Genomic DNA, 115,343 nt, shown 5'->3' on the forward strand with positions numbered 1-115,343 from the left:
CCGCCCTCCCGCCCAGGCGGAACGAGAGGTCGGCCCATCCCTCTCGCAACACGAGCCGTGCGACGAAGGACGCGACAGCCGGGCACCACATCAGGAGCAGGACCCTGGATGTTGGGTCAAGGAACGCGATGCGGCGGATGATGGCCCACTCCGCGAGCGCCGTGAGAGGAATCAACACCGCGAAGAAAACGCACAAACTCCGGCGGGCGCGTTGGATGTCATCCATGTGAGCGTCACTCGAATTCAGGCACGGCCTTCACGTCACCTGTCGTGAAGATGAGGGCGCTGGACGAGGAATTCTCATCCCCATCCTTCCGCGCCATTCCCCTGGCATCATTCTCGCTGCGAATCTCCAGGCAGACAGGAAAACTGTCGCCGGTCGGAGGCGTCGCCCAGGTGAGCCGACCGAAGACACGATCTCGCACAAAGAGCTGTCCGGACAGCACCGTGCGGTCCGGCATGCGCCCCATGTCTCCCACCAGGTGGACTTTGACGAGTCCGTCTCGCACGGTGATGTAGCGGGGCCTCCCCTGGATGAACACCGCAGGCTGTCTCTGGCCCATTGCGATGCCCAGTTTCTCCATGGCCTGGACCGCACCAAGCGGACACCGCGCGGGAGGAAGCGCAGCCGGGAGCACCCGCGCACGAGTGCAGGCAAACGACGTGCAGGCCACCACGAGTCCCAACGCCCGGATCGCTCTGGCATCCAGGCCCTTCTTCGTCGGCTTCGGGGTGTGAGGAAGGGACAGCGTGTCGTTCGTTTGCGTCATCACGGCGGTGGAGACCTCTTGGAGCTTCGCGAGGGGCGAGAGTGTCCACCAATCTCCGGGAACCGCTCGTAGGCCCGCAGGACGACTTCCAGATGACCAGGGTTTTCGAAATCGAGCGGCGCCTCCGTGAGGCGAACAATCCACCCACCCGTCGCGGTACTGCGCGACAGCGAGAGCAGCTCCGCATCGCGGTCGGGATCCGGAAACCCGATGGCCCGAGCAGCCGTGGCCGACCAGTAGTTCAACCATCCCAAGCGGTGCGGAATCTCTGGCGAGCGGATTTCTGCTGGAAGCTTGAGCGCTGGCAGTCCCCGGGGCGGACTGGGCGGCCCCGCCAACGTGCGACTTGTCTGCCTGGCGATATCGACTGCCGCGCGGAAGGGCGTGGCTTCGCCCCACAGCGCTTGGGTGGCCTCCGCTACGACCTCCACCATCTGCGCCGACGCTGCGATGACCTCAGGGGTCAGAGGAAGGTCCGCGTGGACGTCGAGCAGTGGCTGACCGCCAGGAGCGGAGTTCGCTGATATTTCCAATGCAGACAGCGTCGCCGGATGGTTTTCGTCGTTGTTGCAGACGAAGGGAATTCTCCTGTCCTTCATCGCCTGGAGGAGCCATGCATCACGTTGCGGGAGGTGGACGAGTTGGTGCTCATCGGAGACAGTCCACTCCAGACGCAGACCGGGGAGCGCACGCTCCAGACCCTGGACCGCGGCAACAAGACGGGTTTCCTCTCCTCCGGAAAGGGTCGAATAGGATCTGATGCCAAGGGCTTCTTGTGTTGTCGTCATTCTAGCACCAGGGCATGAGGACGATCGTGAGGTCGGGCGCCAGGCGCTCCAGCATCGCCTTGTGCTCTTCAGTCCGAACGCCAATGACAAATCGATAGCCACACGCCGCCGCAAGGTCGCGTTCGCGCCGCCCTTCCGCCACTTGTTTCTCAAGTTCGATTTGCTGGACGAACCGCTTGTATGTCTCAATGGCGGTGGTTTTGACTTCCCACAATGTGCGCGTGGCAGGCTGCAGCGCGTCAAATGCCTTGCCATTGACCAGGACGTTGGCACCACGAAATGCATTGAGTGGAACATTGTCAGCGCACATGTTGTGCAAGGAGTTTCCACCCTTGGGGGGCACCCGCTTGGGAATGCACTCCGGACCGTGCTCTCGATCTGGAAATTCGGGAGTCCCCGGAGGGAACCAGTCCTGGCCTGATGGCTCAGACCTGGGTCCCCGCTTCTCCAAAGGAGCATGCGCGATGGGGATTGTTTCAGGCACGGGCTCTCGGGTTATTTCTTCCTCGGGGTATTGCCGCCTCAGTTCATATGCATCCAACTCCTCTTGGATGGCGACCGCGACCACCACCACGCCAACGATGATCACCGCTCCCACGACAATCTCTGGCTGCGTCAGGAGGCAGATGCCGACCAGCGTTGACACCGTCGCCGCGTCCGTTGAAGCCACGAGGCACCGTCGCTCCGCATCGCGAAAGCGAATCTTCCGGGTATCGAGCGCGTGAAAACACCGCTCCACCAGCACGGACCAGGAATGAGAAGCCTCCTGGACCGCGCACCGCCCTTCGTCCCTCCAGGGCAACGTGGCTGCTTTCTGAAGGCGGGACATCCTGGGGTTCCATGCGACCGGTCCTTCAGGGCTCGGAGCTGTTGTCGCACAAGCCGAAAGGAGCAGCAGGAACGCGAGGCAGATGCGCAACATGATTTTGTCCGTTCATGAAGCAGGGGCTCAGCGGACTTCATCACGTCACGCCCCCCAGCGCCTCACCCCAGCGCCTTCATCCAGATGACCACCGCCGCCGCGCCCGCATCGGGAATCCCCTTCGCGCGCTCGCCCAGGTAGCTCGCGCGTCCCAGCCGCGCCGTCATGCCCGCGGTCGCCTCCGCGCCCTGCTCCGCCGCGCGCGTCGCCTCCGCCCACGCCTCGCCCAGTGACTTCCCCTCGCGCACGGCGCGCGCCATCGCCTCCGCCGCCGGGTGCAGCGCGTCCACCATGGTCCGGTCCCCGGGCCGCGCACCGCCCAGCTCCGACACCGCCTCGACGGCCACCTGGAACGCCTTGGCCCAGTCCGCCGCGTCCGGCACCTTGTTCGTCAGGTAGCGCGAAGCCCTCAGGAGCGCGGTCGCGTAGAACGGCCCGGAGCTGCCGCCGATGTTCCTCCGCAACGCCTGCCCCAGCTCCATCAACGCCCCGGACGGCGTGCCCCATGCGCCCTCCGGCAACGCGCGGATGGCCGCCGCGCCCCGCGCCAGGCTCAAGCCCAGGTCCCCGTCCCCCGCCGCGCTGTCCAGCTCCGTCAGCTTCGCCTCGGCCGCATCCCACGCGTCCGCCACCGCCAACGCTCCCGCCTTCACCTTCGCCATCTGCGGCTGGGGCTTCGGATGTCCCTGGATGGTGGGCAGCGCCCCTCGCGTCGACACCACCCGGCGCTGCGCGACCAGCGTCCCCCTGCCCGGCCACGCCGGCGCCTGCGTGGCCGCGTCCAGCCGCGCCAGCCGCGCGTCGTCCACCTTCAGCAACGTGAGCGAACACCCCGGCATCTCCAGCGCGGACAGGAACGTGCCCTGCCACGCACGCTCCACCTTCACGCCCCGCTCCGCCAGGAACGCCAGCGCCCGGCGCGTCATGATGGCCAGCTCCATGGGCGGCGTGCCCCCCAGGCCGTTGACCATCAGCGCCACGCGCTCCCCCTTGCCGATGTCGCGGTCCTCCACGATGGTCGACAGCAACGTGTCCACCAGCGCATCCGCGGGCTGGTGCGCGACGCGGCGAACTCCCTGCTCGCCGTGGATGCCCAATCCCAGCTCCACCTCGCCCTCGCCCAACGTGAAGCCCGGCCGGCCCGCCGCCGGCACCGTGCACGGCCCCAGCGCCACGCCCATGCTGCCCAGGGCACTGGCCGCCTCCGTCGCCTCGCGCGCCACCTCCGCCAGCGACGCACCCGCCGCCGCCGCCGCGCCCGCGACCTTGTGCACCAGCACCACGCCCGCGATGCCCCGCCGCCGCGCGGGCTCCACCGTGTCGCGCAACGCCACGTCGTCCGCCACCACGACGACCTCCGTCGGGATGCCCTCCGCCCGCGCCAGCTCCGCCGCGAGCCCGAAGTTGAGCCGGTCGCCGGTGTAGTTCTTCACGATGAGCAGCGCGCCCGCCGTTCCCGCCACCGCGCGGATCGCCGCCAGCACCGCGTCCGCGCTGGGCGACGTGAACACATCCCCCGCCACCGCCGCGTGCAGCATGCCCGCGCCCACATAGCCCGCATGCGCGGGCTCGTGCCCGCTGCCACCACCGGAGAGGATGGCCACCCGCCGCGCGCCCAGCGCCGCCGGCACGTCCGCGCGCACCACCACCGTCTCCCCCTCCAGCAGCGCCTGTCCGGGCGCGAGCGCCACGAACCCCTCCAGCATCTCCCGGACCACTTCGAGCGGCGCATTGACGAGCTTCTTCACCTTCGTGACCTCGGCGGAAAAGGAACGGAACAGACAGCTCCAGATCCCACCCTTCCGCCCGCCCACCTGCCCGTCAAGCGAGCAGGAAGTGGCAAGCCCTCCGTTGGACGGTTGCGTCACGAATCCCGTTTTCCATTGACTTCGCCCCTGTTTCTGAGGATGATTCTCATTATCATTCGCTGACTCGCAACAAGCACGGCGGGTCCGGCGCGAGGTGCGTCGGCTCCAGGCCGGAACCTGTCTGGCATTGCCGGACAGGGACAGGGCCGACGTGTGTCTGGATCCCAGGTGACTGTCTTGAGTGTTCCATCCCCGGTCGCGCGAGAGCGCACGCTGCTGTGGCTCCTGGCGGCGGTGCAGTTCACGCACGTCGTCGACTTCATGATGCTGATGCCGCTGGGGCCCCTGCTGATGCAGCGGCTGGACCTGTCGGCGACGCGGTTCGGTGCGCTGGTGTCCGCGTACACGCTCGCGTCCGCGGCCATGGGTGTCCTGGGCGTGTTCTGGTTGGACCGGCTGGAGCGCAAGCGCACGCTCTTGATGCTCTACGCGGGCTTCATCACCGCCACGCTCCTGTGCGGCGCGGCCACCGGGGCCGTGGGGCTGCTCGTGGCACGCACCGTGGCCGGGGCGTGCGCGGGGCTGATGGGCGCGGTGGTCATCGCCATCGTCAGCGACGTGGTTCCGGCGGAGCGCCGGGGGCAGGCCATTGGCACCGTGATGACGGCGTACGCGCTGTCCGCGGTGGCGGGCGTGCCGCTGGGCCTGGGCCTCGCGAACCTCTGGGGCTGGCGCTCGCCCTTCGTCGTCCTCGCGGCCGTGGCCGGCCTCGTGTGGCTGCTGCTGCTGCGCTTCCTTCCCCGCGTGGACGGACACCTTGCCCGCGCGCCCGGCGCTGGCGATGCCTCGTCGCCCGCCTCCGTCTTCACGCCCCGCCTGGCGCTGGGCTGGGTGCTGACGTTCACGGTGGTGTTCGCCAGCTTCCTGCTCATCCCCTACCTGGGCGCCTTCATGGTGGGCAACCTGGGCCTGTCCCTGTCGGAATTGCCGTGGGTGTATCTGGCCGGCGGCGCGGCGACGCTGCTGAGCTCGCGGTGGATTGGCGGACTCGCGGATCGCCTGGGCCCCGCGCGGGTGCTGGCCGGCCTGCTGGTGTTCACCATGGTGCCGCACCTGCTCTTCACGCACCTGCCGCCCTCCCCCCTGCCGGTGGTGGCGCTGGTGTTCGTGGTCTTCATGACGCTCACCTCCGGCCGGGCCATCCCCACCATGGCGCTGGTCGCATCGCGGGTGCCGCCCGTACTGCGCGGGCGCTACCTGGCGGTCAACATGGCCGCCAGCGACGGCGCCTCTGGCCTTGCCGCATGGATGGGCGGACTGCTCCTGACCACCGCGTCCGACGGCGCGCTCATCGGCTTCGGGCCGCTGGGCTTCTTCGCCGTGGGCATCTCCGCGCTCGCGCTGGGCCTGCTGTGGGTCTTCGCCGGCCGCGCCGTGCCCGTGAGCGCCACCCCCGCTTCCTGACAATCCCTCTCCACCCCCTGAACACAAGGACCCTTCCATGTCCCAGGCCACTCCCCGACACCCGTCCCTGCCGCGCCCCATCGTGGGCGAGATCAAGCTGGAGCGCTCCAACCAACTGCTCGCGGAGGCGCGCAAGCTGGTGCCCGGCGTCACCCAGACGATGATGAAGAAGCCGGACCACTTCGCCCCCGGCGCCTTCCCCGTGTTCCTCGCCAAGGGCCAGGGCGCGCTGGTGGAGGACGCGGACGGCCAGGAGTACATCGACTACATCCAGGCGCTGGGCGCCAACATGCTGGGCCACAACCACCCGGCCGTCGCGGAGACCATCCGCAAGCACCTGGCCGAGGGCATCATCCACTCGCTGCCCACGCCGGTGGAGGTCTCCTCCGTGCGCGCGCTGGTGGACGTCATCCCGGGCGCGGAGATGGCCCGCTTCTTCAAGACGGGCGCGGACGCCACCTCCGCCGCCGTGCGCCTTTCGCGCCACATCACCGGCCGCGAGTCCATCGTCACCGTGGGCTACAACGGCTGGCACGACCACTTCATGTACGACACGCCGGGCATCCCCGCGGCCGTCGCGAAGCTCACCACCCGCCTGCCGCTCTTCACGCCCCCGGACGAGCCCGCCCTGCTCGCGCACATCGAGGCGCACGGCGCGCAGCTTGCCTGTGTCCTGCTGGCCATCCCCTACAACCGCACCATCACGCGCGAGTTCCTCCAGGCCGTGAAGGACACCTGCGCGAAGCACGGCGTGCTCTTCATCCTGGATGAGGTCGTCACCGGCTTCCGCCTGGCCCTGGGCGGCGCGCAGCAGTTCTTCGGCGTCCAGGCCGACTTCGTCACGCTGTCCAAGGGCATCGCCGCGGGCATGCCCCTGTCCGCCATCGCCGGCCCGGAGAAGTACCTCTCCAAGCTGAGCGACCTCCAGGTGTCCACCACCTTCGGCGGTGAGATGCTGTCGCTGGCCGTGTGCGAAGCGGTGCTCAAGGAATACAAGAGCACCAACTACATCGAACACATCGCCAACATGGGCCGCCGCCTGCGGGAGGGCGTCAACGCCCACGCGAAGGCCACGGGCTCCTCGCTGGAGGTCATCGGCTACGACGCCGTGCCCTTCTTCCGCTTCAGCAAGGACATCCCCCAGCACATCCAGAAGATGATCCCCTTCCAGGCCGGCATGGCCCGCCGGGGCGTCATCCTGCGCCGCGACCTGAACTTCATCAGCGCCGTGCACACGGAGCAGCAGATCGACCACACCATCGCCGCCGCCGGCGAGGTGTTGCGCGAGACGGCCGCCAGCTCCACCGCCAGCGCTGCCTGAAACATTCGCAAACCAATCCGCCCGCCCCACCGCGGCGTTTCACGCGGTGGGTCATTTCGGGCTTGAGCCTTCTTGACAGGAATTCACGACCATGGCACTTCCGGATTCTGATTATGAGAACCGTTCTCATTCTCCAGTGGACGGACCGGGCAAGCGGATGATGGGTGCGCCGACAGGAATCGCGGTGGTGACGGGCGCGGCCCAGGGCATTGGCGCGGCCGTCGCACGGAAGCTTGCGCGCACGATGCACGTGGCCGTGTTCGACCAGAACAGTGCCGGGTTGGAATTGCTGGTGGCGGAGTTGCGCCAGCAGGACTTGAAGGCCACCGCGTTCAAGGTGGACGTGCGGGACAAGGACGGCGTCGAGGACGCGGTCGCCATCATCGAAGCGAAGCTGGGCCCCATCCAGGTGCTGGCCAACGTGGCGGGCATCCTGCGCATGGGCGCGGCGCTGGAGTTGAGCGACGCGGACTGGATGAGCACCTTCGCGGTCAACACCCACGGCGTGTTCCATGTCTCGCGCGCGGTGGCCAGGCGCATGGTGCCCCGGCGCTCGGGTGCCATTGTCACGGTGGGCTCCAACGCGGCGGGCGTGCCGCGCATGCAGATGGCGGCCTACGCGGCGTCCAAGGCCGCCTCCACCATGTTCACCAAATGTCTGGGGTTGGAGCTGGCCGAGCACGGCATCCGCTGCAACGTCGTGTCCCCCGGCTCCACCGACACCGCCATGCAGCGGGCGCTCTGGTCGGATGACCGCGGGCCGGAGGCCGTCATCGCCGGCTCGTTGCAGTCCTTTCGCACCGGCATCCCCCTGCGCCGCATCGCCACGCCAGACGACATCGCCGACTCCGTGGTGTTCCTGGCGTCCGACCAGGCCCGCCACATCACGATGCACGATTTGTGTATCGACGGCGGCGCCACGCTGGGTGTCTGAAACCCGCCCGCGACGCTTCCGCCTCCCTGAAACACCCCCTTCCTCTCCAGGGTGGACCTTCGTGTCCCCTCCCATGCCTCCGAGTTGAGAATGATTACTGATACCAAGATCGTTACGGGGTCAAAGGACCCGCGCGGTGTGACGCTGCCCGTGGACGGCCTGGGGGTGGCCCCGGCCCTGGCGGTGGAGTCGGAGCAGGAGTCGTTGGCGACGCGGCTGCTGCGCGACTACGACGCCGGCTCGTCGTTCTTCTTCGCGACGCCCAAGCGCACGATGCTGGCGCGCGGCGTGTTCGCGACGGTGCCGCACGCGGGCGGGACGAACTCCCTGGACGGCCTGCCCGCGCGGGTGGCGGCGGTGCTGGACGCTTCTCGCGAGGCGGCGCACGACATCCCGGTGGCGGTGGGCGCGGTGCCCTTCGACGGCCGGGTGGAAGCGCAGCTCGTGGTGCCCATGACGTTGCAACGCGCGGGCCCACTGGTGTTCGACGCGGCCTCCCCCGCGCAGCTCCCCCTGGCGTCGCGCTACACGATGCGCCCCGTGCCGGAGCCGGCCGCGTACCTGAGCGGCGTGGCGGCGGCGCTGAAGCTCATGCAGGACGGGCCGCTGCGCAAGGTGGTGCTGTCGCGCTCGCTGCACCTGGACACCGCGACGCCCATTGATTTGCGCCAGCTCCTGCACAACCTGGCCCGGCGCAACCCGCACGGGTACACGTTCGCGGTGGACCTGCCGCCTCGCGAGGACGCGGCGCCCGGCGCGGGCCGGCGGACGCTCATCGGCGCGAGCCCGGAGCTCTTGGTGTCGCGCTCCGGGTTGCAGGTCATCGCCAATCCGCTCGCGGGCTCCGCGGCGCGCAGCCCGGATCCGGTGGAGGACCAGGCGCGGGCGGCGCGGCTGATGACGTCCCCCAAGGATTTGCACGAGCACGCGGTCGTCATCGACGCGGTGGCCGAAGCGCTGCGCCCCTATTGCAAGTCGCTGGATGTGCCCAAGGGCCCGTCGCTCGTGAGCACGCAGACGATGTGGCACCTGTCCAGCCGCATCCAGGGCGAGCTGAAGGACCCGTCCATCACGTCGCTGACGCTGGCGCTGGCGATGCACCCCACGCCCGCGGTGTGCGGTCACCCGACGGAGCTGGCGCACGAGGCCATTGGCCACATCGAACCGTTCCAGCGCGGCTACTACACCGGCACGGTGGGCTGGTGCGACGCGAACGGCGACGGTCAGTGGGCCGTCACCATCCGCTGCGCGGAGGCGGACGCGAACTCGCTGCGGCTGTTCGCGGGCGCGGGCGTCGTCGTGGGCTCCACGCCCGAGGCGGAGCTGGCGGAGACCGAGGCGAAGTTCCGCACCATGCTCCAGGCCATGGGCCTGGGCGCCGGGGTGCAGCCGTGAGCGTCGTCCGCGAACACCTGGCGGGCTGCCCCACGTGGCCGGAGGACTTCGCCCAGCGCTACCGCGAGGCGGGGTACTGGCGCGGGGAGACCTTCGGTCAGCTCCTGCGCGACCGCGCCCGGGACTTCGGGACGCACGTGGCGCTGGTGGCGGGCACGCACCGCTGGACGTACGCGGAGCTGGACGCGCGCGTGGACCGCATGGCCGCGGGCTTCCACGCGCTGGGGATCCGCGCTCGCGACCGCGTGGTGGTGCAGCTTCCCAACGTCGCGGAGTTCTACGAAGTCATCTTCGCCCTCTTCCGCATGGGCGCGCTGCCGGTGTTCGCGCTGCCCGCGCACCGCGCGTCGGAGATCGGCTACTTCTGCGCCTTCACCGAAGCCGTGGCGTACGTCATCCCGGACCGCTTCGGCGGCTTCGACTACCGCACGCTCGCGGAGCAGGTGCGCGCCGCGACGCCCACGCTGAAGCACGTGCTGGTGCTGGGGGACGCGGGTCCGTTCACCGCGCTGTCCTCCGTGCCCGCCGACCCCGTGACGCTGGAAGGCCCGTCCCCTTCGGACGTGGCGTTCTTCCAGTTGTCGGGCGGCAGCACGGGCGTGCCCAAGCTGATTCCGCGCACGCACGACGACTACATCTACAGCCTGCGGGCCAGCGTGGACGTGTGCCGGTTCAACCGCGACACGGTGTACCTGTGCGCGCTGCCGGCGGCGCACAACTTCCCCATGAGCTCCCCCGGCGTGCTGGGCGCCTTCTACGCCGGTGGCACGGCGGTGATGGCGCTGCACCCGAGCCCCGACGTGGCCTTCCCGCTCATCGAGCGGGAGCGCGTCACCGTCACCGCGCTGGTGCCGCCGCTAACGATGGTGTGGCTGGACTCCACGCAGGCGAAGAAGCACGACCTGTCCAGCCTCCAGGTGCTCCAGGTGGGCGGGGCCCGGCTGAGCGACGAGGCCGCCGCTCGCGTGCGCCCCACGCTGGGCTGCGCGCTCCAGCAGGTCTTCGGCATGGCCGAGGGTCTGGTGAACTACACGCGCCTGGACGACCCCGAGCAGCTCATCGTCACCACGCAGGGCCGCCCCATGTCGGACGCGGACGAGCTGCGCGTGGTGGATGACGACGACGTGGCGGTGGCTCCCGGCGAGACGGGACACCTGCTCACGCGCGGTCCGTACACCATCCGCGGCTACTACAACGCGGAGGCGCACAACGCGCGCTCCTTCACGACGGACGGATTCTACCGCACGGGCGACCTGGTGCGCCTGACGCCCGAGGGCTACCTCGTGGTGGAGGGACGCGCGAAGGATCAGATCAACCGGGGCGGCGACAAGGTCGCGGCCGAAGAGGTGGAGAACCACCTGCTCGCGCACCCGTCCGTGAGCGACGCGGCGGTGGTGGCCATCCCCGACAAGTTCCTGGGCGAGCGCACCTGCGCCGTCGTCATCCCGCGCGGCGAAGCGCCGACCGCGTCGGTGCTCAACGCCTTCCTGCGCCAGCGGGGCCTCGCCGCCTTCAAGATTCCGGACCGCATCGAGTTCGTCGCGGCCTTCCCCCAGACGGGGGTGGGCAAGGTCAGCAAGAAGGCGCTGCGCGACAGCCTCCGACAGTCCCTCAACCCTTCTTCTGTCTGACCCTGGAGCCCTCCATGGCCCTGCCTGCCATTGCCCCCTACGCCATGCCCGGAGCGGCGGACCTGCCCCGGAACAAGATTTCCTGGACGCCGGAGCCCAAGCGCGCCGTCCTGCTCATCCACGACATGCAGCGCTACTTCGTGGACGCCTTCACGCAAGGGCAGTCCCCGGTGACGGAGCTGGTCGCCAACATCCAGCGCATTCGCGCCCACTGCACGGCGCTGGGCATCCCCGTCGTGTACTCCGCGCAGCCGCCGGACCAGACGCCCGAACAGCGCGGCCTCCAGTTGGACTTCTGGGGCAAGGGCCTGAGGGGCGGCCCGGAGCAGAAGCAGAAGATCATCGACGCGCTGGCCCCGGCGGAGGGCGACATCCTCCTCACCAAGTGGCGCTACAGCGCGTTTCGCAACACCCGGCTGATGGAGGTCATGCGCGATCAGGGCCGTGACCAGCTCATCATCTGCGGCATCTACGCGCACATCGGCTGCCTCCAGACGGCCAGCGACGGCTCCATGAGCGAGGTGCGTCCCTTCCTCGTCGCGGACGCGGTGGCGGACTTCTCGCTGGAGAAGCACCGGCTGGCGCTCGACTACGCCTCGCAGTTGGTCGCGTTCGTCACCTCCACGCAGCAGCTCATGGACGCGATGCCGCTGGCCGCGCCGTCGGTGGACCGCGCGCAACTGCGCTCGGACGTGGCGGAGCTGTTGATGGAGCCCGTGGCGGCGATTGGCGAGGACGAAAACCTGCTGGAGCGCGGCATGGATTCCATCCGCCTCATGAGCCTGGTGGAGCGCTGGCGTCAGCACGGCACGGAGGTGTCCTTCGTGGAGCTGGCCGAGAAGCCGACGCTCACCGACTGGTACGCGCTGCTCTCCTCGAAGCAGCCCGTCCCCGTCGCGCCCGGCGCCCGCGCCTCGTAATCCGTCGCACCCCTTCCCCCTCGGAGTTCCCCCCGTCATGCACCCATCCCAGGACGAGAACCGCCCGCTCTCAGCGGCCCAGCACGGCATCTGGGTGGGGCAACAGCTCGACCTCCAGAGCCCGGTGTACAACGCCGGGGAGTGCATCGAGTTCCGGGGCGCGGTGGAGCCGGTGCGCTTCGAATCCGCCCTGCGCCGCGCGGTGGCGGAGTCGGACGCGCTGCACTCGCGCTTCGTGACGGGTGACGGCGGGCCCGTGCAGCGCATCGACGCGGGCACGGAGTGGGCGCTGCACCGCGTGGACCTGAGCGCGGAAGCCGACCCCTGGGCTGCCGCCCAGGAGTGGATGTGGAAGGACCTGGGCCGCACGGTGGACCTGGCGGCGGGGCCGCTGTTCTCCCAGGCCCTGCTCACCGTGGGGCCGGAGCGCTCCTTCTGGTTCCAGCGCATCCACCACATCGCGATGGACGGCTACGGCTTCTCGCTGCTCGCGCGGCGGGTGGCGGAGCTCTACACGGCGGAGGCCCACGGCAAGCTGGCCCCCGTGGGCTTCAACCGGCTGGGCCCCGTGCTGGACGAGGACGTGGCGTACCGGGCCGGTCCCCAGTTCCAGAAGGACCGCGACTTCTGGGTGAACCGCTTCGAGGACGCGCCCGTGCCCGCGCTGCTGGCGGAGGCCGCGCCCATGTCGTCGCGCTTCCTGCGGCGCTCGGAGCACCTGTCCCCGGAGCTGATGGCGGCGTTGCAGGCCGGCGCGAAGCAGGCGGGCGTGAGCTGGTCCGACCTGGTGCTGGCGGTGACGGCCATCTACCTGCATCAGCGCACGAGCGCGCCGGAAGCGGTGCTGGGCCTGCCGGTAATGGGACGGCTGGGTTCGGCGGCGCTCAAGGTGCCGTGCATGGCGATGAACATCGTGCCGCTGCGCATCGCCGTGCGGCCCGACGCCGGGCTGTACGCGCTGGCCCGCGACGTGGCGGCGGAGATGAAGGCCGCGCGCCCGCACCTGCGCTACCGCTACGAGCAGCTTCGGCGCGACCTGCGCCTCGTGGGCGGGCAGCGCAAGCTGTTCGGTCCCGTCGTCAACATCATGCCGTTCGACTACGCCCTGGACTTCGCGGGCGTGCAGGCCACGGCGCACAACATTTCCGCCGGTCCCGTGGAGGACCTGTCCTTCGGCTTCCATGCGCGTTCGGGCGGCAAGGAGCTGCGCGTCGACCTGGATGCGAACCCGTCCTGCTACACGGAGGAGTCCCTGGCCGTGCACCAGCGCGGCTTCCTCCAACTGCTGGAGTCCCTGCTCGCCGCGCCGGAGCAGCCCGTGCGCCGGGGCCTCGCGAGCTGGGGCGCCGGGGGTGTCGCCGGTCCGGACGCGTCGGTGCTCGACGGCGGGCCGGTGCCTGGCGTGCGCCCCGTGCTGGAGCTGCTGAAGGCGCAGGCCGAGGTCCGGCCGGACGCGGTCGCGCTGGAGCATGGCCGCTGGCGGATGACGTACCGCGAGCTGCTGGCGGCGTCCCAGGCCCTGTCCCTGCGGCTGCTGGAAGCGGGCGTGACGCCGGACACGGCGGTGGCGGTGAAGGTGCCCCGGGGGACCGACGCCATCGTCGCCAGCCTGGGCATCCTGTTCGCGGGCGCGGGCTACCTGCCCATCGACCCGACGGGACCCGCCACGCGCAACGCGGCCATCCTGGAGGATGCGCGGCCGTCCGTGATGCTGGTGTCCGAGCGCCCCACGCCCGACGCGGATCCGACCGCGCCCGGCATCCTGGTGGTGCAGAAGCTGGAGCGACGCGAGGGCGACGCCCCGGCCGTGCCCGCCGCCCATCCGGAAGCGCGCCTCGCCTACGTCATCTACACCTCCGGCTCCACCGGCCAGCCCAACGGCGTCCAGATTCCCCGCGACGCGCTGGCCCACTTCGTCGCGGGCGCGACCGAGCGCTACGCGGTGGGTCCCGAGGACCGGGTGCTCCAGTTCGCCCCGCTCCACTTCGATGCGAGCGTCGAGGAGATCTTCGTCACGCTGTGCGCGGGCGGGCGGCTGGTGCTGCGCACCGATGAGATGCTCCAGTCCGTGCCCCGCCTGATGGACGCCTGCGCGGAGGCCGGCATCACGCTGCTCGATCTGCCCACGGCCTTCTGGCACGAGCTGGCGTACAGCCTGTCCACCGGCGCCGCCGTGCTGCCCGACTCCCTGCGCACGGTCATCATCGGCGGCGAGGCGGCCCTGCCGGAGCGCATCGCCCGCTGGCGCGACGTCGCGGGCGACCGCGTGCGCCTGCTCAACACCTACGGCCCCACCGAAGCCACCGTGGTGGCCACCGTCGCCACCCTCGCCGGTCCCGACGCGCTCGCCTCCGGTGATGAAGTGCCCATCGGCCGTCCGCTGCCGGGCGTCGTCGCGGCCGTCGTCACGCAGCAGGGCCGGCTGGCCGCTCCGGGCAAGGAAGGCGAGCTGTGCCTGATGGGCGGAGCGCTCGCCCGGGGCTACCTGGGTCGCCCGGAGTTGAACGCCGCGCGCTTCACCACCCTGGCGCTGCTCGAAGGCCAGCCGCGCGCCTACCGCACCGGCGACAAGGTGCGCGTGCGCGACGACGGACAGCTCGTCTTCGTGGGACGCGTGGACGACGAGTTCAAGATCAGCGGTCACCGCATCGACCCGGGCGAAGTCGAAACCGTGTTGCTCAAGTATCCGGGTGTCCGCGAGGCCGCTGTCGTGGGTCAGGTGTTGCCGGGAGGGTCGCGCCGGCTGTGCGCGCACCTGGTCGCTTCTCCTGAGCCCACGCCCGCGGAGCTGCGCAAGCACCTGCTGACGGCGCTGCCCGCGCCCATGGTGCCCGGCGCCTTCGCGTTCGCCGAACGTCTACCGCGCACCAGCAACGGGAAGATCGACCGCAACGCGCTGAAGAACGCGCTGCCTCCGGATGAGAGCGCCGCGCTGCTCGCCACCGCCACGCCGCTGGAGCGCACGGTGCTGGAGGTGTGGGAGCAGGTGCTGGGCCGCGCCGCGTCGTCGCTCCAGGACGACTTCTTCGAGCTGGGGGGCCAGTCCCTCCAGAGCATCCAGGTCGCCAACCGGCTGAGCATCGCCGTGGGCCGCGAGGTGCCGGTCGCCACCGTCTTCCGTCACCCCACCGTGTCGGGCCTCGCCCAGGCCCTGGAGCGCGGCAGCGCGGAGGGCTCCGAACCCGGCGGCCTCACCGCCGCGATGCTCGCGGACTCTGAGCTGGGCCTGGACATCGTCCCCGCCACCACCGGCGAGGCCTGGGCGCGCGAGGCCACCCGCATGGGCACCGGCTTCCGTCAGGTGCTCCTCACGGGCGCCACCGGCTTCGTCGGCGCGCACCTGCTCCACCAACTGCTCGCCGTGCCCGACGTTCGCGTCATCTGCCCCGTGCGCGCGAAGGACGAGGCCCAGGCGATGGAGCGCCTGAAGTCCGCGCTCGTCGGCCAGAAGCTGCCCACCGCGGGGCTGGAGTCGCGGGTGCTCGCGCTGCCGGCGGACCTGTCCCTGCCGATGCTGGGCCTGGACGCCGCGCGCTTCCACGGGCTGGCCGCGGAGTGCGACGCCGTCATCCACAACGCCGCCGTGGTCAGCGTGGTGCGCGAGTACGGCAGCCTCCAGGGCGTCAACGTGCGCGGCACGCGCGAGCTGCTCAAGCTGGCCGCCGCCGTGCGCCCCAAGCCCTTCCACTACGTGTCCACCATCGCGGTGGCGCCCCAGACGAACCTGGCGCCGGACGTGCCGGAGGCCTTCGTCCCCGCGCACGCAGGGCTGCGCGACGGCTACCAGCAGAGCAAGTGGATCGCGGAGCGGCTGGTGCAGCAGGCCTCCGAGCGCGGCCTGCCCGCGACAGTGTACCGCCTGGGCCGCGTGGTGGGCGCTCCAGACACCGCGCTCGTCAACACGCAGGACCTGGTGTGGCGCATCGTGCTCGCGGGGCTTCCCGTGCGCGCCCTGCCCCTGCTGGACGTGGGCGAGGTGTGGACGCCGGTGGACTTCGTCGCCCGCGCCATCGTCCAGCTTTCGCGCCGTTCGCATCCGGGCGCCGTGTTCAACCTGACGCCCACCGCGGAGGTGCGCCTGTCCGAGCTGTTCGGCTGGGTGCGCGACTACGGCTATCCGCTGGACCTCTGTCATGTCCCCGAGTGGCGCGAGCGTGTCGCGCGCGGCTCCGGGGGCCACGACGCCACCCTGGCGTTCTTCGATTTGCGCAGCGGTGACTCCACGGCCGCCTTCGGCCTGGGTCCCATCCGCTGCGAGCGACTGCTGGCCGCGCTGGAGGGCACGGACGTCGTGTGCCCTCCCACCGACCGGACCCTCCTCTACCGCTACCTTGACTCCTGCGTCGCGCAGGGAATCCTGCCTCCGAAAGAATCGGCGCTCCCGTGACGAACTCTTCCTGGTCTCCCTCCTCCTGGCGCGCGAAGCCAGTCCGCTACATCCCCGACGACTACCCCGACCTTCCCGCCCTCGCGCGCGTGGAAGCCGAACTGGCGAAGCTGCCGCCCCTGGTCCCCGCGGAGGAGACGCGCCGGCTGCGCGACGCGCTGGGACAGGTCGCCGAAGGCAAGGCGTTCCTGCTCCAGGGTGGCGACTGCGCGGAGAGCTTCAAGGAGTTCGGCGCCGAGAACGTCCGGGACACCTTCCAGCTCCTGTTGCAGATGGCCGGCGTGCTCACGTTCGCGGGCGGCTGCCCGGTGGTGAAGGTGGGCCGCATCGCGGGCCAGTTCGCCAAGCCGCGCTCCAGCGCCACGGAGACGATCAACGGCGTCACCCTGCCCAGCTACCGCGGCGACATCATCAACGGCATGGACTTCAACTCGCGCGAGCGCACGCCGGATCCGCAGCGCCTCTTGCGCGCGTACCACCAGTCCGCGGAGACGCTGCAGCTTGTGCGCGCCTTCGCTCGCGAGGGCTACACCGACCTGACCCGCCTCCTGGGACACCGGCCGGAAGCCGAAGGCGCCGTGCGCCCGGTGGACTTCTTCACCAGCCACGAGGCCCTGCTCCTCAACGTCGAACAGGCGATGACCCGCTTCGATGAGGCGACGGGCGGCTGGTACGACACGTCCGCGCACATGCTCTGGATTGGCGAGCGCACCCGCCAGTTGGACGGCGGCCACGTGGAGTTCATGCGCGGCATCCAGAACCCCATCGGCCTCAAGTGCGGCCCCACGATGGAGCCGGACGACCTGTTGCGCATCATCGACACGCTCAACCCCCAGGGCACCCCGGGCAAGCTCACGCTCATCGGGCGCTTCGGTTCGGATCAGGTCGCCACCGCCCTGCCGCGCCTGATGGCCGCCACCCGCCGCCACGGCGGCCCCGTGGTGTGGTCCATCGACCCGATGCACGGCAACACGCACAAGGCGAGCAACGGCTACAAGACGCGCTCGCTGGAGCGCATCCTCGCGGAGGTCATGGCCTTCCTCCAGGTCGCCGCCGCCGAGGGCGTCCACCCCGGAGGCCTCCACCTGGAGATGACCGGCCAGGACGTCACCGAGTGCCTGGGCGGCCCGCTGGATGTCTCCGAGGACGACCTCTCCAGCCGCTACCACACGCACTGCGATCCCCGCCTCAACGCGGATCAGGCCCTCCAGCTCGCCTTCCGCGTCGCAGACGGCCTCCACACCGTGCGCGCCCCCCAGGCCCGCGCGGCCTGACGCGGCGCGCGGCCTTGACAGTCCCGAACCGAAGCGGCTAAACGTCGCGCCGTTGATAATGAGAACCATTTTCATAATTGCGAATGGGTGGCGGCGGTTCGGGGCGGGCGCGGCGCTGTTGACGGTCCTGTGTCTGGGCGGTCCGGCGCACGCGGGCGCGATGCAGACAAGCGGAGCCGCGCAGGAGCCGGAGGCCACGCCCTCCGCTCCCGTGGCACCGGTCTCCGCTCCGGCGGCACCGGTCTCCGCTCCGGCGGGTCCGGTCATCGAAGCGCCGAAGCTCATCCAGAAGACCGAGGCGGCCTACCCCGCCGAGGCCCTGGCGGCGCGCCTGGAAGCGAACGTGCGCCTGCAACTGAAGGTGGACGTCCAGGGACAGGTCACCGAGGCCGAGGTGATGGAGCCCGTGGGTCACGGGTTCGACGAGGCCGCGCGCACAGCCGCGCTCCAGTTCCGCTTCGAGCCCGGCAAGCGCGACGGCGTCGCGAAGCGCTTCCGCATCCTCTACACCTACGCCTTCCGGCTCCCGCAGGACGCCGTCCCCCCGGGCCCCGTGGCCGAAGCCGGCACGCCCCCGGACGCGGCGCAGCCTCCCGAGGTGGCCTCCAGCACTGATGAGAACACCATCGACGTGACCGTCGTCGGCGAGTCCGCCGCCGAGCGCCACCGGCAGTCCGCGGAAGCGGTGCAGGTCATCGAGATGGAGCAGATCGGCTACGAGACCGCGGACCTGGGCAGGGCCCTGGCGCGGACCGAAGGCGTGGACGTGCGCCGGGCCGGAGGCCTGGGAAGCAACACGCGCGTCTCGCTGGCCGGCATGTCGGATGATCAGGTTCGCTTCTTCGTCGACGGCATCCCGCTGGAGTTCGCGGGCTACGGGCCGGGGCTCGCCAACGTGCCGGTGAACCTGGTGCAGCAGATGGAGGTCTACCAGGGCGTCGTACCCATCCGCTTCAGCGCGGACGTGCTGGGCGGCGCCGTGCAGCTCATCACCGACCAGGACGTCCACGGCTCGGGCGTGGCGGCCTCCTACGAGCTGGGCTCCTTCGACACGCACCGCCTCACCGCGAGCGGCCACCACCTGGAGGAGTCCACCGGCCTGCTGGTGCGCGCGCACGGCTTCTACGACAACGCCCGCAACGACTACCTGGTGGACGTGCAGGTCACGAACGACGCGGGCAGGCTGGCGCCCGCGCGACTGCCGCGCTTCCACGACGGATATCAGGCGGGCGGCGCGAGCCTGGAGGTGGGCTTCGTGGACCGCCCGTGGGCCCAGCGCCTGCTGGTGCGCGCCTTCATCAACGCGACCGACCAGGACATCCAGCACAACACGTCCATGACGCAGGTCTTCGGCGACGTGACGGGCACGGCGGGCTCCGCGGGCACCACGTTGCGCTACGCGCAGACCTTCGGCCAGGGCCTCGCCGTGGACACCGTGGGCGGCTACACGTTCCGGCGCAGCCGCTTCCTGGACGTGAGCAAGTGCCGCTACGACTGGTACGGCCGCTGCTTCGTGACCCTGGAGACCGGGGGCGAGATGGACTCCGGAGCGGTGGAGCGCTACGTCAACCAGCACGCCGTCTTCGCGCGCCTCAACGCAAGCTGGCAGCCGGGCGGGCCGCACACCCTGCGGCTCGCGGTGGCGCCCACGTTCGTCGTGCGCACGGGCGAGGACCGCCAGCTCCAGCTCCTCCAGCAGGCGGATCCGCTCTCCGCGGATCGCGACGTGGCCTCGCTGGTGACGGGCCTGGAGTACCAGTACGAAGCGCTGGAGGGCCGGCTGCAGAACGTCGCCTTCGCCAAGGACTACCTCCAGTCCACGGGCGCGCAGAAGCTGCTCGCGAGCAACGAATTCCTGGACCTGGCCCGGACCGCGCACGAGCTGGGCGTGGGGGACAGCTTCCGTCTGCGCCTGTCGCCCACCGTCACCGCGAAGGCGTCCTACGAATGGGCCACGCGCCTGCCCCGGCCGGACGAGCTCTTCGGCGACGGCCTGCTCATCGAGGACAACCTGGAGCTGGTCCCGGAAACCAGCCACAACTTCAACCTGGGACTGGGCGTCTCCCTGCTGCCCGGCCGCCACGGTTCCTTCCGCGCCAACGTCGGCGGCTTCGCGCGCCTTTCGGATCAGCTCATCACGCTCATCCCGCAGTTGGGCTTCTCCCTCTACCAGAACGTCTTCGCCGCGCGCTCGCTGGGCGTGGTCGGCGCCGCCGGCTGGACCTCCCCCGGACAGCTCCTGTCGCTGGACGGCAACGCCACCTGGCAGGACGTGCGCAACGTGTCCGGCGAAGGCAACTACGGCGCCTTCAAGGGGCAGCGCATCCCCAACCGCCCCTCCCTCATGGCCAACGGCAGCGCGCAGGTGAAGATGACGGACCTGCTGCGCACCCAGGACGAGCTGCTCATCACCCTGCGCTCGCGCTACGTGCACGAGTTCTTCCTCGCCTGGGAGGGCGCGGGCGCCGCGGATACCAAGTACACCATCGACACGCAGCTCACGCACTCGGTGGCGCTGACCTACGTGATGCGCGACACCCCCACGAAGCTGAGCTGGACGCTGGACCTGCAGAACCTCACCAACGCCCGGACCTTCGACTTCTTCGGCGTCCAACGCCCCGGGCGCAGCCTCGCCGCCAAGTTCACGCTGGAGCGCTGAGACGCGCCTCCCGCATCCGCACGCAGCACCCCACACCCCATCGAAAGGGAAGTCCTTGAAGCCCTCACCCTTCTTCCGTACCTCGGGCCGCGTCCTCGCGGCGCTCGCCTTCAGCTTCGTCGCGGCCTGCAGTGACAACACGGATCCGGACAACGGCAACCCGGACGCGGGCACCGGCACCGACACGTCGCCGCTGTACGCGTTCGTGGCGCAGGTGAGCGCGGACTCCGCCTCCACCAGCTACGTCATCCTCACGGACAAGGTGGACCACACGGAGCCCCTGTCGCTCGCGAACGCCACGGAGATCACCGGCCGCGCGCTGGGCTCCGGCATCGAGAAGACGGGCGCCCTCTTCGTCTCCAGCAGCGGCTCCGCCGTCGTCACCCGCTACAACGTGACGGCCGACAACAAGCTGGAGAAGGCCGGCGAGGTGAGCTTCGCGGGCAAGGGCCTGACGACGATTGGCGAGTACCAGAACCAGTTCCAGTTCGCGTCGGACACGAAGGCCTACTACTTCGATGGCCGCACCGCGCAGGTCGTCGTCTGGAACCCGAAGGACATGTCGGTGACGAACAGCATCCCGCTGCCGGGCATGACCATCGAGGGGACGGTCCTGTCGTTCGCGTCCAACCCCATCCGCGTGGGCACCAAGGTGCTGATGCCGCTGGCGTGGCGTCCGTCCGCGGGCATCGGCATCACCAAGAAGGCCGGCATCGTCGTCCTGGACACGGCGACGGACACCGCCCAGATCGCCACCGACGACCGCTGCGGCTACGTGCGTGACGGCGTGGTGGGTTCGGACGGCCAGGTGTACCTGGCGACGGAGGCGTACGGCGCCGCGGTGAAGCGCACCGCGCAGGCGAACCCGGACGTGCCCGAGCCCTGCCTGCTGAAGTTCGATCCGCAGACGGCCACCTTCGATGCGGCCTTCTACAAGTCGCTGGGCTCGCTGACCAACGGCAGCGCCACGGGTTCGCTGCTCCAGGGCCCCACGGGCTCGGGCTACCTGCGCGTGCTGGACGAGACGACCTACACGGTGGTGGAAGGCACGCACCCGCGCGTCATCGCGAGCGCCGTGGCGTGGAAGTGGTGGAAGCTGGACCTGAAGGCGGACATGACCGCGGCCACGCTGGTGGACACGCTGCCGGCCAGCACGGGCAGCTCCTTCCTCTTCCACGCCGGTGACCGCACGCTGTTCACCGAGTTCACCAACAGCAGCAGCACGACGAACTTCCGCGAGCTGACCGACCAGAGCGGCAAGCTGGTCGCGACGCACGACGGTCTGTCGTTCTCGTTCCTGCAACTGCGCTAGTCACAGCCCCGTTGGGAAGCAGGGCCCCTTGCGTCACCGGGGGCCCTTCTTCATTTCCACACCCTTCCGGGCTCAGGCGTGAAACGCGTCCTGCCGCTCCGCGGGTGGCTGCGCCGGGAGCGTGAAGAAGAACGTGCTCCCCGCCCCCGGATGGCTCTCCACCCCCAACTGTCCGCCGTGGGCCTCGACGAGCCCCTTCACGATGGCGAGCCCCAGGCCCGCGCCTTCCTTGCGCTTCGCGTGGGCCTGCCAGAAGGGTTCGAAGAGGTGCGGGAGGTCGTCCGGCGGAATCCCGGGCCCCGTGTCACGCACCGAGAAGCGCACCTGACCGCCTTCGGCCTGGACGCGAAGGAAGATGCTCCCGCCTTCAGGGGTGAACTTGAGCGCGTTGCCCACGAGGTTGGAGAAGATCTGAAGGGCCCGCTCGCGGTCGGCGAGCACGGTGGGCAGCCCCTCCGGCACGACCGCCACCAACTGGAGTGATTTCGCCTCCGCGAGGGCCCGGTGCAGCTCCACGGCCTCGCGGACCAGCGGCGCCACGTCCAGCGCCTCGCGCTCCACCGACAGGCCCCCGCCCTCCAGGCGGGCCACGTCCAACAGGTCCTGGATGAGCCGGTTCGCCCGCTGGAGCGACTTCTCCAGCGAGTCCAGGGGCCGCTGGAGGGCGCGGCTTTCGGGCAGCCCCTTCCTGAGCACCCCGGCGCTCAGGGCGATGACGTTGAGGGGCGCGCGCAGGTCGTGGGCGACGATGCGCAGCACCTCGTCGCGGACGCGGGTCGCCTGTTGGGACTTCTCCAGCATGAAGCGCCACGCCTGCTCCATCTGCTTGCGCTCCGTGATGTCCTGGATCTGCGAGACGAAGTGCAGCGGCGCCCCGTGGGCATCGCGGACCATCGAGGCCCGCATCTGGGTGGTCACGACGTGCCCATCGCGGTGGAAGTAGCGCTTTTCCATCTGGTACGTGTCGATGTCGCCCTGGAGCAACCGGCGCACGTTCAGCAGATCCAGCTCCAGGTCCTCCGGGACGGTGATGTCCTGGAACGTCCTCGCCAGCAGCTCCGCCTGTGAATAGCCGACGATGTGGCGCAGCGACGCGTTCACGTTGAGGAACCGGCCGTCCAGGCCGACCAGCGCCATGCCGATGGGCGCATCCTCGAACGAGGTCCGGAAGCGCTCCTCGCTGTTGCGCAGCACCTCCTCCGCCCGCTTGCGCGCGGTGATGTCGCGAAGGATGACGGTGAGGATCCTTGTGCCCTCCACCTCCAGCTTGGAGATGCTGGCCTCCGCCGGGAACGTCTCCCCTCCCTTGCGCCGGCCGGAGATGGGCAGCCGCTCCCCCATGTGCCGGGAAGTCATGGCGCCCTGGGCGAAGTGCCGGACGTGCCGCGCGTGGAGCGCCTGGAGGCTCTCCGGCAGCAGCACCCCCAGCGGGCGCCCGACTATCTCATTCGCGGCGTAGCCGAAGATGCGTTCAGCGCTCGCGTTGAACAGGACGATGCGCTGCGCATCGTCGATGGAGATGATGGCGTCCGCCGCGTTGGAGACGATGCCGGCGAATCTCGCCTCCGACAGCCGCAGGGACTGCTCCGACAGTTGGCTCCTGGCATCCAACCGGGAGAGGGCCTTCGCATTCCAGAAGGTCACCGCGAGGAAGGCGGCCATCATCAGGCTCGCGAACAGCATGACCCCGGAGATGGGCCCGAAGAGCGTCAGCCGCTCCCCCAGCAACCGCGCCGCGACCACGACCAGCGGCGTGAGGAGGGCCGCCGGGAGGAGCCGGCGCGCCAACAGGCCGCCGAGATCCTTCTTCAGAAGCATGCCCATCAGCCCCTGCTCGGGGTGGACGGAGAGGATGGCGAGCGACAACAGCATCAGCAGCAGCGCCGAGTTGAGCCCCATGGGGGTGGAGGACGACTCGAAGTTGACGGACGCGAGCTCGGGGCCCACCTCCCGCAGCAGGAAGCCCAGGAGGACCCACGAGGCCATCACCAGGGTCACCAGGGCCAGCCACCGGGCGGGATACCAGCCCTGGCGCGTCCGCACGTGCAGGAGCAGGAGCGCCAGTCCCGTGAGACAGAGGCCCAGCGCGCTGCCCGGCCTGGACAGACCGGACGACACCGCGCTGCCTCCGTCCCCCAGCAGCAGCCGGTGGACGCCCGAAACGCCCCCGAGCGCGGACCAGCCCAGGGCTCCGACCCCCAGCAACACGGTGACCGTCGCCAGCCCCCGCCCCGCCTTCTGTCGCCAGCCCTGCTCCGTCTCCCGGTGAAGCCACCCCAGGGCGACGCCCGCCAACACGTAGCCCAGCGCCGTGCCGGGCGACATCACGACCGTGTCCGCGGAGAAGGCCAGGATGAGATGGGGAACGCCCAACCCCCAGCTCAGCAGCACGAAGAGGCCCGCTCCCACCAGGAGAGCGCGCGCGGCGGGCACCAGCCTGCCCATCACCCACTGGAGTCGCTGGAGCGAATCCCTCCGCGAGCGTCCTGGCGCACGGGCAGCCGACCACGGTTCACTCATGGCGGCGCGGCCCCCATGAGGGACCGGGAAGGCGGGCGCGACACCGGCCAGGAACGCGAGCGCTCGGTGTCCGCATGGCCATGCCAGCCCAGGGCCTCATCGCGTCCGGAGCGCGAGCGGCGCACGGGCAGTTCGCGGAAGCCCGCTCCCCCCACTGCTTCGGTGGGACCAGGCAGGCGGCTGACGCGGACGGGGATTCGCATGGCGGGGCCCAGAGGGGAACCTGGAGTCCCTTCGGGGGTCTGGCAAGGGCGGCGCCCGCAAGGACGCCGCCCCGGTACAACAGCCCCTCAGGGAGGGATCAGGTGCACATCAGCCACGAGCACTTGTTCGACTGGCACTCGCGCCCGCTGGAGCAGATGGAGCCCTTGGCCCGCTTCTCCACGCACTTGCCGGAGTTGGTGCCCCAGCCGCAGAACTGGGTGGCGCCGCAGTGCGAATCGGTGGTGCAGGAGCACGTGCCGTTCAGCCCGCTGCAACCGTCGATGGCGTTGCAGGAGCCGCTCTTGCACTCCTGGTTGAAGCGGCACGTCTCCGCGACGGCCTTGGTGGCGGGCGAGTAGGCCTTGCCGCAGATCTGCGGGTACGTCGCCTCACGGGTGGCCTTGGGGACGTAGGCCGCGACACCACCGGTGTCGATGTCGTTCGCCGCGTCGGCCATGCCGGAGCGGGCGCTGTTCGCGCGCTCCCACATCCGGATGTAGTTCTCCGACGAGCCTTCCAGACCGCTGGTGTTCACGCCGAGCTGCTTCAGGTCCTTCACCACGTCCGGCAGCAGGCCCACGTGGGCCAGACCGTAGATGTCGAAGTCGGTGCCCAGGCGGGCCGGGCCGGAGACGCGCTGCTGCTCACGCTGCGCATCCGCCTCCGCGCGGAAGCCCGCCGAGCACGCGCCGAAGTCACCGAAGCGCGGCCGCGTCTGCTGGATGAAGCCGTTGAGGTCCGCGCCGAAGCCCATGTTGACCTTGAGGCCCTGGCGGCCGAACTCGTACGCCTGCGCGAGCGAGCGCGTGGAGCCCTGGCAGGAGTTGGCCACGGTCGTGCGGGTGTAGGCGCGCGTCTCGTCATGCGCGGTGCGCAGGCCGAACATGCCGCCCGTCTGGCGCACGTAGCGCACCACCCAGGACGGGGTGGTCTTCTCGTTGGCGGCGAGCGCCGGGTTCATGATCTCGCGGAAGTGGCCGTGGGAGATCATCAGCGGGTAGTACGTGTTCGCCTGGGACACGGCATACGTGTCCTGAACGCTCTTCTCGGACATGTGGGCGATGTCGATGATCATCCCCTTGGCGATCATCTCCTGGACCAGCGCCTTGCCGTCCGCGGTGAGGCCCTTGGTGTTGCGGCAGTTCGCGTCCACGTCGAAGCCCAGCGTGAAGCCGGAGCCGGTGAGACCGCAGTCCGTGTCGATGTGGCAGTTCTCCAGGAACTGGGCGACCTGGAAGATGGCGTTGTGGGGCGCGGCGCCGCCAAAGCGGTTGTCCAACTGGTGCACGGGCTGCAGCGAGCGCACGCCCAGCGAATAGACGCGGTTCAACTCCGAGCGCCAGTCCTTGGTGCCGAACAGCTTGCTGGATTCGATGGAGAGCACCATCGCCAGCTTGCCGGAGGCGATGATCTGCCGGGCATGCGCGGGCGACAGGGCGATCTCCGCCCAGTCGGTGCGGGCATCGAAGTCGCGCGCCATCTGGAGCTGGATGTCCACGTCCATCATCTCGTCACAGGGCCGCTTGAGGTTCTGGTACGGCAGCGCCTTGCAGAGGAACTCGTTGCTGACGAGCGACACCATGACCAGGGACATGCCGCCCTGGCGGGCCTTGTTGAGCCACCCTTCCCACGCCTGCTGGTGCGCGATGGTGTCCCAGCGCGGCCACTGGGTGTTCACGTTCTTGCGGCCCAGGTGCAGGCCGGTGTCGCCCTCGGTGCCTTCCACCTGACCGATGACCTCCGAGGCCAGCGCGCCGCCGACGCCGAAGACGTCCGACAGGATGGGCACGCCGCCCAGGTTCACGCTGCCCGCGTTGGGACAGAGGTTGAGCATGTCCCGCAGGTCCATGCGGACCCGAGCATGGTCGCTCTCCGGTTCACCGCCGTCACAGCTCGCGAGCGTGCCGGTGTGGCCGCCATGGAACCAGCCACCGCTGAAGGCCTCCTCGGCGAACATGTGGTGGTGCATCTCCGCGAAGCCGCCCACCGCCAGCGGCTGGGCGACCTCCGCGGGCGCTTCGGGAAGCGTCGCGGGAGCCTCTTCGGAGACCGGGCCACAGCCCAGCGCGAGCGCCGAGGCCGCGAGGAACGGGGCGAACAGACTTCGGGAACTGAAACGGGAACGACGTTGCATGCGGTGTACCTTTCTTGGGGGGGAAGGCACACCGGGCGTATCAGCAGTCGTTCCAGCTAATCAAATCTCGCGGCGTATGCGCATTAATACATCACACGCTCATTCGTCGAAACACGGGCCGCTCTGACGCACCTCGACGATGGACCACTCCGCCGCGGGACACTCGCTGGCGATGGCGAGCGCTTCCTCCCGGGTGTGGACGTCGATGAGGAAGAAGCCCCCGACGATCTCCTTCGATTCGGTGAAGGGGCCGTCGCTGAAGGACCGCTTGCCCTCGCGCACCTGGATGCGGACGCCCTCCTCGTCGGAGCGGAGCGAGTCGCTGGCCAGCAGCAGGCCTCGCGTCTGGAGGTCCGCGCCATAGCGCTGCATGCGCGCCATCCGCTCGGCGGCGACACGGCGCTCCCCCTCCGTGCTCGGCCGGGCTCCTGACTGCTGGATCAACACCATGAACGACATCGCGTGCTCCCCTCCGGCCGGGAACGGACCGGACCACTGACGCTCGCCTGATACCTACTCGGGCAGGTAGAAGCCTGGGTTTTTTCTGACTTCCGTTTCCATCCAGGCCCAGAGCATTTTAATAGTGGTTCACAGGACGCCCGTTCAAAACCCAGCTCTATGAACTTTCTTCAAATCATTGCCTTGCGCGCTGCATCAAAACCCGACGCGCGGGCCTTCGTCTTCCTGGATGACGGAGAGAGCGAAGGCGGGAGCCTCACGTACGCGGAGCTGCAGCGGCGCACGTTGGAGGTCGGCGGCATGCTCCAGGAGGCCGGCGCGCGTGGCGAGCGCGTGCTCCTGCTGTTTCCGCCAGGTCTGGACTACCTCGTGGCGTTCCTGGGATGTCTCCAGGCGGGGGCGGTCGCCGTCCCCGCCTACCCGCCGGATCCCGCCCGGCTGGCGCGCACCCTGCCCCGACTCGAGGCGTTGACCGCGGATGCGCAGGTCCGCTTCGTCCTGGCCCCCTCCTTCATTCGCGACATGGCCCAGGGGTTGTTCGAACAGTCCGGGGCGCTCGCGCGGGCCTCGTGGCTCGCCATCGAGGACGCGGCCCACGGACACGCGGGCGCGTGGAAGGCCCCGGACACGACGCCGGACACGGTGGCGTTCCTCCAATACACGTCCGGCTCCACCGGCTCGCCGCGCGGCGTGGTGCTCACCCACGGCAACCTGCTGCACAACTCCCAGGCCATCCAGCGCTGCTTCCAGCACGACGCGGACAGCGTGGGCGTCATCTGGCTGCCGCCGTACCACGACATGGGCCTCATCGGCGGCATCCTCCAGCCGCTCTTCGTGGGCTTCCCCGTCGTGCTGATGTCGCCCATGGACTTCCTGGCGCGCCCGCTGCGCTGGTTGCAGGCGGTGTCCCGCTACCGCGCCACCACCAGCGGCGGACCCAACTTCGCCTACGAGCTGTGCGTCCGGAAGGCGACCCCGGAACAGGTGGCGGCGTTGGACCTGCGCTCCTGGCGCCTCGCGTTCAACGGCGCGGAGCCCATTCACCCCGCCACGCTGGAGCGCTTCCGCGACACCTTCGCGCCCGCGGGCTTCCGCCCCGAGGCGATGTATCCCTGCTACGGGCTGGCGGAGGGCACGCTCATCGCCTCCGGCAAGGCAGCGGCCCTGCCCCTGCTGCGCGCCTTCCGCAAGGACGCGCTGGCTGACAACGAGGCCGTGCCCGTCGCCGCCACGGAGCCGGGCGCGCTCCAACTGGTGGGCTGTGGCGTGCGCCTGCCGGATCAGGAGCTGCTCATCGTGGATCCCACGCGGCGGCTGCCCCTGCCCGAAGGCAAGGTCGGGGAGGTGTGGCTGCGCGGGCCCTCCGTCGCCCAGGGCTATTGGAACCGCCCCGAGGAGACAGCGGAGAGCTTCCAGGCACGGCGCGCGGATGCGCCCACCGAAGGCCCCTACCTGCGAACTGGCGACCTGGGCTTCCTGCGCGAAGGCGAGCTGTTCGTCAGCGGGCGCCTCAAGGACCTGATCATCGTCCGGGGCCGCAACCACCATCCCCACGATCTGGAGCGGACCGCCGTCGCCAGCCATCCCGCGCTGCGGCCCGGGTGCTCCGCGGCGTTCGGCGTGCAGACCCACGGCGCGGAGCGGCTGGTGCTGGTGCAGGAGGTGGACACGCGCAAGGCGTTCGACGCCACGGAGTGCGCGCGCGGCCTGCGCGAGGCCGTCGTGCGGGAGCACGGCGTCCAGTTGGACGAGGTGGTGTTCATCGAGCCCGGCAGCCTGCCCAAGACGTCCAGCGGCAAGGTGCAGCGCCGCGCCACCCGGGCGGCCTGGCTCGAGGGCCAGCTCCAGGTGGTGGCCCACGACACCTCCGGTGCGCACGACGGGGCGCCTTCCGCCGTCCCGGAGCTGCCGCCGCTCGACGCGTTGCGCGCCCTGACGTCGGACGTGCGCGACGCGCGGATCGCGGACTGGCTGCTGGCGCGCGCCTCGGCGGCGCTGCGCGTGGCCCCAGGCAGCGTGGACCGCGAGGCCCCGCTCGTGCAGTTGGGCCTGGACTCGCTGGCGTCGGTGGAGCTGCGGGCCGACATCGAATCGGCGCTCGGCCTGTCCATTCCGCTGCCCGAGCTGCTGGGGAGCATCACGCTCACGGAGCTGACGCGGCGCTGTCAGGGCGCGCTCGACTCCGGGCCGGGCCTGGCGCTGCGGCCCACCCCGGTGCCTCGCGACGGGGCGCTGCCGCTGTCGTTTCCGCAGGAGGAGCTGTGGCTCGCCTCGCGGTTGGACCCAAGCGGCGGCGGGTACAACATCTCCTCGGCCCTGAGCCTGCGGGGGACGCTGAAGACGGCGTGGCTGGAGGCGGCCCTGCTGGAGATTTGCCGTCGCCACGAGGCCCTGCGGACCTGCTTCCCCGAAGTGGACGGGCGTCCGGTGCAGCGCATCCTGGCCGCCGGGCCCCTGGAGATTCCCGTGGAGGACCTGCGCGCGCTCGCGCCGGAGGCCCGCGAGGCCCGCCTCCAGGAGGTGGCGCTTTCGGAGGCGAGGGCCCCGTTCGCGCTCCAGCACGGCCCCCTGCTGCGGGCCCGGCTGCTCTGGCTGGAGGATGCGCGGCACGTGCTGCTCTTCACCGTGCACCACATCGTCGCGGACGGCTGGTCCATGCGCCTGATCATCCAGGAGCTCACGGCCCTGTATTCCGCCTTCCAGGCGGGCGTGACGCCCACCCTGCCCGCGCTGCCCTACCAGTACGCGGACTTCGCGGTGTGGCAGCGCCAGCGGCTGACGGGCGCGCATCTGGAGTCGCTGCTCGACTGGTGGCGCGCGGAGGTGGCGGGACTTCCCACCGGCCTGAAGCTGCCCACGGACCGTGAGCCCGGAGGCCCGCCGGATGCCCGCGGCGGCACGCTGAGCACGCGGTTGTCGCCAGAGCTGGCGGCGCGCCTGCGGGAGGGCTGCGCCCGGCAGGGGGTGACGCCGTTCATGTGGATGCTCGCGGTCTTCCAGACGCTGCTGGCGCGCACCACCGGGCAGGAGGACGTCCCGGTGGGCGTCGCGGACCTGGGCCGCGCCGCCCCGGGCTCCGAGCGCGTCATCGGCAACTTCGTCAACATGCTGGTGCTGCGCACGCCGCTGGGCGGCGATCCCCCGTTCAGCGAAGTGCTGCGCCACGTAAAGGAGCGCTCGCTGGGCGCCGCCGCCCACGCCGAGCTTCCCTACGAGCAGTTGGGCCGCGGCCGGCCTCCGCTGTTCCGCGCCGCGTTCGGCACCCAGAACCAACCGCGCGAGCGCGTGTCGCTGCCCGGCCTGGAGGTGGAGCCGCTGCTGTTCGACTCCGGCGTGTCCCGGCTGGACCTCACGCTGTGGGCGTCGGAGACACCCGAAGGGCTGCGCTGTCACTGGACCTACGCCACCCGCCTGTTCGACGCGTCCAGCGTGGAGCGGCTGCACCGCCGCTTCGTGCGCCTGCTGGAGGATTCGCTGGCGCGCCCGGACACGCGGCTCGCGGCGCTCGCCCTGGACTCCGACGACGATGCGACACCCCAGCTCCAGGGCGCCCTGGGCCGGCTGGGCACCCGGCGGCGCCGCGGCGCTGGCCCGGACGGCGGCACCCCTCCACCCGGCACGTCAGGAAACCCCACCTCATGAAGGATGCCCTGTCAGGACTGGGGGCGCGCTCACGCCGCCCCGTGAAGCTGTCGCGTACGGACCTGGTGACGACGCGCCTTCCCGAAGGCGAGGACTGTCCGCTCATCATCGAGCCCCGCGTGGAGGGGCTGGAGCTGGTGCAGTGGGCGGGTGACCACCGCGCGTATCTGGAGGAGGAGCTGGCCCGGGTGGGCGGCCTGATGCTGCGCGGCTTCCGCATGGGCGGCGTGGACGGCTTCGCGGACTTCGTGCGGGCGACGTCCGGCGCGCCCCTGCCCTACACGGAGCGCTCCTCTCCGCGCGAGGTCGTCAAGGATCAGATCTACACGTCCACGTCGCACCCGTCGGACCAGGAGATCTTTCCGCACACGGAGCAGTCCTACAACCTGACGTTCCCGCAGAAGATCTACTTCCACTGCGTGACGGCGCCCACCGAAGCCGGCGCCACGCCCATCACCAGCACCCGCCGCATCCTGCGCGAGCTGCCGCGCGACGTGGTGGAGCGCTTCGTGGCGCGCGGCTACCGCTACGTGCGCAACTTCGGTGACGGCCTGGGCCTGTCGTGGCAGGAGGCCTTCCAGACGACGGAGCGCGCGGAGGTGGAGCAGTACTGCCGCGACAGCCAGATCGACTTCCAGTGGCCAGGCCAGGGCCGGCTGCGCACCAGCCAGCGGCGTCCGTGCGTGGCCCGCCATCCGACCACCGGGGAGCTGGCGTGGTTCAACCACGCCACGTTCTTCCACGTGAGCACCCTGCCCGCGCCCCTCGTCGCCCACCTGCGCTCGCTCTACGCCGAGGAGGAGATGCCCAACAACACCTTCTACGGCGACGGGTCCCCCATCGAGCCGGAGGTGCTGGAGCTTCTGCGCGCCGCCTACCTGCGCGCCCGCGTGGCGGTGCCGTGGCAGGTGGGGGACGTGCTGCTCTTGGACAACATGCTCATGGGACACGGTCGCCAGCCCTTCAAGGGTGAGCGCAAGGTCGTGGTCGCCATGGCGGACCCCCGGCGCTGGGCGGACGTCGTCTTCGACGGGCCGCTGCCTGCCTGACGCCCCCGCGCACACGAGAGAACACATGACGCGCAAATCCGACATCGCAGGCCCCGGCATCCCTTCGCGCCGCCGCGCGCCCATGAAGCTGTCCACCACGTCGCTGGTGAAGGTGGGCAGCCTTCCTGGCGCCGAGGGCTTCCCGCTCGTCGTGGAGCCCACGCTGGAGGACCTGGACCCGGCGGACTGGGCCGCGAACCACCGCGAGTGGATCGACGCGAAGCTGCAGGAGTCCGGCGCCCTGCTGTTCCGCGGCTTCCGCGTGCCGGATGCCTTCGCCTTCCGCGCCTTCGTGGGAGCGCTCAGCAGCGAGCTGCTGGACTACGTGGAGCGCGCGGCGCCTCGCACGCAGGTGGCGCCCAACGTCTACACCTCCACCGAGTTCGCCGCGGATCAATCCATCCCGCTGCACCACGAGATGTCCTACTCCCACAACTGGCCCTCCCGGTTGTGGTTCTTCTGCGACGTGCCCTCGCCGGTGGGAGGCGCCACGCCGCTCGCGCCGGAGCGACTGGTCACGTCGCGCATCCCGGAGGACATCCGGCGGCGCTTCCTGGAAAAGAAGGTCATGTACGTCCGCAACTACGGCGAGGGCGTGGACCTGTCGTGGCAGGAGGCGTTCCAGACGCAGGATCGCGCGGAGGTGGAGCGCTACTGCCAGAGCTGCGGCATGACCTGCGAGTGGCGCGACGGCGATCGGCTGCGCACGCGCGCGGTGCGCCAGGTGATGGCCACCCACCCGCGCACCGGCGAAGCGCTGTGGTTCAACCACGCGCCCATCTTCCATGAGACGAACCTGTCCCCTTCCGTGCGCGAAGCGCTGCGGGCCCAGTTCCGTCCGGACGAGATGCCGCGCAACGCCTTCTATGGCGACGGCAGCCCGCTGGAGCCGGAGCTCCTGGAGCGCATCCGCGGCGTCTACGCCGACGCCACCGTGCGCTTCCCCTGGCAGAAGGGCGACGTCCTCATGGTGGACAACTTCCTCGCGGTCCACGGACGCGACCCCTTCGAGGGCGAGCGCTCCATCCTGGTCGCCATGGCCGAGCTGTACGTGAGCCCGGGCCCGGCCTGAGCAGCATGCCGCCCCAACCTCCCCTCCCTTTCATCCTTCCGCACGCAGGAGCAACACGACGATGAGCATCGACGAGATCGAGGGCTATCCCCTCTCCGCCGAGCAGCGGCGCCTCTGGGCCACTGGCGGCCCGTCCGGCACGCAGCGGGTGCGCGCGGAGCTGCGCCTCACGGGCCCCCTGCGCGTGGAGGCGCTCGAGCGGGCCCTGGCCGACACGGGCCAGCGCTATGAGGTCCTCCGCACGCGCCTGTCGCGGCTGGCCGGCATGAGCACGCCGCTGCAGGCCGTGGCGGAGCTGTCCGTCGGACTCCACCGGGGTGTTGCTCCGCCGGAGCCCGTCGCCCAGGCCCCGGAGGAAGGCCCGCTGCGCTGCACGGTGCACTCGGAGGACGCCCAGCATCACCGGCTCTGGCTGGAGCTGCCGGCGCTGTGCATGGATCCGTTCGCGCTGCGCGACCTGACGACCGCGCTGGGCCGCGCCTACGCGGGCGAGCCGGGCCCGGACGAACCGCTCCAGTACATCGACTACGCGGACTGGCAGCGCGAGTTCCTCGCGGGCGAGGACAAGGCCGAGTCCGCCGCGTACTGGCGCCAGCTCGCGGAGTCCCTCCCCGCGCCCACGACCCTGCCCTACGAGCGCAAGGAAGGCGCCCGGGCGCCAACGTCCTTCCAGGTGTTGGAGGCGGAGGTGGCGGGCACCGGGCCGCTGCGCGCGCTGGCGGGCCGCTTCAGCGTGGAGCTGGACACGCTCACGCACGCCGCGTTCCAGGGACTCCTGTGGCGACTGACGGGGCGCGGGCCGGTGGTGTCCACGCTCCGGGTCGATGGTCGTGCGTACGAACAGCTTGAGGGCGCGCTGGGCACCTTCGCCCGTTCGCTGCCGGTGGTGACGACGATCCCCTCCGACTACCGGCTGGCGGATCTGCTGGAGCGGCTGCGCCAGACGCACGTAGCCCACCGCAAGCACGCCATCGCCTTCGACGCGGACGCCTACCCCTCGCTGGTGCCGTCCGCCGCGCAGGCCCCGTGCGCGTTCCGCTTCGTCTCCTGGCCCGACGAGGAGCACGCGGGCACGCGCTTCCACCTGGAGCAACTGGAGGCTCACGAGGACGTGGCGGGCCTGATGCTCGCCGTCACCGACGACGGCCGTCGCCTCGCGCTGCGCCTGGAGTACGACGCGGGCCGCTTCGAGGAAGCGGACATGCGGCGGCTGCTCCAGACCTACCGCGTCTTGTTGGACGAGCTGGTCGCGCACCCCGAAGCCCGCCTGGGAACGCTGCGCCTGCTGGACGCGGAAGAAGAGCGCCGCGTGGTGCACGCCTGGAACGCCACCGCGCTGAGCGTGGAGGGCGGCTGCGTCCACGAGCACTTCGCTGCCGTGGCGGCCTCCCAGCCGGACGCCATCGCCCTGGTCTGCGAGGGCGTGCGGTTGACGTTCCGCGAGGCCAACCAGCGCGCCAACCAGTTGGCCGCGCACCTGCGCGCCATCGGTGTCGCGACGGGGGACGCCGTGGGCCTGTGCATGCCCCGATCGGTGGACGCCATCGTCGCCCTGCTGGGCATCCTCAAGGCGGGCGCGGCCTACGTACCGCTCGATGCGGAGCTGCCGGCGAAGCGGCTCGTCTTCATCCTGGAGAACACGCGCGCGTCCGTCGCCGTCACCACGGCGGAGCTGGAGGGGCGCCTGGAGGGCTTCACCGGCACGCGGGTGCGCCTGGACGCGGACGCCGCGAACCTCGCCTCGCGAAGCGACGCGGATCCTTCGCTGCCCCTGGATCCGGAGCACGTGGCCTACGTGCTCTACACGTCCGGCTCCAGCGGCCAGCCCAAGGGCGTGATGGTGCGCCACCGGGGGCTGACCAACCTGGGCGCGGCGCTCGAACAGGCCGTCTATCGCGGACGCGGCCCCCGGCTCGCGGTAGGCCTCAATGCGTCCCTCGCCTTCGACGCCTCCGTGAAGCAGCTCATCCAGGTGTGCCAGGGCCACACGCTCCACGTGCTCACCGACCGCATCCGGCTGGACGGCAAGGCGCTGGCGGCCTCGCTGCGCGAACACCCGCTGGACGTGTTGGATCTCACGCCCACGCAGTTGCGGCTGTTGCTGGAGAACGAGGACGGCGCGAGCCTGGCCCAACTGCCGGTGCTGCTGCTGGGGGGCGAGGCCATCACCCCGGACCTCTGGAAGCGCCTGGCCCTGGAGGGGCGCGGTGCCTTCAACCTCTACGGTCCCACCGAGTGCACGGTGGACACCACGGCGGTGGCCGTCACGGCCCAGGCGCCCGAGCCCACCATCGGCGGACCACTGGCCAACGTGCGCGTGTACCTGCTGGACGCGGACGGGCGGCCCGTACCCGTGGGCGTCCCCGGCGAGCTGTTCATCGGCGGGGATGGCGTGGCGCGGGGCTACCACGGCCGGCCGGACCTGACCGCGGAGCGCTTCGTGCCCGACCCGTTCAGCGGCGTCCCCGGCGCACGGATGTACCGCAGCGGCGACGTGATGCGCTTCAACGCGCAGGGGCAGCTTGTCTTCATGGGCCGCGCCGACTTCCAGGTGAAGGTGCGCGGCTTCCGCATCGAGCTGGAGGAGATTGAACAGGCCCTGGGAAGCCACGCGTCGGTGAAGCACGCCGCCGTCGTCGCCCGGACCGATGCGCAGGGTGAGCAGCAGCTTGTCGCCTATGTGGTCCCCAAGCGCCGCCATGGCACCCGGCTGGACTCGCGCGCCCGGTACCCGCTGCCCAACGGCATGGCGGTCCTCCACCAGAACAAGAACGAGACGGACTACCTCTACCGCGAGCTGTTCCACGAGCGGCTGTACATCCGCCACGGCGTCCAGCTCCCGGCACGGGGCGTCATCCTGGATGTCGGGGCGAACATCGGCATGTTCTCGCTGTTCGCCAGCCTGAACGCGCCGGAGTGCCAGGTGTATGCCTTCGAACCGCTCGCGCCCCTGTACGAGACGGCCGCCGCGAACTGCGAGCTGTACGGCCCCCGGGTGAAGGTGTTCCCGGTGGGGCTGTCCAACCACGAGCACTCCGCGACGTTCACGTACTACAGCCGCTACACGATGATGTCCGGCCAGAGCGAGTACGCGAACGCCGTGGACGAGGTGAGCGTCATCAAGACGTTCCTGCGCAACCAGCGCACCGCGGGGGACTCGGCCGCGGACACGCTGCTGACCAACGCGGACGAGCTGCTGGAGGGCCGCTTCGCCGAGGAGCGCCACACGGCGCGGCTGCGCCGCCTGTCCGACGTGATGCGCGAGGAAGGCATCCGCCACGTCGACCTGTTGAAGGTGGACGTGCAGCGCGCGGAGCTGGACGTGCTGGAGGGCATCGACGCGGAGCATTGGCCGGGCATCCAGCAGGTGGTGATGGAGGTGCACGACGCCCGGGGCCACGCGAGCGAGGGCCGGGCCCAGCGCATCACCGGGCTGCTGGAGTCGAAGGGCTTCCGCGTGCGGGTGGATCAGGATCCGCTCCTGGAAGGCACGGACCGTCACAACCTCTATGCCTGGCGCGAGGGCGGACCGGTGGTGGCGGCCCCGGCCTCCGCCGCACTGGACGCGAGGACGGTGGCGACCCCGCTCACCGACGATGCGGTGCGCACGCACCTGCGGCAGGTGCTGCCGGAGTTCATGCTGCCGCGCCATGTCGTTTTCCTGGACGCGCTGCCGCTCACCCTCACCGGCAAGGTGGACCGCAAGGCCCTGCCCGCGCCGGAGGCGGTGGCATCCAGCGCGCGCGCCGCCTACGTGGAGCCGCGCAACGAGCTGGAGCGCCGCATCGCGGCCGTGTTCGCGGACGTGCTGAAGCTGGAGAAGGTGGGCATCCACGACGCCTTCTTCGACCTGGGCGGGCACTCGCTGCTGCTCGTGCAGGCGCACAACCGGCTGGGCAAGGTGCTGGAGACGCCCCTGTCCATGTTGGATCTCTTCCGCCATCCCACGGTGGCCTCGCTCGTCGCGTTCCTGGAGGCGGGCAAGGCGCCCGCGCGCGAGACGACCGAGGACGTGGACGAAGCCGCCCGTCGCCGGGTGGAAGCCATGAAGCGTCAGAAGGACCGCAGCAAGGGCAGGGGTGACACATGAGCGGCACCGGTGGACAGGAAGGGCTGGAGGGCATCGCCGTCGTCGGCATGGCGGGCCGTTTTCCCGGCGCCGCGGACGTGGACGCGTTCTGGAAGAACCTCCGCGAGGGCGTGGAGTCCATCCGCTTCTATTCCGAGGCGGAGCTGCTGGACGCGGGCGTGTCCCCGGAACTCCTGGCGGATCCCGCCTACGTGCGGGCCAACGCGGCCCTGGAGGGCGTGGAGCTGTTCGACGCCGGGTTCTTCGGGATGAACCCCGGCGTGGCGCAGATCACCGACCCGCAGCAGCGCGTGTTCCTGGAGGTGGCGTGGCACGCCCTGGAGCACGCGGGCTACGACGCGGAGCGGTTCTCCGGTGACATCGGCGTCTTCGGCGGGCTCAGCATCAACACGTACCTGCTGGAGAACCTGGCCGGCAACCGGCAGCTCATCGAATCCCACGGCCTGCTCCAGGCGGCCATCGCCAACCGTGGCGACCATCTGGCCACGCTGACGGCCTACAAGCTCAACCTGCGCGGCCCCGCCTTCACCGTGCAGAGCACCTGTTCCACCGCCCTGTCCGCGGTGCACCTGGCGTGTCAGGCGCTGCTCTCGTACCAGACGGACATGGCCCTGGCTGGCGGCGTCGCGGTGCGCGTGCCGCAGACCATGGGCTACCTGTTCCAGGAAGGGGGCGTGGCCTCTCCGGACGGACACTGCCGCCCCTTCGATGCCCAGGCGAAGGGTACCGTCTTCGGCAGCGGCGCCGGCGCCGTCGTCCTCAAGCGCCTGGAGGACGCCATCGCCGCGGGCGACACCATCCACGCCGTCATCCGGGGCTCGGCGGCCAACAACGATGGCGCGGCGAAGATCGGCTACACGGCGCCCTCCCCCGAAGGCCAGCGCCGCGCCATCAGCATGGCCCTGGCGGTGGCGGGCGTGTCCCCGGAGACCGTGGGGTACGTGGAATGTCACGGCACCGGCACCGTGCTGGGAGACCCGATAGAGGTGGAGGCCCTCACCCAGGCCTTCGGTGCGAAGACGCAGCGGCGACAGTTCTGCGCGCTCGGGTCGGTGAAGAGCAACATCGGCCACCTGGACACGGCGGCGGGCATCGCGGGGCTCATCAAGACGGTGCTCTGCCTGAAGCACCAGCAGCTTCCGGCCACCCTGCACTTCGAGTCGCCCAACCCGGCCATCGACCTGCAGAAGAGTCCCTTCTACGTCAACGCGCGCCTGAGCGACTGGGCCCGGCCGGCCACGCATCCCCGGCGCGCGGGCGTGAGCTCGTTCGGCATCGGTGGCACCAACGTGCACCTGGTGCTGGAGGAAGCGCCGCCCGTGCAGGCCGCGCGTGCGTCCGACGGCTGGCACACGCTGGTGCTGTCGGCGCGCACCGCGAGCGCGCTGGAGGCCCAGACGGAGGAGCTGCGGCGGCACCTGCAAGCGCACCCGGAGCTGGACCTGGCGGACGTGGCCTTCACGCTCCAGCAGGGGCGCAGGTCCTTCGAGGTGCGGCGCGCCCTCACCTGCCGCTCGCTGGCAGACGCGGTGGAGACCCTGGAACGCCTGCCCCCGGAGCGCACGTGGACGGGCAAGGTGGAGGGCCATGCCCGCTCCGTCGCGTTCCTCTTTCCCGGCGTGGGCAGTCAGCATCCGGGCATGGCGCGCGAGCTGGCTGAAGCGCTGCCTGTCTTCCGTGAGCATCTGGACGCGTGCCTGAAAGCGCTGGACGCGGCGCTGGGCATGGACCTGCGTCCCCTGCTCTTTCCCCGTCCCGGCGCCGAAGCCTCGGCCGCGGAGGCCCTGTCCCATACGCACGTGGCCGAACCCGCGCTCTTCGCGGTGGAGTACGCGCTGGCGGCGACGTGGAAGGCCTGGGGTGTCCAGCCGCGCGCGGTGCTGGGCGAGGGCATTGGCGAGTACACCGCCGCGTGTGTCGCGGGCGTGGTGTCCTTCGCGGACGCCGTCACCCTGGTGGCGCTGCGCAGCCGGTTGGTGAAGCGCCTGCCCGAGGGCGCCATGACGCTGGTCATGCTCCCCGAGCGCGAGCTTGAAGCGCTGCTGCCCCAGCACGGCCTGTCCCTGGCCTGGGTGGGCCGGCCCTCGGTGGGCACGGTGTCCGGCCCGAAGGCCGGCATCGAAGCGCTGGAGGCGGGGCTGCGGCAGCGGGGCGTCGCCTTCCGGCGTCTGTTGGGAGACCGGGCGCTCCAGTCACCTGACGTGGATGGCATCAGCGCGGAGCTGGGCACCGCCGTGCGCCGCGTCTCCTTCCAGCCCCCCACCGTCCCCTTCTTCTCCGGCGTCCACGCCGGCTGGGTCACGGGGACGGAGGTGGCGGAGGCGTCGTGGTGGGCATCGCAGTTGCGGCGCACGCTGCGGCTGTCGCCGGGGATTGAAGCGCTGTTCCAGGAGCCGGACCGGTTGCTGCTGGAGGTGGGCCCGGGGCGGACCTGGCTCAACATCGCCCGGCTGCACCCCGCGAAGTCCCCCCGGCAGACGGTGCTGGGCTCGCTCGCGCAGGACGTGAAGGAGGCCTCGGAGCCCAAGGCGATGCTGGCCGCGCTCGCGCGCCTGTGGGTTTCCGGCGCGCCCCTGGATTGGGAAGGCGTGCATGCGGGGGCGTCGCGACGTCGCGTCCCGCTGCCGCAGTACCCCTTCGAGCGGCAGCGGCTGTGGCTGGACCCGACGCCGCGCACCCCCGCGCGCACCGTGACGGAGGAGCCGCTGCCCCCGCGCCGGGTGGATCCCGCCGACTGGTTCTTCGTCCCCTCGTGGAAGCGGACCGCGCCGCCAGTGCCTGCTTCGCGCGAGCCGGAGCGCGTGCTGCTCTTCGTGGACGCCTTCGGCCTGGGGGAGCTACTGGCCTCCCGCCTGGAGCAGCGCGGCCACACGGTGCTGCGCGTGGAGCGGGGCACCTCTGGGGCCTCCGCGCCTTCCGCGGGCCGCTACACGCTGGATCCCCGCTCGCCCGGTGACTACCGGCGACTGTTGCAGGAGCTCAAGGATCAGGGCCGTTCGCCCGCGCGCATCGTGCACCTGTGGAGCGTGGATCCGCAGCGCACCTCGGGCTCGCGCCTGGACGTGCTGCCCCGCGTGGAGGAGGCGGGCTTCCGCAGCTTGATGTACCTGGCCCAGGCGGTGGGCGCCGTGTACGCCACCACGCCCGTGGAGTTGCAGGTGCTCGCAAGCCAGCTCTTCTCCGTGTCGGGTGAGGAGACGATCTGTCCGGAGAAGGCGACCCTGCTGGGGCCCTGTCTCGTCATCGGGCAGGAGTACCCGAACGTGCGGTGCCGGCTCATCGACGTGCCCCTGCCCACCCCCGGCAGCACCGGGGAGGCGGGGCTCGTCGGGCACCTGCTCGCGGATTTGGAGTCGCGCGCGGTGGACGCTGTCACCGCGTGGCGTGGACGGCACCGCTGGGTGCGCACGCACGAGTCCGTGCGCCTGGAGGCACCGCAAGGCCGCGTGCCCCGGCTGCGTCCGGGGGGCGTGTATCTGGTGACGGGCGGCCTGGGCGGCATCGGCCTGGTGCTCGCGCAGGACGTGGCGAGGATGGCGGGGGGCGGCCGGCTGGTGTTGCTGGGACGTCAGCCGCTGCCGGACCGCGCGACCTGGAGCGCCCTGCTGGAGTCGCAACCCCAGTCACCCCACGCGAGCATCATCCGCGCCATCCGCGACCTGGAGCGCGGCGGCTCCGAGGTGATGACCGTCGCCGCGGACGTGACGGACCGGGCGCGCATGGCCGAGGTCCTGGCCGACGTGCGCGCGCGCTTCGGCGCCGTGCACGGCCTCATCCACGCGGCGGGCGTGCCGGCGGGCGGCGCGCTCCAGCTCAAGACGGATGAGATCGCGCAGCGCGTGTTCGCCCCCAAGGTGCGGGGCACGCTCGTGCTGGACTCGCTCCTGGAGGGCCAACCGCTCGACTTCGTCATCCACTGCGCGTCCCGCACCTCCGTGCTGGGCGGCTTCGGACAGGCGGACTACGTCGCGGCCAACGCCTTCCTGGACGCCTGGGCGCACCACAAGTCCCTCACGTCCTCCACCTTCACCGTCGCCGTGGACTGGTGTTCGTGGCGCGACGTCGGGATGCTCGCCAACGCCGCCGGAGCGAAGGCCGCGTTGCCGGTCCGGACCCCTGCGGCGGCCATCAGCGGCGCACCCGTGGAGCTGGGACACCCCCTGCTTTCGCGGCGGATGCCCTCCGCCCCCGGCACGGAGGTGTACGAGACGGTGCTCCGCGTGGACACGCACTGGGTGCTCGACGACCACCGCATCCTGGGCAACCCGGTCATCGCGGGCACGACCTACCTGGAGATGGTGCGCGCCGCGTTCGCGCAGCGCTCGGAACGCCAGGACCTGGAGATCTCCGACGTCTACTTCCTCACCCCGCTGTCGGTGCGCGTGGGCGACCAGCGCGTGGCGCGACTGGAGCTGACCGACGAGGGCGCGGAGGGCTTCAGCTTCCACGTCAGCAGCCGGAGCGCGGAGGGCGCGGACCTCATCCGTCACGTCATGGGACGGGCGCGGGTGATGGCCTCCACCCCGGCGCCCCAGCACGACCTGGCGGCGCTCACGGCGGGCTGCCCCACGGTGAAGGTCTTCACCGACGACGACTCGCACGACGAGGACCACGGTCCCCGGTGGCAGTGCGTGCGGCAGGTGCGCTGGGGCGAACAGCAGGTGCTGGCCACCCTGGAGCTTCCGGCCGAGTTCGCCTCCGACCTGGACGTGATGAAGCTGCACCCGTCGCTGCTGGACAAGTCCATTGGCACCGGGCGCGACTTCATCCTGGGCGCGGTGCCGTACATGCCGTACTCGTACCAGCGCCTCGTCTTCCGGCACCCCTTCACGCGCCGCATCCACGTGCACACGCGCTCGCACGGTGAAGGCTCCAACCGCAGCGAGACCCCGGCCTTCGACCTGCGGATCATGGACGACACGGGCCGGGAGCTGGTGGAGATCACCCGCTTCGCGCTCAAGCGCGTCAACGACGTGGGCGCCATGTACAAGAACCTGGCGAGCCGCGAAGCCGCGCCCGCCGCCGCGGTCGTGAGGGCACCGGCCACCGCGCCCGCGTCCGCCCCCGCGGAGAACGTCTTCCAGCAGATCCTCCGCCAGGAGGCCATCTCCCCGGAGGAGGGCGTGGACCTGCTGCGGCGCGTGCTCGCGAGCGCGGACCTGCCGCAGGTGGTGGTGTCCACGCGCGACCTGAACGCCCTCCTGGCGCGTGGCCTCATCCACACGTCGCCCTCCAAGGCCGCCGAGGAGGAGGTGGAGGCGGAGGCCAGCACCGACGCGTCCTCCCAGGCCATCCGGCGGCCCCGGCCCGAGCTGCCCATCCCCTTCCAGGCCCCCGAAACGAAGTTGCAGGAGCAACTGGGTGACATCCTGAAGGAGGTCCTCGCGGTGGACCGGGTGGGCCTGCGCGACAACTTCTTCGACCTGGGCGGGGACTCCGTGATGGCCATCCAGATCGTCTCCCGCATCAAGAAGCGCCTGGGGCGGGAGATCGCGGTGGTGCAGCTCTTCGAGGCCCCCACGCTGGGCGCCCTGGCCACGCTGCTGGGTGGCGCGGCGGGAGGCCTGGAGGACGCGACCTCCGCGCAGGCGGCGGACGCCACACCTGCCGGCGAGGACAGCGCGAGCCGGGGTGCTCGCCGTCGCGCCAGGGCCATTGCCCGGCGCGGTCCCGAGGGCGAGTAGCCCAAGGCCCCCGCCGGCCCCGACACCCTTCTTTTTTCTTCTTCCGATTCCGACGACACGAACCCCCCGCGGTGACATCCATGAAGGTCGAAAGCCCTCTTTCCGAGAGCGTCGCGCAGCACCTGCGCACGCGGATCGAACAGTCCGCCCGCCGTCCCCTCTCCCCCCAGGAGCAGGCCGTGCTGGACACCGAAGGCCCCAAGGCCTTCATCCTCAAGCAGCTCTTGTCGAAGAAGTTCCGCAAGTGGTCCGTGGACGCGGACACGCAGCAGAACATCACGCGCACGGTGGACGCCGCGCTGAAGGAGCAGAAGCCCATCGAGCTCGTGCACCCCATGGGCGGCTACAAGATCTGGCGGCTGCCGTCCTCGCCCGAGGTGGACTGGGCGGAGTTCTTCGGCATCTCCCACATCCTCCAGTACCTCAGTGGGATCGCCGCGGGGTACGCGCCCGGCGTGCACATGCAGTTCTTCATGTACACGTTCCTCCCCCAGCGCCACGACAACATCAGCGCGGAGGACATCGAGCGCTACGTGAGCTCCTTCCAGGCGCTGCTGGACGCGTTCAGCGAACACCTGCCGTCCAACGTGAAGCTCTCCATCGTCCGGGACGCGGCCTTCTACAGCCGTGAGGAGTACTTCGGTCTGCTGGACGAGCGGTACGAGATGATGGCCATGGGGTTCAACGACTTCCCGCAGAAGCAGCGGGACACGTTCCTCACCTGGGCGCGCCAGAACATCCAGTGGAAGGGCGTGGAGGACTGGACCCAACTGACGCACGAGCAGAAGGAGGAGAAGATCCTCCGGGGCGCCGTCTACGAGGTGGTCGGCATCTACACGGTGGAGAAGACCGCCGAGTTCATCATGGGCGGCCAGCGCATCGTCGTCTTCGTGTCGCCGGGCACCAACACCATCGGCATTGGCAGCACGAAGTCCTCGCGCGCCAAGTTCTGGATTGGCACCGGCGTCCTGGAAGACCGCGAAGGCGCGCTCTACGACGTGGTGCTCACGCCCAGCCAGTGGGAGCGCACCGCGGACCTGTCCCGCACCGTGCTGGAGGTCAACCTGCTGCCGCTGCGCAACCTGGGCAGCATCCAGGTGGTGCACCAGCGGCTGGACTTCTCCCAGCCCGGTGAGAGCACCCCCGCCGCCACCGGCTAGTCGCGCGCCGCTCCGCCGCTCCCCTTCCTTCCAGACGTCCGTAGCACGAGAGAACCGCCATGAGCCGCACCGGAACTGAAATCGCCATCATCGGCATCGCCGGGCACTACCCGAAGTCCGAACGGGTCCAGGACTTCTGGCGGCAGGTGCGCGAAGGCACGGAGCTGGTGTCGTTCTTCACGCCGGAGGAGCTGGTCCAGCGCGGCGTGCCGGCGGAGCAGGTGGCCCAGCCCGGGTACGTCCGGGCCGCGGCGTACCTGGAGGAGATGGAGCAGTTCGACGCCACGTTCTTTGGCATCACGCCCCGGGAAGCGGCGCTGCTGGATCCGCAGCACCGTCACTTCCTGGAGTGCGCCTGGGAGGCGCTGGAGGACGCCGGGTACAACCCGCAGCAGGTGCCGGGCCGCGTGGGCGTCTACGCGGGCGCGGCCATGGACACGTACCTGCTCTACAACCTGATGCGCAATCCGGTGGCGCTGGCCACGGATCCGCTCCAGCTCCAGTTGGCCAACGACAAGGACTACCTGACGACGCGGGTGTCCTACAAACTGAACCTCCGCGGGCCCAGCCACCTGGTGCAGTCCGCGTGCTCCTCGTCGCTCGTCGCCACGCACGTCGCCTGTCAGGCCCTGCTCAACGAGGAGTGCGACGTCGCCCTCGTCGGCGGCGCCTCCGTGCTCGTGCACACCCGCAATGGCTACATGCACTCCGCCGGGGGCGTGGCCTCCGTGGATGGGCACTGCCGCAGCTTCGACGCGGACGCCACGGGCACCCTCTTCGGCAGCGGCGTGGGCTGCGTGGTGCTCAAGCCGTTGGACCGGGCGATGGCGGACGGCGACACCGTCCACGCCATCATCCTGGGCACCGCCATCAACAACGACGGCAGCAACAAGGTCGGCTTCACCGCCCCCAGCATGGACGGCGTGTCGGAGGTGGTGCTGGAGGCGCTCGGCAACGCGGGCGTGGAGCCGGACAGCATCGGCTACGTGGAGGCCCACGGCACCGCGACGCGGCTGGGCGACCCCATTGAATTGCAGGGCCTGACGCGGGCGTGGCGCAAGTCCACCCGGCGCAAGCAGTTCTGCGCCATCGGTTCGGTGAAATCCAACGTGGGCCACCTGGACGCCGCGTCCGGCGTGACGGGCCTCATCAAGGTCGCGCTCGCGCTGCGCGACCGGGTCATCCCCCCCAGCCTGCACTTCCGGCGCCCCAACCCGGCGCTGGAGCTGCCGGAGAGCCCCTTCTTCGTCAACGACCGCCCCCTGCCCTGGGATGCCCCTCCGGGCGGCGCCCCCCGGCGCGCGGCCGTGTCCTCGCTGGGCATTGGCGGCACGAACGCGCACGTCATCCTGGAGGAGCCGCCCCGCGCGGAAGCCTCCGCCCCCGCGGATCCCTACCAGCTCCTGGTGCTCAGCGCGCGCACGGCCGGAGCGCTGCAACGGGCCACCGACAACCTGGCGGATCATCTGGCCGAACAGCCGGACGCGCCGCTCGCGGACGCGGCGTTCACGCTCCAGGCCGGACGCCAGCACTTCACGCACCGCCGCTTCGCCGTGGTGCGCGACGCGCAGGACGCGCTCGCGGCGCTCTCCACCCCGGAGCGGCTGCCCACGCGCCAGCAGGCCGCCCAGCGCCCCCCGGTGGCGTTCCTGTTCTCCGGCCAGGGCTCGCAGTACGCCGGCATGGCCGCGGGCCTCCACCGCCGCGAGCCGGTGTTCCGCGAGCACTTCGACGCGTGCGCGGAGCGGGTGCGCGCCCTGCGCGGCGTGGACCTGCGCACCCTGGTGCTGGGCGGCGCGGGCGAGGAAGCCGACGCGCGACTGAAGGCGACGGAGTGGGCCCAGCCCGCCCTCTTCGCGGTGGAGTACGCGCTGGCGCGGCTCTTGATGCACTGGGGCCTGCGCCCCTCGGCACTGCTGGGACACAGCATCGGTGAGTACGTCGCCGCGTGTCTTGCGGGCGTCTTCTCCCTGGCGGACGCGGTGACGCTGGTGTGCGAGCGCGGCCGGTTGATGGCGGGCCTGCCCCCGGGCGCGATGAGCGCGGTGCCCCTCGCGGAGGAGGCGGTGCTGCCCCTGCTGGGGCGGGAGCTGTCGCTCGCGGCGGTGAACGCCCCCGGCCGCTGTGTCGTCGCAGGTCCCCTGGCGGCGGTGGAGTCACTCGAACGGCTGCTGGACGCGCGCGGCCTCAAGGCACGGCGGCTGCACACGTCGCATGCCTTCCACTCCTCCATGATGGACCCCATCCTGGAGCCCTTCACCCGCGCGGTGCGCGCGGTGGAACGCAAGGCGCCGCAGGTGGAGCTGTACTCCAACCTCACGGGCCAGCCCCTGACGGCGGCGGAGGCCACGGATCCCGACTACTGGGCCCGGCACCTGCGGGGCGCCGTCCGCTTCTCCCAGGGCATCACGGCCCTGCTGCGCAAGCCGGACCTGCTCGCGCTGGAGGTGGGCCCCGGCAACGCGCTGACGACCTTCGCGCTCCAGCACCCGGAGCGCGCGGCGGGCGTCGTCGTGTCCCCCACGCTGCCCCACGCGCTGGAGCGCGAGCGCGACGTGCCCGTCCTCCTGGAGGCCGTGGGCAAGGCGTGGCAGGCGGGCGTGGACGTGGACTGGAAGGCCTTCAACAGCCGCGCGGCGCGCCGCCGCGTGTCGCTGCCCACCTACCCCTTCGAGCGGCAGCGCCACTGGCTGGAGCCCACCCTGGGGCCGGGAGCGCCGCCGCCGGGCGCCATCCAGGCAGCGCCCTTGGCGCACGAACCCGCGGACACCGTGGACAGGAGCGCGGACACTGCGGCCGTCCCGGGCAACCGGCCGGAGATGAGCGTCTCCCACGCGCCGCCGCGCGACGCTTTGGAGACGGAGTTGTGTGAGGTGTGGAGCGGGCTGCTCGGCATCCACCCCATCGGCATCCACGACAGCTTCTTCGAGCTGGGTGGGGACTCCGTCATCGGTCTGCAACTGCTCGGGGCCCTGCGCGACCGGTGCCGCGTGGAGCTGGCGGTGCGCGAGCTGTTCGAGTCGCCCACGGTGGCGCGGCTCGCGGAGCGCGTGCGCGAGCGCCAGCGTCCCCGGTCGGAGGCCCCGGCCGTGCTGGCGCTCCCGCCGCTGGTGGCGAGCGGACGCGAAGGCCCGCTGCCGCTGTCCTCCTCGCAGCAGCGCCTGTGGTTCCTGGAGCAGCTCGAACCCGACACCGCCACGTACAACCTGCCCGCGGTCCTCCAGATGGAGGGCGCGCTGGACGTGGAGGCGCTGCGCCGCAGCCTGGACGCGCTCGTGCAGCGTCACGAAGCGCTGCGCACCACCTTCGCGTCCGAGGACGACCAGGGCGTGCAGCGCATCCACCCACCCGCGCCGGTGCCGCTCGAATGGGTGGAATTGCGCGCGCTCCCGCCGGAGACCCGCGACGCCGAGGCGCGGCGGCGGGCCCTGGAGGAGCTGTCCCGCCCGTTCGACCTCACCCAGGGTCCCCTCCTGCGCGCCACCCTGCTGCGCCTGGATGACGCGCGGCACGTGCTGGCGCTGGTGATGCACCACATCGTCTCCGACGGCTGGTCCATGGGCGTGCTGGTGCGGGAGCTTGCCGCGCTCTACCTGTCCTTCCGGGCCGGACAGCCTCCAGCGCTCCCTCCGCTGCCGGTGCAATACGCCGACTACGCGCTCTGGCAGCACCGCTTCCTCACCCAGGGCGACGGCCTGCTCACGCAGCTTGCGTGGTGGCGTGAGGCGCTGGCCGGTGCGCCCGCGACGCTGGAGCTGCCCACCGACTTCCCGCGTCCCCCGGTGCGCTCGTTCCGGGGCGCCGTCGTTCCCCTCCACCTGCCGCGCGAGCTGGCGGACGCGATCAAGGAGCGGGCCCGCCAGCAGGAAGCCACGCCCTTCATGGTGCTGCTGGCCGCCTGGTACACGCTGCTCCACCGCTACAGCGGGCAGGGCGACATCCTCGTCGGCTCGCCCATGGCCGGCCGCCGCTTCTCGGAGCTGGAAGGCCTCATCGGCTTCTTCGTCAACACGCTGGTGCTGCGCGCCCGCCCCGGACAGGCCGCGTCCTTCCGCGCCCTGGTGGATCAGGTGCGGGAGATGACGCTGGGCGCCTACGCGCACCAGGACGTGCCCTTCGAGAAGCTGGTGGAGGAGCTCCAGCCCGCGCGCGACCTGGGCCTCCCGCCGCTCTTCCAGGTGTTCTTCGCTCTCCAGAACGCGCCGCAGGGCGTGCTGGAGGTGCCGGGCATGAAGTTGCAGCCCCTGGACCTGGATCCGGGCACGTCGAAGTTCGACCTGGAGGTGTCCCTCTTCCCCACGCGTGACGGCTTCCACGGCACCCTCACGTACAACACCGACCTGTACACGCCGGCCACAGCCGAGCGCCTCGCGGGACACCTGCGCGTGCTGCTGGAGGGCGCGCTCGCTTCGCCCGACGCGCCGCTGGCCACCCTGCCCCTGATGCCCGTGACCGAGCGGCTCCAGGTGATGGAGGGCTTCAACGCGACCGACACGGACTACCCCGCGGACACCTGCCTGCACACCCTGGTGGAGCGGCAGGCCGCGCTGCGTCCGGACTCGGTGGCCGTGGAGTCCGGCGAGCACCGCCTCACGTATGCGCAGCTCGACGCGCTCGCCAACCGGCTCGCGCACCGCCTGCGCTCGCTGGGCGTGGGCCCCGACGTGGCCGTGGCGCTGTGCCTGGAGCGATCGCCGGAGCTGGTGGTGTCGCTGCTGGCCATCCTCAAGGCCGGCGGCGCCTATGTGCCGCTGGACGCGTCCTATCCCGCCCAGCGCCTGACGCACATGCTGGAGGACTCCGGCGCGCGGGTGCTCGTCACCACGCGGGAGCTGGGCGCGAAGCTGCCGGAGCTGGAGTCCGCGCGGCGCGTCTACGTGGAGGAGGACGGCTGGAAGGCCCTGCCGTCCACGCTGCCCTCCACCGGGGTGTCGGCGCGAAACCTGGCCTACGTCGTCTTCACCTCCGGGAGCACCGGCCGTCCCAAGGGCGTCGCGGTGGACCACCGGAGCCTCCAGCGGCTGCTGCACGCGCCCCGCTACGCGCACCTGGGGCCCGAAGAGACCTTCCTGCTCATCGCGCCGGTGTCCTTCGACGCCTCCGTCCTGGAGCTGTGGGGGCCGCTCGCCTTTGGCGGCCGGCTGGTGCTCTTCCCGCCCCAGTCCCCCAGCGACCTGGAGCTGCTGGGCCACGTCCTGGAGCACCACCGCGTCACCACGCTGCACCTCACCTCCGGCCTGTTCACCCAGGTGGTGGACCTGAAGCCGGAGATCCTGCGCGGCGTCCGGCAGTTGCTCACCGGCGGCGACGTCGTCTCCGCCCCGCACGTGCGCAAGGTGCTGGAGACGCTGCGCATCCCCGTCACCGCCTGCTACGGCCCCACGGAGGCCACGCTCTTCACGACGTGCTTCCGGATGACGCGGCCGGAGCATCCGGGCACCACCGTGCCCATTGGCCAGCCCCTCTCCAACACGCGCGTGTACCTGCTGGATGACCACTTCCAGCCCATGCCCGTGGGCGTCCCGGGGGAGCTGTACGTCGGCGGATCCGGAGTCGCGCGGGGCTACCTGGGCCGGCCGGACCTCACCGCCGAGCGCTTCGTGCCGGATCCGTTCGGCGCCGAGCCGGGGGCCCGGCTCTACCGCACCGGCGACAAGGCGCGCTGGCGCGTGGACGGGGTGCTGGAGTTCCTGGGCCGCATCGACACCCAGGTGAAGGTGCGCGGCTTCCGCGTGGAGCTGTCCGAAGTGGAGGCCGCGCTGCTCGCGGCGCCGGGCATCCGCGCCGCCGTGGCCGTGGTGCGCGAAGACGTGCCGGGCGACAAGCGGCTCGTGGGCTACGTGGTGCCCGCCGAGGGCCAGGTGCTGGACCTCGCCGCGCTGCGCGCTTCGCTCCAGCAGCGCCTGCCCGAGTACATGGTTCCGTCGGCCATCGTCCCGCTGGACGCCCTGCCCCTCACGGCGAACGCCAAGGTGGACCGCAAGGCACTGCCCGCGCCGGAAGGCGCGCTCACGCAGCGCGCCTACGTGGCCCCACGCACGGACACGGAGCGGCGCCTGGCCCTCCTGCTGGCGGAGGTGCTGCGCGTGCCGGACATGGGCGCGCAGGACGACTTCTTCGAACGGGGCGGCCACTCGCTGCTCGCCACCCAGGCCCTGTCCCGCCTGCGCGCGGCTTTCGGCATCGCCCTGCCGCTGCGGGCCCTCTTCGAGTCGCCTTCCGTGGAGCGCCTGGCCCTCCAGGTGGACGCCGCGCTCCTGGCCGGACCGGGCAGCCGGCTCGCGCCGCTCAAGCTCGCGCCTCGCGACGGCGCGCTCCCGCTGTCCTTCGCGCAGCAGCGCCTGTGGTTCCTGGAACAGCTCCAGCCCGGCACCGCCACGTACAACATCCCGGCGGCGCTCCGCATGGAGGGGGCGCTGGACGTGGAGGCGCTGCGCCAGGGCTTCGACGCGTTGGTGCTCCGCCACGAAGCCCTGCGCACCACCTTCCGTGACGCCTCCGGCAGGCCGGTCCAGGTCATCCATCCGGCCGCGCCCGTGCCCCTGCCCGTGGTGGACCTGTCCGGCCACGCGGAGCCCGAAGCGGAGGCCACGCGCCTCATGCTGGCGGAGGCCGTGCGGCCCTTCGACCTGGAACACGGTCCGCTCCTGCGCATGACGCTGCTGAAGCTGCACGCCACGCGGCACGTGCTCCTGATGACGATGCACCACATCGTCTCCGACGGCTGGTCCATGGGCGTGCTCATCCGCGAGATGGCCGCCCTCTACCGCGCCTTCCGGTCCGGACAGCCCGCGCCGTTGACGCCGCTGCCGGTGCAGTACGCCGACTATGCGCACTGGCAGCGCGACGTGCTCCAGGCCGAAGCGCTGGAGTCCCAGCTCGCGTACTGGCGGCGTCAGTTGGCCCACGTGCCGCGCTCGCTGGAGCTGCCCACCGACTTCCCCCGCCCCGCCACCCTGTCCCCGCGCGGCGCCTCGCAGCCCGTGCACCTGCCGCGCGCGCTCACCACCGCGCTGGAGGCGTTCTGCCTGCACCAGGGCGTCACGCCCTTCATGGCGTTGCTCGCGACCTTCCAGGCGCTGCTGGGTCGCTACAGCGGTCAGGACGACGTCGTCGTGGGCACGCCCGTGGCGGGCCGCGAGCGGCCGGAGTGGGAGGGCCTCATCGGCCTGTTCGTCAACACGCTGCCCCTGCGCGCGCGCCTGTCCGGCCCGGAGAGCTTCCTGACACTGCTGGGACAGGTGCGGGAGACGACGCTGGGCGCGCTCGCGCACCCGTCGGTGCCCTTCGAGCGGCTGGTGGAGGCCCTGGACCTGGAGCGCGATCTCAGCCGGCCGCCGCTCGTCCAGGTGCTGTTCGCCCTGCAGAACGCTCCGGGCGAAGCGCTGGAGGCCGGTGGGCTGACGTTCGTCCCGGTGGAGCAGGAGAGCCAGACGGCCAAGCTGGAGCTGGTGCTGTCCCTGACGGACACCGGGGATGGCTACCGGGGCTCGCTGGAGTACAGCACCGACCTGTTCACCGCGGCGACGGCGGCCCGGATGGTGACGCACCTGGGGGTGCTGCTGGAGTCCGCCCTGGCCCGGCCGGAGGCGCGCCTGGACGACCTGGCCTGGCTCACGCCCCCGGAGCAGCAGCGGATCGTCGAAGCGTGGAACGACACCCGCGCCGACTTCCCGTGCGAGCGCTGCCTGCATGAGCTGTTCATCGCGCAGGCCCTGCGCACCCCGGAGGCCATCGCCGCGGAGCTGGGCTCCGAACGGCTCACGTACCGCGAGCTGCACCTGCGCTCCAACCGCCTCGCGTGGCACCTGCTGTCCCTGGGCGTCCGGCCGGAGCAGACCGTGGCCTTCTGCCTGGAGCGCTCCTTCGACCTGCTGGTCGCGATGCTCGGCATTCTCAAGGCGGGGGCCGCGTACGTGCCCATCGACGCGGAGTACCCCGCGGATCGCTCCGCCTTCATCCTGCGCAACTCCGGCGCGGCCATCCTGCTCACCCAGGCCCCCCTGGCGGACGCGTTCAGCGACACCGGCGCGCGCGTCCTCTGTCTGGGCGAGGGCGGGCTGGAGCTTGTCACCGGCCGCGAGGACACCCCGACGACGGACGTGCGGCCGGACAACCTGGCGTACATCATCCACACGTCGGGCTCCACGGGCCGGCCCAAGGGCGTCTCCGTGCGCCACGCGCCCGCCATCAACCTCATCCACTGGGTGAACACCACGTTCCAGGTGGGCCCGTCGGACCGGCTGCTCTTCGTCACCTCGCCCTGCTTCGACTTGTCCGTCTACGACGTGTTCGGCGTGCTCGCCGTCGGCGGGACGTTGGTCGTCGCCACCGCGAAGGACCTGCGCGATCCACCACGGCTGGCCGCGATGCTGCGCGAGCGCGACATCACCTTCTGGGACAGCGCCCCCGCCGCGCTCCAGCAGCTAACGACCCACTTCGGCGCGGGAGGCCCGGCCCTGCGGCGCGTGTTCCTCTCCGGCGACTGGATCCCCCTCACCCTGCCGGACGCCATCCGCGCCGTCTTCCCCCGCGCCCAGGTCATCAGCCTGGGCGGCGCCACGGAAGCGACCATCTGGTCCAACTTCTTCCGCGTGGGCGCGCTGGAGCCCGCGTGGACGTCCATCCCGTATGGCCGCCCCATCTCCAACGCCCGCTACTACGTGCTCGACGCGCGCCTGCGTCCCCAGCCGGTGGGCGTCACGGGCGATCTCTTCATCGGCGGCGAGTGCCTGGCCGACGGCTATGCCCACGCCCCGGCGCTCACGGCCGAGCGCTTCGTGCCGGATCCCTTCCAGGCCGGGCCTGGGGCGCGCATGTACAAGACGGGAGACCGGGCCCGCTTCTTCCCGGACGGCAACATCGAGTTCCTGGGCCGCGCCGACCAGCAGGTGAAGGTGCGCGGCTTCCGCGTGGAGACCGGCGAAATCGAGACGGTGCTCGCGGAGCATCCGGCGGTGCACGAGGCGGTGGTGGACGCCCGGGGTCCCGCGCGGGGAGACCGGCGGCTGGTGGCGTACCTGGTGGCGCGCGCGGGCGAAGCCCTGCCCTCCGTGTCCGAGCTGCGCCGCTGGGCGGGCCGCAAGCTGCCCGAGTACATGGTGCCCTCGGCCTTCCTCGCCGTGCCGGCCATTCCCATCACCTCCAACGGCAAGGTGGACAGGAAGGCGCTGCCGGATCCCGACGGCGCCCGCCCGGAGTTGGAGCGCGAGTTCGTGGCGCCCCGCACCGCCCTGGAGCAGGCGCTCGCGTCACTGTGGGCGCAGGTGCTGCGGCTGGAGCAGGTGGGCCTGCACGACAACTTCTTCGAACTGGGCGGCCACTCGCTCCTGGCCACGCAGGTCATCTCCCGCGTGCGCGAGTCCCTGGACGCGGACCTGCCCGTGCGCGAGCTCTTCGTCGCCCCCACGGTGGCGGAGCTGGCCGCGCGCATCGAACTGCTGCGGGCCCAGCCGTCGGTCGCGAAGACGCCCCTGCTTGCCCAGGCCCGCGACGGGCGGGCCTTCCCGCTGTCGTTCGCCCAGCAGCGGCTGTGGTTCCTGGACCAGATGGAGCCCGGCAGCCCCTTCCACAACATCGCCACCGCGGTCCGGATGGACGGGCCGCTGGACGTGGCCGTGCTGGAGCGCTGCTTCCAGCACCTGGCGCGGCGGCACGAAGCGCTGCGCACCACGTTCCGCTCGGAGGCGGACGGTCCCGTGCAGGTGCTGGCCGGGGACACGTCGCTGACGCTGGAGCGCGTGGATCTGGAGGCCCTGCCCCCGGCCGAGCGCGAGCGCGAGTCCGCGCGCCTCACGGCCGAGGAGGGCCTGAAGCCCTTCGACCTGGCGCGAGGCCCCCTGATGCGCGCGACGCTGCTGCGCCTGGAGCCCCAGCGGCACCTGCTGCTGCTGACCCTGCACCACGTCGTCTCCGACGGCTGGTCCATGGGCGTGGTGGTGCGGGAGATCGCCTCGCTCTACGCGGACCTCTGCGCGGGCGGTGAGCCCACCCTGCCCCCGCTGCCCGTGCAGTACGTGGACTACACCGTGTGGCAGCGGCGCATGCTCCAGGGCGAGGTGCTGGAGCAGCAACTGGGGTACTGGAAGGAGAGGCTCGCGGGCGCGCCCCGCGTGCTGGAGTTGCCCACGGACCGCCCGCTCCCCGCGGCCCAGACGTTCCACGGCGCCCGGGTGCCGGTGCGGTTGCCGAAGGACGTCTCCCAGGCGCTCAAGGCGCTCGCGCTGCGCGAGGGCGCCACGCCCTTCATGGTGCTGCTCGCGGCGTGGCAGACGTTGCTGCACCGGTATTCAGGGCAGGAGGACGTGCTGGTGGGCTCTCCGGTGGCCGGGCGCCACCGGGTGGAGACCGAGGCGCTGGTGGGCTGCTTCGTCAACACGCTGGTGCTGCGGGCGAAGCCCCGGGGCGACCTGCGCTTCAGCGAGCTGCTGGCCCAGGTGCAGGAGGCCGCGCTGGGGGCCTTCGCGCACCAGGACCTGCCCTTCGAGAAGCTGGTGGAGGCGCTCCAGACCGAGCGCAGCCTGAGTCATCCGCCGCTGTGCCAGGTGACGTTCACCCTGCACAACACGCCGATGCCGGAGCTGTCCGTGCGAGGGCTCGCGCTGCGGCTGCTGGAGCCGGAGCCGCGCACGTCGCCCTTCTTCCTCTCGCTGCACCTGGAAGAGACGGCGGAGGGCTTCACCGGCGCGCTCGTCCACAACACCGACCTCTACGACACCGCCACGGTGGCGGCGATGGCCTCCCATCTGGCCACGCTGGCCCGGGGCATCGCCGAAGCGCCGGAGCGCACGCTCGGAGCGCTGCCGCTGATGGACGCGGCGGAGCAGGAGCGGCTGCTGCGCGAGTGGAACGCCACCGCGTCGGACTACCCGCGCGATGCGTCCATCCACGAGCGTTTCTCCGCGCAGGCCGCGCGCACGCCGGACGCGGTCGCAGTGGTCCAGGCGGAGCGGCCTCTGACGTACGCGGAGCTGGAGCGAGCCTCCAACCAGGTCGCGCACCACCTCCGGGCGCTGGGCGTGACCACCGGCGCGCGCGTGGGCGTGTACCTGGAGCGTTCAGTGGAGCTGGTCGTGGCGCTGCTGGGCGTGCTGAAGGCCGGAGCCGCCTACGTGCCCATCGACGCGGGGGCTCCCGCGCAGCGGCAGTTGTTCATGCTGTCGCAGGCGCGCGTGGGCGTGCTGCTGACGCAGTCCTCGCTGGCGGACGACCTTCCGGAGACCGGCGCCCTGCTGGTGCTCCTGGACGAGGAGGCGAAGGTGCTCGCGGCCCGGCCGGTGAGCGCGCCCGAGTCGCGCGGAGGCGCGGAGGCCCTGGCCTACGTGATGTTCACCTCCGGGAGCACGGGCCAGCCGAAGGGCGTGTGCGTGCCCCACCGGGGCGTGGTGCGGCTCGTGGAGGGACAGGGCTTCGCGCGCTTCGGACCGGAGCGCATCTGGCTCCAGGCCGCGCCGGTGGCCTTCGACGCGTCGACGCTGGAGATCTGGGGAGCGCTCCTGCACGGAGCGCGGCTGGTGCTGGCCCCGCCTCACGCGCTGTCGCTGGAGGAGTTGGGCGGGCTGCTGTCGCGGCACGCGGTGGACTCGCTCTGGCTCACCGCCGCGCTGTTCGAACAGATGGCGCAGCACCAGCCGGACGCACTGGCGGGCGTGAACCAACTGCTGGCCGGAGGCGACGTGCTCCCCGCCGTGCGCGTCCGCGAGCACCTGGCGCGGATGCCGCCGGGCGCGGTGCTGATCAACGGCTACGGGCCCACGGAGAACACCACCTTCTCCGTGACGCAGGCGCTGCGGCACGGCGATGCGGTGGAGCACCAGGTGCCCATTGGACGGCCCCTGGCGCACTCCTCGGCGTACGTTCTGGATCCGGCCGGGCGGCCCGTGCCGGTGGGCGTGCCCGGTGAGCTGCACGTCGGAGGCGACGGGCTCGCGTGGGGCTATCTGGAGCAGCCGGAGCTGACCGCGGAGCGCTTCATCCCGAATCCCTTCGGGACCCTGCCGGGGACGCGGCTGTACCGCACCGGCGATCAGGTGAAGTGGCGGGCGGACGGCACGCTGGCGTTCCTGGGCCGCACCGACTTCCAGGTGAAGGTGCGCGGCTTCCGCATCGAACTGGGCGAGGTGGAGGCCGCGGTGCGCCGCTGTCCTGGCGTGGCGGAGGCCGTGGTCGTGGTGCGCGAGGACGTGCCGGGCGACAAGCGGCTCGTCGCGTACGTGGCGGGCACGCAGGTGGACGGCAAGGCGGTCCGGACCTGGGTGCAGAAGGTGCTGCCGGACTACATGGTGCCCTCGGCGGTGGTCCTGCTGGACGCGCTGCCGCTGTCGCCCAACGGCAAGGTGGACAGGAAGGCCCTGCCCGCGCCGGAGGCCCCGGCACCGGCCCAGGCGGACGCCTTCACCGCGCCCCGCAACGAGACGGAAGCACGCCTCGCCGCCATCTGGGCGGAGGTGCTGCACCTGGAGCGCGTGGGCGTCGGTGACGACTTCTTCGAGCTGGGAGGCCACTCCCTGCTGGCGACCCAGGTGGTCTCCCGCATCCGCGCCACGCTGGGCGTGGAGCTGCCCCTGGGCCAGTTGTTCGAAGCGCCCACGGTAGCGTTGCTCGCGGAGCGCCTGGAGCACCTGCCGCGCGTCACCGCGCCCGCGATGCAGCGGGTGGAGCGCGTGGGCGCCCCGCCCCTGTCATTCGCCCAGCAGCGACTCTGGTTCCTGGATCAGCTCCAACCGGGCGGCACGACCTACAACGTGCCCAGCGTGGTGCGGCTGGACGGCGCGCTCGACACGGAGGCCCTGCGTCGGGCGCTCCACGCCCTGGTCCTGCGTCACGAAGTGCTGCGCACCACCTTCCCGCTCCAGGGCGATGCTCCCGTGCAGCACGTCCACCCAGAGCCGCTCACGGAGCTGGCCGTCGTGGACCTGGAGCCCCTGCCCGCGGCGACGCGCGAGCAGGAGGCACAACGGCTGGCGGTGACGGAAGCCTGGCGCCCGTTCGACCTGGCGCGCGGGCCGCTGATGCGGACCACGCTGCTGCGCCTTGAGTCTCAGCGGCACCTGCTGCTGCTGACGCTGCACCACATCGTCACCGACGGTTGGTCCATCGCGGTCCTGGTGCGCGACCTGGGCGAGCTGTACCGCGCCTTCCACGAAGGAGGGACACCCGCCCTGCCGCCGCTGCCCCTCCAGTACGCGGACTACGCCTTGTGGCAGCACCAGTGGCTGCGGGAAGAGACGCTGGGGCGCGAACTGGCCTGGTGGCGCGACGCCCTGGAGGGAGCGCCCGCGGCCCTGGAGCTGTCCACGGACCGTCCCCGGCCCGCGGTGCAGACCTTCCTTGGCGCGGCGGTCCCCGTGCGGCTGGACCGCGCGCTGGGTGACGCCGTGAAGCAACTGGCCCAGAAGCACGGCGCCACCGACTTCATGGTGCTCCTGGCGGCCTGGCAGTTGTTGCTGTCGCGCTACTCCGGCCAGGACGACGTGAGCGTCGGCTCTCCCATCGCGAACCGCCACCATGCGGAGACCGAGGGCCTCGTCGGCTTCTTCGTGAACACCCTGGTGCTGCGCGCCCGCATCGACGCACGGGACTCCTTCGCCGGGCTGCTGGCCCGCGTGCGGGCCACGGCGCTTTCGGCCTACGCGCACCAGGACGTGCCCTTTGAATCGCTGGTGGAAGCGCTGCACCCCCAGCGCGACCTGAGCCGGGGTCCGCTGTTCCAGGTGATGTTCGCGCTCCAGAACGCTCCGGGCATGACGCTCGCGCTGCCCGGCCTGGTGTTGGGCGTGGAGCCGGTGGAGGACACCAGCGCCAAGTTCGACCTCGGCTTCAGCCTGGAGGAGCGCGACGGCGTGTTCGTCGGGACGCTCGGCTACAACACCGACCTCTTCGACAACGCGACGGTGGCGCGCATGGCGCGACACTTCGTGCGACTGCTCACGGCGGTGACGGCGGACGCGGATGCGCCCGTGTCCCACGTCAGCCTGCTGGACGCGACCGAGCGCGCCCAGGTGCTCGTCGAATGGAACCGCACGGGCCCGGTGCCTTCGACGGCCGGAGCCCTGCACCACCTGGTGGAAGCCCAGGTGGAGCGCACGCCGGACGCCATCGCGTTGGTGGTGGGCACGCAGCGGCTCACCTACGGGCAGCTCGACGCACGGGCCAACCAGCTCGCGCACCACCTGCGCGCGTTGGGCGTGGGCCCGGACGTCGCGGTGGCCGTGTGCCTGGAGCGCACCATCGAACTGGTGGTGGCGCTGCTGGGCGTGCTGAAGGCTGGCGGTGCCTATGTTCCGCTGGATCCGAGCTACCCCCAGGAGCGGCTGACCTCCATGCTGGAGGACTCGCGCGCGCCCGTGCGGCTGACGCAGCGTTCGGTGGCGCAGCGGCTGGCGGCCCCTGGCGTCCAGGACGTGCTGCTGGACGGCTTCGCGGCCGTGGCGCACCAGCCGTCGCACCGACCGGAGCGAAGCGACCTGCCGGAGGCGCTGGCGTATGTGCTCTACACGTCCGGAAGCACGGGGCGCCCCAAGGGCGTGGCGGTGGCGCACCGCAGCGCGGTGGCGTTCGTGCACTGGGCGCTGGACACCTTCTCCCGTGAGCAGTTGGCCGGCGTGCTGGCGGCGACGTCGGTGAGCTTCGACCTGTCGGTGTTCGAGCTGTTCGTCCCCCTGGCCCGTGGCGGCCGGGTGTACCTGGCGGACAACGCCCTGGCGCTGGCGTCGCTGCCGGCGAGGGACGAGGTGACGCTCGTCAACACGGTGCCCTCCGCGATGGCGGAGCTGCTGCGGATGGAGGCACTGCCCCCGGGAGTCCGGACGGTGAACCTGGCCGGGGAACCGCTGCCGGCGGCGCTGGCCCGGGCGCTGTACGCCACCGGAACGGTGCGGGACGTGTACAACCTCTACGGCCCCACGGAGGACACGACCTATTCGACGTACGCGCGGGTGTCGGAGCAGTCCGCGCTGCCGCCGTCCATCGGCCGTCCGCTCGCGGGCACGCAGGCGTACGTGCTGGACGCGGAGCTGCGCCCCGTGCCGGTGGGTGTGTCCGGAGAGCTCTACCTGGGCGGGGCCGGGCTGGCGCGGGGCTACCTGCACCGGCCGCACCTGACGGCGGAGCGCTTCGTCCCGGATCCGTTCGCTTCCGTTCCGGGCGCGCGCATGTACCGGACGGGCGACAAGATCCGTTGGAAGGCGGACGCCACGCTGGAGTACCAGGGCCGCATCGACTTCCAGGTGAAGGTGCGCGGCTTCCGCATCGAACTGGGCGAGGTGGAAGAGGCCCTGCGCGCCTTCCCCGGCGTGCACGAAGCCGTGGTGGTGGTACGCGAGGATGTGTCCGGCGACCGTCGGCTCGTCGCCTACGTGGCACCGACCCAGGCCGGTGCCCTCCCGGACGTGGCGGCGTTGCGCGCGCACGTACAGCAGCGGCTGCCCGGCTTCATGGTGCCCTCGGCCCTGGTCGTGCTGCCCGCGCTGCCCCGGACGCCCAACGGGAAGGTGGACCGCAAGGTGCTGCCCGTGCCAGAGCAGCCCACCGGGAGCGCAAGCTTCCAGCCGCCCTCCACCCCCACCGAGCAGGCGCTCGCCGGACTGTGGTCGCAGGTGCTGGGCATCTCACGCATCGGCGCGGAGGATCATTTCTTCGAGTTGGGGGGACACTCCCTCCTCGCGACCCGGGTGGTCAGCCGCATCCGCTCCACCTTCGGGGTGGAGCTGCCGCTGCGCGTGCACTTCGAAGCGCCCACCCTCCGGGAGCTGGCCCGGAGGATCGACGACACCGCGAAGGGCATTCCCGGGCTCCCCCCGCTGGTGCCCACGTCGCGAGACGGCGTCCTGCCGCTGTCGTACGCGCAGCAGCGACTGTGGTTCCTGGACCAACTGCAACCCGGCTCCCCCGCGTACAACATGCCCGTGGCGCTGCGCGCGGAGGGGCCCCTGGACATCGAGGCCCTGGAGCGCGCCTTCGAAGCGCTGGTGCACCGGCATGAAACGCTGCGCACCACCTTCGCGCAGCGCGACGGCGCGCCCGTGCAGCACATCCACCCGCCCGCGCCCTTCCACCTGCCGCGCACGGACCTGACGGACGCCGCGAACCCCGAAGCCGAAGTGCACCGGCTCGCAGCGGAAGAGGCCGCGCGTCCCTTCGACCTCGCCACCGGTCCGCTGCTGCGGGTCCACCTGCTGAAGCTGGGTGGAGCCCAGCACGTCCTCTTGCTGACGCTGCACCACATCATCTCCGACGGCTGGTCCACCGGCGTGCTGGTGCGGGAGATGGCCGCGCTCTACCAGGGCTTCCACGACGGCAGGCCCACGGCCCTGCCCGCGCTGCCGGTGCAGTACGCCGACCATGCCGCGTGGCAGCGCTCGTGGCTGCACGGTGACGTGCTGGAGCAGCAGGTCTCCTGGTGGCGCCAGCACCTGGCCGGCGCCCCCACGCAACTGGAGCTGCCCACCGGGACGCCGCGCGCTTCCGTCCCGGACGCGCAGGCCTCTCGCATCCCGCTGCGGCTGCCCCGGGAGCTGGGCCACGCCGTCGAGGCCCTGGCCCGGAAGGAAGGGGCCACGCCCTTCATGGTCCTGCTGGCCGCGTACCAGCTCCTGCTCTCGCGCTACACCGGGCAGGACGACCTGCTGGTGGGCACGCCCATCGCGGGCCGGCGCTTCTCGGAGCTCGAAGGCCTCATCGGCTTCTTCGTCAACACGCTGGTGCTGCGCGCGCGGCCCGGCGCGACGGCTTCGTTCCGGGAGCTGCTGGCCCAGGTGCGGGAAGGCACGTTGGGGGCCTTCGAGCACCAGGACGTCCCGTTCGAGAAGCTCGTCGAGGAGCTCCATCCCGAACGCGACCTGGACCGCACGCCCCTCTTCCAGGCGTTCTTCGTGTTGCAGAACCTGCCGGTGGAGGCGCTCGCCCTGCCCTCCCTGACGCTGCGTCCCTTCGGGGAGGAGCTCGCGGCCCCCAGCAAGTTCGAGCTCTCCCTCAACCTGAGCGACACGCCGGACGGCCTCCAGGGCGTGCTCCAGTACCGCGCCGCGCGGATCTCCAAGGCCACGGCCACCGGCCTCGCACGGCACTTCCAGGTGCTGCTGGAGTCCCTCGTCGCCCGCCCCGAGCAGGCCCTCCACGCCCTGACGCTGCTAACGCCCGAGGAGCGCCAGCGGATGCTCGTGGACTGGAACGACACCGCCCGGGAGCCGGTGCGCGAAGGCACCTTCCACCACCTCTTCGAACAGCAGGTGGCGCGCACGCCCGACGCCCCCGCGGTGCGCTTCGAGAACGAAGTCCTGACGTTCGCCCAGCTCAACGCCCGATCGAACCAGCTCGCCCACGCGCTGCGTGCCCGGGGCGTCGGGCCGGAGGTGCGCGTCGCGCTCTGCTTCGAGCGGTCCGTGCAGATGGTGGTCGCGCTGCTCGGGGTGCTCAAGGCCGGTGGCGCCTACGTGCCCCTGGACCCCGCCTGGCCGGTCCAGCGCAGGACCTTCGCCATCCAGGACAGCGCGGCCCGCGTCGTCCTCACCCCAGCACGACTGGCAGCGGAGCTGGAGGAAACGGGCCTCCAGACGCCGTGCCTGGACGCGGCCGGGGAACACCTGGCTTCGGAGCCGACGCACGATCCTGCGCCGTGGGCCGGCCCCGACAATCTGGCCTACGTCATCTACACCTCGGGCTCCACGGGCACGCCCAAGGGCGTCATGGTGCAGCACCGCTCGGTGCTCAACCTGCATGCGGCGCTGAAGCGGACCGTCTACGCAGGACAGCCGTCCGGCCTGCGGGTCAGCGTCAACGCGCCGCTGGCCTTCGACGGCTCCGTCAAGCAGGTCGTGCAACTGCTGGACGGCCACTGCCTGTGCATCGTCCCGGACGCCCTCCGTCAGGACGCGGAAGCGATGGTGCCCTGGGTGCGCGAGGTCGGCGTGGACGTGCTGGACTGCACGCCCTCGCTGCTGCGGCTGCTGCTCCAGGCGGGCCTGCTGGACGGAGACTTCGCTCCGGCCCTGCTCGTGCCCGGCGGTGAAGCCCTGGATGAAACGACGTGGGCGACGCTCGCAGCCTCGACGCGCACGCGCACCTTCAACGTCTACGGCCCCACCGAGTGCACCGTGGACGCCACCGCCTTCGCCGTCCTTCCGCGGACGCACCCCACCCTGGGCGGGCCGCTGCTCAACGTGCGCACGTACGTACTGGATGCGCACCAGCAACCCGTGCCCGTCGGTGTCGCGGGTGAACTCTTCATCGCGGGCGCGGGCCTGGCGCGCGGCTACCTGGGTCAGCCCTCCCGCACCGCCGAGCGCTTCGTCCCGAACCCCTTCGCCACCACCCCCGGCGAGCGCATGTACCGCACGGGAGACAAGGCGCGCTGGAGCGAGGACGGCACGCTCGAATACCTGGGCCGCATCGACTTCCAGGTGAAGCTGCGCGGCTTGCGCATCGAGCTGGGTGAAATCGAAGCCCTGCTGCGTCAGCACCCCGCCGTCGCCCAGGCGCTCGTCCTGGTGCGCGAGGACGTGCCGGGCAATGCACGGCTCGTCGCCTACGTCGTCCCGAGCACCCGCGCGCCCGACGCCGTCGAGCTGCGCGACTTCCTCCTGCGGACGCTGCCCGAGTCCATGGCGCCCGCCGCCTACGTGATGCTGGACGCCCTGCCCCTGACGCCCAACGGCAAGGTGGACAGGAAGGCGCTGCCCGCGCCCGAAGCCCAGGCGCACGCCCACGAAGCCCCCCGTCCCGGGACCGAGGAGAAGCTCGCGGCGCTCTGGGCCGACGTGCTGCGCGTGCCCACCATCGGCGCGCAGGATGACTTCTTTGCCCTGGGCGGCCACTCCCTGCTGGCCACGCGGGTGGTTGCCCGGATCCGCGCGGCCTTCGACGTGGAGCTGCCCGTGCGCGCCCTCTTCGAGGAGCCCACGCTGCGAAGGCTCGCCGCGCGCATCGAGCACGCAGGCCGTGCCAGGGACCTGCCCGCGTTCGTGCCCGTCCCGCGCACGGACGCGCCGCTCCCCCTCTCCTTCGCCCAGCAGCGGATGTGGTTCCTGGACCAACTGCAACCGGGCTCGCCTGCGTACAACATCCCCGTGGCGCTGCGGATCCACGGCGCCCTGGACGCCGCGGCCCTGGAGCGCGCCTTCGAAGCGCTGGTGCACCGGCACGAAGCCTTGCGCACCACCCTCGCGCAGCATGAGGGCGTGCCCGTACAGCACATCCACCCGCCCGCGCCCTTCCACCTGCCGCGCACGGACCTGACGGACACCGCGAACCCCGAAGCCGAAGCGCGACGGCTCGCCGCGGAAGAGGCCGCACGTCCCTTCGACCTCGCCACCGGACCGCTGCTGCGCACCCACCTGTTGCGGTTGGGTGGATCCCAGCACGTCCTCTTGATGACGCTGCACCACATCATCTCCGACGGCGAGTCCACCGGCGTGCTGGTGCGCGAGGTGGCCGCGCTCTACCAGGGCTTCCACGACGGCACGCCCACGGCCCTGCCCACGCTGCCGGTCCAGTACGCCGACCATGCCGCGTGGCAGCGCTCGTGGCTGCACGGTGACGTGCTGGAGCGCCAGGTCGCCTGGTGGCGCCAGCACCTCGCCGAGGCCCCGGCACACCTGGAGCTGCCTGCGGACTTCGCGCGTCCGCCCGTCCCGTCCACGCGCGGGGCCTCGGTGCACTTCCAGCTCCCCGCGTCGCTGCTGCGGACCCTGGAGACCTTCAGCCAGCAGGAAGGCGCCACCCTCTTCATGGGACTGCTGGCGGCGACGTCCGCGGTGTTGTCCCGCTACACCGGCCAGGACGACGTCGTCATCGGCACGCCCATCGCGGGCCGGCGCTTCGCGGAGCTCGAAGGGCTCATCGGCCTCTTCGTCAACACGCTGGCCCTGCGGGCCCGCCTGGAGGACGGGGCGTCGTTCCGAAAGCTCCTGGCGCAGGTGCGGGAAACCACCCTGGAGGCCCACTCGCACCAGGATGTCCCGTTCGAGAAGCTCGTCGAGGAGCTGCGCCCCCGGCGCGACCTGAGCCGCGCGCCCCTCTTCCAGGCGATGCTCCTGGTCCAGAATGCGGCGCCTCACGCCCTCCAGACGTCCCACCTCTCCTTCGAGCCCGTCGAAGTCGAGCAGGTCACCGCGAAGTTCGACCTGACCTTCGCCTTCTCGGCCTCCCCCGAAGGGCTGTCCGGCTCCGTCACGTACAGCACCGACCTCTTCCGTGAGGACAGCATCCGCCGGCTCGTCGGCCACTTCCAACGGTTGCTGGAAGGCGCCCTGGCCCATCCAGAAACCCCGCTCCAGGAGCTGTCCCTCTTGAGCACCGGGGAGCGCGCGCAGTTGCTCACCGCGTGGGACGCCGACGCCCCGCCCCTGCGCCGGGCCCCGCTCCACCAGCGCATCGAAGCGCAGGTGCTCCGCACCCCTGAATCCACCGCCCTCATCGTCGGGGATCAGCGCCTGAGCTACGCGTCGCTCGACCGGCGCGCCAACCAGTTGGCGCATGTCCTGCGCGCCCGGGGCGTGGGTCCCGAGGTCCGCGTCGCCGTCCTGCTGCCTCGCACCGAGGAGTTGCTGGTGACGCTCCTGGCCGTCCTCAAGGCGGGCGGCGCCTACGTGCCGCTGGATCCGGCCTACCCGAGGCAGCGGCTGGACGGCATGCTCGCGGACTCGGGCGCTTCGCTGGTGGTGACGCGGCAGGCCCTGGTGGACCTGCTGAGCCCCACCACCGCGGCGCGTGCCGTGCTGTACCTGGACACCGGGGTGGAAGCCCTGGATTCACGCCCCCGCACGCCTCCCGACGTGGAGGTCCCCACCGACGCGCTCGCGTACGTCATCTACACGTCGGGCTCCACCGGCACGCCCAAGGGCGTCGCGCTGAGCCATGCGAACGCGTCCGCCTTCCTCGACTGGGCCTGCCGCGTCTTCTCTCCCGCGCAGCTCGCCGGAACGCTGGCGGCGACCTCCGTCTGCTTCGACCTGTCCATCTTCGAGTTGTTCGCGCCGCTGTGTTGTGGCGGCACCGTGCTCCTGGCGGACAACGTCCTCGCGCTGGCCTCGCTGCCGGCGCGCGACGAGGTGACGCTCGTCAACACCGTCCCCTCCGCCATGGCGGAGCTGCTGCGCGCGGGGGCGCTCCCGGCCTCGGTGCGCACCGTCAACCTCGCCGGTGAGCCGCTGCCCGGCTCCCTGGCCCGGGCCCTCCACGCCACGGGCTCCGTCCAGCAGGTCTTCAACCTCTACGGTCCCACCGAGGACACCACCTACTCGACGTTCCTGGAGGTGCCCACGGGTGCCGGTGAGCCCACCCTCGGACGGCCACTCACGGAGACGCACGCCTACGTCCTCGACGCCCGGCTCCAACTGCAACCGCCCGGTGTTCCCGGGGAGTTGTTCCTCGCGGGCGCGGGCCTTGCGCGGGGCTACCTGAACCGTCCGGCGCTGACGGCGGAGCGCTTCGTGCCGGATCCCTTCACCACCCGGGCCGGCGCGCGGATGTATCGCACGGGCGACCGGGTCCGGCGCCTGAGCGACGGCACGCTCGAATACCTGGGCCGCATCGACTTCCAGGTGAAGCTGCGCGGCTTCCGCATCGAGCTGGGTGAAATCGAAGCGGTCCTCCAGCTACATCCCGACGTGGATCAGACGCTGGTGATGGTGCGGGAGGATGCGCCGGGCCACCACGTGCTCACGGCGTACTTCACCGCGAAGGCGACCCGTCCCGAAGCCTCCGCCCTCCGGGCCTTCCTCCAGCAGCGCCTGCCCGAATACATGGTGCCCGCGGCCTTCGTGGCGCTGGCCTCCTTCCCGCTCACCCCCAATGGGAAGAGGGACAGGAAGGCACTGCCCGCGCCGGAGCGTACGGGCCTCACGGTGTCGGCCCGCTTCGTGGCGCCGAGGGATGCGCTCGAACTGGAGCTCACCCGCATCTGGGAGGACGTGCTGCAAACGCGGCCGCTCAGCGTCACCAGCGACTTCTTCGAACTGGGAGGCCACTCACTGCTGGCCGTGCGCCTCATGTCGCGCATCCGCACCGGGCTGCGACGCGACCTGCCGCTGGCCACGTTGTTCCAGGCCCCCACCGTGGAGCGACTGGCGGCGCTGTTGCGCCAGCAGCCCGCGCCCTTCTCTCCGCTCGTCCCCATCCAGAGCGAAGGCACGCGTCGCCCCTTCTTCTGCGTCCACCCGGTGGGAGGCAACGTGCTGGCGTACGCGGAGCTGGCGAAGGCGCTGGGACCGGATCAGCCCTTCTATGGCCTCCAGTCACAGGGGCTGGACGGGGCACAGCCGCCGCTGGAGCGCGTCGAGGAGATGGCCGCGAGCTACCTCACCGCCGTCCGCGGCGTGCAACCCCACGGGCCATACCGACTGGGCGGCTGGTCCATGGGAGCGCTGGTGGCCTACGAGATGGCGCGTCAGCTCCAGGCGCTCGGGGAGGCCACCGAGGTCCTGGCCCTCATCGATCCCAGCCCGGCCCAGGCGAGCGAGGAAGCACCGGACGCGGAGGATCCCCAGGTGCTAGCCCTGCGCTTCGTTGGCGACTACGCCGGGCTCGTGAACCGCGAGGCCTGGACACTGGACTTCACCGAGTCCGAACCCGGCGTGGAGTCCGTCCTCGAACGGTTGCGCGCGGCGGGCCAGTCCGCCGGACTGCTGGCCCCGGAGACGGGAGCGGCCCAGGTGCGCACGCTCTTCGACGTCTTCACGAGCAACCTGCGCGCGATGCGACGCTACGAGCCCGGGCCGTTCACGGGACCGCTCGTCGTGCTGAGTGCGAGCGACCGCCTGCCTTCCGATCCGCTGGATCGCGGCTGGAAGGCCCAGGTCCCGCACGCTCGGGTCCAGGAGGTCCAGGGCGATCACTACAGCCTGCTGCGAGCGGAGCACGTCCAGCACGTCGCCGCGCATCTGGGCCGGTTGCTGGAGCCATGAAACAACGCGATACACGGCCCCCCGGGTCATTCCCGAGGGGGCGGTGTCCGTAATACCTTCGACGCCTCGCAAAAGCACACCGTGTCCGGTGTATCAGGCTGACCGGACCGCCGAGGAGTCGAGCGCACCATGAAGAACGTCGAGGACGTCTACCGGCTCACCCCCGCCCAGCGGGAGCTGCTGGTGCCACCGTCGCCCGCGCCGGAAGCGCCCATCGAACACCTGGTCGCGGCGGTCCGGGGCGTCCTGGATGAAGCGGCGCTGGAGGAAGCACTGCGGGAGCTCGTGCGCCGTCACACCGCGCTGCGCACCGCGTTCTTCCTCCAGGGCATGCCGGAGCCCATGCAGGTGGTCCGCGAGAAGCTCGCTCCGTCGCTGGAACGAGCGGAGGCCCCCCAGGGCCTGGAGTCCTGGCTGGAAGCGGATCGCAAGCGGGGCATGGGCCTGACGGCTGCGCCGCTGGTGCGGCTGTCCCTCGTGCGCACCTCCGCGGAGTCTTCCTTCCTCGTCTTCGCCTGGCACGCGGCGGCCCTGGACGCGGGCGCCGCGCGGCTCTGCCTGGATGAGCTGCTGCGCCTGTATCAGGCCACCCGAGAGAAGACCGACGCCGCGCTGGAGAAGGCGCGGCCGTTTCGCGAGTACCTCGCGTGGATGGAAGCCCAGGGGTTGGAAGACGCGGAGCGCCACCTGCGCGAGGCGCTGAAGGATCCGCGCCCCACCCTGCTGCCCACGCGCTCCGAGCCACACGCCGCGCCTGGTGTCACGGGCCTGCAACAACTGCTGCTGCCCGCGACGGAGTCGGGCAACGTCCAGGCCTTCCTGCGCAAGCACAAGCTGGGGCTGGGCACGCTGCTCCAGGCCGCGTGGGCGCTGATGCTGCGCCACCACACCGGCCACACGGAGGTCGTGTTCGGTGCCCAGGTCCCCGGCCGCACCGCCGCGCTCGTCCAGGGCCGGCCGCTCGCGGGCCGCTTCGCGCACCTGCTGCCGCGTCGCTTCGCCATCCCCGCCCAGGGCACGCCCCTGCGCTGGCTGCGCGCCCTCCAGGCTGAGCTGTCCGAGGCCCAGCGCCACGAGCACGTCTCCCAATCCCAGGTCCGCCAGTGGCTGAAGCTGCCGGAGGACACGTCCCTCTTCCAGAGCGCCGTCCTCGCCTGGGAGCCGCCCGACGAGGACACGCTGAAGCCCCTGGCCCGCGCACAGGGCCTGGGCGCCTTCCGTCACGTCGCCGCCCCTCCGCCCTGCCCGCTGACGGTGGAGGCCGTGGCCGGAGAGCGGCTGGCGCTGCGGCTGCACCATGACGTGAACGGCTTCGCGCCCCTGGACGTCATCCGCCTCGTGGGCCAGCTCGCGGCGCTGCTGGACGTGCTCGTCACGCAACCGGACCGCGAGCTGTCCTCACTGAGCGAAGTGCTGGACGCCAACGGCGGCACCGCGCGGAGCCCCGCCACCGCGAGCACGTCCGTGGGGCCGGAGGAGCTGCGCGCCCTGCTGGCCTGGCACCCGGAGGTGCGCGCGGTGGACGTGCGCGTCGAGGGCTCCCAGCTCGTCGCGCACGTGGTGCCCAGCCGTCGCCGCGCGCGCAAGCTGGACTTCGGCCTGTTCTTCTTCGCGGACGAGGACGCCGGCACCACCGACAAGTACCGCCTGCTGCTGGAGGCGGCGAAGTTCGGGGACGCGCACGGCTTCTCGTCCGTCTCCACGCCGGAGCGCCACTTCCACGAACACGGCGGCATCTATCCGAACCCGTCGCTGCTCGCCGCGGGCATCGCGACGATGACGAAGCACATCAGCCTGCGCGCGGGCAGCGTCGTGCTGCCGCTGCAGAGCCCCTTCCGCGTCGCGGAGGAGTGGTCCATCGTCGACAACCTCTCCGGAGGCCGCGCCGGCATCTCCATCGCCTCCGGCTGGGTGCCCAACGATTTCGCCCTCTACCCGGAGCACTTCGCCCGCAAGCGCGACGTCATGTGGGAGAACCTGGAGAAGGTCGAACGGCTGTGGCGCGGCGAGTCCGTGTCGGCCCGGGACGGCGCGGGCAAGGAGGTGGAGTTGAAGATCTTCCCCCGCCCCCTCCAGCCCCGGCTGCCCACGTGGGTGACGTGCGCCACGGATCCCGCCCTCTTCGAGCGCACCGGCGCCGGCGGCTATAACGTCCTCACGTCGCTGCTGGGCCAGCCCCTGGAAGAAGCCCTGGAGAAGCTGGGCCTCTACCATGCAGCGGCGGACAAGGCCGGCCACGCACGCGACGCGCGCACGGCCACGCTGATGATGCACACCTTCGTCGGGCAGGACGTGGACGACGTGCTGGACACCGTGCGCGCGCCGCTCACCGCGTACCTGCGCGCCCACGTGGCGCTGATGCAGACGATGGTGAAGAGCCTGGACCTCCAGGTGGACATCAACGAACCCAAGTGGGCGGACTACCTCGCGGCCTATGCCTTCGAGCGCTACTACCGCTCCGGCGCGCTCATCGGCACCGTGACGTCCTGCCTCCCCATGGTGGACAAGCTGCTCGACGGGGACGTGGACGAGGTGGCCTGTCTCATCGACTTCGGCGTCGGCACCGACGCGGTCCTCCAGAGCCTCACGCACCTGGCCGAGCTCAAGCGCCTGGTCCAGGACGAGTCCCTGCGCATGGAACGCGTGCTCACCGAGTACCTCGCGGAACGGCTCCCGGGCGCACGCCCCAACGTGACGGTGAAACTCAGCGACAACCTGTCCGCGGAGCATCCCGGCCCCGTCCTGTAGCACCCGCGCGGAAAGCCTTGTCAGAGGCTCGATGTATCAAGAGCCTCAACCGGGAACTGCCTGCGAGCATGGACAGTTTATAACGTGCCGTGTTAACTGTACTGAACGTTTTCCGCGACTAATTCCGCTCACGCTGAATAAGCCTCGCATCGCTCCGGTAAGTTTTTCGGGGAATTCGTGGCTTGGCACATCTCGTCCGGCCCAACGAATGCCTTCGCCAGAATTGTTACAGGAAATGTCGACACTGGTGGAGCTGTCGCGTCGCAGGGCGGAACAGCGCCCGGATCAGCTCGCCTACACATTCCTCGTGGACGGTGACGCGGAGGAGGCACACCTCACCTACGGAGACCTGGACCGGCGGGCGCGAGCCATCGGCGCGGCGCTCCAGGCGCGAGGTGCGCGGGGTGAGCGAGTGCTGCTGCTCTACCCTCCGGGTCTTGAGTACGTGGCCGCCTTCGTGGGTTGTCTCTACGCGGGCGCGGTGGCGGTGCCGGCCTATCCGCCGGATCCGATGCGGCTTGCGCGCACGCTGCCCCGGCTGGAGGCGGTGATCCAGGACGCGCGGGCGCGCTTCGCGCTCACCACCGGCTTCATCCAGGGCTTCATGGAGTCGATGGGCGAGCAGTCCGCCGCGCTCTCCGGCCTGTCGTGGCTGGCCACCGACGCGGTGGAGGATGGCGAGGCGAGCGGCTGGAAGGATCCGGGCACGGCGCGCGAAGCGCTGGCCTTCCTCCAGTACACCTCCGGCTCCACCGGCACGCCCAAGGGCGTGATGCTCAGCCACGGCAACCTGCTGGCGAACTCGCAGGCCATCCACCAGTGCTTCGAGCACTCGGACGACAGCCGCGGCGTCATCTGGCTGCCGCCGTACCACGACATGGGCCTCATCGGCGGCGTGCTCCAGCCGCTGTGCGGGGGCTTCCCGGTGGTGCTGCTGTCGCCGCTGGACTTCCTCAAGCGGCCGGCGCGCTGGCTGGAGGCCATCTCCCGCTACCGCGCGACGACGAGCGGCGGGCCCAACTTCGCCTTCGACCTGTGCGTGCGCAAGACGACGCCCGAACAGCGCGCGGCGCTGGACCTGAGCTCCTGGGACGTGGCCTTCAACGGCGCGGAGCCGGTGCGCGCGGAGACGCTGGAGCGCTTCACGCGCGCGTTCGCGGACTCGGGCTTCCGCAAGGAGGCCTTCTATCCGTGCTACGGCCTCGCGGAGACGACGCTCATCGCCTCGGGTGGACTCAAGGCCGCGCCCCCGGTGGAGCGCGTGTATCGGCAGGAGGCCCTTCAGCAGGGCCGCGCCGAAGCCCCGGCCCCCTCCGACGCGGTGGATCCGAAGGACCTGCGCACACTGGTGGGCAGCGGCGCGAGCATCCCCGGGCAGGAGCTGCTCATCGTGGATCCCGAGTCCCGTCAGCCCGTGCCCGAAGGCCGGCTGGGGGAGATCTGGCTGCGCGGCCCGAGCGTGGCGGGCAGCTACTGGGAGCGGCTCGAGGAGAGCGAGGCCACCTTCCGCGCCCGCCGCGCCGACACCGGCGAAGGCCCCTACCTGCGCACCGGCGACCTGGGCTTTCTGTCCGGCCGGGAGCTGTTCGTCGCGGGCCGCATCAAGGACCTGATCATCCTGCGCGGACGCAACCACTACCCCCAGGACCTGGAGCTGACGGCGGAGTCGGGCCACCCGGCGATGCGTCCGGGTTGCTCGGCCGCGTTCGCCGTGGACCGGGGCGGTGAGGAACGGCTGGTGGTGGTGCTGGAGGTGGACCGCAAGACGCTGGGCGAACCCTCCGCCGCCATCGATGCCATCCGACGCGCCATCGCGCAGGGGCACGAAGTGTCCGTGGACACGGTGGTGCTCATCCCCGCGGGCGGACTGCCCAAGACGTCCAGCGGCAAGGTGCAGCGCAGGGCATGCCGGACGCAGTACCTGGCGAACGAGCTGGAGATCCTCGCCCAGGAATCCCTCGCGGACGCTGGCACCGACGCCGGGAGTGCGCCCGAGGCCGTCGCCCCGGAAGCGCCCCGGTTGACACGCGACACCCTTCTGGCCGCGTCGGAGGCAGAGCGAGCGGAGCTGTTGGGCACGTACCTGCGGCGTCACCTGTCGCGGGCCCTGTCCGTGCCGGTGTCGGCGCTGGAGGCGACGCGTCCCCTCACCGCGCTGGGCCTGGACTCCATCCATGCCGTCGAGCTGAAGGCGGCGCTGGAGGAGGAGTTGGAGATCCACCTGCCGGTGGCGCTGCTCCTGGAGGGTGTGCACCTGGAGGCGCTCATCGCGCGGGCGCTCGCGGAGCTGCGCCACCCCAGCGCCGCGCCACCTCCGCTGGTGGCGGGAGCGCGTGGGGACTCGCCGCTGTCTCCGGGACAGGAGCGGCTGCTGTTCCTGGATCAGCTCGCGGCGGGCAGCGCGGCCTACAACATCCCGGCGGCGGTGGAGCTGGACGGACATCTGGACGTGGGCGTGCTGACCCGCAGCCTGGAGGCCATCGTCCACCGGCATGAGGCGCTGCGCACGCGCTTCCCCCGTGCCCAGGGCCGCCGCGTGCAGGACATCCTCCCCCCTTCGGACGTCCCGGCGGGCGGGCCGCTGGCGCGCCCGGGCGCGGTGGTGGACCTGAGCGGAATGCCGGAGGCGGAGCAGGCCGCCGCGACGGAGCGCCTCACCGCCGAGGAGGCGCGAGGGCCGTTCGACCTGGAGCGCGAGCTGCCGGTGCGCGCGAAGCTGTTGAAGCTGTCCGACACGCGGCACCGGCTGCTGCTCACGCTGCACCACGTGGTGTCGGACGGCTGGAGCATGGGCGTGGTGGTGCGGGAGCTGGGCGCGCTCTACGCGGCCTTCGCGCAGGGCCGGCCGTCGCCGCTGCCGGAGCTTCCCGTGCAGTACGCCGACCATGCCGCATGGCTGCGCCGCCGGCTGGAGGACGGCCTGCTGGACGAAGAGCTTTCGTGGTGGAAGGAGCGTCTGTCCGGGGCACCTCCGCTGCTGGAGCTGCCCCTGGACAAGCCTCGCCCGGAGCGCCAGCACTTCGAGGGCGCGCGGCAGCCGGTGGCGCTCTCCGCCGCGCTCAGCGAAGGGCTGCGGCAGTTGGGCCGGGCCGAAGGCACCACGCCCTTCATGTCGCTGCTGGCGGGCTTCCTGGTGGTGCTGCACTCGCGCACCGGACGCACGGACCTGGTGGTGGGCACGGACGTGGCCAGCCGCGAGCACGCGCGCACACAGAACCTCATTGGCCTGTTCGTCAACCAGTTGGTGCTGCGCGTGGGCCTGGAGGGCAACCCCACCTTCCGGCAGGTGCTCGGACGGGTGCGGGAGGTGGCGCTGGGGGGACAAGCGCACCCGCACGTCCCCTTCGACAAGCTGGTGGAGGCGCTGCGCCCGCCGCGCGATGCCCGCTACAACCCGCTGTTCCAGGTGATGTTCGTCCTGGAGAACGCGCCGCTGCCCGCGCTGAGACTGCCGGGGCTGAAGCTGCACCAGTTGGAGATCGACGACGGCGGCTCGCCCTTCGACCTGTCGGTGCTGCTGTCCGAATCCGAGGGCCGCATCCAGGGCGTGCTGCGCTTCGCCACCGCCCTGTTCGACGCGGCGACGATCGCGCGGCTGGCCGGGGACTACGAAACGACGCTGGCGGCGGCAATCGCCCGGCCGGACGCGACGTTGGAGGAGCTGCACGGGGCGTTGGTGGAGCGTGAGCGCCAGCGGCAGCAGGAGCGGGCGCAGGCGCTCCAGTCCTCGCGCAAGGAACTGTTCCGCGGCGTGCGCCGTCGCGGTGGGAGCGAATCATGACGACGGACGGTCAGCCGAAGCGCGCACTCCCGAAGCTTCGCCGCCGCGAGGTGGATGGCTCCGGTCAGGACTGGGTGCGCTTCGAGGAGCTGCGGCCCGGACTGCACCTGCCCGTGGTGGCCCGCCCCTCGCTGCCGGGCATCGAGCTGGCCGACTGGGGCCGCACGCACCGCGCGCTCGTGGACGCACAGATCCACAAGCATGGCGCCGTGCTCTTCCGGGGCTTCGACGTGGCGACGCCCGAGTCCATGGACCGGGCCATCCAGGCCCTGGCGGATGAAGCGCTGGCCTACGAGGAGCGCTCGTCGCCGCGCTCGCAGGTGAGCGGCAACATCTACACGTCCACGGACCACCCGCCGTCCGAGCGGATCTTCCTGCACAACGAGCAGTCCTACAACCAGACCTTCCCGGCGCGCCTCTTCTTCGCCTGCGTGTTGCCGTCGCAACAGGGTGGCGAAACGCCGCTCGCGGACACGCGGCGCATCTTCCAGCGCCTGCCGGCCGAGGTGCGCGCGCGGTTCCTGGAGCAGGGCTACACGTACGTCCGCAACTTCGGTCACCACCTGGGGTTGAGCTGGCAGACGGCGTTCCAGACGGAGGACCGCGCCGAGGTGGAAGCGTACTGCCAGCGCAGCGGCATCCAGGTGGAATGGCGCGACGGCAACCGCCTGCGCACGCGACAGGTGCGTCGCGCGGCGGGGCTGCACCCCGTCACCGGCGAGCCCGTCTGGTTCAACCACGCCACGTTCTTCCACGTCTCCACGCTGCCGGCGCCGGTGGCTTCCGCGCTGCTGGCGGACCTGGGCGAGGAGGACCTGCCCAACCACACGTATTACGGCGACGGCGCTCCCATCGAGCCCGAGGTGATGGAGACGCTGCGCGCCGCGTACGAGGCCGAACAGGTGATGTTCCCCTGGGAGAAGGGCGACCTGCTCGTCATCGACAACCTGCTCGCGGCCCACGCGCGTTCGTCCTTCGTGGGGCCCCGGCGAGTGCTGGCTGGCATGGCCCGTCCGTTCCCGTGGAGCGAGGTCGCCCCGGTGGCGGCCACGCCCCCCGGCACCCCTCCAGGCTGACCGCCTGAATCCGAGGGCCTCGCGCCCTTCCCCGTCCCCTTCCAGGAGCCTTCAGCGTGACGCAGCCAACCGGATTCCGGCTCTCCCCCCAGCAGGCAAGACTCTGGACCCTCCTGACCGCCGTTCCGGGAGCGCCGTCGTGTGCCCGGGCCGTGTTCGCAATCGAGGGGACGCTCGATGTCGCGCGGTTGGAACACGCGGTGCGCGGGTTGAGCTCCGCGCACGAGGTGCTGCGCACCACCTACCGGCATCTCGCGGGAACGAGCGCCGCGGTGCAGGTTCCCGGAGAGGTTCCTTCCACCGTCCTGGAGGTGCTCGACTGGAGCGCGCTTCCCGAAGCCGAGCAGGCCGCGCGGCTGGGGTCGCTGGGCGCCGGGTCCGCGTCGCTGGAGGTGCTAAAGCCGTGGCGGCTCGCGGTGCTGGGCCAGGACCGGCATGCGCTGATCGTGGAGGTGCCCGCGCTCTCCGCGGATCGCCAGACGTTCGTCGTGCTTGCCCGTGAGCTGGGACGTGCGCTGACGGCTGCGTCCGCGCCGGACGAAGAGCCGCCTCCGCAGTACGCGGACGTCGCGGAGGTCTTCCACCAGATCCTCGAATCGGACGACAGCGCGGACGGACGGCGCTTCTGGAAGGGCCGCGACCTGGGGGGCGCCACCGGTGCATCCCTGCCCACGCGCCGCACGGGCACGGACGCGCACGGCCTGCGCGTCGGTCGTCAGTCCCGCGCACTGCCCCCTGACACGGCCACGGCCCTGGAGGCACTGGCCGGCCGGCTGGGTGTCCCGCTGGCGGACGTCGTGCTCGCGGGCTGGTCGCGCCTGCTGGCACGCATGGGAGGCAGCGGCGACGCGTGCGTCTCCGTGCGCGTGGACGGCCGTGGCTACGAAGGCCTGGACGCGGCGCTCGGCCTCTTCGAGCGATGGCTGCCCGTGAGCGCATCTTCCGGCGCGAACTTCGAAGCGCTCGTGCGCGACGTGGCACGAAGCGTTCGCGAAGCCGCCGCGTGGCAGGACGACTTCGACGCGTCGAGCGCCTTCCCTGCCGCCGGTGGGCCCGCCCCCTCCCGCTCCTTCGCCTTCGAGGACATCACGTGGCCGGAGTCCACGCGCGCGGGCGGACTGACGCTGTCCCTCACCCACGTGGAGGCGCGCGGTGAACGCGCTGAGCTGACCCTGGCCCTGGTGCGCGTTCACGGACCGCTGTCGCTGGAGCTGCACCACGACGAAGCCGCGTACACCTCCGAGGAGGCCACCCGGTTGCTGGAGCGCCTGGAGACCCTGCTCGCCTCGGCGGTGGCCGCGCCGGAGCGCGCGCTGGACGCCCTTTCATGGGTGGGCCCGACCGAGCTGCGACAGTTGGCGGACTTCAACCGCACCTCCCGCGATCACGACTCGCAGGACACGCTGCCCGCGCGCTTCGAGGCCGTGGCCCGCGCCCGTCCGGACGCCGTGGCGGTCGCGTTCGAGGACGAACAGCTCACCTTCGCCGCGCTGTCGGAGCGCGCGAACCGGCTCGCATCGCACCTGCGGGCCCGGGGCATCGGAACCGAGACGCGCGTGGCGGTGTGCCTTGAGCGGTCGGTGGAGCAGTTCGTGGTGCTGCTCGGCATCCTCAAGGCCGGGGGCACCTTCGTGCCGCTGGATCCGACCTATCCCCGTGAACGCCTGGCCTACGTCATCCAGCAGGCCGGCGCGCCGCTCGTCATCACCCGTTCGAACCTGCGCGCATCGCTGCCCGACGGCGCGCACACCCTCCTCTGCCTGGACCAGGAAGCCGACGCCCTGGCCGCCGCGTCCTCCCACGCGCCCGACGTGACGCTCTCCCCGGAGAACGCCGCCTACGTCATCTTCACCTCCGGCTCCACCGGCCGCCCCAAGGGCGTGATGATCCCGCACCGCTCGGCGCTCAACCTGGCCGCCACGCTGCGCGACGTCGTCTACCAGGGCCGGGGCCCCGGCCTCCGGGTGAGCGTCAACGCGCCGCTCGTGTTCGACGCGTCCGTGAAGCAGTGGCTCCAACTCCTCAACGGCCACTCGCTGCACATCGTTCCGGAAGAGGTACGGCCGGACGCGGTGCGCATGCGCGCGTGGGTCCTGCGGCACGCATTGGACGTCGTGGACTGCACGCCTTCGCTGCTGGGCCCCCTGCTGGCACAGGGTCTGGGACGCGACGCGGACTTCGCTCCGGCGCTCGTGCTGGTGGGCGGAGAGGCCATCGACGCGCGCACCTGGGCGGACCTCACGCCGCTGACGCGCACGCGCTTCGTGAACATGTACGGTCCCACCGAGTGCACCGTGAACGCCACGGCGTGCCCCATCGCGGACTCCGCGCAGCCGAGCATCGGCGGACCGCTGGGCAACGTGCGCGTGCACGTGCTGGACGCGGGCCTGCGGGAGCTTCCCTTGGGTGTGCCCGGCGAGCTGTTCATCGGCGGCGCGGGCGTGGGCCGTGGCTACGAAGGCCGTCCGGACCTCACCGCCGAGCGCTTCGTGCCGGATCCGTTCAGCCCCACGCCGGGCGCGCGCCTGTACCGCACGGGCGACGTGGGCCGCTACCGCGAGGACGGCCGCATCGACTTCCACGGCCGCGCCGACTTCCAGGTGAAGGTGCGGGGCTACCGCATCGAGCCCGGTGAAATCGAAGCGCAGGTGCGCACGCATCCGGAGGTCGGCGAGGCGGTCGTCGTCGTGCGTGGCACGAAGGAGGAAGCGCGGCTGGTCGCGTACTTCGTGCCCCGGCGCGGAATGCCCGTGGGCGGCGAGCCGGCGGCATCCCAACTGGCGCTGGAGCTGCGCGGATTCCTTCGCGAGCTGGTGCCCGAGTTCATGCTGCCCACCCACTTCGTGCCGATGGCGCGCCTGCCGCTCAACCGCAACGGCAAGGTGGACCGGGCCGCGCTGCCGGAACCGGTCGCGGCACGGCCGGACGCGCTGCCCTACGAGGCGCCCGTCACGGAGCTGGAGCAGCGCATCGCCGCCATCTGGCAGGAGGCCCTCAAGGTGGACCGGGTGGGCCTGCACAGCAGCTTCTTCGACCTGGGGGGCCACTCGCTCCTCATGGTGCAGGTGCACGAGAAGCTGTCGATGTTGATGGGCCGGCGGCTGTCCATGGTGGAGCTGTTCCAGCACCCCACCGTGGCCTCGCTGGCGAAGTACCTGGGACAGGCCCCGGCGAGCGCGGCCCAGGAGTCCCTTCAGCAGCAGGCGCGTGACGAGCGCGCGAAGAAACAACTCCAAGCGATGCAGCAACAGGCCCTCTTGATGAAGGCCAGGGGTAAGCGATGAGCAGCGACGTCGAGCAGGACGCTCCTCAGATGGAAGGCGTGGCGATCGTGGGCATGGCGTGCCGGTTCCCCGGCGCCAGCACCCCCGAGGCTTTCTGGAAGAACCTCCAGGAGGGCGTGGAGTCCATCACCTTCCTCAAGGACGAGGAGCTGGACCGCGCCGCCATCGACCCCGCGGAGCTGAAGGATCCGAAGTACGTCAAGGCGCGGGCCACGCTGGACGGCATCGATCAATTCGACGCGCGCTTCTTCGAACTGTCGCCGCGCGAGGCGGAGATCACCGACCCGCAGCAGCGCCTCTTCATGGAGTGCGCCTGGGAGGCCCTGGAAGCCGCGGGCCACGATCCGTCGCGGGCGAAGGGCCCCATCGGCATCTACGCGGGCGCGGGCGCCAACGGCTACCTGCTCTACAACCTGTCGTCTGCCGGGCACCTGACGGGCACGGTGAGCGCGTTCCAGGCCGTCATCCACAACAAGAACGACCACCTGGCCACGCGCGTCGCCTACAAGCTGGACCTCAAGGGTCCAGCGGTGACGGTGCAGACCGCGTGCTCCACGTCGCTCGTGGCCGTGTACCACGCGTGCCAGAGCCTGCTGAGCTTCCAGTGCGACATGGCGCTGGCGGGCGGCGTCACCATCACCGTGCCGCAGAAGACGGGCTACCTCTACACCGAGCGCGGCATCGGTTCTCCGGACGGGCACTGCCGCCCGTTCGACGCGAACGCGCAGGGCACGGTGGGCGGCAGCGGCGCGGGCGCCGTGGTGCTCAAGCGCCTGTCGGACGCCATCGCGGACGGCGACATCATCCACGCGGTCATCCGCGGTGGCGCCCTCAACAACGACGGCACGGACAAGGTCGGCTACACCGCGCCCAGCGTGAACGGCCAGGCCGAAGTCATCGGCATGGCGCACGCGCTGTCCGGCGTGGACCCGGACACCATCACCTACGTCGAAGCCCACGGCACGGGTACGCCCATGGGCGACCCGATTGAAGTGAAGGCCCTGACGAAGGCGTTCCGCTCCGGCGGCGCCACGCGCAACGGCTACTGCGGCCTGGGCTCCGTGAAGAGCAACGTGGGCCACCTGGACACGGCGGCCGGCATCGCGGGCCTCATCAAGACGGCGCTCACGCTGAAGCACCGGCAGCTCCCGCCCAGCCTCGGCTTCGAGAAGCCCAACCCCGAAATCGACTTCGCGAGCAGCCCCTTCTACGTCAACGCGAAGCTCCAGGACTGGAACGCTCCGTCGCCGCGCCGCGCGGGCGTGAGCGCGTTCGGCCTGGGTGGCACCAACGCGCACGTCGTCGTGGAGGAAGCGCCGCAGCGCGCCCCGTCCGGGCCGTCGCGCGAGCACCAGTTGCTGGTGGTGTCGGCCCGTTCGGACGCGGCGCTGGAGACGGCGACGACGCGGCTGGCGGAGCACCTGAAGGCGAATCCGGGCCTGAACCTGGCGGACGTGGCGTTCACGCTCCAGAAGGGCCGCAAGGCCTTCGAGCATCGCCGCTTCGTGGTGGTCCGCACCGTGGAGGAGGCCGCGCAGGCGCTGGCGACACTGTCCCCGGACCGCGTCATCACCCGCACGCAGGAGCGCGTCACCCGGCCCGTGATGTTCATGTTCCCCGGCCAGGGCTCGCAGCACCCGGGCATGGCCGCGTCCCTGTACCGGGGCGAGGCCGTGTTCCGGCAGGAGGCGGACCGCTGCCTGGAGCTGCTGTCGAAGCGCCACGGGCTGGACCTGAAGCCGCTGGTGTTCGGCTCCGACACGCAGGATGCGCAGGCCGCCGCGAAGCTGGAGCAGACGGCCCTCACCCAGCCGGCCCTGTTCGTCGTGGAGTACGCACTGGCGAAGCTGCTGCTGTCGTGGGGCCTGGAGCCTGCGGCGATGATCGGCCACAGCGTGGGCGAGTACGTCGCGGCCTGCCTGGCCGGCGTCTTCACGCTGGAGGACGCGCTGGAGCTCGTCGCCACCCGGGGCCGGCTCATGCAGTCCTGCCCGCCGGGCGCCATGCTGTCCGTGCAGCTCGCGGAGGCGGACGTGCGTCCGCTGTTGAGCGAGGGCCTGGAGGTCGCCGCCGCCAACGCGCCGGGCTCCTGCGTCGTCGCGGGTCCTCCGGCGGCCATCGAGGCGCTGGAGAAGCAGCTCGCGGCGAAGGACGTGCTGGCCCGCCGGCTGCGCACGTCGCACGCGTTCCACTCCGCGATGATGGACCCCATCGTCGGGGCCTTCCGGGACGCGGTGGCGAAGGCGAAGCCCTCCGCACCGAAGCTGCGCTTCATCTCCAACGTCACGGGCACGTGGATCACCGCGGAGCAGGCGACGTCGCCCGACTACTGGGCGAAGCACCTGCGCCAGCCGGTGCGCTTCGCGGACGGCCTGGACGAACTGTTGAAGGAGTCCGAGGCGGTGTTGCTGGAAGTGGGCCCGGGCAAGGCGCTCCAGTCGCTGGCGCGCTGGCACCCGCGCAAGAAGCCGACCCAGTCCATGCACACCACGCTGCCGACGGTGGGCGAAGCCACGCCGGAGGCGGAGTACCTGCTGCGCACGCTGGGCTACCTGTGGCTGCTGGGCGTGGACGCACCCGGGTACTTCGACGGAGAGACGCGCCGCCGCGAGTTGCTGCCCACCTACCCGTTCGAGCGTCAGCGCTACTGGGTGGATCTGCGCTCCTCCACCAGCGCGCAGGCGAAGCGCGGGGGCTCCCTGGAGAAGCGCCAGGACGTGGCCGGCTGGTTCTGGCTGCCGGTGTGGAAGGAGTCCGCGCCGAAGGTGGCCTCGGTCGGCGCTGGCGACGCGAAGGCGGCGCCGTGGTTGCTCCTCCAAGACAAGGCGGGCCTGGGCGCGAAGCTGGCCGCGCGACTGCGTCAGCAGGGGCACGCGCTGGTGGAAGTCACCCAGGGCCGTGAGTTCCGCCGCACGGGCGCGGACGCGTATGAGCTGAACCCCGGCCGCCGCGAGGATTACGCCGCGCTGCTGTCGGAGCTGGCGGCGGATGGGCGGCTTCCGGAGCGCATCGTCCACCTCACCGGCATCACCGCCGAGGGCTCGGGTGCGGCGACGGAGGACGTCGTCGAGCGGTCCTTCTTCAGCCCGCTGCACCTGGCGCAGGCGCTGGGCGCGCACACGACGGGCAAGCCGGTGCGCCTGTCGCTGGTGTCCAACGGCATGCAGGAAGTCACGGGCGGAGACCTCGTGTCACCGGAGCAGGCGGTGGCGCTGGGCCCCACCAACGTCATCCCGCGCGAGCTGCCACATGTGCACTGCCGCAGCGTGGACGTCACCCTGCCCCCACTCACCAGCTTCCAGGCCGGACGGCTGGTGGAGCTGCTGGCCGCGGAGCTGGCGTCGGATTCGGAGGAGCCCGTGGTGGCCTTCCGCAGTGGCCGCCGCTGGGTGCGCGACTTCGAGGAGGTGCGCCTGGAGGAAGGCCCCGAATCGGCGGTGCCGCTGCGCGAAGGCGGCGTGTACCTCATCACCGGCGGTCTGGGCGGCATCGGCCTGTCGTTCGCCGAAGCACTGGCGGAGAAGTGGCACGCGCGGCTGGTACTCGTCGGGCGCGCGGTGGTGCCTCCGCGCGAGGAGTGGGCGAAGCACCTGGAGTCCTCCGGTGACGAAGCCACGCGTCGGCGCATCCAGGCCGTGCAGCGCCTGGAGGAGAAGGGCGCGAAGGTGCTGACGCTCAGCGCGGACGTGACGGACCTGGAGCGCATGCGGGCGGTGGTGGCCACCGCGCGCGAACGCTTCGGCGCCATCCATGGCGTCATCCACGCGGCCGGTGTGCCGGGTGGCGGCCTGCTCCAGTTGAAGACGCGCGAGGCGGCGACGGCGGTGCTCGCGCCCAAGGTGACGGGCACGCGTGTGCTCGGGGCGGTGCTGGAGGGCGAGCGGCTGGACTTCTTCGCGGCCTGCTCGTCGCTCACCACGGTGGTGGGCCGCTTCGGACAGGTGGACTACACGGCGGCCAACGCGTACCTGGATGCGTTCACCCGCGCGTTCCAGGCCCGCACGGGCACCTACGCGGTGTCCATCAACTGGGGCGCGTGGGACGAAGTCGGCATGGCGGCGCGACCTGCGACGCAGACCGGCGAAGGCCGCGCGATTCCGCACCCGTTCGTGCACCGCTGCCTGGTGGACACGCCGCAGCGCAAGGTCTTCTCCGGCACCTTCGGCGAGCCGCGCTCGCAGTGGGTGACGGACGAGCACCGCATCCTGGGCAACCCCACGGTGCCGGGCGTGACGTACTTCGAGATGGTGCGCGCCGCGGTGGCGGACGAGGCGAAGGGCCGCACCATCGAGCTGTTGGACAACTACTTCCTCGCGCCGCTGCGCGTGCCGGAGAACGAGACGCGCGAGGTGCGCCTCACCCTGGAGAAGGACGGGGACGGCTACCGCTGGGGCGTGAAGAGCCTGCCGCCGGGCGGCGTGGGCAAGGGCACGGACCACTCGGCGGGCCGGGTGCGCTTCGGCGGGCCCCGCGTGGCGCGCGTGGAGGACCTGGAGGCCATCCGCAAGCGGTGCGACAAGCCGCGTCCGCAGTCGCTGGAGGCCGAATACGAGCAGGAGCTGGGGCCTCGCTGGCGCAGCGTCCAGGCCATCCTCCCGGGTGACAACGAGCTGTTGATGGTGCTGGAGCTGATGCCGGAGTTCACCGGCGACTTCGAGCAGCTCCTCTTCCACCCGTCGCTCATCGACCGCACGTCGGGCATCGCCAAGAGCTTCCTCGCGGAGCACGGCTACTACCTGCCCTTCGGCTACAAGGTGCTGCGCCTGCACGGCGAGCTGCCGCGCCGCGTGTACAGCCACGCGCGCTTCCGGGCCAACGAGTCGTCCAACGGCGACGAGACGCTCGCCTTCGACCTCACGATGATGGACGAGCAGGGCCGCGTCCTGGTGGAGGTGGAGCGGCTGACGCAGAAGCGCGTCAACGATCCCGCCGCCGAGCTGCGCGCCCTGGCCGCCGCCGCCCGCGAGTCCGCGCTGGCAAAGGTGCTCCCCACCGAGGAGCGCCAGGAGATCTCCCCGCGCGAGGGCGTGGTGGCGCTGGAGCGCATCCTGGCCTCGGCGCTGGCGTCCCAGGTGGTGGTGTCCGTGCGCGACCTGCACGCGACCATCGCCCACACGGATGAGGTCGTCCGTGAACGGGTGCTCGCGGCCGTGGGGGAGACACGAGCCCCCGGCGAGCAGCAGGCCCGTCCCAAGCTGAAGACGGAGTACGTGGCGCCGCGCAACGACATCGAACAGCGCATCGCCGAAGCCTGGCAGACGGTGCTCGGCATCGACCGCGTGGGCGTGAACGACAACTTCTTCGAGTTGGGCGGCGACTCCGTTCAGGCCATCCAGATCATCGCTCGCGGCAGCCAGTCCGGCCTGCAACTGAGCCCGCAGCAGTTCTTCCAGTACTCCACCATCGCGGAGCTGGCGGCGATGATCGCCGGCATCGTGGCGAAGCAGGCCGAACAGGGTCCGGTGGTAGGCCCTGCCCCGCTCACCCCCGAACAGCGTCGCCTGCTGGAGGCGTCCGCTGGGGCCTCCACCCGCGTGGCCCGGGTCGCGGTGCGCGGGCCGGTGGAAGCGTCCGCGCTGTCGCAGGCCCTGGGCACGGTGCTGTCGCACCACGACGCCCTGCGCCTGCGCTTCACGCGCGGCGTGTCCGGATGGCAGCAGACGGGTGCGGCGCCGGGCACGGACGTGTCCTTCGCGGAAGTGGACCTGCGCGCCCTGCCCGCCGCCGAGCACGAGGCGGCGCTGCACGGCGAGGAGGAGAAGCTCCGCGCGAAGCTGGACAGCGGCGCGGGTCCGCTCGCGGCGGCCGCGTGGGTGCGGCTGGAGGGCGGCGCGGGCAGCCAGTTGCTGATCGCGGCGCACGGGCTCGCGGTGGACGGCGCTTCGTGGCGGCTGCTGGTGGAGGACCTGTCCTCGGCCGTGCGCCATGCGCGCGGTGGACCGGCCCTGCGCGCGAAGACGGCGTCCTTCAAGCGCTGGGCGGAGCGGCTGGCCGAAGAAGCCTCCTCCGAGTCCCTGCGCAAGGAGGAGTCGGTGTGGACGGGCGCCGCGCAGGAGGGCGCCACGAAGCTGCCGGTGGAGCGCGCGGGGAGCCCGTCGGGGGCCGCTCGCGTCGTGGAGGTGTCGCTGTCGGCGGATGAGACGCGGCGGCTCCACGAGAAGCTCGCCGGCACGTGGCGCGCGGACGTGGCCGAGGGCGCGCTGGCGGCGCTGGGACAGGCGCTGGCGACCTGGACCGGCGGTGGACGGCTGCGGGTGGAGGTCGTGACGGACGGACGCGACGCGTTCGACGGCCAGGACTTCTCGCGCACGGTGGGCTGCTTCGATGTCACCTGGCCGCTGCTGTTGGAGCTGGAGCAGAACCAGGGCGCGGGTGACGCGCTCAAGGCCGCGAAGGAGCGCATGCGCCGCGTGCCGCGCCGGGGCATCGGCTTCGGGCTGCTGCGCGATAGCTCCCATGGCGAGCTGTCCGAACGCCTGCGCCGCCTGCCCCGGGCGGAGGTGCTCGTGCGGCACCTGGGAGCGTTGGACTCCTCCGAGGACACGGCGCCCTTCGGTGCGGGCACGGCGCCCGGCGCCCACCGCGCGACGGGTGGGTACGCGTTGGCGGTGGAGACGTTCCTGTCCGGCGGGCGCCTGCACGTGCGCTGCGCCTACGACGACGGGACGTACACGCAGGGGACGGCGTCGAAGCTCGCCGGGGATGTCCTCGCGGCGCTGCGCACGCTGGGCAGCGACGAGCAGGACACGAAGGCGGCGCTGTCATCCGTGGATTTCCCCCTCGCGGGCCTGGATGACTCGCAGCTCGGGGCACTCGCGGCGCTCATCAACGATGCGGACGGGTCGGAGGGTTAGGGCAACACCATGAAGAACGTCGACGACATCTACCGTCTTTCGCCCATGCAGCAGGGCCTGCTGTTCCACACGCTCGGCGCGCCGGGCACCTACGTGGAACAGGTCTACTGGTCCTGGCGAGGTGACCTGGACGTCGCCACGCTCCAGCGGGCGTGGCAACGGATGGTGGAGCGGCACACGCCGCTGCGCACGGCGTTCTTCTGGGAAGGCATGAAGGATCCCCTCCAGGCGGTGCGTCGGAAGGTAGAGCCGACGTGGCGCCTGGAGGACTGGACGCAGGTGCCCGCCGAAGCCCAGGAGGCGCGCTTCGCGGCCCGGCTGGAAGCCGATCAGCGCGAGGGCTTCAACCTGTCCGCGGCGCCGCTGTTGCGCTTCACGCTGGTGAAGTGCGGGCCCGCGCTCACGCGGTGCATGCTCAGCTACCACCACCTGGTGATGGATGGCTGGTCGCTGCCCGTGTGCATGCGGGAGCTGTTCCTCACCTACGACGCGCTCAGCCGGGGCGAGGAGCCCCAACTGGAGCAGGCCCGGCCGTACCGGGACTACATCGGTTGGTTGTCGAAGCAGGACCGGGACCAGGCCGAGCGCTTCTGGCGCGAGCGGCTGGCAGGCTTCAGGACCGCCACGCCACTCGCGGCGGACCGGGCCGCGGGCCACGGCTCGGAAGTGGAGTCCTACGGCACCGAGTCGCTGCGTCCGGGCGCGGTGTTGAGTGGCCGGCTGGCGGCCTTCACGCGACAGCACCAGGTGACGCTGAGCACCCTGGTGCAGGGGGCGTGGGCGCTGGCCCTGGGCCGCTACAGCGGGCAGGACGACGTGGCCTTCGGCACCGTCGTGTCCGGACGCCCGCCGTCACTGCCCGGCGTGGACGGCATGCTGGGCACGTTCATCAACACGCAGGTCAGCCGGGTGCGACTGCCCCCGGACGCCACGGTGCTGTCGTGGCTCAAGGCGCTCCAGACGGAGCAGTTCGCCGCGCGCGACTTCGAATACGTGTCGCTGGTGGACGTGCAGGGGTGGAGTGACGTGCCCCGCGGCCAGCCCGTCTTCGAAAGCCTGGTCATCTTCGAGAACCTTCCGCGGCGGGGGCTCGCGCCGGAGATGACGGCGCGGCTGCCAGTGGAAGGCTTCGCGCGCACGCATGCGCGCACGGGCTACCCACTCAGCTTCGTGGTGATGCCGGACGCCACGGACCTGGAGCTCCAGCTCACCTACGACGAGGCCCGCTTCGACGGAGCCACGGTCCGGCGGATGCTGGGCCATGTCGCCACGCTGTTGCAGTCCCTGCTGGAAGCGCCAGACGCGCGACTGTCGGGCCTGACGCTGCTGTCGCCGGAGGAGGAGCGCCAGCTCCAGCAGTGGAACGACACGCGCGCGGCGTTCGCGGAGGACACCTGCCTGCCCGCGCTCGTCCAGGCCCAGGTCCGGCGCACGCCCGAGGCCGTGGCGGTCATCTTCGAGGACGCGCAGCTCACCTACGCGGAACTCGACGCGAGGGCCAACCAGCTCGCGCACCACCTGCACTCCCTGGGCGCCGGGCCCGGGGCAACGGTGGGCCTGTGCGTGGAGCGCTCCATCGAGATGGTGGTCGGCCTGCTGGGCGTGCTCAAGGCGGGCGCCGCCTACGTGCCCATCGATCCGGCCTACCCGAAGGACCGCATCGCCTTCATGCTGGCGGACGCCGCGCCGCGCGTGCTGCTCACCCAGCAGCGGCTCGTGTCACAGCTTCCGTCCACGCAGGCACGGTTGCTGTGCCTGGACTCGGACGGGGCGAGCGTGGCGCGCCAGCCGACGGACGCGCCCGAGGTCCCCCTCACGCCGGGTCATCCCGCCTACGTCATCTACACCTCCGGGAGCACGGGCCAGCCCAAGGGCACCGTCATTGCCCACCGGGCCCTGGCCAACCACATGGCGTGGATGGTCTCCACCTTCGGCCTGGGCGCCACGGAGCGGGTGCTCCAGAAGACACCGCTGAGCTTCGACGCCTCCGTGTGGGAGTGCTGGGCGTCGCTGCTCGTGGGGGCTCCGCTGGTGCTCGCGCCGCTGGAGGCGCACCGGGATCCGGCGGCGCTGGTGGACTGCGTGGTGCGCCAGCGCGTGAGCGTGCTCCAGGTGGTGCCGTCGCTCCTGCGCTTCATGCTGGATGAGCCCGCGCTGCCCCGGGCCACGCACCTGCGCTGGCTCTTCTGCGGCGGTGAGGCGCTGCCGCTGGAGCTGGCCCTGCGCGTGCGCGCGGTGCTGCCCCAGGTCCAGGTGGTGAACCTCTACGGCCCCACGGAGACGACCATCGACGCCACGTGGGCCCAGGTGTCAGGGCAGGAGCCCGGCACCACGGCGCCCATCGGCAGGCCGGTGGCGAACACGCAGGTGCACGTCCTGGACGCGGGCCTGCGGCCTGTCCCGGTGGGCGTGCCCGGAGAGCTCTTCATCGGCGGCGTGCAGTTGGCCCTGGGCTACCTGGGGCGCCCCGCGCTCACCTCCGAGCGCTTCGTGCCGGACCCCTTCACCCGGGAGCCGGGCGCGCGCATGTACCGCACGGGAGACCGGGCGCGGTGGCTGCCGGACGGCACCGTCGACTTCCTGGGCCGCATGGACTTCCAGGTGAAGCTGCACGGGCAGCGCATCGAACTGGGAGAGATTGAAGCCGCGCTGGAGCGACACGCCTCCGTGCGCGAGGCGGTGGTGGTGGCGCGCGAGGACGTGCCGGGCCAGCAGCGCCTGGTCGCGTACGTCGTCCTCACGTCCCGGGAGGAGGGCTCGCACGCGCCGTCGGATCTGCGTGAGCACCTGCGCCAGCACCTGCCCGAATACATGGTGCCGGCGGCCTTCGCGGTCCTGGATGCCCTGCCGCTCGGTCCCAACGGCAAGCTGGACCGCAAGGCCCTGCCCGCCCCGGACACCGCGGGCGCGGAGGACCTGAACGCTTCGGACTACGTCGCTCCGCGCGACGAGACGGAGCAGAAGCTGGCGGACATCTGGGCGCAGGTGCTGGGGCGTCCCCGCGTCGGCGTCCACGACAACTTCTTCGACCTGGGAGGCGACTCCATCATCAGCCTCCAGGTCGTCGCCCGGGCAAGACAGGCCGGGTTGAGCCTGACGCCGCGCCTGCTCTTCCAGCACCGCACGGTGGCGGCGCTCGCGAAGGTGGCCGAGGCCGCGCGGACGCCGCGCGAGGACGTGGGTCCCGTGCAGGGCCCCGTCCCGCTGACGCCCCTCCAGCGCGTCTTCCTGGAGCAGGAGCTTCCCAGGCCGCACCACTTCAACCAGGCCGTGCTGCTGGAGGTGCGCGAGCCGTTGGAGCCCGCCCTGCTGGAGAAGGCCCTGCGCCACCTGGTGGAGCACCACGACGCCCTGCGCCTGCGCCTCACCCGCACGGCGGGCGGCTGGGAGCAGCACAACGCGCCACCGGGCGCCCTGCTGAAGCTCAAGCGGGTGGACCTGTCCACCGTGCCCGAAGCCCTGCGCGCCTCCGCGCTGGACGCCGAGGCGACGAAGGTGCAGGCCAGCCTGGACCTCACCGAGGGACTGCTGCTGCGCGCGGCCTTCTTCGAGCGGGGGCCGGGCCAGACGCCGCGCTTGCTGCTGGCGGCCCACCACCTGGCGGTGGACGGCGTCTCCTGGCGCGTGCTGCTGGAGGACCTGGAGGCCGCCTGCCTCCAACTGCGCCGGGGTGGAACCGTGGCGCTGCCGCCGCGTGGCACGTCGTTCCAGGCGTGGGCCCAGCAACTCCAGACGCTGGCGCGCACGGAGGCGCTGGAGGCACAACTGCCCGTGTGGCAGGCCCAGAGCGCGCATCCCGTGGCCGCGCTGCCCACGGACCTGCCGGGGGGCACGAACGCCCAGGACTCGGCGCGTACGGTGACGGTGGAGCTGGAGGCGGAGACGACGCGCCTGCTCATCCAGGAGGTCGCGGCGGCGTACCGCTCGCGCGTGGATGAGCTGTTGCTGTCGTCGCTCGCCCAGGCGCTGGCGCGCTGGGCGGGCCCGGGCGCGCTGACGGTGGCACTGGAGGGCCATGGCCGCGAGGAGCTCTTCGACGGCGTGGACGTGTCCCGCACGGTGGGCTGGTTCACCAGCCTCTTCCCGGTGCGGCTGGACGTGCCGACAGGGGCCACGCCGGGCGAAGCCCTGCGCACCGTGCGCGAATCACTGCGCGCCCTGCCCCACCGGGGCGTGGGCTACGGACTGCTGCGCCACCTGGGCCGCGACGCCGTGGCCGCGACGCTGTCCGCTCCGCCCGAGCCCTGGGTGGCCTTCAACTACCTGGGCCAGCTCGATGCCCAGGCGTCCACGCTCTTCGCGCTCACGCAAGAGCCCTCCGGCACGTCGCGTGACATGGGCGGATTGCGCCCTCGCGCGTTCGACGTCGATGCCATGATCGTGGGCGGGAAGCTGCGCGTCGTCTGGACGTACAGCGAATCGCTGCACACGCGGACCACGCTCGAGTCGCTCGCGAAGGGCCACCTGGAGGCCTTGCGGGCGCTGGTGGAGGGCCGGGACTCGGCGGATGCGCTGCGCTACGCGCCCCTGGATTTCCCGCTGGCGCGCCTGGACGCGGCGACGCTGGAGCGGCTGCTGCCTCCGGGCACGCCCGTGGAGGACGTCTATCCCCTGTCGCCACTGCAACAGGGCCTGCTCTTCCACGCCCAGTTGTCACCGGTTGGAGGCCTGTACTTCGAACAGCTCTCCTGGGCCATCCGCTCGCCGCTGGAGGCCGCGGCGTTGAGGCGCGCGTTCGAGGCGGTGGTGGCGCGCGAGGCGGTGCTGCGCACGCGCTTCGTCTGGGAGGGGCTGGAGCAACCGCTGCAGGTGGTATCGCCCCGGGTGGAGCTGCCCTGGCGGCAGCTCGACTGGCGTCAGGTGCCTGCCGCCGAGCAGCCCGCGCGGCTGGAAGCCTTCCTCCAGGAGGACCGGGAGCAGGGCTTCGACCTGGGACGGGCCCCGCTGGCCCGGCTGGCGGTCCTCCGGCTGGGGGAAGACTCCTGGCATTGCGTGTGGAGCTTCCACCACCTGCTGCTGGACGGCTGGAGCATGGGCCGGGTGCTCCAGCAGCTCTTCACCGCGTACGCGAGCACGGCGCGGGGACAGGCGCCCCGGCTGGAGCCCGCTCCGGCCTTCCGCGATTACATCGGCTGGCTGCAACAGCAAGACCCGGCGCGGTCCGAACCCTGGTGGCGGCAGGTGCTGGCGGGCTTCACCGCGCCCACGCCGCTGCCCGGGGCACGTCCGGCCGCTTCGAGTGGGACGGTGGCGAAAGCCGGTGAGCAGATGCTGGCGCTCTCCGCGGATCAGCTCGGTTCACTCCAGGCCTTCGCGCGTCGCCACGAGCTGACGCTGGGCACGCTGGCCCAGGCCGCCTGGGCGCTGGTGCTCTCCCGCTACAGCGGCGACGAGGACGTCCTCTTCGGCGTCACCGTCTCGGGCCGACCGCCGGAGCTGCCCGGTGTCGAAGCGATGGTGGGCCTGTTCATCAACTCGCTGCCCGCGCGCTTCCAGGTGGAGCCCCGGGCCCCGGTGGTGCCGTGGCTCCAGAAGGTCCAGGCGCAGCAGGTGGACCTGCGCCAGCACGAACACTGCCCGCTGGTGCAGGTGCAGTCCTGGAGCGCGGTGCCGCGCGGGACGCCGCTGTTCGAGTCCCTGTTCGTCTTCGAGAACTACCCGCTGGACGCGGCGCTGAAGGAGCGCTCCCCCGGGGTGACGGTGGCGGACGTGCGCATGCACGAGCGCACCCACTACCCGCTCGTGCTCGCGGTGGTGCCGGGGCAGGAGCTCCGGTTGCAGTTGACGTACGACACCGCCCGTTACGATGACGCCACGGCCACGCGCCTGCTGGAGCACCTGCGGCTGGCGCTGCGCGGGCTCACCGCGGCGGAAGGACAGGAGCTGCGGGACGTCACCTTCCTTCCGGAAGGGGAGCGTCAGCGGCTGCTGGTGGAGTGGAATGCCACCGCCTCCGACGCGCCGCTCGACGAGCCCCTGCACATCCTGTTCTCCCGCCAGGTCGCGCTCACCCCCGAAGCCGTCGCGCTCGTCTCCGGTGAGCTGCACCTCACCTACTCCCAGCTTGAAGCACGCGCCCATCAGCTCGCGTGGCACCTGCGAGAGCTGGGGGTCCGCCCGGGCTCGCGCGTCGCGCTCTTCCTGCCGCGCTCGCCCGAACTGATCATCGGCCTGCTCGCGGCCCTCAAGGCCGGGGCCACCTACGTCCCCATCGACCTGCATGCGCCCGTCGAGCGGCGGGAGCTGTTGCTCCAGCAGTCCGGCGCCGCCGCGCTGCTCACCTTCGAAGCGCTGGCGCGTGAGCTTCCCGCGCACGCCATGCCGCTGGTGAAGCTGGACGCGGAGGCGTCCCTGCTGGCCTCGCGCCCCACCTCCGCGCCCGAGGCGTGGAGCAGCGGTGACAGCCTGGCGTACGTGATGTTCACGTCGGGCTCGACGGGCCGTCCCAAGGGCGTGTGCATCCCCCACCGCGCCGTCGTGCGTCTGGTCTGCGGCAACGACTTCATGCGCTTCGGGCCCCAGGAGGTCTTCCTCCAACTGGCCCCCGCCGCCTTCGACGCCTCCACCCTGGAAGTCTGGGGCGCGCTCCTGCACGGCGCCCGCCTCGTGCTGCCTCCCCCGCACGCACTCTCCCTGGAGGAAGTCGCAGGCCTTCTGCGCCAGCACTCCGTCTCCTCCGTCTTCCTCACCACCGCTCTCTTCGCCCAACTGGTGCAGCACCAGCCCGACGCACTCGCCTCCATTCCGCAGCTCATGGCGGGCGGCGAAGCCATGCCCCTGGCCCGTGCACGCGAGCACCTGCTGCGCATGCGCCCCGGCACGCGCTTCTTCCACGTCTACGGACCCACGGAGAACACCACCTTCTCCACCAGCCAGCCCCTGGCCCCCGCCACGCCCGTAGGCGACTCGCTGCCCATCGGCCGCCCCATCTCCAACTCCACCGCCTACGTGTTGGATGCCGCCTGGCAGCCGGTGCCCGTCGGCATCCCCGGCGAGCTGTACGTCGGTGGCGAAGGCCTCGCCTGGGGCTACCTGGAGCAGCCCGCCCTCACCGCCGAGCGCTTCATCCCCCACCCCTTCAGCTCCACCCCGGGCGCCCGCCTCTACCGCACCGGTGACAAGGTCCGCTGGCTGCCCGATGGCTCGCTCGACTTCCTGGGCCGCACCGACTTCCAGGTGAAGCTGCGCGGTTTCCGCATCGAGCCCGGCGAAGTCGAAGCCGTCCTGCGCTCCGTGCCCGGCGTGCGCGATGCCATCGTCGTCGTTCGCGAGGACTCCGCTGATGACAAGCGCCTCGTCGCCTACGTCGTCGCCTCCAACGTCTCTCCCACCGAGCTGCGCGCCCACCTCCAGCAGAAGCTGCCCGAGTACATGGTCCCCGCGGCCTTCGTCCTCCTGGACGCCCTGCCCCTCAACGCCAACGCAAAGGTCGACCGCAAAGCCCTCCCCGCGCCGGACGCGGCCTCCGTGGTGCGCGCCGCCTCGCGTCCGCCGACCACCGAGACCGAGCGCCAGCTCGCGACCCTCTGGACCGAGGTGCTGAAGCTCGACACGGTGGGCGCCGAGGACGACTTCTTCGCCCTCGGTGGCCACTCGCTGCTGGCCACGCAGATCGTCTCCCGTGTGCGCGCCGCCTTCGACGTGGAGCTGCCGCTGCGCACGCTCTTTGAAGCCTCCACGCTCGAAGCCCTCGCCGAGCGCATCGACGCCGCACGCACCCAGTCCCCCGCGCCAAAGGCCCCGCCGTTGGTTGCGATGCCACGCGACGGCGCCCCGCCGCTGTCCTTCGCGCAGCAGCGCCTGTGGTTCCTGGATCAGCTCGAACCCGGGAGCACGGCCTACAACGTTCCCGGCGTCCTCCAACTGGAAGGCGCGCTCGACACGGCGGCCCTCCGGCAATCGCTGGATGCCCTGGTGCGGCGCCATGAGGTGCTGCGCACCACCTTCGCCGAGGGCCCGCACGGCCCCGTGCAGCGCATCGCCCCCCCCGTCGCCTGCCCCTTCGAGCGCATCGACCTGGGCCACCTGCCGACCTCCGAGCGCGAAGTCACGCTGCGAAACCGCATCGCCGAACACGCCACCCGTCCGTTCGACCTGTCGCGCGGCCCCCTCTTCCGCGCCGTGCTGGTGCGTCTGGGTGAACAGGAACACGTGCTGCTGGTCCTCACGCACCACATCGCCTCGGACGGCTGGTCCATGGGCGTGATGGTGCGGGAGCTGGCCGCCCTCTACCGCGCCTTCGCTTCCGGCGAAGCTCCCACCCTCGCGCCGCTGCCGGTGCAGTACGCCGACTTCGCTTCCTGGCAGCGCCAGTGGCTCCAGGGGGATGTCCTCCAGTCACAGCTCGACTTCTGGCGTCACCAGCTCGCGGGCGCTCCCTCCGCACTGGAGCTGCCCACCGACAGGCCCCGTCCCTCCGTCCAGTCCTTCCGCGGCGCCTCGCTGCCAGTCGCGCTGCCGACCGCGCTCTCCAGCCGTCTCAAGACCCTGGCCTCGCAGGAAGGCGCCACGCCCTTCATGGCGCTGCTGGCCTCCTTCCAACTCCTGCTGTCCCGCTATGCAAACCAGGACGATGTCTGCGTCGGCGCTCCCATCGCCAACCGCAACCGCGCGGAGACCGAAGGCCTCATCGGCTTCTTCGTCAACTCCCTCGTCCTGCGCTCGCGCATCGACTCCTCCGCTTCCTTCCGCTCACTGCTGCGCCAGGTGAAGCGCTCCACCCTGGCCGCCTACGAGCACCAGGACCTCCCCTTCGAGAAGCTCGTCGAGGAGCTCCAGCCCCAGCGCGACCCGAGTCGCCCGCCCCTCTTCCAGGTCACCTTCGCGCTCCAGAACGCCCCCATGGGAGCGCTGGAGCTGCCCGGTCTGCGCCTGGGCCTGCGTGAAGCGGACGCCTCCAGCGCCAAGTTCGAGCTGGACCTCAGCCTCCAGGAGACAGCCGGAGGCTTCTCCGGTTCCATCGGCTACAGCACGGACCTGTTCGACGCCTCCACCGTCGCGCGGATGATGGAGCACCTTGGCGTGCTGCTCGACGCCGTGTGCGAACGGCCTGACGCGCCGCTGGCCAGCGTGTCGCTGCTGACCGGCCCCGAGCGCCAGCGCGTGCTGCGCGACTGGAACGCGACGCGTCCCACCGCGCCGGTGGAGGACACCCTCCCGAGCCTCTTCGAGGCGCATGCCCGGCGAGCCCCCCAGGCCGTCGCCGTCGAGCACGAGGGACAGACCCTCACCTACGCGGAGCTGGACGCGCGCTCCAACCAACTGGCGCGGCACCTGCTGTCGCTCGGGCTGCGGCCCGAGGCGCGGGTCGGCCTGTGCGTGGAACGCGGGTTGGAGCTGGCGGTCGGTCTGCTGGGCATCCTCAAGGCCGGCGGCTGCTACCTGCCGCTGGAGCCCGCGTATCCCCGTCAGCGCCTGGCGTTCATGTTCCAGGACGCCCGCGTGGCGGCGGTGGTGACGCAACAGTCCACCCGGTCCTCCCTGCCCGAGCACGATCTGCCCACGGTGTCCCTTGACACCGACGGGCCGCTGCTCGCGAAGCAGTCCACGCAGGCCCCCGAGCACTTCCACATCGCGGCGGATCAGCTCGCGTACGTGCTCTACACCTCCGGCTCCACGGGCCTGCCCAAGGGCGTGGGCATCCCCCACCGCGCCGTCGTCCACCTGGTGCGGGACACGGACTTCGTCGACCTGGGGCCCGCGGACCGCATGGCCCAGGTGGGCACGCCGTCGTTCGACGCGGCCACCTTCGAAATCTGGGGCGCGCTGCTCAACGGCGCGCGGCTGGTCATCATCCCGCGCGACGTGACGCTCGCGCCCCGGGAGCTGGCGAAGCGGCTGCGCGACGTGGGCGCCACATCGGCCCTGCTCACCACCGCCCTCTTCCATCAGGTGGCGCGCGAGGTGCCCTCGGCCTTCGCGCACATGCGCTACGTGTTCTTCGGCGGAGAGAAGGCGGACGCACGCGCCGCCCTGGGCGTGCTTGGGGCACAGGCTCCCCAGCACCTGGTGAACCTCTACGGCCCGACCGAGGCCACCGTCTGCGCCACGTCCCATGAGCTGGCGGGACTCCCGGCCGACGCGACCTCCGTCCCCATTGGCAGGCCGCTGACGCGCATGCGGGTGTACGTGCTGGATGCGCACGGCCAGCCCGTGCCCCCGGGCGTCCCGGGCGAGCTGTTCCTGGGCGGCGTCGGACTGGCGCGAGGCTACCTGGAGCAGCCCGCCCTCACGGCCGGACGCTTCGTACCGGACGCCTTCAGCGGCGAGCCCGGGGCCCGGCTGTACCGCACGGGCGACCGGGCGCGCTGGAGCGCGGACGGGACGCTCGACTTCGTGGGCCGCGTGGACGCGCAGGTGAAGCTGCGCGGCTTCCGCATCGAGCCCGCGGAGGTGGAGGCCTTCCTCCTCCAGCACCCCTCGGTGCGCGAAGCGGTGGTGCGCGTGCGCGAGCAGTCTTCGGGTGATCCGCGCCTCGTGGCCTGGGTTGTTCCCGCTTCCGGGGCTGCCCCGCTGGACATCGCGGCCCTGCGCGCCTTCCTCACGGAGCGGCTGCCGGCCCACCAGGTGCCCTCCGCCTTCGTTTCCCTGCCCGCGCTGCCGCTGACCCCGAACGGCAAGGTGGACACTCACGCACTGCCCGCACCGGACGCGCTGTCGGTCGCGTCCGCGCCCGCCTCCGCTCAGCCGGAGCCCATGACCCTCTTCCAGCAGAAGCTTGCCGCGCTCTTCGCGGAGCTGCTGAACCTGGAGCGCGTGGGCCTGCACGACGACTTCTTCGCCCTGGGCGGCCACTCCCTGATGGCCACGCAGTTCATCTCCCGACTGCGCTCCGCGTTCGGCGTGGAGCTGCCCCTGCGCACGCTCTTCGACGCCCCCACCGTCGCCCGCCTCACGCGGCACGTGGAGGAGCGCTTCCTGTCGCGCGCGGACGGGCCCCTGCGCACGCCACCCCGGCCCGTGGCCCGGGACAGGGACCTGCCGCTGTCCTTCGCCCAGCAGCGGCTGTGGGTGGTGGATCAGCTCCAGCCCGGTGGCAGCCAGTACAACGTGATGGCGGCCCTTCGTCTGGAGGGCGCCCTGGATGTCGAAGCGCTGCGCCGCGCCCTGGAGCACCTCGTCGCCCGCCACGAATCCCTGCGCACGACCTTCGCGATGAAGGACGCGGAGCCCGTCCAGGTCTTCCACGCGCCCGGCACGTGGGCGCTCCCGGCCACGGACCTGGAACCCCTCGCGCCGGAGGCCCGCGAGGCCGAGGTGCGCCGGCTGTCGGCGGAAGAGGCCCGCACGCCCTTCGACCTGGGCCGGGGCCCGCTCCTGCGCACGCACCTGCTCCGGCTGGACGCGGAGCACCACGTCCTGCTGCTCGACATGCACCACATCGTCTCGGACGGCTGGTCCATGGGCGTGCTGGTGCGCGAAGTCGCCGCGGCCTACGAGGCCTTCGCCACCGGGAAGTCCCCCACGCTGCCCGCGCTGCCGGTGCAGTACGCCGACTTCGCCACGTGGCAGCGGGACTGGCTGCGGGGCGACGTGCTCGCGCGGGAGGTGACGTGGTGGAAGGAGCACCTCTCCGGCGTCCCTCGCATCCTGGAGCTCTTCACGGACAAGCCCCGGCCGGCCCTGCCGTCCTCGCGCGGCGCGCTCGTGCCCGTGCACCTGCCCCGGGAGCTCACCCAGGGCCTCTTCGCCATCGCGCGGCAGGAAGGCGCCACGCCGTTCATGGCGCTCCTGGCCGCATGGCAGGTCCTCCTGTCCCGCTACACACGCCAGGAGGAGCTGCTCGTCGGCTCCCCCGTCGCGGGCCGTGGACACGGGGAGGTGGAGGGGCTCATCGGCTTCTTCGTCAACACGCTGGCGCTCAAGGGGCGCGTGCGCGGACGGGACTCGTTCCGCGCGCTGCTCGCCCAGGTGCGCGACACCACGCTCGCCGCCTACGAGCACCAGGACGTCCCCTTCGAGAAGCTCGTCGAGGAGCTCCAGCCCCAGCGCGACCTGAGCCGCAACCCGCTGGTGCAGGTCCTGCTCGCGCTCCAGAACACGCCCCAGGGTGAGCTGAAGGCCCCGGGCCTCACGCTGCGGCCCGTGGAGGTGGAGAACGCCACGGCCCGCTTCGACCTGGGCCTCATGCTCACCGAGTCCGCGGACGGGGTGCGCGGCGGCCTCGAGTACAGCACCGACCTGTTCGAGCCCGCCACGGCGCGCCGGATGGCCGGCCACCTGCGCGTCCTCCTGGAGTCCCTGGTCGCGGCGCCGGACGCCCCGCTGTCCACGCGTGAATGGCTCACGCCCTCCGAACGCCAGCAGCTCCTGGTGGACTGGAACGACACCCGGGTCGACTACCCGCGCGACAGCTCCATCCCGGAGCTCTTCGAGGCGCAGGTCGCCCTGCGCCCGGACGCCATCGCGCTGGAGTTCGAGGACGCGAAGCTGACGTACGCGCAGCTCGACGCGCGGGCCAACCAGCTCGCGCACCTATTGCGCGCGAACGGCATCGGGCTGGACGCGCTGGTGGGCGTGTGCCTGGAGCGCTCGCTGGAGCTCGTGGTGTCCCTGCTCGCCATCCTCAAGGCGGGTGGCGCCTACGTGCCGCTGGACGCCGCGTACCCGGCGCAACGCCTGGAGTACATGGTGGAGGACGCCCCACCCCGGCTGCTCATCACCACCCGCGCGCTTCGGCCCTCGCTGCCCGTGTCGGACGCCGTGCCGTGCCTGTTCATGGAGGAGGTGCGCCTGGACGCGCAGCCCACGTCGCCCACGGGCGTGCGTCCGCTGCCGCGCAACCTGGCCTACGTGGACTTCACGTCGGGCAGCACCGGCCGGCCCAAGGGCGTGGCGGTGGAGCACCGCGGCGTCGTGCGGCTGATGTACGGCGCGGACTACGTGGACATGGGCCCGGAGGAGACGTGCGTTCACCTGGCGCCCATCGCGTTCGACGTCTCCACCATGGAGATCTGGACCGCGCTGCTCACCGGCGGCCGGCTCGTCGTCTTCCCGCCCCAGCCGCCCACGGACCTGGAGCTGCTGGGCCGGGTGCTGCGGCGCCACGCTGTCACCACGCTCTACCTGTCCACGGGCCTGTTCTCCCAGGTGGTGGACGTGGGCCTGGAGATGCTGCGCGGCGTGCGGCAGATCATCCCCGCCGGGGACGTGCTGTCGCCCACGCACACCCGCAAGGTGCTGGACACGCTGCGCATCCCCGTCATCAACGGCTACGGCCCCACGGAGGGCACGGTCTTCGCCAACTGCCTGCGGGTGACGCGCTCCGAGGACGTGGGCACGAGCGTGCCCGTGGGTCCCCCCATCGCCAACACGCAGGTCTACATCCTGGATGCGCACCTGCGGCCCGTGCCGGTCGGCGTGCCCGGCGAGCTGTGCATCGGCGGTGACGGCCTCGCGCGCGGCTACCTGTCGCGCCCGGACCTGACGGCGGAGCGCTTCGTGCCGGATCCGTCCAGCACCCGGCCCGGTGAGCGCATCTACCGCACGGGAGACCTGGCGCGCTGGCGCGCGGATGGCGCCGTGGACTTCCTGGGCCGCATCGACACCCAGGTGAAGGTGCGCGGCTTCCGCATCGAGCTGTCGGAGGTCGAGGCCGCCGTGATGTCCGCGCCCCACGTGCGCGAAGCCATCGTCCTGGTGCGCGAGGACGTGCCCGGCGACAAGCGGCTGGTCGCCTACGCCGTGCCCGCGCTGCCCTCCGCCCCCGGTGAGGCCGCGCCGTCCCTGGTGCCCGCGGACCTGCGCGAGCACCTGCGCCAGCGGCTGCCGGAGTTCATGGTGCCGTCGGCGTTCGTGGTGCTGGAAGCGCTGCCGCTCAACCCCAACGGCAAGGTGGACCGCAAGGCGCTGCCCGCGCCCACCGGCGGCGCGAATGGCGGCGCGGGCCGCTTCGTGGAGCCCGGCAACCCGCTGGAGGAGCAGATCGCGGCCGTCTGGGCGCGCGAGCTGGGCATCGAGCGCGTCGGCGTGCACGACCACTTCTTCGAGGACCTGGCCGGCACCTCCCTCACGGTGGTGCGCGTGTCCACGCGCCTGAAGGAAGCGCTGGGCCGCGAGCTGCCCGTGGTGTGGCTCTTCGAACACCCCACCGTCCACGCGCTCGCCCAGCGCCTGGAGCGCGAGTCGGGCGCAACGCCCGGTGGCGCGACCGTGGCCGCCCCGCCGTCCACGCCCGCGCCCACGCCCGAGAAGGCGCCGCGAGCCCGGGCGCCCCAGACAGCGGGGTCCGAGGACATCGCCATCGTCGGCATGGCGGGACGCTTCCCGGGCGCTTCCTCCGTGGAGGAGTTCTGGCACAACCTGCGCGAGGGCGTGGAGTCCATCTCCCGCTTCACGCCGGAGGAGCTGGAGCACCTGCCCGGCCTCCCCGAGGGCATGGAGCTGTGGCAGCACCCGAACTTCGTCCCCGCCGGCGGCGTGCTGGACGACATCGACCAGTTCGATCACGCCTTCTTCGACATGTCCCTGCGCGAGGCGCAGTGGACGGATCCGCAGCAGCGGCTGTTCCTCCAGTGCACCTGGGCCGCGCTGGAGGACGCGGGCATCGAACCGGATCAGTTCCCCGGGGACATCTCGCTGTACGCGGGCGCCATCGACTCCGGCTACGCGCAGACGGTGCAGCAGGGCATGCCCCTGGACGGCGCCGCCTTCTTCGAGCTGTACGGCACCGCGACCCACCAGAGCCTGGCGCAGAAGACGTCCTGGAAGCTGGGGCTGCGCGGGGAGAGCACGCTCGTCTACACCGCGTGCTCCACGGGGCTCGTGGCGGTCCACCTGGCGTGCCAGAACCTGCTGTCGGGACGCTCCGACGTGGCCATCGCGGGCGCCACGCGCGTGAGCGCGGTCCAGCGCACGGGCTACGTGTACCAGGAGGGGTTGATCTTCTCTCCCGACGGCCACTGCCGCGCGTTCGACGCGCAGGCGAAGGGAACCATCTCCGGCAACGGCGTGGCGGCGGTGGTGCTCAAGCGGCTGGACGACGCGGTGCGGGACGGCGACTCCATCTACGCCGTCATCCGCGCCTCGGCCACGAACAACGACGGGCGCGACAAGTCCGGCTTCACCGCGCCCAGCGTGCAGGGACAGTCCTCCGTCATCACCCAGGCGCTCACGCGCGCGGGCATCGAGCCGAAGGACATCGGCTACGTGGAGGCGCACGGCACTGCCACGCCGCTGGGCGATCCGATTGAAGTCGCGGCGCTCCAGCGGGCCTATGGGATGGGTCCGGATGCCCGGGGCACCATCGCGCTCGCGTCGCTGAAGTCCAACATGGGCCACCTGGACACGGTGGCGGGTCTGGCGGGCCTGATGAAGGCCGCGCTGTCGCTGCACCATGGGGAGATTCCCCCCAGCCTCCACTTCCAGAAGCCCAACCCGCGCATCGACTTCGACGCGGGTCCTTTCTTCGTCAACACCACCCTGCGGCCCTGGCCCCGGGGAGAGACGCCGCGCCGCGCCGCCGTCAGCTCCTTCGGCGTGGGCGGCACCAATGCGCACGCAGTGCTCGAGGAAGCCCCCATGCCGCACAGCGGTTCCACCACGCGCTCCCACCAGGTCGTGCTCCTGTCCGCGCGCACGCCCGAAGCGTTGGAGGCGGCATCGCAGCGGCTCGCGACGCACGCGGAAGGCCGGGCGGAGTTGTCCCTGGCCGACGTGGCCTTCACCCACGCGGTGGGCCGTCGCAGCTTCGACCACCGGCGCGCCGTGGTGGCGAAGGACGCGGCCGACCTCGCACGGCAGTTGCGCAAGCCGTACACGCCCGCCACGGTGAAGGATGTGGAGGCCGCGCGGCGGCGGCGCGTGGCCTTCGTGTTCTCCGGCCAGGGCGCCCAGCAACTGGGCATGGGCCGCGAGCTGTATGAGGCCGAGCCCGCCTTCCGCACGCACCTGGACGCCTGCCTGGAGCAACTGGAGCCGTCGCTGCGCGAGCGCGTCACGTCGCTGCTCCAGGCGACCGCCGGCGCGGGAGCCCCCGAGGCGGAGCTGCTGACCGACACCCGCGTCGCGCTGCCCGCGCTCTTCGCGGTGCAGGTCTCCCTGGCGCGGATGTGGCTGGGCTGGGGGGTGAAGCCCCACGCCGTCGTGGGACACAGCTTCGGCGAGTACGCCGCCGCCTGCGTGGCGGGCGTGCTGTCGCTGGAGGACGCGCTGAAGCTGGCCGTGGCGCGTGGCGAACTGATGCACCGCATGCCCCCGGGCGCGATGCTCGCGGTGGCGTTGCCGGAGGCACGGGTGCGTCCGCTGCTGACGGGCCGCATGTCCCTGGCCGCGAACAACGCGCCGGACCGGTGCGTCGTCTCCGGGCCGGTGGAAGAGATTGAACGGCTGCGCGACGTGCTGAAGCAGCAGGACGCGGGGGCGGTGCGCATGCCCGCGACGCACGCGTTCCACTCGGCGGACGTGGAGCCGCTGATGTCGGAGCTGGCGGACGTGGTAGCGGCGCTGACCCGCGCCGAGCCGACGGTGCGCTACGTCTCCAGCCTCACCGGCACCTGGAGCCGTCCGGGCGAGCTGTCCGCGCCGCGCTACTGGGCGGACCAGATGCGCAATCCGGTGCGCTTCCAGGAGGCCGTAGGGACGTTGCTGGAGGAGGGGTGCAGCGTGCTGCTGGAGGTGGGGCCCGGACAGGACCTCACCCCGATGGTGCGCGCGTGCCTGGGCCAGGACAAGGACCGCGTGAAGGCCCTGGCCACGCTGCGGCGGGGCGGCTCCACGACCGAGCACGCCAGCCTGCTGACGGCCCTGGGCGAGCTGTGGGCCACGGGCCTGCCGCTGGATTGGAAGGCGTTCTACGCCCACGAGCAGCGCCTGCACGTGCACCTGCCCACGTACCCCTTCATGCGCAAGCGGGTCTGGGCGGAGGCCACGCGCAACGCCGCGATGAAGGCGTCCGCACCCACGGCCTCCGCGCTCGCACCCTCGGCCTCCACGGTAGCGGCAGGGGCTGCCACGGCGACAGCCTCATCCACGCCCACGGCGCATGCACTCGCGCCCACGGCTCATGCACTCGCGCCCACGGGGCACGCCCTGGCTCCGGTGGCGGCGGGCCCCGCATCCACCGCGTCCGCGCCGACGCCGGAGATGTCCGCGCTCGCCTCGACAGCGGCAGCCCTCGCTCAGTCAGCGGCCCTGCTCGCCTCGACGGCTGCGGCCCTCGCGCAGTCGGCCTTCTCCCTGAGGCCCACGGGCTCCACCCTCGCTCCGGCGGTGCCCGCACTCGCGCCCAACGCACACAACTTCGTGCAGTCGGGGCCCGCGATCGCCTCCCCGGTACCCACCTTTGTGCAGTCGGGGCCCGCGACCGTATCCCCGACCCACGCCTTCGCTCCGACGCAGGCAGCCCTCACGCCGGTCCACGCTCCGCAGCTTCCGCAGGGAGCCCTGTCCGCCCCGACAACGGCCGCTCCCCGGACCGCGACGCAGGCTGCCGTCATACCGGGTGCACCCGTGCGCGAGGACTCGCCGCGCGGTGACACCGAGGAGCGCGTGGCCGCGCTCTGGCGCGAACGCCTGGGCCTGGAGTTCGTCGGACGCGACGACAACTTCCTCGAAATCGGCGGCAACTCGCTGATGGCCGCGCAGTTGCTCAACCAACTGCGTGACACGTTCGGCGTCCAGGTCCCGCTCGCGGCCCTGTTCGAAGCCCCCACCGTGGCCGGCATCGCCGCGCGCATCGAACCCATGCTGGCGCAGGCCCCCACGGTGGCGCCGACCCAGGAGCTCCCCCTGGAGCCCCTGCCCCGCACGGGCGAGCTGCCCCTGTCCTTCGTACAGGAGCGCGTGTGGCGCCTGGAGCAGCACCAGCCCGGGCTGTCCGCCTACAACATCCCCGTCGTCCTCAAGCTGGAGGGCCGGGCCTCCGTGGAGCCACTGGAGCAGGCCATCCAGGAGATCGTCCGCCGCCACGAGGCCCTGCGCACCACCTATGAGAAGGTGGACGGACGCCCCGTGCAGCGCTTCCACCCGCAAGTGCGCATTCCGCTGACGCGCGTGGATCTGACCGGCACGCCCGAAGAGCGCGAGCAGGAAGGACTGCGGCTCGCGCGCGAGGACGCGGCGCGTCCGTTCGATCTGGTGAACGGCCCCGTCCTGCGCACCACGCTCGTGAAGCAGGCGGAGGACGTGCACCTCCTGCTGCTCACCATCCATCACGTCGTCTGCGACACGCTGTCCATCGCCCTCTTCATCCACGAGCTGAGCCAGCTCTACGGCGCCTTCCGTCAGGGCCGCCCCTCGCCGCTCGCGCCGCTGCCCGTGCAGTACGCGGACTTCGGCGCCTGGCAGCGTCGCACCCTCGCCGAGCACCGCGTGCCGGAGCAGGAGCAGGGATGGCGCACCCGGCTCGCGGGCATGCCGCGCCAGCTTGGAGTGCCCACGGACCGGCCCCGTCCGGAGCACTGCCCGCTGACCTCGGAGCGCATGGGCGTGGACTTCCCGCCCCAGCTCGCCCGGGAGCTGCTGGCCTTCGGCAAGCGCGAGAACTTCACCGGCTACATGACGGTGCTCGCCGCGTGGAACGTGCTGCTGCACCGCTACACCGGGCAGACGGACATCGTCGTCGGAACGCCCATCGCCAATCGCACCCGTCCGGAGCTGCTGCCGCTCATCGGCTACGTGGCGCACTCGGCCGCCTTCCGCACCAGCCTCGCGGGCGACCCTTCCTTCCGCGAGCTGCTGGAGCGCGTGCGGCAGGAAGTGGCGGACGCGCAGTCCCGGCCAGACGTGCCGTTCGAGTACCTGGTGGAGCAGCTCGTCCCGGGCAAGGACATCGGCCGGGACCGCATGACCGACACCGTCTTCGTCTACCACAGCAACGCCGTCTCCAGCGTCGACACGCAGGACACGATGGGCGTGCGCACCTCCATCGTGGAGGTCCCCGGCACGCCGGTGCAGTGGGGCACGACGCTGTCGGACCTGACGCTCATCCTGTCCGAAGGGCCCGGAGGCGTGCACGGCGCGCTGGAGTACGCCACCGAACTCTTCGACGCGGCCACGGCCCGGCGCATGCTGGAGCACTTGCAGGCACTGCTCGCGTCCGCCCTCGCGAAGCCCGAGGAGCGCCTCTCCCGCCTGTCGCTCGCCACCGAACTCGAACGCAGCGCCTGGCCGCGTCCCCTGCCCGTCGCCACCGCGCCCGCGCTTCCCGCCCTGCTGGCCGACCGCGCCCGCCGTCACCCGGACACCGTGGCCCTCGCTCGCGACGGGCGGACATGGACCTGGGCGGAGCTGTCCACCCGCGCGACCGCCCTGGCGTCCCGTCTGCGGACGCTCGGGGTGAAGCCCGGGGAGCCGGTCGCCATCTGCCTGCGTCCCTCGCCGGAGAAGCTCGCGGCTTTGTGGGGCGTGCTGGAGGCCGGTGCCGCCGTGGTGGCGCTCGGTCCCACCGACCTGGGCAACCTCGCGCTCTACGCGCCCGAGGGCGCCGCCTCGCCCCGCATCGTGACGTGGAAGGGGATTGTCACCGCCGCGCGGCTGGAGGCCTCGCGCGTGCTGCACGTGGAGGACGTGCTCGAGCCGTCGGACGTGTCCCCCCCCGGCACGCAGCCAGTGCCGGAGCAGACCGTCGCGTGGTTGCTGCCCGCGGGGGCCGGCCAGCCCGCCTGGGCCCTGGGACATCCCGCGCTGACGGAGCTGTTCGCGGGGCTGGATGCGCGCCTGCACCCCACGGAGGGCAGCGCCTGGCTCGCGGCCGCCGAAGCATCCGCGGAGCGTCCGGAGCTGGAGTCGCTGTGGGCCCTGTCGCGTGGCCTGCGCGTGGTCTTCCCCTCCGAGCAGGTGACGGCGCAGCTCGTGAGGCTGCACGGCGGCGGACCGCGCACGCGCGCGTTGGACGTGAGCCTCAGCTACTTCGCCAACGATGAAGACTCCATGAGCGGCCCGAAGTACGAGCTGCTGATGGAGGGCGCGAAGTTCGCGGACGCGAACGGCTTCTCCGCCGTGTGGACGCCGGAGCGGCACTTCCACTCCTTCGGTGGCATCTACCCGCAGCCGGCCGTCATCGCCGCGGCGCTCGCCGCCGTGACGCGCAACGTGCGCCTGCGCTCCGGCAGCGTGGTGCTGCCGCTGCATGATCCGCTGCTCGTCGCGGAGCAGTGGGCCGTGGTGGACAACCTGTCCCAGGGCCGCGTGGACGTGTCCGTGGCCACCGGCTGGCACGTGCGGGACTTCAGCTTCGCGCCGCAGAACTACGCGGACCGGCGCAACATCCTGCTCAAGCACCTGGAGACGCTGCGCGCGGTCTGGCGCGGTGAGAGCCTGAAGCGGCTGGGCGGCAACGGCGTGATGGTGGAGGTGGGCCTGCGTCCGAAGCCCATCCAGAAGGAGCTGCCCGTGTGGCTCACCGCCACCGCGAACCCGGAGACCTTCCGGCTCGCGGGCGAGCTGGGCGCGGGCATCCTCACCGGCCTCTTCGCGCACTCGCTGGAGGAGCTGAAGCCGAAGGTGGCGCTGTACCGCGAAGCGTGGCGCCGCAACGGCCACCCGGGCCGGGGCCACATCACGTGCATGCTGCACACGTACCTGGGCGACGACGACCAGGAGGTGCTGCGCACGGTGCGCAAGCCGCTGCTCGGCTACTTCCGCAGCTCCGCGGACATCACCGCGTCGCTGCTCGCGGCGCAGGGCCACCAGGGGGAGATCGACAAGTTCTCCTCGCAGGACCTGGACACGCTCTTGGAGCACACCTTCGAGCACCACGCGAAGGTGACGGGCCTCATCGGCACGGTGGAAAGCGGGCTGCAGCGGCTTCGCGACGTGCGCGCCGCGGACGTGGATGAGGTGACGTGCCTCATCGACTTCGGCCTGGAGACGCCGGTGGTGCTGGAGGGCCTGCGCCGGCTGGCGAAGGTGCGCGTGCTGGCCGAGGCGGAAGCGCTCGCGCAGCACGAACAGGTGCGGGTGGAGGGCGGACAGGGCGTGGGCGAGTTGCTGGAGCTGGCGCGCCAGTCCGGAGCCGTGTTGCTGCACACCACCGCGCGACTGGCCCGGGCGCTGACGGAGCTGCCCGGAGCCCGCGAAGCGCTCGCGCCGTTCGGAGCGCTGGTGCTGGAGGGTGCATCCTCGGAGCTGGCGTCGGCGCTGCAACGGACCTCGGGCGTGGAGGTGCTGCTCGCGGGCGGCGCTGTCGACGGGGCGCTGCTGCCCCGGGCCCCGGGTGAACGCGTGCCGCCGGGCGTCCAGGTCTGGGTGCTGGACGATGCGGGCCAGCCGGTGCCCGCGAACGTGGTGGGCGAGCTGGCCTTGGGAGGGGCCGGCGTGCCGTGGGCGCTGTGGCGCTCCGCCGAGGAGGAGCACCGTCGCCTCGTGCCCCATCCGAGGGATGGGGCCTCGAAGCTGTACCGCACCGGCCGCACGGCGCGCCTGCGCGCGGATGGCCGCGTGGAGTCCGTGAGCCTTCCGGCCCGTATCCCCGCAGCACCGGCCGCGCCGCCGCGCCCGGCGCCTGTCGCCTCCACCCCTACCCGGCCTCTGGTGCCTCCGCCCGCCGCGACGAAGGGTCCTGGAGCACCACCGTCCATTCCTCGCGCGTCGAGGGCCCAGCCCCTGCCGCTCTCCTTCCCGCAGGAGCGGCTGTGGTACCTGCAGCAGTTGGATCCGTCGAGCGTCGCCTACAACAACGCCATCAACTTCCGTCTCACCGGAGCACTGGACGCGAAGGCGCTCCAGGCCGCGCTGGACGAACTGGTGCGGCGTCACGAGGTGCTGCGCACCACGTACACGCTGTCAGGCAATGGCCCGGTGCAGGTGGTGCATCCGGGGGGCAGCCTGCCCATGCCGATGGAAGTCATTCCGGGTGACACGCGGGAGGCGCGCGAGGCGGAGCTGCTGCGCCACTGCCGCGCCTTCTCGGACATGCCCTTCGACCTGGAGCGGGGCCCGGTGGTGCGCGCGCGCCTGCTCAAGCTGGGTGCCGAGGAGCATGTGCTCAACCTGGTGCTCCACCATGTCGTCTCCGACGCGTGGTGCGCCCTCGTGCTCGCGCGGGAGATGACGATCCTCTACGCCTGCTTCGGCGCGGGCATCCCGTCGCCGCTGCCGGAACTGCCCATCCAGTACGCGGACTTCGCGGTCTGGCAGCGGCAGTGGCTGGAAGGCGCGAACCTGGAAGAACAACTGCGCGCGTGGAAGGAGCAGCTCAGCGGCGTTCCGGCGCTGGAGCTGCCGACGGACCGCCCCCGCCCGGCGGTACAGTCCTACGCGGGCGATATCCACACCTTCCGCATCCCCCGCGAGGTGTCGGAGCCCCTGCTGGCCCTGGGCCGCAAGGAAGGCGCCACGTCGTTCATGGTGCTGATGGCGCTCTACCAGACGCTGCTGGGTCGCTACGCGAACCAGGACGACTTCGCGGTGGGCACGCCCATCGCCGCGCGCACGAAGCCGGAGGTGGAAGGCCTCATCGGCTGCTTCGTCAACACGCTGGCCTTCCGCGCGAAGCTGGAGGGTGCCCCCACCTTCCGCGAGCTGGTGAACCGCGTGAAGCAACAGGCCATGGGCGCCTACGCGCGCCAGGAGGCCCCGTTCGAGCGGCTGGTGGACGTGCTCCAGGTGCCGCGCGATCAGAGCCGCACGCCGGTGGTGCAGGTCCTGCTCAACGTCCTCAACACGCCGGAATCAGACGCCGCCGCGCCACAGTCGCTCCAGTTGAGCCAGGTGGAGGTGCCCACGGGCACGTCGAAGTTCGACCTGGGCCTGGATGTGTACGAGCAGCGCACGGGCCTGTACTGCCGGCTCGAGTACGCCACCCGCCTCTTCGACGAGGCCACCGTCGCCCGCCTCGCCGGACACCTGTCCCTGCTGGCCCAGGCCGTCGTCGCGTCGCCGGATCAGCCGCTGTCACGCCTGCCCCTGCTCACGGAGGACGAGCGTCAGCAGGTGCTCGTGCGGTGGAACGACACGCGCGTGGAGTACCCGCGCGGTGAGCGCATCCACGACCTCTTCGAGCAGCAGGTCGCCAGGAGCCCGGACGCCGTCGCCGTTGTGTTCGAAGGACAGCAGCTCACGTACGCGCAGCTCGACGCGAAGGCCAACCAGCTCGCGCGCCACCTGGGCACGCTGGGCGTGGGCCCCGAGGTGCTGGTGGGCGTGTGCCTGGAGCGCTCGGTGGAGATGGTCGTGGCGCTGCTGGGCGTGCTCAAGGCGGGCGCGGCCTACGTGCCGTTGGATCCGGCCTACCCGCGCGATCGCCTCCAGTGGATGTTGGAGGACACTGCGGCCCCCGTGCTGCTGGTGCAGGAGCACCTCGTCCCGAACCTGCCCCTGGAGGGTTCGAACACCCAGGTCGTGTGCCTGGACACCGGCTGGGAGGAGATCGCCCGGCACCCCACGACGGCGCCGGCACCGCGCGCCACCGCGGAGTCGCTGGCCTACGTCATCTTCACGTCGGGCAGCACCGGCCGTCCGAAGGGCGCGATGAACGCGCACGCGGGCGTCGTCAACCGCCTGCGCTGGATGCAGCAGGAGTACGGCCTCACGTCGGAAGACACGGTGTTGCAGAAGACGCCGTTCAGCTTCGACGTGTCCGTCTGGGAGTTCTTCTGGCCGCTGATGACGGGAGCGCGGCTGGTGGTGGCGCGTCCCGGTGGCCACCAGGAGCCGGCCTATCTGGTGCGGCTGATGGCCGACCAGCGCATCACCACGGCGCACTTCGTGCCGTCCATGCTGCGCGCCTTCGTGGAGGAGCCGGGCCTGGAGGGCCTGACGCACCTGCGCCGCGTGGTGTGCAGCGGCGAAGCCCTGCCCGCGGACCTGGTGCGCCGGGCGCATGCGCGGCTGCCCGTCGCGGAGGTGCACAACCTCTACGGCCCCACCGAGGCCGCGGTGGACGTGACGTACTGGCACTGCCCGCGCACGGAGGACCTGCGCCGCGTGCCCATTGGTCGTCCCGTCGCGAACACGCGGCTGCACGTGCTCGACCGCCATGGCCAGCCCGTTCCGGTGGGAGTCCCCGGTGAGCTGTTCCTCGCGGGCGTGCAGGTGGGCCGGGGCTACTGGCGCCGCCCGAACCTGACCGCCGAGCGCTTCATTCCGGATCCGTTCAGCACCACGCCCGGCGCGCGCATGTACCGCACGGGAGACCTGGCGCGCTGGCTGTCCGACGGCACGGTGGAGTACCTGGGCCGCGCGGACTTCCAGGTGAAGCTGCGCGGCTTCCGCATCGAGCTGGGCGAAATCGAAGCCGCGCTCCAGGCGCACCCTGGCGTGCGCGACGCCGTGGCCGTGGTGCGTCCGGATGCCTCCGGCGACGCGCGGCTGGTGGCCTACGTCACCGGGGATGCGGGCCCGCTGGAAGCCGCGACGCTGCGCGCGTTCCTCCTGGAGCGCCTGCCCGAATACATGGTGCCCTCGGTCTTCATGCACCTGGGCGTGCTGCCGCTCACGTCGAGCGGCAAGGTGGACCGCAAGGCCCTGCCCGCGCCGGAGGTGTCGGTGGTGGCCAGAGGCCGGTACGTGGCCCCGCGCGGCGCCGCCGAGCAGTCCCTCACCGACATCTTCACCGAGGTGTTGGGCGTCGAGCGCGTGGGCGTGAACGACAGCTTCTTCGAGCTGGGCGGTCACTCGCTGCGCGCCACGCAGGTCGTCGCGCGCGTGCGCACGGCCTTCGGCGTGGAGCTGGGCCTGCGCGTGCTCTTCGAGGCGCCCACGGTGGCCGCGCTGGCTCAGCGGCTCCAGGCCCTCCAGGATCCCAGCCGTCCGGCCTTCACGGCCCCACCGCTGGCGGTCGCGGACCGGAGCGCGGGGCTGCCCCTGTCCTTCGCGCAGCAGCGGCTGTGGTTCATCCACCAGCTCGACCCGTCGGACACGACGTACAACATCCCCGCGGCCCTGAAGCTGGAGGGCACGCTGGACGTGGGCGCGCTCCGGCGCGGCTTCGAGGAGCTGGTGCGCCGCCACGAGTCCCTGCGCACCACCTTCCGCACCGAAGCGGGAGAGCCGTTCCAGGACATCCACGCGCCCACGCCGTGGTCGCTCCCGGTGACGGACCTGACGCACCTGCCCGAAGCATCCTCCCGTCAGGCGGAGGCCCTGCGCCTCGCCACCGAAGAGGCCCGCCGTCCGTTCGACCTGGAGCAGGGGCAGCTCCTGCGCACGCTGCTGCTGAAGCTGGGCGACACCGAGCACGTGCTGGTGCTGAACATCCACCACATCGTCTCCGACGGCTGGTCCGTGGGCGTGCTGGTGCGGGAGATCGCGGCGCTGTACGCGGCCTTCCTCCAGGGCCAGTCCTCGCCGCTGCCGGAGCTGCCGGTGCAGTACGCGGACTACTCGGCGTGGCAGCGGGACTGGCTGCGAGGCCCGGTGCTCGACGCGCAGCTCGACTACTGGCGCGGCCAGCTCACGGGGGCCTCGGCGCACCTGGAGCTGCCGACGGACAAGCAGCGTCCTGCGCGGCAGTCCTTCGAGGGCGCGGTGGTGCCGGTGCGCCTGCCGCGAGCGATGAGTGACGCGGTGGAGGCCCTGGCGAAGCGCGAAGGGGTCACGCCCTTCATGGTGCTCCTGGCCGTCTGGCAGCTCGTGTTGCAGCGCTACTCGGGGCAGGAGGACATCTCGGTGGGTTCGCCCATCGCGGGCCGCCGGCACGTGGAGTCCGAAGCGCTGATCGGCTTCTTCGTCAACACGCTGGTGCTGCGCGCCCGCGTGAAGGGTGACGCCACCTTCCGCCAGCTCCTGGCGCAGGTGCGCGACACCACGCTGGGCGCGTACGAGCACCAGGACCTGCCCTTCGAGAAGCTGGTGGAGGTGCTGCATCCGGCGCGAGACCTGAGCCGCAGCCCCCTCTTCCAGGTGCTCTTCACCCTGCAGAACGCGCCCGTCTCCGAGCTGTCCCTGCCCGGGCTCACCCTGCGGCCCGTGGACGTCAACAGCGGGATGGCGAAGTTCGACCTGGACCTGACGCTCCAACGCGAGGAGCAGGGCTTCACGGGCAGCCTCACCTACGCCACCGCCCTGTTCCATCCGGACACCGCGGCCCGCATGGTCACGCACCTGATGGTGCTGCTGGATGCGGCCATCGCCGCGCCGGAGCTGCCGCTGTCCCAGTTGCGGATGCTGACGCCGGCCGAGCGTCACACGCTGCTCGTGGAGTGGAACGACACGCGCCCCCAACTGCGTCGCGGTCTCATCCACGACCTCGTCGCCTGGCAGGTGGCGCGCACGCCCGACGCCACCGCCCTCGTCGTCGGCACCGAGCGGCTCAGCTACGCGAAGCTGGAGGCCCGCGCCAACCAGCTCGCGCACCACCTGCGCTCGCGAGGCGTCGGGCCCGAGGTGCGCGTCGCCCTCTGCCTGGAGCGCTCCACCGACCTCGTCGTCGGCCTGCTCGCCATCCTCAAGGCGGGCGGCACCTACGTGCCCCTCGACCCGGCCTACCCCCGCCAGCGGCTCGACTTCACCCTCACCGACTCCGGCGCCCGGCTGCTGCTCTCCCAGCAGTCGCTGCTCGATTCGCTCCAGCTCGACACCCAGGGCCTCGACACCCTCTGCCTCGACGCCCTCCCGGAGAGCATCGCCGCACTGCCTGCGTCCGCGCCGAGCACGGACGTGACGGAGGCGAACCTCGCCTACGTCATCTACACGTCGGGCTCCACGGGCAGGCCCAAGGGCGTCGCCATCTCCCACGCCAGCGCCACGGCCTTCCTGGACTGGGCCCTCGCCACCTACTCCCCGGCCCAACTGGCCGGCACGCTGGCTGCCACCTCCGTCTGCTTCGACCTCTCCGTCTTCGAGCTCTTCGCGCCCCTCGCCTGCGGCGGCGCCGTCCTGCTCGCCGACAACGCGCTGGCCCTGCCGCGCCTGCCCGCGACCTCCGAGGTGACGCTCATCAACACCGTCCCCTCCGCCATTGCGGAGCTGCTGCGCGTGGGCGCCATTCCGCCCTCCGCGCGCACCATCAACCTCGCCGGTGAGCCGCTTCCGGGCACCCTCGTGCGCGCCCTCTACGCCACGGGCACCATCGAGCACGTCTTCAACCTCTACGGCCCCACCGAGGACACCACCTACTCCACCTTCACCCGCGTCCCCGAAGGCCCGGCGGAGCCCACCATCGGCCTGCCCCTTCCGGAGACGAGCGCCTACGTCCTCAGTCCCCACCTGCACCCGCAGCCCATCGGTGTCCCGGGCGAGCTGTACCTGGCGGGTGCTGGCCTCGCACGCGGCTACCTTGGCCGCGCCGACCTCACCGCCGAGCGCTTCGTCCCGGATCCGTTCAGCCCCACGCCCGGCGCCCGCATGTACCGCACCGGCGACCTCGCGCGCCGTCGCGCCGACGCGCAGTTGGAGTACCTGGGCCGCACCGACTTCATGGTGAAGCTGCGCGGCTTCCGCATCGAGCTGGGCGAAGTCGAAGCCACCCTGCGCCAGCACCCGTCCGTCCAGCAGGCCCTCGTCCTGGCACGCCGCGACTCCCCCACCGGAGACCCGCGCCTCGTCGCCTACGTCGTCGGATCCAATCCCAACTCCAGCGAGCTGCGCGCCCACCTCCAGCAGAAGCTGCCCGAGTACATGGTGCCCGCGGTCTTCGTGCCGCTCGCCGCCTTCCCCCTCACGCCCAACGGCAAGGTGGACCGCAAGGCTCTGCCCGCGCCGGAAGCCAGCGCCACACAGCGCGACCGCTACGTCGCCCCGCGCACGCCGACAGAGCAGCAGCTCGCCGCGCTCTGGTCGGAGGTGCTCCGCGTCGAGCGCGTGGGCAGCGAGGATCACTTCTTCGAGCTGGGAGGCCACTCGCTGCTGGCCACGCAGGTGGTGGCCCGGGTTCGCGCCACCTTCGGGGTGGAACTGCCGCTGCGCGCCCTCTTCGAGGCCCCGGTCCTGGAGCAGCTCGCCCAGCGCATCGACACCACGGGACACACGACCGCACTGCCCGCCCCGCGGCCCACGCCGAGGACGGACGCCGCCCTGCCCCTGTCCTTCGCGCAGCAGCGCCTCTGGTTCCTTGATCAGCTCCAGCCCGGTGACGCGTCCTACAACATGCCGTTCGCGCTCCGGCTGGACGGCACGCTGGACGAAGCCGCGTTGGAGCGGGCCTTCACGGAGCTGGTGCGCCGTCACGAAGCCCTGCGCACCACCCTGGTGGACGAGGGCGGTACGCCCGTGCAGCGCATCCACGCGCCCGCACCCTTCCACCTCCGCGCGCTCGACCTGAGCGGGCACGAGGCTGCCGAGGCCGAGGCACGCCGTCTGGCCCATGCGGATGCAGCGCGTCCGTTCGATCTCGCCCGTGGACCGCTCCTGCGAGCAAGCCTGCTGCGGCTGTCCGAGCGGCAGCACGTGCTGCTGCTCAACCTGCACCACGTCATCTCCGACGGCTGGTCCAGCGGGGTACTGGTGCGCGAAGTGGCCGCGCTCTACGCGGCCTTCAGCCAGGGCCGTCCCTCGCCCCTGCGGGAGCTGCCCGTGCAGTACGCCGACTACGCCGTGTGGCAGCGCCGGTGGCTGTCAGGCGATGTGCTCGCGCGCCAGGTGTCGTGGTGGAAGCAGCAGCTCGCGGGAGCCCCCACGCAGTTGGAGCTGCCCACGGACTTCCCCCGTCCGCCGGTTCCGTCCAACCGGGGTGCCCGGGTGCCGTTGCGCCTGTCGTCCGAGTTGAGCCGGGCCGTCGAAGCGCTGGCCCAGCGCGAGGGCGCCACGTCCTTCATGTTGCTGCTGTCCGCGTGGCAGCTCCTGTTGTCGCGCTACAGCGGCCAGGATGACCTCCTCGTCGGAACGCCCATCGCGGGACGCCGTCACGCGGAGACCGAAGGCCTCATCGGCTTCTTCGTCAACACGCTGGTGCTGCGCGCCCAGGTGGACGGAGCGAGCACCTTCCGCCAGTGGCTCGCCCAGGTGCGCGAGTCCACCCTGGGAGCCTTCGAGCACCAGGACGCCCCGTTCGAGAAGCTCGTCGAGGAACTCCAGCCGCAGCGCGACCTGAGCCGTTCAGCGCTCTTCCAGGCGTTCTTCGCGATGCAGAACGTGCCGGTGCAGGCGCTCGCCCTGCCCTCGCTGTCCCTGCAACCGCTCGGGGACGACACGGAAGGCCTCGCCAAGTTCGAGCTTTCCCTCGACCTGAACGAGACCCCGGAGGGCCTCATCGGCGCGCTCCAGTACAGCGTCGACCTGCTCACGCCGGCCACCGCCAGTCGCATGGCCCGGCACTTCCAGGTGCTGCTGGAGGCCATCACCGCCCAGCCCGACCTGCGTCTCTCCGAGCTGCCGATGCTGACGCCGGACGAGCGCCAGCAACTGCTCCACGCCTGGAACGAAAACCGCGAGGAGTCCCAGCCCGGCATCACCTTCCCCGTTGCCTTCGAGCAGCAGGTCGCACGCACACCGCAAGCGCCCGCCGTGCAGTTCGAAGACACGGTGCTCTCGTTCGCGCAGCTCAACGCCCAGGCCAACCAGCTCGCCCGGCACCTGCGCACGCTTGGCGTGGGCCCCGAGTCCCGCGTCGCCCTCTGCTTCGAGCGCTCCTTGGACATGCTCGTCGCCCTCCTGTCCGTCCTGAAGGCTGGCGGCGCCTACGTCCCGCTGGACCCTGCATGGCCCGAGCAGCGCCGCTCCTTCGCCATCCAGGACTGCGCGGCAACGGTGGTCCTCACGCAGCAACACCTCGCCACGTCCTGGCTGCCGGAGGGCGTATCGGTGGTGCGCGTGGATGCGAATGACGCGCCCTGGGCCAAGCTGCCCGAGCACGACCTGGAGCCGAGCGCGACGTCGGAAGACCTCGCGTACGTCATCTACACGTCCGGCTCCACGGGCACGCCCAAGGGCGTGATGATCCGGCACGGCGCCGTACTCAACCTGCACGCGGCCCTGCGGCGCACCGTCTACCAGGGGCTGTCCACCGGTACGCGGGTCAGCGTCAACGCACCGCTGGCCTTCGACGCCTCCGTGCAGCAGCTCGTCCAACTGCTCGACGGCCATTGCCTGTGCATCGTCCCGGAAGCCACGCGGCAGGATGCGGAGGCGATGGTGGCGTGGCAGCGCCAGTACCAGGTCGAGGCCATCGACTGCACACCGTCCCTGCTGCGGCTGCTGCTCCAGGCCGGGCTGCTCGAAGGCAACACCGCGCCCACCCTCCTGGTCCCCGGCGGTGAAGCGATCGACGAGGCCACCTGGAGCACGCTGGCGGCCTCCGAGCGCACCCGCACCTTCAACGTCTACGGCCCCACCGAGTGCACCGTCGACGCCACCACCTTCGCTGTCCGTCACGGCACGAAGCCCACGCTGGGAGGCCCGCTGCTCAACATGCGGACCTACGTGCTGGACGCGAACCTGCACCCGGTCCCGGTGGGAGTGCCCGGTGAGCTCTTCATCGCGGGCGAAGGCCTGGCGCGAGGCTACCTGGGCCGGCCCCACCTCACCGCCGAGCGCTTCATCCCGAACCCCTTCGCCACCGAGCCCGGCGAGCGCATGTACCGCACGGGCGACAAGGCCCGCTGGAATCAGGACGGCACGCTGGAGTACCTGGGCCGCATCGACTTCCAGGTGAAGCTGCGCGGCTTCCGCATCGAGCTGGGCGAAATCGAGGTCGCGCTCCAGGGCCATCCTGAAATCCAGGACGCCACGGTCCTGGTGCGCGAGGACGTCCCGGGAGATCAGCGCCTCGTCGCGTACGTGGTGCCCACCGCAGAGCTGGAGCCGAATGCCCTGCGCGCGTTCCTCAAGCAGCGGCTGCCCGAGTACATGGTGCCGGCGACCTTCGTCACGCTGGCCACCCTCCCGCTGACGGCCAACGGCAAGGTGGACCGCAAGGCCCTCCCCGCGCCGGAGGCGGGCCTCGCGAGGCGCGAGCAGCATGTCGCGCCCCGCACAACCACGGAGCGGCAGCTCGCCGAGCTGTGGGCGCACGTGCTGCGCATCGAGCGCATCGGCCGGAAGGATCACTTCTTCGAACTGGGAGGCCACTCGCTGCTGGCCACGCAGGTGGTGTCGAGGGTCCGCGCCGCCTTCGGGGTGGAGCTGCCGCTGCGAGCCCTCTTCGAGGCCCCGATCCTGGATCAGCTCGCCCTGCGGGTGGAGCAGGCCCCCAGCACGCAGGCCCTGCCCGCCCTGGTGGCCACGCCAAGGACGAACGCCCCCCTGCCCCTGTCCTTCGCGCAGCAGCGGCTGTGGTTGATCGA

The 115,343-nt window shown here is 71.5% G+C and carries 31 protein-coding genes (1 of these 31 running past the window's edge); 23 read left to right on the plus strand and 8 right to left on the minus strand.

The window, feature by feature from the left end:
• From D7V88_RS43760 to dhaL, 5 genes are all read right to left on the minus strand, one after another.
• A partial coding sequence (locus D7V88_RS43760; protein WP_208726038.1) for a hypothetical protein occupies positions 1-226 on the minus strand: 226 nt, incomplete at its 3' end.
• A gap of 7 nt (positions 227-233) precedes the next feature.
• Complete coding sequence (locus tag D7V88_RS00010) at positions 234-584, minus strand: hypothetical protein (RefSeq protein ID WP_147448538.1); 351 nt, start codon at positions 582-584, stop codon at positions 234-236.
• A 185-nt stretch (positions 585-769) separates the two neighbouring features.
• Positions 770-1,558 (minus strand): DUF5953 family protein, encoded by a 789-nt coding sequence (locus D7V88_RS00015; protein WP_120538510.1) that lies wholly within the window; start codon positions 1,556-1,558, stop codon positions 770-772.
• Position 1,559: 1 nt separating this feature from the next.
• The gene (locus D7V88_RS00020; protein ID WP_341870643.1) at positions 1,560-2,303 is read right to left on the minus strand and encodes a DUF6310 domain-containing protein; all 744 of its coding nucleotides are present in this window, start codon (positions 2,301-2,303) and stop codon (positions 1,560-1,562) included.
• 239 nt (positions 2,304-2,542) lie between these two features.
• A complete protein-coding gene (gene dhaL, locus D7V88_RS00025) occupies positions 2,543-4,228 on the minus strand; it encodes a dihydroxyacetone kinase subunit DhaL (RefSeq protein ID WP_120538541.1) in 1,686 nt (561 codons plus the stop codon).
• A gap of 288 nt (positions 4,229-4,516) precedes the next feature.
• Here dhaL and mxcK point away from each other — a divergent pair, with 288 nt between their 5' ends.
• The 10 genes from mxcK (at position 4,517) to D7V88_RS00075 (ending at position 21,585) form a co-directional block, all read left to right on the plus strand.
• Positions 4,517-5,752, plus strand: coding sequence for a myxochelin export MFS transporter MxcK (gene mxcK / locus D7V88_RS00030; RefSeq protein WP_120538512.1), 1,236 nt, complete (start codon positions 4,517-4,519; stop codon positions 5,750-5,752).
• A gap of 37 nt (positions 5,753-5,789) precedes the next feature.
• Positions 5,790-7,073 (plus strand): myxochelin B biosynthesis transaminase MxcL, encoded by a 1,284-nt coding sequence (gene mxcL / locus D7V88_RS00035; protein ID WP_120538513.1) that lies wholly within the window; start codon positions 5,790-5,792, stop codon positions 7,071-7,073.
• A gap of 160 nt (positions 7,074-7,233) precedes the next feature.
• The gene (locus D7V88_RS00040; protein ID WP_120538542.1) at positions 7,234-8,007 is read left to right on the plus strand and encodes a 2,3-dihydro-2,3-dihydroxybenzoate dehydrogenase; all 774 of its coding nucleotides are present in this window, start codon (positions 7,234-7,236) and stop codon (positions 8,005-8,007) included.
• 144 nt (positions 8,008-8,151) lie between these two features.
• Positions 8,152-9,402: an isochorismate synthase DhbC gene (gene dhbC / locus D7V88_RS00045; RefSeq protein WP_244237876.1), complete on the plus strand. Its 1,251-nt coding sequence runs from the start codon at positions 8,152-8,154 to the stop codon at positions 9,400-9,402.
• On the plus strand, positions 9,399-11,033 hold the full coding sequence (locus tag D7V88_RS00050; protein ID WP_120538515.1) for a (2,3-dihydroxybenzoyl)adenylate synthase: 1,635 nt from the start codon (positions 9,399-9,401) through the stop codon (positions 11,031-11,033). The genes dhbC and D7V88_RS00050 overlap by 4 nt, the downstream gene beginning before the upstream one ends.
• 14 nt (positions 11,034-11,047) lie before the next feature.
• The gene (locus D7V88_RS00055; protein WP_120538516.1) at positions 11,048-11,953 is read left to right on the plus strand and encodes an isochorismatase family protein; all 906 of its coding nucleotides are present in this window, start codon (positions 11,048-11,050) and stop codon (positions 11,951-11,953) included.
• 37 nt (positions 11,954-11,990) lie between these two features.
• Positions 11,991-16,340, plus strand: coding sequence for a myxochelin non-ribosomal peptide synthetase MxcG (gene mxcG, locus D7V88_RS00060; RefSeq protein ID WP_120538517.1), 4,350 nt, complete (start codon positions 11,991-11,993; stop codon positions 16,338-16,340).
• On the plus strand, positions 16,337-17,614 hold the full coding sequence (locus D7V88_RS00065) for a 3-deoxy-7-phosphoheptulonate synthase class II (RefSeq protein ID WP_120538518.1): 1,278 nt from the start codon (positions 16,337-16,339) through the stop codon (positions 17,612-17,614). Before mxcG ends, D7V88_RS00065 begins: the two co-directional genes overlap by 4 nt.
• A 160-nt stretch (positions 17,615-17,774) precedes the next feature.
• Complete coding sequence (gene mxcH / locus D7V88_RS00070) at positions 17,775-20,273, plus strand: TonB-dependent siderophore myxochelin receptor MxcH (protein WP_244237875.1); 2,499 nt, start codon at positions 17,775-17,777, stop codon at positions 20,271-20,273.
• Between the two features lie 55 nt (positions 20,274-20,328).
• The gene (locus tag D7V88_RS00075) at positions 20,329-21,585 is read left to right on the plus strand and encodes a DUF4374 domain-containing protein (RefSeq protein ID WP_120538520.1); all 1,257 of its coding nucleotides are present in this window, start codon (positions 20,329-20,331) and stop codon (positions 21,583-21,585) included.
• A 72-nt stretch (positions 21,586-21,657) separates the two neighbouring features.
• On the opposite strand, the gene D7V88_RS00080 is transcribed toward D7V88_RS00075, so the two are convergent.
• The 3 genes from D7V88_RS00080 to D7V88_RS00090 all read right to left on the minus strand — a co-directional run bounded on the left by D7V88_RS00080 (position 21,658) and on the right by D7V88_RS00090 (position 26,902).
• On the minus strand, positions 21,658-24,105 hold the full coding sequence (locus D7V88_RS00080; RefSeq protein WP_120538521.1) for a sensor histidine kinase: 2,448 nt from the start codon (positions 24,103-24,105) through the stop codon (positions 21,658-21,660).
• 301 nt (positions 24,106-24,406) lie between these two features.
• Entirely contained in the window at positions 24,407-26,443 is a 2,037-nt protein-coding gene (locus D7V88_RS00085; protein WP_120538522.1) for a membrane dipeptidase, read from the minus strand.
• A gap of 99 nt (positions 26,444-26,542) precedes the next feature.
• Positions 26,543-26,902, minus strand: coding sequence for a YciI family protein (locus tag D7V88_RS00090; protein WP_120538523.1), 360 nt, complete (start codon positions 26,900-26,902; stop codon positions 26,543-26,545).
• 159 nt (positions 26,903-27,061) lie between these two features.
• Between D7V88_RS00090 and D7V88_RS00095 the strand changes: the two genes are divergently transcribed.
• From D7V88_RS00095 to D7V88_RS00155, 13 genes are all read left to right on the plus strand, one after another.
• On the plus strand, positions 27,062-30,544 hold the full coding sequence (locus D7V88_RS00095; RefSeq protein ID WP_120538524.1) for a condensation domain-containing protein: 3,483 nt from the start codon (positions 27,062-27,064) through the stop codon (positions 30,542-30,544).
• On the plus strand, positions 30,541-31,593 hold the full coding sequence (locus tag D7V88_RS00100) for a TauD/TfdA family dioxygenase (RefSeq protein ID WP_120538525.1): 1,053 nt from the start codon (positions 30,541-30,543) through the stop codon (positions 31,591-31,593). The genes D7V88_RS00095 and D7V88_RS00100 overlap by 4 nt, the downstream gene beginning before the upstream one ends.
• A gap of 25 nt (positions 31,594-31,618) precedes the next feature.
• Complete coding sequence (locus tag D7V88_RS00105; protein ID WP_120538526.1) at positions 31,619-32,665, plus strand: TauD/TfdA family dioxygenase; 1,047 nt, start codon at positions 31,619-31,621, stop codon at positions 32,663-32,665.
• A gap of 61 nt (positions 32,666-32,726) precedes the next feature.
• The gene (locus D7V88_RS00110) at positions 32,727-36,755 is read left to right on the plus strand and encodes a non-ribosomal peptide synthetase (RefSeq protein WP_120538527.1); all 4,029 of its coding nucleotides are present in this window, start codon (positions 32,727-32,729) and stop codon (positions 36,753-36,755) included.
• A complete protein-coding gene (locus tag D7V88_RS00115) occupies positions 36,752-42,439 on the plus strand; it encodes a type I polyketide synthase (protein ID WP_120538528.1) in 5,688 nt (1,895 codons plus the stop codon). The genes D7V88_RS00110 and D7V88_RS00115 overlap by 4 nt, the downstream gene beginning before the upstream one ends.
• Positions 42,440-42,519: 80 nt before the next feature.
• Positions 42,520-43,599: a hypothetical protein gene (locus D7V88_RS00120; RefSeq protein ID WP_120538529.1), complete on the plus strand. Its 1,080-nt coding sequence runs from the start codon at positions 42,520-42,522 to the stop codon at positions 43,597-43,599.
• A gap of 59 nt (positions 43,600-43,658) precedes the next feature.
• On the plus strand, positions 43,659-66,500 hold the full coding sequence (locus D7V88_RS00125; RefSeq protein ID WP_120538530.1) for a non-ribosomal peptide synthase/polyketide synthase: 22,842 nt from the start codon (positions 43,659-43,661) through the stop codon (positions 66,498-66,500).
• A gap of 129 nt (positions 66,501-66,629) precedes the next feature.
• A complete protein-coding gene (locus tag D7V88_RS00130; protein WP_120538531.1) occupies positions 66,630-69,248 on the plus strand; it encodes a MupA/Atu3671 family FMN-dependent luciferase-like monooxygenase in 2,619 nt (872 codons plus the stop codon).
• 235 nt (positions 69,249-69,483) lie between these two features.
• The gene (locus tag D7V88_RS00135) at positions 69,484-73,029 is read left to right on the plus strand and encodes a condensation domain-containing protein (RefSeq protein ID WP_158624950.1); all 3,546 of its coding nucleotides are present in this window, start codon (positions 69,484-69,486) and stop codon (positions 73,027-73,029) included.
• Complete coding sequence (locus D7V88_RS00140) at positions 73,026-74,105, plus strand: TauD/TfdA family dioxygenase (RefSeq protein WP_120538533.1); 1,080 nt, start codon at positions 73,026-73,028, stop codon at positions 74,103-74,105. The genes D7V88_RS00135 and D7V88_RS00140 overlap by 4 nt, the downstream gene beginning before the upstream one ends.
• A 56-nt stretch (positions 74,106-74,161) precedes the next feature.
• A complete protein-coding gene (locus tag D7V88_RS00145) occupies positions 74,162-77,389 on the plus strand; it encodes a non-ribosomal peptide synthetase (RefSeq protein ID WP_120538534.1) in 3,228 nt (1,075 codons plus the stop codon).
• Positions 77,386-84,243 (plus strand): type I polyketide synthase, encoded by a 6,858-nt coding sequence (locus D7V88_RS00150; protein ID WP_120538535.1) that lies wholly within the window; start codon positions 77,386-77,388, stop codon positions 84,241-84,243. Before D7V88_RS00145 ends, D7V88_RS00150 begins: the two co-directional genes overlap by 4 nt.
• Positions 84,244-84,252: 9 nt before the next feature.
• A protein-coding gene (locus tag D7V88_RS00155) for a non-ribosomal peptide synthase/polyketide synthase (protein ID WP_120538536.1) crosses the window boundary here: on the plus strand, positions 84,253-115,343 show its 5' portion. 3,802 nt of this gene lie beyond the right edge of the window; the window shows 31,091 of its 34,893 coding nt (coding positions 1-31,091); it begins with the start codon at positions 84,253-84,255; its stop codon lies beyond the right edge, outside the window.

It is taken from the genome of Corallococcus terminator (genome assembly GCF_003611635.1).
In the GTDB taxonomy this organism is placed as follows: domain Bacteria; phylum Myxococcota; class Myxococcia; order Myxococcales; family Myxococcaceae; genus Corallococcus; species Corallococcus terminator.

Bases quoted from the DNA above. Each gene is read 5' to 3' on its own strand.
- D7V88_RS00010 (WP_147448538.1), bottom strand. From the start codon at position 584: ATGGAGAAACTGGGCATCGCAATGGGCCAGAGACAGCCTGCGGTGTTC.
- D7V88_RS00015 (WP_120538510.1), bottom strand. From the start codon at position 1,558: ATGACGACAACACAAGAAGCCCTTGGCATCAGATCCTATTCGACCCTT.
- mxcL (WP_120538513.1), top strand. From the start codon at position 5,790: ATGTCCCAGGCCACTCCCCGACACCCGTCCCTGCCGCGCCCCATCGTG.
- D7V88_RS00040 (WP_120538542.1), top strand. From the start codon at position 7,234: ATGGGTGCGCCGACAGGAATCGCGGTGGTGACGGGCGCGGCCCAGGGC.
- D7V88_RS00055 (WP_120538516.1), top strand. From the start codon at position 11,048: ATGGCCCTGCCTGCCATTGCCCCCTACGCCATGCCCGGAGCGGCGGAC.
- mxcG (WP_120538517.1), top strand. From the start codon at position 11,991: ATGCACCCATCCCAGGACGAGAACCGCCCGCTCTCAGCGGCCCAGCAC.
- mxcH (WP_244237875.1), top strand. From the start codon at position 17,775: ATGCAGACAAGCGGAGCCGCGCAGGAGCCGGAGGCCACGCCCTCCGCT.
- D7V88_RS00080 (WP_120538521.1), bottom strand. From the start codon at position 24,105: ATGAGTGAACCGTGGTCGGCTGCCCGTGCGCCAGGACGCTCGCGGAGG.
- D7V88_RS00085 (WP_120538522.1), bottom strand. From the start codon at position 26,443: ATGCAACGTCGTTCCCGTTTCAGTTCCCGAAGTCTGTTCGCCCCGTTC.
- D7V88_RS00090 (WP_120538523.1), bottom strand. From the start codon at position 26,902: ATGTCGTTCATGGTGTTGATCCAGCAGTCAGGAGCCCGGCCGAGCACG.
- D7V88_RS00095 (WP_120538524.1), top strand. From the start codon at position 27,062: ATGAACTTTCTTCAAATCATTGCCTTGCGCGCTGCATCAAAACCCGAC.
- D7V88_RS00100 (WP_120538525.1), top strand. From the start codon at position 30,541: ATGAAGGATGCCCTGTCAGGACTGGGGGCGCGCTCACGCCGCCCCGTG.
- D7V88_RS00105 (WP_120538526.1), top strand. From the start codon at position 31,619: ATGACGCGCAAATCCGACATCGCAGGCCCCGGCATCCCTTCGCGCCGC.
- D7V88_RS00110 (WP_120538527.1), top strand. From the start codon at position 32,727: ATGAGCATCGACGAGATCGAGGGCTATCCCCTCTCCGCCGAGCAGCGG.
- D7V88_RS00115 (WP_120538528.1), top strand. From the start codon at position 36,752: ATGAGCGGCACCGGTGGACAGGAAGGGCTGGAGGGCATCGCCGTCGTC.
- D7V88_RS00120 (WP_120538529.1), top strand. From the start codon at position 42,520: ATGAAGGTCGAAAGCCCTCTTTCCGAGAGCGTCGCGCAGCACCTGCGC.
- D7V88_RS00125 (WP_120538530.1), top strand. From the start codon at position 43,659: ATGAGCCGCACCGGAACTGAAATCGCCATCATCGGCATCGCCGGGCAC.
- D7V88_RS00130 (WP_120538531.1), top strand. From the start codon at position 66,630: ATGAAGAACGTCGAGGACGTCTACCGGCTCACCCCCGCCCAGCGGGAG.
- D7V88_RS00135 (WP_158624950.1), top strand. From the start codon at position 69,484: ATGTCGACACTGGTGGAGCTGTCGCGTCGCAGGGCGGAACAGCGCCCG.
- D7V88_RS00140 (WP_120538533.1), top strand. From the start codon at position 73,026: ATGACGACGGACGGTCAGCCGAAGCGCGCACTCCCGAAGCTTCGCCGC.
- D7V88_RS00150 (WP_120538535.1), top strand. From the start codon at position 77,386: ATGAGCAGCGACGTCGAGCAGGACGCTCCTCAGATGGAAGGCGTGGCG.